Consider the following 112,838-nt stretch of genomic DNA (forward strand, 5'->3'; position numbering starts at 1 on the left):
GTGCCGCCGAAGGCGACGGCGGAGCAGAAGGCCAAGGTGCGCAGCGCCGCTGAAGTCTTGCTGAAGGAGGTGCGCGCCAACCCGGCCAAGTTCGCCGAGTTGGCCAAGACCCGCTCGCAGGATCCGGGCTCGGCCGCCAACGGCGGGGATTTGGGCTTCTTCGGCCGTGGTGCGATGGTGAAGCCGTTCGAGGACGTTGCATTCCGCATGCAACCGGGCCAGATCAGTGAACTGGTGGAGACGGAGTTCGGTTTCCATATCCTGAAGCTGGATGAGGTCAAGCAGCCGGTCTTTGCCGCGGTCAAGGGTGAGGTCGAGCAACGTCTTAAGCGTCAGAAGGCGGCCGCACAGTTCCGTGCCGCGTCGGAGAAACTGGGAGAGTTGGCTTATCAGCAGGCCGATTCGCTCAAGGCGATCAGTGATCAGTTGAAGCTGAGCCCACAGCATTCCGATTGGCTGGTGCGCGGCAAGCCGGCCAGCGACCCTGTGCTGAACAACCCCAAGTTGTTGGAAGCCGCTTTCAGTGACGATGTCCTCAAGGGCAAGCATAACAGCGAGCCGGTCGACCTCGGCAAGAACACCCTGGTGGTGGTGCGGGTGGCCGAGCACCAGCCCGAGCGTCAGCAGACGCTGGCGGAAGTACAGAACGTGATCAAGGCCGAGCTGGTACGGCGCGAGGGGGCCAAGCTGGCGGAGAAGCGTGGTGACGCCCTGTTGACCGAGCTGAAGGCGGGCAAGAACATCGACAGCCAGCCATGGGAGCCTGCCCAGACGGTGTCACGGCGTTCCTTCGGTGCGCTATCGTTGCCCGAGGTGCGGGCGGTGTTTGCGGCTAGCGCGACCAAGCTACCGGCGTTTGCCGGCGTCAAGCAGGATGGCGGCAACTACGTGGTGTATCGTATCGACAAGGTGATTCCCGCTCCGGCACCTAGCCTGGCGGAGCGCAGTCAGTTGAGCGGCCTGATCGGTGAAATGAATGCGAATGCCCAGGTGGCGAGCTACCTGGAAGCCTTGCGCGAGAAGTACAAGGTGACGCTGAGCCAGCAGCCGGCCGAGTAACGGCCCGTTGGGGCGGTTATAGTTGGATAGCCGGCGCAACAGAGTTGCGCCGGTTTTTGTTTTGTTGTTGCGGCGAGCATGAAAAAAGGGCCCTGAGGCCCTTTGTGACGATCCTGCAATGGGGGTTAGGCGGCGAAGTTTTTCGCTGCGAAGTCCCAGTTCACCAGCTTCCAGAAGCTCTCCAGGTAGTTCGGGCGGCTGTTGCGGTAGTCGATGTAGTAGGCGTGCTCCCATACGTCACAGGTCAGCAGCGCTTTTTTGTCGGTGGTCAGCGGGGTGGCGGCGTTGCTGGTGGAGACCAGGTCGAGCGAGCCATCCGGGTTCTTCACCAGCCAGGCCCAGCCGGAGCCGAAGGTGCCGGCAGCGACGGCGTTGAAGGCTTTCTTGAACTCGTCGAACGAGCCCCACTTGGCGTTGATGGCGTCAGCCAGGGCGCCGGTCGGCTCGCCACCGGCGTTCGGGGCCAGGCCGAACCAGTAGAAGGTGTGGTTCCAGACCTGAGCCGCGTTGTTGAACAGGCCGCCGGTCGATTTCTTGACGATTTCTTCCAGGCTGGCGTTCTCGAACTCGGTGCCCTTGATCAGGTTGTTCAGGTTGGTGACGTAGGTCTGATGGTGTTTGCCGTAGTGGTATTCCAGGGTTTCCTTGGAAATGTACGGAGCGAGGGCGTCCAGCGCGTACGGGAGTTCCGGCAGTTTGTGTTCCATCTTGATCTCCTAAGTGGGGGTGAATGTCGGCTCCGGGCCGACACGATGATGGCGGCAAGTTTACTGGAATTGCCGGGGCCGGCCAATAGCCGACTAAAAAGGTAGAGTAAAGGGTTTCATGGCGTATTTTGACGTAATCATCATCGGGGCCGGCGCCGCCGGGCTGATGTGTGCGGCGACCGCCGGGCAGCGGGGCCGTTCGGTGCTGTTGCTCGATCATGCGGTCAAGCTGGCGGAGAAAATCCGTATTTCCGGCGGCGGGCGGTGCAACTTCACCAACCTCCAGGCCCGGCCCGAGTGCTATCTCTCGGAGAATTCGCACTTCTGCCGATCGGCCCTGTCACAATTCAGCGCCCAGGATTTCATCCGCCTGGTGGAGCGGCATGGCATCGGCTACCACGAAAAAACGCTGGGTCAATTGTTCTGTGATGAGTCCAGCCAGCAAATTATAGACATGCTGGACGGCCTGTGCCGCGAGGCTGGGGTCGATCGTCGCATGGGGGTGACGGTGGGCGCGGTGGAGCGTTCGGACCGCTTCCGGGTGCAGAGCTCGGCCGGGGTGTTCGAGTCGGCTTCGCTGGTTGTGGCGACGGGCGGGCTGTCGATTCCGCAGATTGGGGCGACCGGTTTCGGCTACCAATTGGCCGAACAGTTCGGCCTGGCACTGACGCCGAGGGTGCCGGCGCTGGTGCCGCTGACCTTTCATGCCGACGATGCCGCGCGCTTTGCGCCGCTGGCCGGCGTTTCGCTCGATGCGACGGCGGGCTGTGGCAAGACACGCTTCCGGGAGAACGTATTGTTCACCCACAAAGGCTTGTCCGGGCCGGCCATCCTGCAGGTGTCATCCTACTGGACGCCGGGTCAGGAGCTGGTGCTCGATCTGCTGCCGGAACTCGACGCCGAGGCGTTCCTGGCAGAGCGTGAGGGAAGCGACCAGCTGCTGGCGAATGCCCTGGCCGATGCCGGTTGGCCGAAGCGCTTTGCCCAGGCCTGGCTGGACGGCCTGGGCTTTGGAGGGCGTGTGAAGGATCTGCCCGGCAAGCGCCGCCGCCAGCTGGCGGAAACGCTGCACCACTGGCGCGTCCGCCCCAACGGCAGCCAGGGTTACAAGAAGGCGGAGGTGACGCGTGGCGGCATCAGTACGCGCGACCTGTCGTCCAAGACCATGATGGCCAAGGATGTGCCGGGGTTGTTCTTCATCGGCGAGGTGGTGGATGTGACCGGCTGGCTCGGCGGCTACAACTTCCAGTGGGCCTGGTCATCCGGCTTCGTCGCCGGCGAAAACTGTTAGAATCGCGGTTCGTCTGGTGTCAGACAGGACAGAACCCCACCCCACGACACTCTTTGCAAGCGGTGTCGTCTTACTTGATGTTGTACATGACCGACTCGACTGAATACTTTGACAGCGCCACCGCTGCGGTGCGCACCCCGCCCCAGTCCATCGAGGCCGAACAATCGGTGCTGGGTGGTCTGTTGCTCGATAACAGCGCCTGGGACAAGATCGCGGACGTGGTGGGCGAAGCGGATTTCTACCGTCACGACCACCGGCTGATCTACAAGCATATTGCCAAACTGGTCGAACACTCGCGGCCGGCCGATGTGGTGACGGTGCTGGAGAGTCTCGACAAGTCGGGCGAGAGCGGGGCGGTAGGCGGGTTGGCCTATCTCGCCACGCTGGCGCAGAACACGCCGTCCGCCGCCAACATCCGCCGCTACGCCGAGATCGTGCGAGAGCGCTCGATCATGCGCCAGCTGGCGCAGGTCGGTACGGAGATTGCCGAGGCGGCCTACGCGCCGATGGGGCGCGACGCCGCCCAGCTGCTGGACGAGGCCGAAGGCAAGGTGTTCCACATCGCCGAATCGACCGCCAAGTCGAAGCAGGGCTTCCTCGAGATGCCGAACCTGCTGAAAGAGGTGGTCGAGCGAATCGACATGCTGTACAGCCGCGAGAACCCGGACGAGGTGACCGGCGTGCCGACGGGCTTCATTGATCTGGACGCCAAGACCTCCGGCCTGCAGCCCGGCGACCTGATCATCGTCGCCGGCCGTCCGTCGATGGGCAAGACCGCCTTCTCGATGAACATCGCCGAGCACGTGGCGGTGGAGCAGCATCTGCCGGTGGCGGTGTTCTCGATGGAAATGGGTGGTTCGCAACTGGTGATGCGGATGCTGGGCTCGGTCGGCAGGCTCGACCAGCACATACTGCGCACCGGCAAGCTGGGCGACGATGACTGGCAGAAGCTGACCTACGCCATCGGCAAGTTGTCCGACGCACCGATGTACATCGACGAGACGGCGGCGTTGACCGCGCTGGAGCTGCGCGCGCGCGCGCGTCGCCTGGCGCGTCAGCACGGTGGCAAGCTGGGCCTGATCGTGATCGACTATTTGCAGCTGATGTCCGGCTCGGGTCGCGGCGACAACCGTACCGCCGAGCTGGGTGAGATTTCGCGTGGCCTGAAGGGGCTGGCCAAGGAGCTGCAGGTGCCGGTGATCGCGCTGTCGCAGTTGTCGCGTGCGGTGGAGCAACGCCCTAACAAGCGGCCAATGATGTCTGACCTGCGCGAATCGGGCGCCATCGAGCAGGATGCCGACTTGATTATCTTCATGTACCGCGACGAGTACTACAACCCGGACTCGGACCAGAAGGGCTTGGCCGAAGCCATCATCGGCAAGCACCGTAACGGCCCGACCGGCGCGGTACGCCTGGCCTTTATCGGCCACTACGCAAAGTTCGATAACGCCGCCTCAGTCGGTGCCACCGGCTGGGCAGACAGCGATTCCTGATCCATCAAGGTTGGTCGAAGCGTGGTCTTCGGCCAACCTTTATCGAGACGAGAGAGACATGAGTTATTACGACAAGCACGTGTTCATCTGCTGCAACCAGCGTGCCGAGGGTGAGGGCTGCTGCGCCGACTTTGGCACGCCGGCATTGCTGGGCTACATGAAGGACCGCGTCAAGGCGCTGGGCCTGGCCGGTGAGGGGCAGGTGCGCGTGAACAAGGCGGGGTGCCTGGGCCGTTGCGACGATGGTCCGGTGATGGTGGTGTATCCGCAGGAGACCTGGTACACCTTCGTCGACAAGGACGATCTCGACGAGATCATCGATAGTCACCTGGTGCAGGGCCAAGAGGTGGAAAGGCTGAAAATCTGATGCTGAAGGTTCCTCCTGTCATTTCCATCCGCGGTCCGGTCGGATCGCTCGAAACCATCTACATCGCGGCTCACGGGGAGACACGTGGCATCGCGGTGATCTGCCATCCCAATCCCACCCAGGGCGGCACCAATACCAACAAGGTGGTGCAGACCACGGCGAAGGCGCTGTCTCAGCTCGGCTATGCCTGCTACTGCCCGAATCTGCGCGGGGTGGGCAACAGCGAGGGCGTGCACGATTACGGTACGGGCGAAGTGGACGACGTTATCGCCGTGGTCGAGCATGCGCGAGCCGAGCAGGGTGACCTGTCGCTGGCGCTGGCGGGCTTCTCCTTCGGCGGTTTCGTCGCTGCCCGCGTACGCGAACGCATCGAGGCGGATCAGCTGCTGTTGATGGGGGTGGCGGTCGGCAAGTACGCCATTCCGACCCCCGAGGTGCCGGCCAACACGCTGGTGGTGCATGGCGAAGAGGACGAGGTGATTCCGCTGTCGGCGGTGCTCGACTGGGCCAGGCCGCAGGGGCTGCCGGTGACGGTGTTCCCGGGCACCGGGCACTTCTTCCACGGCAAGCTGGTGCCGCTCGGAAAATGGATCCAGCGCTGCTGGTAACGAGTCCGTCTTCGGCCAACCTTGCGGGTTGGCCGAAGCGTTTCTAGTGTAGGAAAAAGTTGCCGGGCAACAGGGGGACGACATGCTCAGGGTGAGCGGGCTGGTCAAACGCTACGGCGAGCGCAATGCGGTGGACGGCATCAGTTTCGAGGTGCGGCGCGGCGAGTGCTACGGCCTGCTTGGCCCCAACGGTGCCGGCAAGACCACGACCATGAAACTGGCGCTTGGTCTGGTATTGCCCGATGCCGGCGAGATCACGCTATGCGGCGAACCCATACCGGCCCGGGCGCGGGAAGCGCGCAGCCGGGTCGGTGTCGTGCCGCAGTTCGACAACCTCGACCCGGACTTCACCGTGGCCGAAAACCTGCTGGTCTGGGGGCGCTATTTCGGCCTGCGTCCAGTCGATCTACGCGAGCGCGTGCCCTACCTGCTCGACTTCGCCGGCCTGGCCGGTCGTGCCGAAGCCAAGGTAGGGGAGCTGTCCGGCGGCATGAAGCGCCGCCTGACGCTGGCCCGTGCTCTGGTCAATGACCCCGATATCATCTTTCTCGACGAGCCCACCACCGGTCTCGATCCCCAGGCGCGCCATCTGATCTGGGAGCGGCTGCGGCAACTGACGCGGGCGGGCAAGACGCTGGTGCTGACGACGCACTTCATGGAAGAGGCCGAGCGTCTGGCGACGCGTTTGTCGGTGATGGACCACGGGCGGCTGATGGCGGAAGGCTCGCCGCGCGAGCTGATCCAGTCGCTGATCGAGGCCGATGTGGTCGAGGTGTTCGGCGATGGTGCGATCGACTGGGCCAGGCAGGCATCGGCGGATGGCGTGCGGATGGAACTCAGCGGCGAAACGGCCTTTTTCTATGGGCAGGGCATGGAGACGCTACTGGCGGCGCTGGGCGAGAGTGGCTTGCGCTACGTGCTGCGGCCGGCCAATCTGGAGGACGTGTTCCTGCGTCTGACCGGGCGCGAGTTGCGAGATTGAACGCGTCCGGTTGAAAGCAAGTCGCCTGAAGATTCGACAGGCAGGAAAAACAAAACCTCCGTGGTCAGTCTGCGGAGGTTTTGTTTTTGAGGATACGGCACCCGTTGTATGTCACCCAGGTGGCGGTCCGGGTTTACTTGAATACCGGCTTGGGCGGCGTGCCGTCCGACTGGGTGAGCACCTCGTAGCCGGTCTCGGTCACCAGCACGGTGTGCTCCCACTGCGCCGACAGGCTGCGGTCCTTGGTGACCACGGTCCAGCCGTCGCCCAGCAGGCGCAGATGGCGCTTGCCCTGGTTGATCATCGGCTCGATGGTGAAGATCATGCCGGCCTTCAGTTCCAGGCCGGTGCCGGGGCGTCCGTAGTGGAGCACCTGCGGTTCTTCGTGGAATTTCTTGCCAATGCCGTGGCCGCAGAATTCCTGCACCACGCTGTAGCCGGCGGCTTCGGCGTGGCGCTGGATGACATAGCCGATGTCGCCCAGCTTGGCGCCCGGTTTGACCTTGTCGATGCCTAGCCACATGCATTCGTAGGTGACCTTGGCGAGGCGACGAGCATGCGGGCTGACTTCACCTACATAGAACATACGGCTGGTGTCGCCGTGGTAGCCATCCTTGATCACGGTCACATCGATATTGAGCATGTCCCCGTTCTTGAGCGGCTTGTCGTTGGGGATGCCATGGCAGATGACGTGGTTGACCGAGGTGCACACCGACTTGGGGTAGGGGTTGTGGCCATCCGGTGCGTAGTTCAGCGGGGCCGGAATGGTGCCTTGCACGTTGACCATGTAATCATGGCAGAGCTTGTCCAGCTCTTCGGTGGTCACGCCGGGTTTGATGTAAGGGGTGATGTAGTCGAGCACTTCGGAGGCCAGGCGGCCAGCGATGCGCATTTTTTCGATGTCTTCCGGGGTTTTGAGCGTGATGGACATGCTTCTGCTGCGTCGGTGGGTTCAAAGGCTAATAGTAGCAAATACCATAAAAAACGGGCACCCTCAGGTGCCCGTAAAAACTGACTCTTAAGAAGCTAACAGCGCTTAGAAGCTGTGCTTCATGCCAATACCGAAGGCTTGCGGGTCGGCGCCGGCGCCAACTGAGGCAAGGCCATTCACACCAAAGTTGACGCTCTGAGCCTTGTTATTTTTGATTTTGGTAGCATAAGCGTAGAGTTGGGTGCGCTTGGACAGATCGTAGGTGCCGGCCAGAACCCATTGCTTGGCCTTGTAGTCATCCTCATTGCCGGAGGCGGCATTCTTCAACGCGCCCAGTGCACTATAGGACAGTTTGACGGTGGCGGCGCCGAATTCCTGGCCGGCCATGACGGTCCAGTCGTCCTGTTTCAGGTCGCTGCCGCTGGTGGTTGAGTCGAAGCGGCCCCATTCGTAGCCAGCACCGACGAAGGTGCCGGTGGCGAACTTGTAGCCGGCGGTCAGCTTGTAGAAGTCGGTATTGTCGCCTTTCGAGGTGGTGGCCGCTTTGTAGTCGCCCTTGTCGTACTGGCGGTCCCAGCCAGCGGCAACTTGCAGGCCACCCAGAGTGTAGTTGCCGGCGACGGACAGGCGTTGCGCATTGGTGCGACCAGTGCTGTTTTCCGTGCGGGTCTCGTCAACACCATAGGACACGCCTGCTTTGAAACCGGCGAAGGTCGGCGAGAGGTAGTGAACCGAGTTCTTCAGGCGGGTTTCTCCGCGACTGTAAATGCTGGTGCTGCCGGCGTTGTCGGCGGTGGTGTTGGAGCCAGCGTTGAGGCCGATGTCGGTCAGGCTCTTGTAGGCAGTATCGTTATATCCCAGCAGCACTTTGCCGAAGTCAGCGCTTTCCAAGCCTACAAAACTGTTGCGGGTGGCAAACGTGGCAGTGTTGCCTTTTTCGTCGGTGCCACCGTTTTCGAAGTGGCGCAGGCTCTGTTCAACTTGCCAGATCGCTTTCAGGCCATTGCCGAGATCTTCGTTGCCCTTGAAACCGATACGCGAGTTCTCGTCGCTGATACGGGTGGTGGACTTTACGTCATCGGCAGAGTTGGCAGCGCCGGTAGCTTTTACCGACTCGACGCCAGCACTGATGAAACCGTAAATGGTCACATCGGCCATGGCCGGGGCGGCAAACGCGCCGGCAACGACGGCGGCGATCATGATTTGTTTGTTGGCAAACAGTTGTTTCATTTGGCAATGACCTTTCTTATGGGTACTGCTGGTGGAAGTAAGCAAATGATCAGCTTTTTATTATTACGGTGGCCCCCGTACCGGGATAACCAAGGAAAACTCATATGGTTTTCGCCGCCGTGTATTTGTAACAAACAATGCCGCTTTCGTGTCTTGATCTGAAGTAGGGTAAAACGCCAGTTGACGAATTCCTTGTTTCTGTCATATGCGCCGGGCTTGGTAAAGGATGAGGGTTAAGTGTGGTGGTATGCCAATAAAACAGAAAATTTGCGGCATAAAATGCCAACGTCAATAGGTTTTCTTCTGTGGTTTTGCGGGGGTATCGCTACCGAGGTGTGTGGTGAAATTGTGACGGATTGTTTTAACTGGTCGCTCTAAGTGTTGTTTTTTTGTCTATTTGTTGCAAGATAGTGTCGTATTTATGCACATGTACGTTTTGCGCAACAGGCAATGAATGAAGGCAAGGTCGGCGCTTGCCCTGATGGGCATCGGCTCGGAGTGGTGGTTGTAAGCGAAGGGCTGGGGAGAAGGGCCCAAAAGCAGCTTCTGGCCATTGGGAAAGCCCGAAGCTGATTTTGGCGAATGCTGTGGTGTTGACCGGAATGGTCGAGTTTTGCAGAGGGGTCAGGCGAGAAATTTGTTGGGGTAGACCTCGTCGATCAGGGTGCGGCAATCGACGACACGTAAATCATTGTCTTTGGCGAAATCCAGCAGGAACTGAAATACCGCGGGGTCGATTTTTTCCAGCTTCTTGTCGACGGCCACGCAGCGTACTCCTTCGAGCAACATCGGGCGCACATACGCGTGGTAGGCCAGTTTCTGATTGTCGCCAAAGGAGGCCAGGATGCCGGAGAGGCGTTCGGCCCAGTCGCTTGGGCGGAAGGTGCGTCCTTCAGAGGTGAGACCCTGAATGACGATTTCATATGGGTTACAGATCATAGTGATGGACCGGAGGAGTACTTGTTCTGTGTAGTCTCTCGAATCCCGGCCTATGGTGCTATTGGTGTTTTACCCATTTTGCCGGGGTGTGCACTCGAGGGTTTGCCCGCATTCTACCCCAAAACTAGATGCGCTTGAACGGGGGCAATGAGGCCAACAGCTTCTTGCCATAGCTCTGGCGCATCAGCCGGTTATCAAGGATGGTGACCCGGCCGTAGTCCTGTTCGGTGCGAATCAGCCGGCCGACAGCCTGGATCAGCTTGATCGATGCTTCCGGCACGGTGATCTCGATGAACGGGTTGCCGCCACGCTTCTCGATCCAGCGCGACAGTGTGCGGCCGACCGGGTCATCCGGCATGGCGAAGGGCAGCTTGGCGATGATCACGTGTACGCAACTCTCGCCGGGCAGGTCTAGTCCTTCCGAAAATGAATCAAGGCCGAAAATGACGCTCGCTTCACCTTGCTTGAGGCGTTCATGGTGCTGCACCAAAAGCCGGCTCTTGGGCAGTTCGCCCTGGATCAGCAGCCGTTCGCGCAGTCCTGCCGGTACGGCGGCCGCGACTTCCTGCATCTGCTTGCGTGACGAGAATAGCACCAGCGAGCCGAGTGGTTCGGTGACGTCGATCAGTCGCGGCAGCCATTCGACGATCTCCCGGGTATGAGCGGCAGGGTCCTTGGGGGAGGCTACCATGGGGGGGAGGTACAACTCCCCTTGTTCCTGGAAGCTGAATGGCGAATCTAGGGCGACGCAGCTGACATCGGGCAGCCATTTGAGGCCGGTTTGCGACAGCAGCAGGTCGAATTCGCCCAGCGAGCGCAGCGTGGCCGAGGTCAACAGGGCGCCGGCGGCGCGGCGCCATAGGGTGCCGGCGAGGCTCGCAGCGGCACTGACCGGCGAGGCGCTGAACAGGTAGTCGCCCTTGCCTTCTGTGCGCCGGGTGATCCACTTGGCGATCGGCGGAGCGTTCTCGTCGGGGGTCTTCTCGAACAGATCCCACACCGCCATCAGCTGTTCTGAGCGGCCGATCAGAAAGCCCAGGTCGCTGCTGAGCTTGTCGACCAGCGAAGTCTCGCTGCTTTTGTCCTTGCGTGCGTCGCCCAGCGCGTCGTTCATCGACGTCAGGTGCTTGTAGACCATCCGCGCCGACATGGCGAGGTTGGCGGCGGGCACGGTGAAGCGCTCGGGGAGGATGCCGTCGTCGATCAGCCAGGTCGGTTCCAGGTTGTCGCTGCTGGCAGCCAGCGCTTCTTCGCCTTCCAGCAGCCACAGCCATTCGGTTAGCGTCTCCATGCAGGCACCAGCAGCCTCGATGGCATTACCCGCCAGCTCGCTCTTGTTGGTCAGGCTGTCGACGCGGGTGGCGACGGCGGCGACCTTTTCCAGCCAGAACATGGCCTGCGCCAACGAGTGCTCGGCGGAGAACTGGTTGACCGCCTTCTTGGCCAGGTGATGCGCCTCATCGATGCAGTAGAAGCTGTCATCCGGTGCCGGAAGGATAACCCCGCCGCCCATGGCAACGTCGGCCAGCATCAGATCATGGTTGGCGACCACGACATCCACCGTTTCCAGGGTTTCGCGGGCGAGATAAAACGGACATTCGGGACGATTGGGGCACGCAGCCTTGAGGCAGCTGTGCCGGTCATTGGTGACGCGGCTCCATAGGCCGTCTTCGACTACCTCTTGCCAGGTATCGCGATCACCGTTCCAGCGCCGGTAATAGAATTCATCGGCCATCTGACGCAGTGCTTCCAGCTCTTCGGCCTGCGGCTTGCGGTCCCATAGGGCCAACTCCGGCTCCGGTGCCAGCAATTGGCCTTGTGCCGAGTTTGCCGTCAGTTGATAGAGGCGGTGTGGGCAAAGATAGCGCCCGCGCCCCTTGGCTAGGGCAAAGGTGAGCGGCAGCCCGCTGTTGTCCACCACGAAGGGCAGGTCCCGGTTGACGAGTTGTTCCTGCAGCGCGACGGTGGCGCTGGTGACCACCAGCTTCTTGCCGCGCGCGCGCGCCATGACGCCGCCGGCCAGCAGGTAAGCCAGGCTCTTGCCGACACCGGTGGGGCCTTCCACCACAATGATGCTTTCCCCCTCGCGCTCGGGCAGCTCATCGCCTTCCTTGTTCTTGCTGCGCGAGAAGGCGTTGGCGATTTCGGCCAACATACGGCGTTGGGCATTGCGCGGGCGGAACCCAGGCAGGTTGTCGGCAATGGCGCGGTAGTGGTCGCGAATGGCGTCTTTTTCGGCATCGGTCAGCATGGGGCAGATTTTACCCGAAGGGGGGATTGTGCGCCCGCATCAATGACGCACCACTGTCCGCGAGCTAGGATGAGGGCAAAACTAGCATGTGAACAGAATGTCGTACTGTCATGGGTCAGCATCATCGCGTTGAGTCGGGAGGAGGGGTAAATGACACCCGTGAGCCGAGTGCTGGTGGTGAGCGACGATGCCAAATGGCAAGGGGAAGTGCTGGCGGGGCTGGGGGCGGCGGCGATGCAGCTGGAGAATCCCTTCGGTCTTAGCTTTCTTGGAGCGGCCCGGCTGGGCGAAGCCATGGAGAGGGTGGCGGCCGACGGGGAGATCCAGATCGTCCTGGTCGACAAACAGCTGGGTGAGGAAGGTCTTGCCCAGCCGGCGGTGCAGTTGGCGAACCGGATCATCGCTTTCCGTCCAGAATTGTCGCTGTACATCCTGCTGGTGGACGATGACCAGAAACTGCTGGTCGAGGAGATGGCCAGTCATGCCGTGGATGGCTATTTTTACCGGGAGGAACTCGACTTCAGCGGTTGGTTCCGGATTCTGACGGCCGAATTGGCCGAAAAATCGGCTACCCCGTTCTACGACCGGCTGAAACAGTACGTACGGATGGCCAAGGATTCCTGGCATACACCGGGACATTCCGGGGGTGACTCGCTGAAAGGCAGCCCATGGGTGGGTGATTTCTACGAATTCGTCGGCGAGAACATGCTGCGGGCTGATTTATCGGTGTCGGTGCCCATGCTCGATTCGCTGTTGCATCCGACCGGAGTGATCGCCGAGTCGCAGGCGCTGGCCGCCAAGGCGTTCGGCGCGCGCAAGACTTATTTCGCCACCAATGGCACATCGACCTCCAATAAGGTCATTTTCCAGACTTTGTTGACGCCGGGTGCGACGCTGCTGCTGGATCGCAATTGCCACAAGTCGGTGCATCACGGTGTGATCCTGTCTGGTGCCCGCCCGGTCTATCTCGATTCCTCGATCAATCCCAAGTACGGCATTTTCGGGCCGGTGTCGAAAGCCACTCTGTTTGCCGCCATCCAGGCGCACCCGGAGGCGCGGGTGTTGATCCTGACCTCGTGCACTTACGATGGGCTGCGCTACGATCTCGAACCGATCGTCGAGGCGGCTCACGCCAGGGGGATAAAGGTAGTCGTGGACGAGGCGTGGTATGGCTTTGCCCGTTTCCACCCGGAACTTCGGCCTACCGCGTTGGAGGCGGGGGCGGATTATGTCACGCAAAGCACCCACAAGGTGCTGTCGGCCTTTTCGCAGGCGGGCATGATTCACGTCAACGACCCCGACTTCGACGAGCATCTGTTTCGAGAAAACTTCAATATGCATGCCTCGACCAGCCCCCAGTACAACCTGATTGCCAGCCTCGATGTGGCGCGCAAGCAGGCGGTGATGGAGGGGTATCGGTTGCTGGAGCGTACATTGAGGCTGGCCCAGGAGTTGCGGCAGAAGATCGATTCGACCGGAGTATTTCGCGTGCTGGAATTGGAGGATCTGCTCCCGGAGGAGGTACGGGAGGATGGTATCCGGCTTGATCCCACCAAGCTCACGATCGATATCACCGGCTCCGGATTCAGTGCGGATGAATTGCAGCAGGCCTTGTTCGAGCGCTACAACATCCAGGTGGAGAAGTCGACATTCAGCACGGTTACGTTGTTGCTGACCATCGGCACCACGCGCAGCAAGGTATCGCGGCTGCACGATGCCATGCTGCGGCTGGCCAAGGAAAAGCGACCGCGGCATACGCCGCGGCGTCTGCCGGAGATTCCCCATTTCAGCCGGCTGGCGTGCCTGCCACGCGATGCCTTTTATGAAGAAGGGGAACGTCTACCCTTATTGGATGATGAGGGGCGACCGAATAGCGAGCTGCTAGGGCGGGTGTGCTGCGACCAGATCGTTCCCTATCCGCCGGGGATTCCGGTGTTGGTGCCGGGCCAGGTGATCGACGAGAGCATCCTGTCCTATCTGGCGCGCCTTCAAAAAGCACAAAAAACCATAGAAATGCACGGCTTGGCAGGTAATTCTGGTGATTACGTAGTGCGGGTTCTCAGTTCGGTAGAGTTTTTGCAATTGCCGAGCAGAATATTGTTCGGTTGATTGCTTGCCAGTCCGGCCGATTTCCGATAAATATAAGGTTTGTCGCATTTGTGTAAGTTTTCGGCCGATTGGCCACATTTTGCGACATCCTGATGTACCGATAATTTTGCAACCAGCGTGTAGTACGTGCCGCCGCGCAAGACTTCCGGGCCCGGCGGCCATTTATTTTGGATTGTGACCATGACGCAAGTAAGACATTACCTGCAATTCAGTGACCTGAACCGCGATGACTACCAGTACCTCTTCCAGCGTGCCCAGGTACTGAAGCGACGACATGGCTCCGGAGAGCTGTACCGTCCGCTGGTAGGCAAGGTGATGTCGATGGTGTTCGAGAAGAACTCCACCCGCACCCGGGTGTCATTCGAAGCCGGCATGTCCCAGCTGGGTGGCCACGCCATGTTCCTCGATGCCAACACGTCGCAGCTGGGTCGCGGCGAGCCGATCGAGGATACGGCGCGGGTGCTGTCGCGCATGAGCGATATCATCATGATCCGCACCTTCGAGCAATCCAATGTCGAGCGTCTGGCCGCCAATTCGCGCGTGCCGGTGATCAACGGGCTGACCAACGAGTATCACCCGTGCCAGATTCTGGCCGATATCCTGACCTTCATCGAGCATCGCGGTCCGATCAAGGGCAAGACGGTGGCCTGGGTGGGCGACGGCAACAATATGTGCCGCACCTGGCTGCAGGCCGCCAAGCTGCTCGATTTCAAGCTCAAGGCGGCGACACCGGTGGGCTACGAGCTGAAGGCTCTGGACGGCCAGCATTACGGCCCGGAGCATTTCGAGCCTAGCCATAGTGCCGAGCACGCCGTGGCTGGCGCCGATCTGGTGACCACCGACGTGTTTACCAGCATGGGCTTCGAAGCGGAGTCCGTGGCGCGCATGGAAGCGTTCCGCAACTATCAGATCACAGCCGATCTGATGAAGCACGCCAAGCCGGATGCCCTGTTCATGCACTGTCTGCCGGCGCACCGCGGTGAAGAGGTGGCCGCCGACGTGATCGACGGTCCGCAAAGCGTGGTGTGGGATGAGGCGGAAAACCGTATGCACGGGCAGAAAGCCCTAATAGAATATCTCCTGCTGGGTCGTGTAGACGACTGAAGAGCCTGTTTCATCAGGCGGCTGAGCCTTCGCACCTTGAGTGCCGGCGGACTGCGGGCGAATTTTTAATTCGCTCAGCGTTGCGGAATCCTCATGTGCTCTGAGTACATTCAGGTTTCCCCTGCTCCGGTGGCGCTCGATCTGCTCCGGCTCGCTCGCCTGCTGAAATAGGCCTACATTCCTGCAAGGGAACTCCGAACATTTCGCCGAAAGAAAACGTAATGTCTGACATTAAAAAAGTAGTGCTGGCCTATTCCGGCGGCCTAGATACCTCCGTCATCCTCAAATGGCTGCAAGATACCTACCAGTGTGAGGTCGTCACCTTCACCGCCGACATCGGCCAGGGTGAGGAAGTGGAACCGGCGCGCAAGAAAGCCGTGGCGCTCGGCATCAAGCAGGAAAACATCTTCATCGACGACCTGCGCGAAGAATTCGTGCGCGATTTCGTGTTCCCGATGTTCCGTGCCAACGCCATCTACGAAGGCGAGTACCTGCTGGGCACGTCGATCGCCCGTCCGCTGATCGCCAAGCGCCAGATCGAGATCGCCAACCAGACCGGTGCCGACGCGGTATCGCATGGCGCCACCGGCAAGGGCAACGACCAGGTGCGTTTCGAGCTGGGCTACTACGCCCTGAAGCCGGACGTCAAAGTGATCGCCCCGTGGCGCGAGTGGGACCTGCTGTCGCGCGAGAAGCTGCTCGCTTATGCCGAGAAAAACGGCATCGACATCACCAAGAAGAAGAGCGGCGGCAGCCCGTACTCGATGGATGCCAACCTGCTGCACATCTCCTACGAAGGCACCGTGCTGGAAAACCCGGCTGCCGAGCCGGAAGAAGACATGTGGCTGTGGACCGTGTCGCCGGAAAATGCCCCGGACCAGGCCGAATACGTCGAACTCGAATACAAGAACGGTGACATCGTCGCCATCAACGGCGTGGCGCTGAGCCCCGCTCAGGTGCTGACCGAGCTGAACCGCCTCGGTGGCAAGCATGGCATCGGCCGTCTCGACATCGTGGAAAACCGCTACGTCGGCATGAAGTCGCGCGGCTGCTACGAAACCCCGGGCGGTACCATCATGATGAAGGCGCACCGCGCCATCGAATCGATCACGCTGGACCGCGAAGTGGCTCACCTCAAGGACGAGCTGATCGCCAAGTACGCCAGCCTGATCTACAACGGCTACTGGTGGGCGCCGGAACGCAAGATGATGCAGAGCATGATCGACGCGTCGCAGGCCACCGTGAACGGCTGGGTACGCCTCAAGCTGTACAAGGGCAACGTGATCGTGGTGGGCCGCGATTCGAAGACCGATTCACTGTTCGACCCGAACATCGCGACCTTCGATGAAGACTTCGGTGCCTACAACCATGCCGATGCCGCCGGCTTCATCCGCCTCAATTCGCTGCGCATGCGCATTGCCGCCAAGCTGTACAACAAGTAACAGTGGCACGGCGTAATAAAAAACCGCACCGGGGTGGTGCGGTTTTTTTATCGGCTCCGTATAATGGCGGGGCTAAACAAATCAGGGACTTGCAATGAGCGAAGAGCAGTTCACCAATATCTCGCTGGCCGTGTGTCTGACCGGCCTCGTGGTGTTCATCGGATTCATCATCTGGGATCTGGGCAAAAAGTCCGGCGCCGGCAAGTTCGGCACGGCGGTGCTGTTCCTGGTGCTGGGGCTGGGTGTCGGTGGCTTCATCTTCAAGAATGTCCTGGTAGAGTTTTTCATTCTGAAGTAACCGATCGGGGTCTTGCTCCCCGTGGTTGCTCGCTCGATTGATCAAAAAAACACTGGCCCTTCCTGTTGGAAGCGCCAGTGTTTTTTTACGCCCGTCGTACGCGTGTGGATATGGCTTAAGCGTCGAGCCCGCTCTGTGCCAGTTCGGCGGCACGGATCACGGCGCGAGCCTTGTTTTGGGTTTCTTGCCATTCCGATTCGGGGACCGAGTCGGCGACGATGCCGGCGCCGGACTGCACGTACAGCATGTTGTTCTTGACCACGGCGGTACGGATGGCGATGGCCAGGTCCATGTCGCCGGAGAAGCCAAGGTAGCCGACGGCGCCGCCGTAGACGCCGCGCTTGGTGGGTTCGAACTCGTCGATGATCTCCATGGCACGCACTTTCGGCGCGCCGGACAAGGTGCCGGCCGGGAAGGCGGCCTTGAGAATGTCGATATTCGAAACCTCGGGGGAAACGCGGCCCTCGACACTGGAGACGATGTGCATCACGTGCGAGTAGCGTTCGATCACCATGTTGTCGGTGACGTTTACGCTGCCGACATCGGCGACACGGCCGACGTCGTTGCGGCCGAGGTCCATCAGCATGACGTGTTCGGCGATCTCCTTCGGGTCGGCCAGCAATTCTTCGGCCAACCGTTCGTCTTCCTCGCGGTTTTTGCCGCGCACGCGGGTGCCAGCGATCGGCCGTACCGTCACAGTGTCGGTCTCGCGCCGCACCAGAATTTCCGGCGAGGCCCCAACCACGTGGAAGTCGTCGAAGTGGTAGAAGAACATGTACGGCGATGGGTTCAGGCTGCGCAATGCGCGGTATAGCGTCAGCGGCGAGTCGTGATAGGGCATCTGCAGCCGCTGCGCCAGCACCACCTGCATGATGTCGCCGTCGACGATGTATTGTTTGGCACGCTCGACGGCGTGCTTGAATTCTTCCTGGCCGTATTCCGAGCGCGCCTGGGTCGGCTGGCTCGGCAGCGACAGCGGAATGGCCACCGGTTCGCGCAGCTTGGCGCGCAGCTGGCCGAGGCGCGCCTGCGCCTTGATCAGTGCGTTGGGCACCGCCGGGTCGGCGTACACCACCAGGTAGAGCTTGCCGGACAGGTTGTCGACCACGGCGAGTTCTTCCGACAGCATCAGCAGGATGTCCGGGGTGCCGACCGGGTCGGGTTTCTGCGTGGCGGCCAGCCGCTTCTCGATGTGGCGGATGGTGTCGTAGCCGAAATAGCCGACCAGGCCGCCGGTGAAGCGCGGCAGCGACTCGACCGGTGGGGTGCGGAAGCGCTGCTGAAAGGTGTCGATGAAGGCGAGCGGGTCTCCCTCGTACTGCTCGATGACCTTGTCGCCGTACTCGACCTGCACCTTGTGGCCGTTGACGCGCAGGCGCGTGGTGGCGGGCAGGCCGATGAAGGAGTAGCGGCCGAAGCGCTCGCCGCCCACCACCGACTCCAGCAGGTAGGAGTAGGGCAGGTTGGCCAGTTTCAGGTAGACCGACAGCGGGGTGTCGAGGTCGGCGAACAGTTCGAGGGTGACCGGAATGCGGTTGTAGCCGGCGGCGGCAAGGCGTGTGAATTCGTCGTGCGTCATGCTTTATCCCAAAATGACCAGAAACGGAAAACGATGCAAACGGAGGTGTGGCTCAGGGTTGCCATCGCCAGCTGGCCAGGTTGGGCAGGAATTTCATGATGCAAACGGTATCCAGAAATGCGTCAGACAATGTCAGGTATTCTTAAACAAATCGTAGAGTTCGACAAGGCTGTCCACCACGTGGTCGGCCTCGAGGCTGGCGGCGTCACCGTAGCCGTAGCTCACCGCCACGGCCAGACTGCCGGCCGCGCGTGCCGCCAGCACGTCGTTGTGCGAGTCGCCGACCATGGCCAGCTCGTCGGGGCGGATGCCCAGCGTCTGGCAGGCGTGCAGGAGCGGGAGGGCAGAGGGCTTCTTCTCGGGCAGGCTGTCGCCGCCCAGGATCATGCTGAACGAGGAGGCCATGCCGAGCTCCTCCAGCAGCGGTACCGCCAGCCGTTCCGATTTGTTGGTGATGACCACCTGTGGCAGTTGCAGTGCGCGCAGCAGCCCCAGGGCATCGAGCACGCCGGCGTAGACGCGGCTGTGTACGTTGAGGTGATCGCGGTAGTACTGCACGAAGAAGGTGAAGCCGCGTTCCCACAGCGCGGGTTCGGCCTGGCCGTCGCGCTCGTCGGTGATGGCACGGTGCACCAAGCTGGCGATGCCGTCGCCGACATGCTGCTGGATGCGCAGTTCAGCCAGAGCGGGCAGCTTGAGGTACGCGCGCATGGCGTTGGCGGCGGCGGCCAGATCGGGGATGGAGTCGACCAGCGTGCCGTCCAGATCGAACGCCACGGCCTTGATGTGTTTTGCTGTCATGGGGTGCGTGAAAGTGAGCGCCTGCACGGGCAGGCGGAAACGGTTGTCCTGCCCGCGAGTATACACCAGGCGCTGGCGCCGACCGCGCCGCGGCTCACGGCAGGGCGCGGATGTCGGCCACCGGCTCTTCGCCGAAGCGGGGCCCCAGCAGATAGTCCAGCAGTTTGCCGGCGGCGGCTTCCGGACTGTCCAGCGCGCCTTCCTGCTTGAGGGCGAGGAAGCGTGGCAGGTTGGGGAAGCTCTCCGGTGCGGCGTGGCGGATTTCGGCCTGCATGTCGGTATCGATCACGCCGGGGTAGACCGCGGCGACCCGTACAGGGTTGGCCGAAGCCGCCTGTTCCACGGCGAGGTGGCGGCTGAAGTGGTCCAGTCCCGCCTTGCCGCTGCCGTAAACGCCCCAGCCCGGGTAGGCCTTTACTGCGGCGCCGGAGGAAACATTGAGGATGCGGCGGTCGCTCCAGGCGGCGGTGTCGGCAAGGAAACGGTTGCTCAGCACCATCGGTGCCGCCAGGTTGAGGCTCAGGGCGTGACGCAAGGCATGGTCGTCGTAGTGGCCGGCCACCGCGATCGGCCAGACCACCCCGGCGTTGTTGATCAGCAGTATCTGCCCGTCCCGGGGCAGGGTGGCCAGGGCGCGGGCGATGGCGCTGTCCTGCTGGGCCGGGTCGCTCAGGTCGGTACTGAGCCAGTGCAGTTGCCCGGGGTGGGCTTCGGCCAACCGGGCCAGGCCTTCGCCCTGGCTGCGCGCCAGCGCCGCCACGCAGAAACCGCGTGCCAGCAGGTTGCTGCACAGGGCGAGCCCCAGTCCACGCGAGGCTCCGGTGACGATGGCGGCGCTGGACATGGTCAGCCTGCCTTGGCCAGCTCGGCGCGCATGGCGTCGATAGTGGCCTTGTAGTCGTCGGTGCCGTAGATGGCGGAGCCGGCCACGAAGGTGTCGGCGCCGGCCGCGGCGATCTCGGCGATATTGTCGATTTTCACGCCGCCGTCCACTTCCAGCCAGATTTCGCCGCCATGGGCTGCGGTGTACTCGTCGATGCGGCGACGCGCCTCGCGCACCTTGTTCAGCGTCTGCGGAATGAACTTCTGGCCGCCGAAGCCGGGGTTGACCGACATCAGCAGAATCATGTCGATCTTGTCCATGACGTGGTCGAGGAAGGACAGCGGGGTGGCCGGGTTGAACACCAGGCCGGCCTTGCAGCCGGCATCCTTGATCAGGCCCAAGGTACGGTCGATGTGGTGCGAGGCCTCCGGGTGGAAAGTGATTATATCGGCGCCGGCCTTGGCGAAGCTGGCGGCGAGTGCATCGACCGGTGTCACCATCAGGTGCACGTCGATCGGGGCGCTGGTGTGCGGGCGGATGGCTTCGCAGACCAGCGGGCCGACAGTCAGGTTGGGCACGTAATGGTTGTCCATCACGTCGAAGTGGATGATGTCGGCACCGGCGGCGATGACGTCACGGACTTCTTCGCCAAGGCGGGCGAAGTCGGCGGAAAGCAGGCTGGGGGCGATGCGGAATGGGCGCATGAGATGAACTAACAAGCTGGACAGAAAAGCGAATTGTAGCCCCATCGTCGGGCAGCGTCATGCTTCGCGCCCCGGTCCGGGGCGGGATTGCTGCTAGAATGGGAACATCGGCGCCGCCCGGCCCGCCTGAACGGATCCCCAAGCAATGGCAAACAAAGAATACTGTGTCGAAGTCACTGCCGAATCCTCCTACGTGGAAGAGCGCTCCAACGTGGCGGCGGATGTCTATGTGTTCAGCTACCGCATCAGGCTGACCAACAGCGGTACCAAAACCGCCCAGTTGATCAGCCGGCACTGGTTCATTACCGAAGCCGACGGCAAGGTGCAGGAAGTGCGTGGCATGGGGGTGGTGGGGGAAAATCCGCGACTGGAACCGGGGCAGAGCTACGAGTACAGCAGTTGGTCGCAGATCGGCACGCCGTTCGGCACCATGAAGGGCAGCTACCAGATGCTGGCGGACGACGGCCAGCGTTTCGAGGCAGAAATTCCCGAGTTCCAGCTGGTCGCTCCGCGCGTGTTGCACTGAGTCGGGCCCGGCCTAGCGTTTGGGCCAGGTCCACCATACGATGAAGCCGGCAAGCCCAAGGGCAAGGGCGGCTTCGGCAAGCAGTATCCACATCGGCATCATCCCGGTGAGGTTGATAGGGCGACGGGGCGGCCCCACCTGTCCATCATCGGCCAAGCTCGGCAAACAGGCAAACCCACCATGCGTTTCACCCACAGCGGCCCGGCGCCCAAAGATCGCAACGACCTCAAAACCCTGAAAACCTTGCTGCCCTACCTCTGGGCGTTCAAATGGCGGGTTTTGCTGGCGATGACCTGTCTGGTGCTGGCCAAGGTCGCCAACGTCAGCGTTCCGCTCTACCTGAAGGATATCGTCGATCAGTTGTCGGTGCCGGCCACCCTGCTGGCGATCCCGGTGGCGGCGCTGCTCGGTTACGGCCTGGCCCGGCTGATGGCCGGTCTGCTGGGGGAGATTCGCGACGCCATCTTCGCCCGCGTCATCCAGGGCGCGGTCCGCACCGTGGCGCGCTCGGTGTTCGAGCACCTGTTCAAGCTGTCGCTGCGCTTTCATCTGGATCGCCAGACCGGCGGCATGAGCCGCGACATCGAACGCGGCACCCGCGGCATCGGTTTCCTGCTCAATTTCACCGCGTTCAACATCCTGCCGACGCTGCTGGAAATTCTGATGGTGGCAGTCATCCTGCTGCACCGCTACAACGGCTGGTTTGCCGTGGTCACGCTGGGGACCATCGCGGTGTACATCACGTTTACGCTGACCGTCACCGAGTGGCGCACGGTGTTCCGTCGCAGCATGAACGAACTCGATTCCAAGGCCAATGCCAAGGCGATCGACGCGCTGATCAACTACGAGACGGTCAAGTACTTCAATAACGAAGCCTACGAGTCGGCTCGCTACGACACGAATCTCGCCGCCTGGGAAGAGTCGGCGATCAAGAACCAGGTATCGCTGTCCTTCCTCAACGCCGGGCAGGGCGTCATTATCGCGGCCGGTACAACGCTGATCATGGTGCTGGCGGCGCGGGGGGTGGTGGATCACACCATGACCGTCGGCGACGTGGTGCTGGTGTCGGCCTACCTGACCCAGCTCTACTCGCCGCTGCATTTTCTCGGCTTCATCTACCGCGAGATCAAGCACTCGCTGGCCGACATGGAGCGCATGTTCGGCCTGCTGGAAACCCATGCCGAGGTGGCTGACGACGCCGGGGCCGAGGTGCTGGCGACCCGTGCCGCCGGGGTGCGCTTCGAGCATGTCGACTTCGGCTATGACGCCAAGCGTCAGATTCTGCACGATGTCAGCCTGAGCATCCCGCCGGGACGCACGCTGGCGGTGGTTGGAGCGAGCGGGGCGGGCAAGTCGACCTTGTCGCGGCTCTTGTTCCGTTTCTACGACGTCACTGCCGGCGGCATCAGCATCAACGGCACCGACATCCGCCAGATGACGCAGGACAGCCTGCGTGCCCACATCGGCATCGTGCCGCAGGATACCGTACTGTTCAACGACAGCATCTACTACAACATCGCTTACGGCCGTCCCGGTGCCAGCCGCGAGGAGATCATCGAGGCGGCCAAGTCGGCGCACATCCACGATTTCGTGGTTGGTCTGCCGGACGGTTACGACACCCTGGTGGGCGAGCGCGGCCTGAAGTTGTCCGGCGGCGAGAAGCAGCGCGTGGCGATTGCCCGCACCATCCTGAAGAATCCGCCGATCCTGGTATTCGACGAGGCGACCAGTGCGCTCGATTCGCGCACCGAGAAGGCGATCCAGCACGAGCTGGCCGAGATTTCGGCCAACCGCACCACGCTGATTATCGCGCACCGCTTGTCGACGGTGGTTGACGCCGACGAGATCGTGGTGCTGGACGGCGGCCGCGTGATCGAGCGCGGCAGCCATCGCCAGCTGGTCGAGCAGAACGGTCGCTACGCGGAGATGTGGCTGCTGCAACAGGAGAGCGAGAGTACGGCTGAGGTGCTATAACATTTGGTTATTTGATCGAATTTTGATTTGTTTTTGGTAATAGGTTTGAGGGGGCTTCATCGCCCCCTTTTTGCTGTCGCATAACATTATCCGAATCCCCTCCCGAATCCCGAAGGTCATCTCGCTGAGCCAGCGTGAGGGTACGTTGCTTGACGCAAGGCTGCGTCTTTTGATCTGCGCCGGTCCAATGGGCGGAAAGGCCCGTCGTTGCAGGCTTGGCACGGGTGGGTGAGTTTATTTCTCTGGGGTGGGTGACGCGTTGCTGGATGCCGCGGCAACGGGCGGAAGGACGTGTCGGCGGCGTAGCCGGGAAGCCTGGCGGGAGACGGTGCCGGCTTGCTGTGTTTCGCCAGATTTTTTGCCTTCATGACACTTGGACGAAGGGCATGCTAGAGTCGATTGGGTAGCAGAAACACCTATAACATTTTCTTAGCAAGCTCGCCGGCAGGGTTCTCAGTCTGGGCCCGCCGTGCGTTAGGATCCGACGTGACAGCCATCGCAGAACTCGAACCACGCGAAGTGTGGGAGCACTTCCAGACCCTGTGCGAGATTCCTCGCCCCTCCAAGCACGAACAGCATCTGCGCGACTACCTGCAGGGCTGGGCGGAATTGAAAGGCTTGTCGACGCAGGTCGACCGTGCCGGCAATCTGATCATCCGGAAGCCGGCCACCCCTGGGCTGGAAAACCGGCGCGGGGTGGTGCTGCAAGCCCATCTCGACATGGTGTGCCAGGCCAACTCCGGCACGGAGCATGACTTTTTCCAGGACCCGATTCGGCCAGTCCTGCGCGATGGCTGGCTAGTGGCGGAAGACACCACGCTGGGTGCCGACAACGGCATCGGCGTGGCGCTGGCGTTGGCAGTGCTGGCCAGCGATACCGTGGCCCATGGGCCGGTCGAGGTGCTGCTGACGGTGGATGAGGAGGCCGGTATGGGGGGCGCCCTCGGGTTGGACACCGGTGTGCTCGAAGGCGATCTGCTGATCAACATCGATACCGAGGACTGGGGGGAGTTCTACCTCGGCTGCGCAGGGGGTGTGGACGTCAATGTGCGCCGCGCTTATGCCGTCGAGGCGTTGCCGGCCGGCTATGCGGTGGGGCGCCTGTCGGTCAAGGGGCTGCGTGGCGGCCACTCCGGGGTGGACATCCACGAGGAACGTGGCAATGCCAACAAGTTGCTGATCCGGCTGATCCGCGAGCTCGAACACGAGCTGGCGCTGCGTGTGGTCTCGTTCCAGGGCGGCTCGGCGCGCAATGCGCTGGCGCGCGAAGCCTTCGCCGTGGTGGCTTATCCGGTTGCCGCCGCCGAAAAGCTGGTGGCGCGGCTGGACGCGTTCCAGCAGGCGGCACGTTTCGAGCTGGCGGGCGTGGACGAAGGGGTGGCACTGACACTGGAGCCGGCTTCGGCCAACGTGACCATGTCTCCGGACGATCAGCGCGTGATTTTCGCGACCTTGCTCGCCGCTCCACATGGAGTGCGGCGCATGAGCCGCCGTGTGCCGGGCGTGGTGGAGACCTCCAACAACCTGGGGGTGATTGCGCTGGACCAGGGCAAGCTGTTCGCCAATTTCATGGTGCGCTCGTTGCTGGACGCCGGGGCGCGGCAATTGGCCGACGAGATCGAGAGCCTGTTCGGGCTGATCGGTGCCGAGGTGGAGAGAGAGGGTCAGTACCCCGGCTGGGCGCCGAATCCGCAGTCGTCGCTGCTGGAACTGTTCCAGCAGGTCTACGAGCGTGAATACGGTCGCCGGGCCGAGGTGAAAGTGATCCACGCCGGCCTTGAGTGCGGCATTCTGGGCGGCAAATACCCGCACATGGACATGGTGTCGTTCGGCCCGGATATCCGCGGCGCCCATGCACCGGGCGAGCGGGTGCGGGTCGAGACGGTCGGCCACGCCTGGCGGCTGCTGCAGGCCGTGCTGGTGGTCGTGCCCGAACGCGCCTGAGGGCTGGTTCCCTGCGACAAGGCCCCGCCTCGAGCAGGGCCTTGCGTTGTGAGGCGCCGGTGGATCGTTCCAGTCAGGCTGTTCCTCTGTTCTGCCGCAACGGCGGCTTTGTCAGTGACCTGGTGGTTGCGATTGGCGGCGGCGCCGAATCAGCGCGACAGTTCGGTCACGGCATGGCGGATCAGCCAGTGGGCGATGGACATCGACTGCGGGATAAGGGGAAGGTCGTCGATGGGAAACCAGGCGGCGTGCTCGATCTCGCCCTCTTGCGGCACGATGTCGCCGCCGGCGTACTCGGCGGTGAAGGCCAGCATCAGCGAATGCGGGAACGGCCACGATTGGGAGCCGACGTAACGCAGGTTCTTCAGCCGCACTCCCACTTCCTCGAACGCTTCGCGATGCACGCACTCTTCCAGCGTTTCACCGGCTTCGACGAAGCCGGCCAGGGCGCTGTAGATGCCGGGTGCGAAATGCGGCGCGCGTGCCAGCAGCAGTTCCTGCCCACGATAGATCGCCACCATCATGGCCGGCGACAGGCGTGGGTAGTAGAGCTGGCCGCAGTGCGGGCAATGCCGTCCCTGGTCGTGCTCGTGCTGCTGCAGCGGGGTCGCGCAGTGGCCGCAGAAACGGTGGGTGCGGCGGAACTGGCGCAATTGTGCCGCACGCGCCAGCGCAGGAGCCAGCTCGGCCGGCAGCTGCAACAGCGCCTGGCGCAGGCTCACCCATTCGCCGCTCGTCGGCATCGGCCCCACCAGCTCGCCCTGGAACAAGTTGACCCCGCCCAGTTGCGCCAGGAACAGCCGCTCGGTCAGCGGCCAGCTCGCGGCTTCGCTGCCGGGCAGCGTGCCGTTGACGAGCAGCAAGCGCTGTTCGTCGAACACGCACCACCGGGCGGGCAGGGACAGGTCGGGTTGGCTCGGCAGATCAAAGGACATGGGTGGCATCCAGTTGGACATTACGTCAGTTTACGCTGAGCGCGGGTGCTTCGTACATCCAGAACTCGCTCTGGCGGCGCACCACTTCGGACAGCGAGCCGCTGTCGTCGTAGACCTGGCGCAGCCAATGGCTGTCGAGGCGGCGCTGCAGGATCCGCTCGCGCAAGGCATTGTGCTGTGCCTCGATGCCGAGCGCCTGTGCATGCGGCAATAGCCCGTTGAGGGTGTCCAGCATGTCTTCCAGCAGGCTGGTCTGGCGCTTCTTCACGCCGTCCACCAGCACCGCGTCGTAGCCGAAGCGGCACGCCTGGAAGCGGTTGTAGCTGTAGGTCAGGTAATGGGCCGGCGAGATATCGTCCCAGCCATCTTCGAAGCATTGCCGGGCCAGCATTTGGGCGTACGCCGCCAGCAGCACTGGGGTATCCACCCCCAGCGGGGTGTCGCAGATGCGGATTTCCACCGTGCCGTATTCCGGCTTGGGGCGGATATCCCAGTAAAAGTCCTTCATGCTCGCCACGATGCCGAGATCGGCCATGCCGGTGAAGTAGTCGTTGAACTCGTCCCAGTTGCCGACGCACGGCATCGAGCCGGATAGCGGAAAAGCGTTGACGCTGGTCAACCGCGAACTCTGGAACAACGTATCGACTCCCTGGTGGAACGGCGACGAGGCCGACAGGGCGATGAAGTGCGGAATGTAGCGCGACAGGTAGTGCGTCAGCCGCACCGCGGTGTCGCCATCCGGGCAGCCGATATGAATGTGCTGGCCGTAGACGGTGAACTGCTTGGCGAGGTAGCCGTATAGCTCGGAAACCAGCTGGTAGCGCTCCTTGGGGTAGATGCGCTGGTCGCTCCAGTGCTGGAATGGGTGGGAGCCGCCACCGGCGAGTCCCAGGTTGAGCTTCTCGGCCGTGCGTACCAGCAAGGCGCGGATGGCCAGCAGTTCCTCGAGCATGGTGTTGACGTCGCTGTGCACGGCGGTGCCGATCTCGATCATGCCCTGGGTGATCTCCGGCTTGATGTCGTAGCCGTGCGGGCTGCGCCCGAGTAGGTGCAATAGGTCGTCGGAGCCGCGCGTCAGATTGTAGTCGCGGCGGTTGACGATCATCAGCTCCAGTTCCACGCCCAGTGTCAGGGGCTGGCTGGTCGAAAATTCCAGCATGATCCTTCCTTTCTCAGTCGCGGGTTTCCTGCGCGCAGCGCAGGGCGAAGCGCGTCACGATGGGGCCTAGCAGCTCCGTCAGGCATAGCACTGACAGCAGGAAGCCGCTGAATTCGGCCGCTCCTGCCGACAGGGTCAGGGCGCCCATCGTCATCAGCATGACGGCGCTGCCGGACATCGGCAGCAGGCCCAGGCCGAGCAATGCGCCATGCCTTGGGGGGAGGCCGTTACTGCGGGCGGCGACCCACCACGAGCCGGCGGCCAGCAGGCTGCGTACCAGCACGAAGCCGACGGCGGACGGCCACAGCGCTGCCAGGGGCAGCGGCATCAATTGCGCTCCGGCGGCCACGAAGAAGGCGACAAAGAAGAAGCTGGAGCGGCTCGACAGGCTGGGTTCGGCCACTGCATAACCGCGCTCTAGGTTGCGCGTGGCCAGGCCGAAGATCAGGATGGCCAGTGCCGGCAGCAACTTGAGCATGGCGGAGAGTCCCACCACCAGGGCGATCAGGCCGAACATCAGCACGGTCTGCGCTTCACGCTTGCCGCCGCCCAGCCAGACGTTGAGCCGGATCGCCAGGAGGCCGGCCACCAGGCCCAGCAGGACCGAGCCCAGCAGAAGCCAGCCTGGCAGCAGAATGAATGATTCCACCCCGTGACCGGCGCTGAAATGGGTAAACGACAGTGCCAGGGTGAAGACTGTCAGGCTCAACAGGTTGTTGAGTCCGGTGCAGGCCATCAGGCGCTCGGTGACCTGGCCTTCGGCCCGGCTTTCCCGCACCAGTTCCAGCAGCACCACCGGCGAGGTCGCGATGCCGATGGCGGCGAGCAAGGAGGCCGGAGCCATCGGGAAGCCCGAGAATGTGAGCAGGGCCAGCAGGCCGAGGAAGGTGATGACGCCGCTCAGCAGGGCGGTGGCGAACAGCGCTTTTTCACGGCGCAGCCAGCGCAAGTCGACGCGCCGGCCCATGTCGAACAGCGCCAGGCCCAGCGCCAGCTGGATGAACAGGCCGGCCTCGTCGATCAACTGTTGGTCCAGCAATTTGAGGCCCGAAGGGCCGATGATCAGTCCGCTCAGGATGTAGCCGGTGATGCCGGGAAGTTTGGCTACGCGGACAGCAATCTGCCCGCCCAGTACACCCAGCGCCAGCAGAATGCCGAAAGCGGCAAGCGGGTTCAGGGCGAGCGATTGCCAGGGCAAATCGTGCATGAAACCTCCTTTGGTGTGTTTTTGTACGAAGCTCGGCGGCGGATGTGCCCTGAGTGTAGGTCGGCTTCGGCGTTGGTGGGCGTCCATCGCCATCATGGCGGCAGGAGTGGTGCTGGAACCGGCCAAGCATTATCGATGCGTGCTGGTCACTCCCGGGTCTGCGGTGCCATCGGCGACCTTTGCCGGCTTGAGGGGGTGGCAGAAAGGTGTAGCATCATGAAGTGACGTGAGAATGACGTGAGAGTTTCATGGTTTTTGGTTTTTTTGGCCGAAGGGCCGCTGCCGAGTCCGAGCTTGCCCAGTTGCGGCAGCGGGCCGCGCGCATGCCGCTGCTGGCCGGGTTGAGCCATGCCGAGCTAACCCAGCTGGTCGCGCTGGCGGCGGTTTTCGCCCGTGGCAAAGCCTTTAGCGGGGCCGCCGGCTTGATGGTGACGCCGTCGATGGTGGCAACGGTCACGTTGCAGATGGCGCTGCCGGTGATGAACCTCGGCAAGGAGGCGCTGGACGGTTGGGAAGAGGTGGTGCTGTACCCGTCCGCTTTTGTCGTGCGCGACCACTGGATGGCGCCAGGGGGCGTGGTCCATGAAGGTGACAGCGTGCTGATTGGCCAGGCTCGACTGGATGGGCCGGTCGTCTTGTCCTGGCCGGATGTGAAGCGCTCCACCGGCCGTGACGGCTGGAACGTGGTGATCCATGAAATCGCCCACAAGCTCGATATGCTCAACGGCGACGCCAACGGTTTTCCGCCGCTGCACAAGGGTATGAATCGGGAACAATGGTCGCAGGCCTGGGCTGCCGCCTATGCCAATTTTCAGCAGCAATTGGAGTGCGAAGGCGAAATGGCGGAGGAGGGCTGGCTCGATCCCTACGCAGCGGAAAGCCCGGCCGAATTCTTCGCGGTGCTCAGCGAGGCGTTCTTCGAATGCCCACAGGGGTTGGCCGAAGACTACCCAGCTGTGTACCGGCAGCTGGTGGCTTTCTACCGGCAAGATACGCTGGCGCGCTTGTCCACGCTAGAATGAGCGTCTGTTCATCCTGACCAGGACGGTTACTTTCACATGTATCTCATTCTGATCGGCTGGCTCTACGTGGTGCTGATGATGGCGGTGGTGCAGGAAAGTCCCATCCGTATGGCCTTCATCATCGTGTTTCTGGCGGTGCTGCCCGGGCTATTGTTCACGCGGCTGGTACGGCGTCGTTTGCGCAAGAAGGTTGCGCTTGCCGAGGCCGAGAACGAAGAGCCCGCGGCTTGAGCTGACTCTGCCCACGGTGCTATACTTCTGCGCGCCCTGCATTTCGCAGGGTTTTTACTACGCACATTCGCGCCGAAAGGGTGTCCGACAGGATTCTGCGCGCGAATGGAGGCCTAACCCTTTAGGAGTTTTGCATGACCACCAACGTTACCATGCGCCAGATGCTGGAAGCCGGCGTTCACTTCGGCCACCAAACCCGTTTCTGGAACCCGAAAATGGCTCAGTACATTTTCGGCAGCCGCAACAAGATCCACATCATCAACCTGGAAAAGACCCTTCCGCTGTTCGTTGAAGCTCAGGAATACGTACGTCGCCTGGCTGCCAACAAGGGTACCGTCCTGTTTGTGGGTACCAAGCGTCAGGCGCGTGAGATTGTTCGTGAAGAAGCAGCCCGTTGTGGCATGCCGTTCGTCGATCACCGCTGGCTCGGCGGTATGCTGACCAACTACAAGACCGTGAAGCAGTCCATCAAGCGTCTTGAAGAAAAGCGTGCCATCCTGGAAAGCTCCGGCGACACCGGTTACAACAAGAAAGAGCTGCTGGACCTCGAGCGCGAAGTTGAGAAGCTGGAGCGTTCGCTGGGCGGTATCAAGGACATGAAAGGTCTGCCGGACGCCATCTTCGTTATCGACACCGGCTACCAGAAGGGTACCGTTGTTGAAGCCAAGAAGCTGGGCATCCCGCTGATCGGCGTGGTTGATACCAACAACTCGCCGGAAGGCATCAATTACGTAATTCCGGGTAACGACGACTCCAATCGCGCCATCCGCCTGTACGCCCGCGGCATCGCCGATGCCGTGCTGGAAGGTCGCGCACAGTCGCTGCAGGAAATCGTTGCCGCTGAACCGGCTCAAGCCGAGTAAGCACGGACCTGAGAAAGGGGCGTAAGCCCCTTTTTTTGAACCCGTACCGCTTTACGTAAAAAGATACTGTTAAGGAGTTTCAAGCATGGCGGAAATTACCGCAAAAATGGTCTCGGACCTGCGCGCTGCTACCGGCCTTGGCATGATGGAGTGCAAGAAGGCGCTGGTTGAAGCCGAAGGCGATCTGGCCAAGGCCGAAGAAATCCTGCGCATCAAGTCCGGCAACAAGGCCTCCAAGATGGCTGGCCGTCTGGCGGCCGAAGGCATCATCGGTTCCTTCATCGAAGGCGGCGTTGGCGCCCTGGTGGAAGTGAACTGCGAAACCGACTTCGTTGCCAAAGACCCGACCTTCCTGGCGCTGGCTGCCGCTGCGGCCAAGGCCGTCGTTGCTGCCAATCCGGCCGACGTTGAAGCGCTGTCCGCGGTTGAAGTGGATGGTCTGTCCGTTGAAGAAATCCGCAAGGCCGCGATCGCCAAACTGGGCGAGAACATGACCATTCGTCGTTTCGTTCGCTACGAAACCGAAGGCAAGATCGCGACCTACCTGCACGGTGCCAAGATCGGCGTCATCGTTGATTTCAACGGCGGCGACGAAGGTCTGGGCAAAGATATCGCCATGCACATCGCCGCTTCCAAGCCGATCTGCGTGTCCAAGGATCAGGTTCCGGCTGAAACCCTGGAGCAAGAGCGCAAGATCTACACCGCCCAGGCAGCAGAATCCGGCAAGCCGGCTGACATCGTGGCCAAGATGGTGGAAGGCCGCGTGAACAAGTACCTGGCCGAAGTGACCCTGCTGGGTCAGCCGTTCGTGAAGAACCCGGACCAGACCGTCGAGAAGCTGCTGGCTGAGAAATCCGCCTCGGTGAAAGCCTTTGCCATGTTCGTCGTGGGTGAAGGCATCGAGAAGAAGGTAGTGGACTACGCCGCTGAAGTGGCTGCCGCCGCCAAGCTGTAAGTCCGGACATCTGGACTGATTAGAACGGCACCCTGCCTGCAGGGTGCCGTTTTGCAAATTGACTGATTGAAAAACTGCCACCGAGGTGACTATGAGCCAAGCTCCTGCCTATAAACGTATTTTGCTCAAACTGTCGGGCGAGGCCCTGATGGGCGACGATAGCTACGGGATCAACCGCGCCACGATCGAGCAAATCGTGGGGCAGATCAAGGAGGTGGTCGATCTGGGCATCGAGGTGGGCATCGTCATCGGCGGCGGCAACATCTTCCGCGGCGTGGCTCCGGCGGCCTCCGGTATGGATCGTGCCACGGCCGACTACATGGGCATGATGGCGACGGTGATGAACGCGCTGGCGCTCAAGGATGCCATGACCAAGGTGGGCCTGGTGGCCCGGGTGCAATCGGCATTGACCATGCAGCAGATCGCCGAACCGTATGTGCGCGGCAAGGCCATGCAGTATCTGGAAGAGGGCAAGGTTGTCATCTTCGCGGCCGGTACGGGCAACCCGTTCTTCACCACCGACACGGCGGCAGCGTTGCGTGGCATGGAAATGAACGTGGACATCATGCTCAAGGCCACCAAGGTTGATGGCGTCTATACCGACGATCCGAAGAAGAACCCGGATGCCCAGCGCTACCAGACGCTGACCTTCGACGAGGCGATTTCGCGCAACCTCAAGGTGATGGATGCCACTGCCTTTGCGCTGTGCCGGGATCAGAACCTCAACATCAAGGTGTTCAGCATCTTCAAGGCCGGCGCTCTCAAGCGTGTAGTGCTTGGCGAAGACGAAGGCACGCTGGTACACTGCTGAGCCTTACCGAATAGTAAAAAGGCGGAAACGGCAGCAGCCGCTTTCCGCCTTGTTTTTCCAAGTATCCATGGAGTTGACATGATTAACGACGTCAAGAAATCGGCCGAACAGAAAATGCAGAAGTCGCTGGAAGCCTTCAAGAACGACCTGACCAAGGTTCGTACCGGCCGCGCGCACACCGGTATTCTGGATCATGTCATGGTGGATTACTACGGTAGCGACGTGCCGGTGAACCAGGTGGCTAACGTCACGTTGATCGATGCCCGCACCATCGGTGTCCAGCCGTGGGAAAAGAGTATGCTGGGCAAGATCGAAAAGGCCATCCGTGATTCCGATCTCGGCCTGAATCCGGCTTCGATGGGCGAGATCATCCGCGTGCCGATGCCGATGCTGACTGAAGAGCGCCGCAAGGATCTGATCAAGCTGGTGCGTGGCGAGGCTGAAGGTGCCCGTGTCGCCGTACGCAATATCCGCCGCGACGCCAACAATGAATTCAAGAACCTGCTCAAGGACAAGTCGATTACCGAGGACGACGAACGCCGTGGCCAGGATGACATCCAGAAGCTGACCGACAAGTACATTGCCGAAGTCGACAAAGCCCTTGCCGCCAAAGAAACCGATCTGATGGCGGTATAAGGGGAACGACTTGTTCGGTAGTTCCACTAGTTCCATTCCTGAAGTCCGCCCGGTGCCGCGCCATATTGCCATCATCATGGATGGCAACGGACGTTGGGCCAAGAAGCGCTTTCTGCCCCGTGTCGCCGGCCATAAGAAAGGCCTGAGCGCGGTGCGTGAGGTCGTTTCCGGCTGCCAGGAACTGGGGGTCGAGTATTTGACCCTGTTTGCCTTCTCCACTGAAAACTGGCGCCGCCCGCAGGACGAAGTCTCGTTTCTGATGGACCTCTTCCTGGGTGCGCTGGAGAACGAGGTGGAGAAGCTGCATTCCAATAATATCTGCCTCAAGGTTATCGGCGATCGCTCCCGTTTTGCCCCGCGCATCGTGGAACGCATTGAAGCCGCTGAGGCGCGCACGGCTGCCAACGGTGGCCTGGTGCTGACCATCGCCGCCGATTACGGCGGGCGCTGGGACATGCTGCAGGCCGTCAACCGGCTGATCCGGGAGGGAGCTACCGCCATCACCGAAGAGGCGCTGGCTGGTCGCTTGTCAATGGCCTATGCTCCGGAGCCCGACCTGTTCATCCGTACCGGTGGCGAGCAGCGCATCAGCAATTTCCTGCTGTGGCAGCTGGCTTACAGCGAACTGTACTTCACCGATCTGTTGTGGCCCGATTTCGACAAGCAGGCCTTGGAAGGGGCCGTGCAGTCCTATCGGTGCCGCGAGCGCCGCTTTGGCCGGACAAGCGAGCAACTGCCTGCCTCGTTGCGCCGGGACTGACTCCATGCTGAAAACACGCGTGCTGACCGCACTGGTGCTGCTTCCTTTGATGCTGGCGGCACTGTTCTTCTTCTCGGCCCCGTTATGGGCCGCTTTTTCGTGGCTGGTCGTTGGCCTGGCACTGTGGGAGTACAGTCGGATGGTGGGCATGGCCGGTATCGGCCAATGGCTCTACCTGGCGATCTCGACGCTGCTTGCGGCAGGAGCCTGGTTTGGCCGGGTCACTGCGATACCGTGGCTACACCTTCTGGCGCTGGCTTTCTGGCTGGCAGTGGTGCCGCTGTGGTTGTCGCGGCGCTGGGTGGTCCGAAACGACTGGGTTGCCCGGCTGTTGGGTTGGCTGCTGATGTTCCCGGCCTGGTTCGCCTTGCTCGAATGGCGGCCGCAACCCAATGTGGCACAGGCGCAGCAGCTCTTGGCTATCATGGGGTTGGTCTGGGTGGCGGACATCGCAGCCTATTTTTCCGGCAAGGCGTTCGGCCGGCGCAAGCTGGCACCGTCGATCAGCCCCGGTAAAAGCTGGGAGGGGGTCTATGGCGCGCTGGTGGCGACGGCGGCTTATGTTTTCCTGGTGAATGAACTGGGCTGGCTGCATCTGGGTCTGTCACCATGGAGCCTGCTGCTCTTGTCTCTTCCCCTGACTGCTGTCAGCATTGCCGGAGACTTGCTGGAGTCGTGGTTCAAGCGTGCCGCTGGCCTCAAGGACAGTAGCCAACTGCTTCCCGGTCATGGTGGGGTTTATGATCGTATCGATAGTCTTATCGCCGTGCTTGCCGTGAGCAATGCCTTGCGTGCGCTGAGTGGGCTGTAACCTACTATTGGCGTGATCACAACCGCGTTGGCGGCTAAGAATCAGCAGGGCAAGGCGTGATCTGCGCCGCTGTGCGGGCACCGCAAGCGGGGAGCAAGCTTTTTTTGCTCCAACCCGAAGGGCCACGCGCCCTGTGCGCCGCCTGTGGCGTTACGGCGCTTGGCCAATCAATGACATCGACCTGCGCGACCGCCTCTTGCATCCAGACCGGATGCTTGCTGCAGTTCGCGAGCTGGTCCATAACAGGCTCCAAATCGCCAAACTGATGAAACCTCAAGGAATCGTAGTACTTGGGGCAACCGGCAGCATCGGCACGAACACGCTGGATGTGGTTGCCCGACACCCGGAGCGCTACCGCGTGGTGGCGCTGGCAGCCCACCGGCAGGTAGATCGCCTGTTCGAACAGTGCCGGCAGTTTCGTCCCCCCTTCGCGGTCATGGTCGACGAGCAGGCAGCCAGCGCGCTGCGCTTGCGGCTGAATGAAGCCGGCCTGCCGGTCGAGGTCCTGACCGGTGCCCATGCCCTCGAGATGGTCGCCACCTTGCCGGAGGCGGACATGGTGATGGCCGCCATCGTTGGGGCGGCGGGCCTGCCTTCGGCGCTGGCAGCTGCCCGTGCGGGCAAGCGTATCTTGCTGGCCAACAAGGAGTCCTTGGTGGTGGCGGGGCAGCTTTTCATGAGCGCCGTGCGCGAGGGTGGTGCCGCGTTGTTGCCGGTCGATAGCGAGCACAACGCCATTTTCCAGTCCTTGCCCGATGGCTATCGTGGCTCGCTGGAGCAGGCCGGGGTGCGCAAGATCATCCTGACCGCCTCGGGCGGTCCGTTCCGGCAGTTGTCGTCCGCAGAGCTCCATGGTGTTACCCCAGCCCAGGCGTGCAAGCATCCGAACTGGGTGATGGGACAGAAGATTTCCGTCGACTCCGCCTCGTTGATGAACAAGGGGCTGGAGGTCATCGAGGCGCATTGGTTGTTCAATGCGCCGGCCGATAACATCGACGTGGTCGTGCACCCGCAGAGTGTCATCCATTCCATGGTGCAGTACCGCGACGGTTCGGTCGTCGCCCAGCTGGGGTCGCCCGACATGCGCACTCCGATCGCCTACGCCATGGCGTGGCCGGAGCGGATCGACGCCGGTGTGGCCTCGCTCGACTTCTTTACCTTGTCCAATCTGACGTTCGAACAGCCGGATCTGGAGCGCTTCCCTTGCCTGAAGCTGGCCTTTGAGGCGCTGCGTAGCGGGGGCGATGCCCCGGCGGTGCTGAATGCGGCCAACGAAGTTGCCGTGGCAGCCTTCCTGGACGGAAAGATAGGCTTCATGGGTATTCCTGAACTGGTCGAGCAGGCCCTCGGTCGCTTCGATTTGTCCGCCAGTGCCACGCTGGACGCGTTGCTGGAGAAGGATCGTGAAGTCCGCTCATCACTTGAGGCACGGTTGCCACTATGATTTCCATCCTCGCCTTCCTCCTGGCCATCGGCGTTCTGGTCACTTTCCATGAACTGGGCCACTATGCCGCCGCTCGTTGCTGCGGAGTGAAGGTGCTGCGTTTCTCGATCGGCTTTGGCAAGCCGCTCTTCACGGTGAAACGGGGGGAGATGGAGTGGGCGGTTTGCCCGATTCCCCTGGGGGGCTATGTGAAGATGCTGGATGAGCGCGAGGGGGTCGTGGCCCCGGCCGACCGGCCGCGCGCCTTCAACCGGCAATCGGTCGGCAAGCGCATGTTGATCGTGGTGGCGGGGCCCGTGATGAATCTGCTGCTCGCCACCTTGTTCTACTGGGTGGTGATTGGCAATGGTCTGACCCTGTACCGGCCGCTGGTGGGCACGGTGGTGCCGGAGAGTCCTGCTGCCATCGCCGGGTTCCAGCCGGGAGACCGGGTTCTGTCGATTGCCGGCACGCCTGTCGCCCAATGGAATGACATCAGCCTGGCCTTGCTCGACCGCAGCAGCGATGCCAGCGAGCCCTTGACGGTGCAAGTGGAAACCGTCGCCGGGGAGCGTCTCAACCGTGTGGTGAAGGCCGGGTCTGACACCGGCGGCAATGGCCAGATCGGCATATTGCCAGTGCGCTATTCACTGGTGTTGGGGGCCGTCGAACCGGGTGGGGCTGCGCAAAGAGCCGGGCTAAGTGCCGGCGACCTCTTGCTGAGCGCCGACGGCCGCAGCCTGCGTGGTTGGGCCGAGTGGGTGGGAATGGTGCACAACAGTCCCGGCAAAGAGGTTTCCCTGGCGTTTCAGCGGGGCCAAGAGCGTCGGCAAGTGACGTTGCGTCCGGATTCAGTGGAAACCCCCACCGGTTTTGTCGGCCGGATCGGGGCGGCGCCGGCGGTGGATGCCGCCTGGCTTGCGACGCTGCGTTACGAGCTGCATCCGGACGTCGCCGAAGCGGGGGTGATGGCGTTGCAAAAGACCTGGTCCAACGGCGTGCTGAGCCTGCGCATGTTCGGGCGCATGCTGATCGGCCAGGCATCGTGGAACAATCTGAGCGGACCGATCACCATCGCCAGTGTAGCCGGCCAGACTGCACGGCAAGGATTGGACGCCTATCTCGAATTTCTGGCACTGATCAGTGTCAGCATTGGCATATTGAACCTGCTGCCCATCCCCATTCTGGATGGGGGACACTTAATGTATTATACGGCGGAGTTGATTAAGGGGAGCCCGGTCAGTGAACGGGCGCAGTTACTCGGGCAAAGAATAGGTTTTGCCTTGCTGGCTTCGTTGATGGCATTTGCCTTGCTAAACGACATCAGCCGCCTTTTTGGGGGTTAGAACAAACCGATGAGAATCAAACTCGTTGCAGCGGCGATTGCCGGTCTGTTTTCCATGTCTGCTGCCATGGCGGCCGAGCCGTTCGTGGTCAAGGATATCCGTGTTGAGGGCTTGCAGCGCACCGAACCCGGTACGGTATTCAACTACATGCCGCTCAAGGTGGGTGATACCTTTACCGACGAGAAGGCCAAAGAAGCGATCAAGGCATTGTTTGCCACCGGTTTCTTCAATGACGTTAGGATGGAGGCGCAGGGCGATGTTCTGATCGTTTCCGTCATCGAGCGCCCCGTGATCACCCAGCTGAATATTAGCGGCGCCAAGGAATTCGACAAGGACCAGCTCAAGAAGGCACTGAAGGAAAACGGCCTGGCCGAATCCCGCGTGTTCGATCAGGGCCTGCTCGATGGCGCCGTTCAGGAGTTGAAGCGTCAGTACTACAGCCGCGGCAAGTATTCGGTGGAAATCACCCCCAGCGTGACCAAGCTGGAGCGTAACCGCGTCGCCGTCACCCTGGACATCGTCGAGGGCGTGACAGCCAAGATCAAGGAAATCCGCATCGTCGGTGCCAAGGCGTTCGATCAGGATACGCTGCTGGGCCAGTTCTCGCTGACCACTGGTGACTGGCTGTCGTGGATCACCAAGGACAACCAGTACTCCAAGCAGAAGCTGTCCGGCGATCTGGAGAAGCTCAAGGCGTTCTACCAGAACCAGGGCTATCTCGAGTTCAACATCGATTCGACCCAGGTTTCGATCAGCGCCGACAAGGAGGACATGTTCCTCACCATCAATATCAACGAAGGTCAGCGCTATACCATTTCCGATGTGAAGCTGGCAGGCGACCTGAAGGTTCCGGAAGCCGAGTTGCGCAAGTTGATCCAGTTCAAGGCTGGCGACGTGTTCAGCCGCGAGAAGGTCAACGATTCGGTAACCGCCATCAGCGACCGGCTGGGTAACGATGGTTACGCCTTTGCCAACGTCAATGCGCTGCCGGAGATCGACCGCGAGAAGCGTCAGGTGGCCTTCACGCTGTTCCTCGATCCGGGCCGCAAGACCTACGTTCGCCGCGTGAATATCGCCGGCAACACCAAGACGCGTGACGAGGTGGTGCGCCGTGAACTGCGCCAGCTCGAGGGTGCGCCGTACGCCTCCGACAAGATCAAGCGCAGCAAGGAGCGGGTCGAGTTGTTGGGCTACTTCGAGGATGTCAACGTCGAAACCCCGGCGGTAGCCGACACCCCGGACCAGGTCGACATGAACATCAACCTGAAGGAGCGTCCGACCGGCAGCATCTCGGCCGGTATCGGCTTCGTGCAGGGCCAGGGTCTGGTGTTCTCCGGCAGCGTGTCGCAGAGCAATATCTTCGGCTCCGGCAAGTCGTTGTCGGCCGGCATTTCCACCGGCAAGGTCAACAAGAGTGCCAGCATCGCCTTCAACGACCCGTATTTCACGGTCGACGGCGTCAGCCTGGGCTACAACTTGTACACCCGCACCTACGATGCCCAGGAAGACAACGTCTCCAAGTACAAGACACGTACCACCGGTGCCGCGGCCAAGTTCGGCGTGCCGATCACCGAGTTCGACCGCATCAACCTGAGCCTGGGGGTGGAGCAGACGGCCATCACTACCTTTAGTGACAGCCCGCAGCGCTACCTCGACTTTGTCGACAAGTACGGCAAGAGCGCCAATACCTTGTTGTCCACCATCAGCTGGTCGCGCGATACCCGCGACAGCGCGCTGTGGCCGACGCGTGGCGCGGTGCTGCGCGCCGGGGTCGATATCGGCCTGCCGGGCCTCGACTTGCAATACTATCGTCTGAGCCATCAGCAGACCTGGTATTTCCCGCTGTCGAAGACGTTCACCCTGATGCTGAATGGCGAAGTGGGCTATGCCGACGGTTACGGCAAGAGCGCGACCCTGCCGTTCTTCCAGAACTTCTACATGGGTGGTCTGGGTTCGGTACGGGGTTACGAGACCGGCAGTATCGGTCCCAAGGATACCAACGGCGACTTCCTCGGCGGCACCACCAAGGTGGTCGGCAACGTCGAGCTGCTGTTCCCGTTCCCGGGCATGCGCGACAACAAGTCGGTACGCACCAGCGTGTTCTTCGACGTCGGCAGCCTGTGGGACAGCAATGTGTCCGGTTCTACCCCGAGCGATGGGCTGCGTTATTCGACTGGCGCGGCGCTGACCTGGCTGTCGCCGATGGGGCCGATGAAATTCAGCTACGCCGTACCGCTGAAGAAGGAAGAGGGCGACAAGAAGCAGTCCTTCCAGTTCCAGCTGGGGACGGTGTTCTGAGCGGAGTCCGCATATGAAGATGAAAACTGTTCGCTTGCTTGCTGCCTGCGCCGTGGCGGCCGCTTCGTTCGCCGCGACGGCCGCCGAGTTCAAGCTGGGCTACATCAACACCGAGCGGGTATATCGTGAGGCGGCCCCGGCACAGCAGGTGATGAAGAAGCTGGAGAAGGAGTTCAGCGACCGACGTACCGAGCTGAAAAAGATGGAGGATCGTGCCAAGCAGCTGGAAACGCTGCTGGGCAAGAGCGGCTTGGGGCTGGATGATCGCAAGAAGTACGAGCGTGAACTGGCCGGACTCGATCGCGATTACCGGGCCAAGGGGCGCGAGCTGGCGGAGGACTTCAATCTGCGTCGCAACGAGGAGTTCGCCGCTGTGCAGGAGCGTGCCAACCGTACCATCAAGCAGATCGCCGAGCGCGAACAGTTCGACCTGATCCTGCAGGACGCGGTGTACGTCAATCCCAAGTACGACATCACCGCCAAGGTCCTCAAGGAACTTGACAAGTAATTCCCTCTATTTTCCGGAGAAGCCGGCCCCGGGTCGGCTTTGTTTTTGATGGCATACACCCTTTCCGAAATCGTGGCGCGGCTCGGTGGCGAGTTGCGTGGTGACGATTGCCTGGTCGAACGCCTGGCACCGCTGGAAGACGCCAAGACGGGCGAAATCAGTTTTCTCGCCAGCGCCAAGTTCCGGCGCCAGCTCGAGACGACCGCAGCCAGCGCGCTCATCATGTCGCCCAAGTTGGCCGAAGAAACCGGCTATGGCGGACCGCTGATCCTGACCGACGACCCTTATCTCTATTTTGCCCGGGTGGCGACGCTGTTCCATCCCGCCCCGCCGGCCCGTCCCGGCATCCATGCCTCGGCGGTGGTCGGCGAGGGGTGCCGCATCGATGCCTCCAGCGAAATCGGCGCCAACGTCAGCATCGGTCGAGATGTGACCATCGGCCAGCGCTGCCGCATCCTGCCGGGCGTGGTGATCGGCGATGGCGTGGTGATCGGCGATGAGGTGACCTTGCACCCGAATGTCACGGTTTACCACGGTTGCCTGATCGGCTCGCGCGTCGGCATCCACTCCGGCACGGTGATCGGCGCGGATGGCTTCGGCCTGGCCTGGGCCCGCGACCACTGGTTCAAGATTCCGCAAACCGGGCGGGTGGTGATCGAGGACGACGTCGAGATCGGTGCCAACACCACGGTCGACCGCGGTGCGATGGCTGACACCATCATCCGCCGCGGCGCCAAGATCGACAACCTGGTGCAGATCGCGCACAACGTGCAGATCGGCGAGCATACCGCCATCGCGGGCTGCGTCGGCATCGCCGGCAGCACCAAGATCGGGGCCTATTGCACTGTTGGTGGTGCGGCGATGTTCGTCGGCCACATCGAGGTGACTGACCGTACTCATATCGGCGGCGGAACGCTGGTGTCCAAGAGCATCAAGAAGCCGGACAACTACGCCTCGTCCTACCCGCTTTCCACCATGAAGGAATGGCTGCCCAACGCCGTTCACCTGAGACATCTCGACGATCTCGTCAAACGCGTAAAAGAACTCGAACGCGAGATCAAGAACCTGAAAGACAGCAAGGAACCGAATAATGACTGAGCATGCCGTGAACGTCGACGTACGTGAAATTATGAAGTACCTACCGCACCGCTACCCGTTCCTGCTGGTGGACCGTGTGGTCGAGTTCGAGGCGGGCAAGCGCGTCAAGGCACTCAAGAACGTGACCATCAACGAGCCGTTCTTCGTCGGCCACTTCGAGCAGTACCCGGTGATGCCGGGTGTGCTGATCATCGAGGCGCTGGCCCAGGCTGCCGGCATCCTGTCGATCAAGAGCCAGGGCGAGCGTGCCGAGAACGAGCTGTACTTCTTTGTCGGCATCGACAACGCCCGCTTCAAGCGCCAGGTGGTGCCGGGCGATCAACTGGTGATGGAAGTGGAGGAAATCACGTCCAAGCGTGGCATCGCCAAGTACAAGGCACGTGCCCTGGTGGACGGTCAGGTGGCCTGCGAGGCCGAGATCATGTGCGCCAAGCGCGAGGTGTGACCATGGCGATTCATCCCACCGCGATCGTCGATCCCAACGCCCGGGTCGCCCCGGATGTCGAGATTGGCGCCTATTCGATCGTCGGCCCTAACGTGTCCATCGACAGCGGCACCTGGGTTGGTCCGCACGTGGTGATCGAGGGTCATACCTCGATCGGCAAGAACAACCGCATCTTCCAGTTCTGCTCGCTGGGCGCGATGCCGCAGGACAAGAAGTACGCCGGCGAGCCGACCCGGCTCGAGATCGGTGACAACAACACCATCCGCGAATTCTGCACCTTCAACGTCGGCACCGCGCAGGACGTCGGCGTGACCCGCCTCGGCAACGACAACTGGATCATGGCCTACGTGCACCTGGCGCACGATTGCCAGGTCGGCAACCACACCATCTTCGCCAACAACGCCACACTGGCCGGCCACGTGCAAATCGGCGACTGGGTGATCCTGGGTGGTTTCACCAGCGTGCACCAGTTCGGCATCATCGGCGAGCACGCCATGACCGCGTTCGCCAGCGCCGTGGCGCAGGATGTGCCGCCGTACGTGATGGCGCACGGCAACCGTGCCGTGCCTTCCGGCATCAACGCCGAGGGCCTGAAGCGCCGTGGTTTCACTCCGGAGCAGATCCGCTCCATCCGCCAGGCCTACAAGACGCTGTACCGCAACGGCCTGTCGCTCGACGAGGCCAAGCAGGCCATCATCGCCGAAGCGGCCAGCCATCCCGAGCTGGAGGCGTTCGTGCGCTTCTTCGGCCTGTCGGAGCGGGGCATCATTCGCTAAATCATGCCGGAACCCTTGTTCAAGCGAAGCGGCGCGTTGAAGGTCGCCATGGTGGCCGGCGAGGCGTCGGGCGACCTGCTGGGTGCGCACCTGATGGCGGCGCTCAAGGCACGCCATCCCGAGATCGAGTTTGCCGGTATCGGCGGGCCCCGGATGCAGGCGCAGGGTCTCTACTCGGTGGTGCCGCAGGAGCGGCTGGCGGTGCGCGGCTACGCCGAGGTGCTGTCGCGCCTGCCGGAGCTCTTGCGCATCCGCGCCCATCTGCGCGATGCCCTGATCGCCGAGCGCCCCGACGTGTTCGTCGGCATCGATGCCCCGGACTTCAACCTCGGGCTCGAGAAGTCGCTGAAGAAGAAGGGCATTCGTACCGTCCACTACGTCAGCCCGTCGGTATGGGCGTGGCGTCCGGAGCGGGTGCAGAAGATCGGCGAGGCGGCCGATCGGGTGCTGTGCCTGTTTCCGATGGAGCCGCCGCTGTATGAAAAGGCCGGCGTGCCGGTGACTTTCGTCGGTCATCCGCTGGCGGGGGAAATTCCGCTGGTGCCGGATACCGCCGCGATGCGGGAGCAGCTCGGCTTGTTCCCGGGAGGGCCGGTGTTCGCGCTGCTGCCCGGCAGCCGCGTCAGCGAGATCGATTACCTGGGCGAGATCTTCGTCAAGACGGCGCGGCTGCTGCATGAGCGCTACCCGGCGGCGCAGTTCCTGGTGCCGCTGGCGACGCGGGCGACGCTCGATGCCTTCGACCAGATGCTGTCCCGGCTCAAGGCCTGGGATTTGCCGATCCGCAAGCTGTTCGGCCACGCGCAGATGGCGATGATCGCCAGCGACGTGGTGCTGGTGAAGAGCGGCACCTCGACGCTGGAGGTGGCGCTCACCAAGAAACCGATGGTGATCACCTACAAGCTGTCGTGGCTCACCTACCGTCTGGTCAAGCGCAAGCTGAAGTTGCCGTGGGTCGGCCTGCCCAACATCCTGTTGGGCGACTCGGTGGTGCCGGAGCTACTGCAGTACGACGCCACGCCGGAAAGGTTGGCCGAAGCCGTGGCCGCACTCTACGATGACGAGCCGGCCAGGCAGGCGCTCACCGCCCGTTTCACCGCGCTGCACCGCGAGCTGAGGCAGGATACCGCCGAGCTCGCGGCCGATGCGGTGCTGCAGGTGGCGGGGGTGCCGGCATGATCGCCGGGGTCGACGAGGCGGGCAGGGGGCCGCTCGCCGGGGCAGTGTTCGCCGCCGCGGTGATCCTCGACCCGGCCCGGCCGATCGTTGGTCTGGCGGATTCCAAGAAGCTCTCGGAAAAGCAGCGCGACGAGCTGGCGCCGCTGATCCGCGAGCGCTCGCTCGCCTGGTGCATCGCCAGCGCCAGTGTCGACGAGATCGACCGGCTCAACATCCTGCAGGCCACCATGCTGGCGATGAGCCGCGCCGTGGCCGGTTTGTCGGTATTGCCTGCCGAAGTGCTGATCGACGGCAACCGTGTGCCCAAGGGTATCGCTGTGCCGGCGCGCGCCATCGTCAAGGGCGATGCGTTGGAACCGGCTATCTCGGCGGCGTCCATCCTCGCCAAGACCGCGCGCGACGCCGAGCTGGTGGCGCTCGACGCCTTGCATCCCGAGTTCGGTTTCGCCCGACACAAGGGCTACCCGACAGCCGAGCACCTGGCGGCGATCGAGCGTTTCGGCGTGCTGCCGGAGCACCGTCGCACCTTCGGCCCGGTCAAGGCGTGGCTGGCGCGGCAGCAGGGGCAGTTGTTCTGACCGGCCGCACTCCAGCGGGCCGTGTCACGAGCCCAACGCTACCTTCCGGCAGTCCTTTCCGCGCCCCTTCCGAGTAACACCATGACGCCTCACAAGCACTGTTTCCCACCGGTCGTCTCGCCCGAGGTGCGGCTGCTGATCCTGGGCTCGCTGCCGGGGGACGCTTCGCTGGCGGCCGGCCAGTATTATGCCCACCCGCGCAACCAGTTCTGGCGCCTCTTGGGCGAGGTGCTGGACGAGCCCTTGGGCGAGATGCCGTATGCCGATCGGCTCGGCTGCCTGCTCGAACACCGTGTCGGGCTGTGGGATGTGGTGGCGCAGGCGCGGCGTCAGGGCAGCTTGGATGCCGCGCTCAACGACATCGAGCACAACGACCTCCTAGTGCTGACGCGTTCCCTTCCCCGGCTTGAGGCGATTGGATTCAACGGCGGCACGGCGTTCAAGGCGGCGAAAAGCCTGGCCGCAAGCCCCTTAGCTTTGCTGGCGCTGCCGTCTTCCAGCCCGGCCTATACCCGCCCCTATGAGGAAAAGCTTGCGATCTGGCTGCAATTGCGCCGATATATGTAGTAGGAGCTTGCGAGAAACATCGTCCCACAGGGATTCCCTACGGTCATTGCCGCGCTCCCGGGCGGTTCGAGAAGCGTCGCCGTATCGCGGGTGCGGCGAGCATTGCGGGGCCGGGCGGGGTGGGCTGCCGAGTTTATTGACAAGCGCGCTGTCTGACCGGTTGATCGGAGGCCGTCATGAACCGCTATTGCATCTGGTTTGCCACGCCTGACGACAAGGTGGTGCGCCGCGCCGAGGTGGTGCTGAACGGCTCGATTCATTGCCACCAAGTGCTGGAGGAGATCGAGGCACAGCTGGCGATCGATTGCGGGCTGACCGAAGTGATGATCATCGACTGGAAACGCTTCGAGGACCCCGAGGACGGGCAGGGCAACGACGCCAGCCTGTCGCACGCCGCCTGAACGCTTCTGAATGGCGCTGCCACGCCCCCTGATCGGGTTCAGGCGCACTGCGTGCAATCTTTTGCCGGGCGCGGCGAAGCTGTGCACGCAGGGGGGCTCCGTGGTGAGATATCTTCAGGAGCTGCGTGTCCATTGCGGTTTCGGTGCGGCCTTTCATCCCGCCGGGGGCCGTTCGTGACGATTTCCTTCATCGGCACCGGGTGAGTCGAGACTAGTCATTTCGCCCGATTAGGTGGCATCCCCCTGCGTGTTATCATCGCCCTGTTCCGCCCGGCCTGCGCGCCGGGCCTAGATTCTTGCGGATGCTGAACGATGCACGTGATCGGCTTTGCCGGCTATTCCGGCAGTGGCAAAACCACCCTGATTGAACGGCTGTTGCCCCGGCTCGTGGCCCATGGGCTCGACGTGGCGGTGATCAAGCACACTCACCACGACGTCGACTGGGACGTGCCGGGCAAGGACAGCTGGCGCCATCGCCAGGCCGGGGCGCGGCAGGTGCTGCTGGCGGCCGGCCGGCGCCGGCTGCTGGTGGAGGAGCTGCCCGGCAGCAACGATCACCCGCTGCTGGAGCACGTGGCGCGGCTCGCTCCGTGCGACCTGGTGTTGGCCGAGGGCTTCAAGCACGCCCCGGTGCCCAAGATCGAAGTGATCAATAGCGCGCTTGCCAGTCCGCGCCTGTACCCGGACGATCCGCAGGTACTGGCCGTGGTTGGCGACGTCCCCATCGACACGACCTTGCCGCAGTTTCATCGAGACGATATCGCCGGCATCGTCGCTTTCCTGTTGAGTACCTTACCCGATGCAAAACATGCTGACCGTTGACGAGGCCGCGAGCTGGCTGCTGTCGCGCGCCGACGCCGTGACCGAGACCGAAACCGTTTCCCTGCTGGAGGCTGGTGGCCGCGTGCTGGCGGTGCCGGTGGTGGCCACCCTGGACGTGCCGCCGCACGACAACAGCGCCATGGACGGCTACGCCCTGCGCGTGGCGGACTTCGGCCAACCTTTGCCGGTGTCGCAGCGCATCCCGGCGGGCCATGTGCCCGATGCGCTGCAGTCGGGCAGTGTTGCGCGCATCTTTACCGGCGCGCCGATCCCGTCCGGGGCCGACGCGGTGGTGATGCAGGAGCAGTGCGAGGTGCAGGAGGACGGCCGCGTCACGATTCAAAAGGCGCCCGTCGCCGGCCAGAATATTCGCCGTGCCGGCGAAGATATCGCCAACGGCCAGACCGTGCTGGCCGCCGGTCAGCGTCTTTCCACCGCCGATATCGGCTTGCTCGCCTCGCTCGGTATCGCCGAGGTGGCTGTGGTGCGGCCGCTGCGCGTGGCGGTGTTTTTCACCGGTGACGAACTGGTCGAGCCGGGCCAGCCGCTGGGACCTGGCCAGATCTACAACTCCAACCGCTACTGGCTGGTGCCGGCGTTGATGCAGTTGGGCTGCGAGGTCAGCGACCTTGGCATCATCCCCGACGAGCTGCAGGCCACCCGCGAGGCGCTGCGCGACGCCGCCGACTTTGCCGACGTGATCATGACCTGCGGCGGGGTATCGGTGGGTGAGGAAGATCACGTCAAGGCCGCGGTGGAGGCCGAGGGGGCGCTCAATCTGTGGAAAATCGCCATCAAGCCGGGCAAGCCGCTGGCCAGCGGCAAGATCGGCAGCGCCGACTTCATCGGCCTGCCGGGCAACCCAGTGTCGGGCTTCGTCACCTTCGCGGTGCTGGTGAAGGCCTTCCTGCAGCGACGCGCCGGCGTGGCCGACGCGGCCGGCACGACGACGGTGCGCTATCCCGCCGCCTTCGACTGGGGCCGTCCCGACGCCAAGCGCGTGGAGTTCCTGCGCGTGCGGCGCGTGGTGCGCGACGGCCAGACCGTGCTGGAGCGCTACCCCAACCAGGGTTCGGGGGTGCTGACCTCGTGTGCCTGGGCCGACGGCCTGGTGCGCCTGGCGCCGGGGCAGGCCGTCGCGGCGGGCGACCAGCTCGATTTCATCGCGCTGGAATTCTGATGCCGATCGTCCGCTTTATCGATCAATCCAGCGGGCAGGTGCTGGAGGAAGTTGCCGCCGAAGCGGGCGATGTGCTGATCGACGTCGCACGCTTTCACGAGCTGCCGCTGCACTGGCGCTGCGGCCAGGGCACCTGCGGCACCTGCAAGGTGCGCGTCGAACACGTGGCCCAGCCCGGCACCGTCAAGGTTGGCCGAAAGGAGCGCAACGTGATGCTGCGCGCCGGGCTGATCGACGCCGCCATGGCCGCCGCCGAGGAGTGGCCGGACACCGCCGACACCTGGCGGCTGGCCTGCCATCTGACGCTGGGCGAGGCCGACTGGCGCGTGCTGCTGCCGCCGGCGGACTAAGAACTTGTTCTCGATCTGTCGCGAGCGTCCCTCAGCGGGGTGAAGAGCAGCGCAGAAACCGGAATGTACAAGTAGTACATGAGGATTTCTGATCGCTGAGCGAATCTCTGCGTGCACATCGTTGATGTGCCCCGCAAAAGATTCGCACGCAGAGCACATGAGCCCCGATCAGGGACGCGCAGCAAGATCGTGAGCTGGTTCTAAGCTTACCCCGCGCTATCGGCGTTCAACACCTCGCGCGCAATGCGCATGGCGTCGATAGCGGCGGGCACCCCGCAATAGATGGCGATCTGCAGGATCGCCTCGACGATTTCCTCCTTGCTGCAGCCGTTGTTGAGGGCGCCGCGCACGTGCAGCTTGAGTTCGTGCGGGCGGTTCAGCGCGGCGATCATGCCGAGGTTGATCAGGCTGCGCGTCTTGCGCTCCAGTCCTTCGCGTGCCCACACCGTGCCCCAGCAGTATTCCGTCACTAATCGCTGCAGCGGCATCGACAGTTCGTCGGCGTTGGCCAGCGCCTGGTTGACGTAGTCTTCTCCCAATACCGCCTTGCGGATTTCCAGCCCGCGTTCAAAGGTGTCCTTGCTCATCGTTGTGCTCCATTGCGTGAGTTGATGCCCCCCGTGCTGGGTGGGCGTGTCGTGGCGGCACTTGCCGCATCCCTTGTCTCGTGCGTCGCCACGGAGGCTCTCTCCCTCGAGCTCATCCCGTGCTACCTGTGGTGTTGCTTTTTGTTTGTCCGATGGTATACCAACATACAATCCTCTTGCTATCGATTATTTCTTGGTATACCGTAATACCAACATATCGCAAATCGAACGGCGCCGGGCGCCAAGGCTGAAGGAGAAAAGACGATGGATGTCGGGATTCGCAAAGTGGTGACCTATGTCGAGGAGACGCTGATCGAAGGGGGCAAGGCCGCGCCGGTGCCGCTGAAGATGTTCGCGGCGGCGGCGGTGTTGAAGAACCCCTGGGCGGGGCGCGGTTTCGTGGACGATCTGAAGCCGGAGATCCACGCCATCGCCCCGGTGCTGGGCGAATTGCTGACCGGTGAAATCCTGCGCATCGCCGGTTCTGGCGAGGTGATCGAAGGCTACGGCAAGGCGGCCGTGGTCGGCACCGACGGCGAAGTCGAGCACGCCTCGGCGCTGATCCACACGCTGCGCTTCGGCAACTTCTACCGCAAGGCCGTGGGCGCCAAGAGCTACCTCAGCTTCACCAACGTCCGCGGCGGCCCGAACTGCCCGATCATGATCCCGATGATGCACAAGGACGACGAGGGCATGCGCTCGCATTACCTGACCATCCAGTTCTCGATCAACGACGCCCCGGCGCCGGACGAGATCGTGGTGGCGCTGGGTGCCTCGATTGGCGGCCGTCCGCATCACCGCATCGGCAACCGCTATCAGGATCTGCAGGAGCTTGGCAGCAATGAAGCCTGAGCACGTTGCGTCGGTACCGTTGCTGTCCGGCACGGTGGACGGCACCGCCTTCAGCGTGTACGGCGGCGGCGAACCGCTGGTGCTGATCCACGGTGTCGGCATGGGGCAGGCGATCTGGGCGCCGCAGGTGGCCGAGTTCGCGCGCGATTACAAGGTGATCGTGTACGACATGCTGGGCCACGGCGGCAGCGAGGTGCCGCCCGACGATGTCGCGCTTGGCGACTACGCCGCGCAGCTGGCCGGCTTGCTCGACCATCTGGACATCGCTTCGGCCAACGTGATCGGCCATTCGATGGGGGCCTTGGTGGCGCTGGAATTCGCGCTGACCTACCCGGCGCGGACCCTGCGCGTGGCGGCGCTCAACGCCGTGTTCATGCGCACCCCGGAACAGCGTGCCGCGGTGCTGGAACGCGCCGAGGCGCTGCAGCACACCGGCGTGGCCGCCACCGTCGATTCCACGCTGGCACGCTGGTTCGGCGAGCCGGTGCCGGCCGAGCTGAAGGCTTCGGCCAACCTGGTGAAGCGTTTTCTGACCGAGGTGAACCCGCAGGGCTACGCCCGAACCTACCGCCTGTTCGCCAGCTCGGATGCGGTGCACGCGGATGGCTTGCCGCGGCTGGCGATGCCGGCGCTGTTCATGACCGGCGAGTTCGATCCGAATTCGAGCCCCGAGATGTCGCGGGCGATGGCCGCACTGGCGCCGCAGGGCCGTCTCGATATCGTCGCCGGAGCGCGCCACATGATGAACGTCACCGCGCCCGATGACATCAACCAACGCCTGCGCGATTTCCTGGCCACCCCCGTGACGGCCGGCGCGCAACAATCGCAGAGGAGTGAACCAGCATGAGCCAGCCCATCGACGCGATGGAATTCCGCAAGGCGCTCGGCGCCTTCGTCACCGGCGTGACCGTGGTCTCGACGCGGCAGGCGGACGGCACGCCGCGCGGCTTCACCGCCAACTCGTTCACCTCGGTGTCGCTCGATCCGGCGCTGGTGCTGATCTGCGTCGGCAAGTCCGCGGCGAGCTACGGGGTGTTTGCGGAAACCCGCCACTTCTCGATCAGCATCCTGGCCGAGGATCAGAAGAACGTGTCCAGCATCTTCGCCTCCAAGGCCGCCGACAAGTTCGAGCAGGTGGCGTGGCATCGGGGCGTGACCGGCAGCCCGATCATCGACGGCTCGGCTGCCTGGTTCGACTGCGAGACCCACCAGGTGGTGGATGCCGGCGATCACATCATCCTGATCGGCAAGGTGATGGATTTCGCCAATACCACGGTGAGCCCGCTCGGTTACGGGCGCGGGGCGTATCTCACCTTCAGCCTGTCGCAGGACGCGCTCGCCGCGGCCGGGCAGAAAGCCAAGGTCGGGGCCATCCTGGAGTACGACGGCGGTGTGGTGCTGCTGGAGACGGACCGGGGCTACGAGCTGCCCACCGGCACCCGCCTGGAGCCGGCCACGGACGCCAAGAGCCTGCGCGGTGTGCTGGATCGGTTGGGGGTTGATGCCCAGCTCGACTTCCTGTTCGCGGTGTTCGAGGAGAGTGCCGCCGAGGGGGGCGCGGTGAACATCTATTACCGTGGACGGGTGCAGGGCGAACTGCCGGCGGGCGGCAAGCTGCGCGCGGTGGCGCTGGACGATATTCCGTGGGAGCGGCTGACCGACGAGGCGATGCGCTCGATGCTGCAGCGTTTCGTCAAGGAGCGCACCGAGGACGCCTTCGGCATCTATATCGGTGATAGCCATTCCGGCTCGGTGCAATCACTCGCCAAGGCGTGAGCGAATCCACCTTCAAGATTAAAAAATCCACCCGCCAGAGATTTAGGAGAGACACATCATGAAGTTTTCGCTGTTCCTGCACATGGAGCGTTACGACGCCGGCAAGTCGCACAAGGAATTGTTCGACGAGATGACCGCGCTGGTGAAGATGGCCGAGGAGGGCGGTTTCGAAACCGCCTGGATCGGCGAGCACCACGGCATGGAATTCACCATCGCGCCGAACCCCTTCGTCAACCTGGCCTACCTGGCCGCCAAGACCAGCAAGATCCGCCTGGGCACCGGCACCGTGGTGGCGCCGTTCTGGCACCCGATCAAGCTGGCCGGCGAAATCGGCATGACCGATCTGGCCTGTAACGGCCGGCTCGACGTCGGCATCGCGCGCGGCGCCTATTCCTTCGAGTACGAACGCATGTTCCCGGGGCTCGATGCCTGGGGGGCCGGCGGCCGCCTGCGCGAGATGATTCCCTGCCTGCAGCAACTGTTCGCCGGCGACTACGCCCATCAGGGCGAATACTGGCAGTTCCCCAAGACCACGCCGGTGCCGCGCCCGTTGCAGCAGCCGCACCCGCCGCTGTGGGTGGCGGCGCGCGATCCCAACTCGCACGATTACGCCGTCTCGCAAGGTTGCAACGTGCAGGTGACCTCGCTCGCCGCCGGCGACGCCGAGGTGGCGAGCCTGATGGAGCGCTTCAACGCCGCCTGCGCCAACCACCCTGACATCCCGCGCCCGCAGATCATGATGCTGATGCACACCTTCGTCGGTGCTGACCAGCGCGAAGTCGACGCCGCCGTCGCCGACCTGCGCCGCTTCTACTGCTACTTCAGCAAGTGGTTCAAGAACGAGAAGCCGATCGATCAGGGCTTCATCGAGCCGCTCAACGACGACGACCTGGCGATGTTCCCGAACTACGCCCCGGAACTGATCAAGCAGAACCTGGTGGTCGGCACGCCGGACGAGGTGATCGCGCGCCTCAAGGGCTACGAGGCGCTGGGCTACGACCAGTACAGCTTCTGGATCGACAGCCACATGGACTTCGAGCGCAAGCAGAAGTCGCTCGAGCTGTTCATCAACCAGGTGATGCCGGCGTTTGCCTGATCCATTCGAGGAGCCTGCAGCATGTTGAGACGGTTTCAGCAGTACATCGACGGCCAGCTCGAAGACGGCAGCACCCGCTTCGACAGCGTCAACCCGGCCAGCGGCGAGCCGTGGGCGAGTATGCCGGCGGCGAGCGCCGAGGACGTGGACCGTGCGGTCAAGGCCGCGCACCGCGCCTTCCTGGACAGCGCCTGGGCCGGCCTGACGGCGAGCCAGCGCGGCAAGCTGCTCTACAAGCTGGCCGACCTGGTGGCCGAGAATGCCGCCCGGCTGGCTGAACTGGAGACGGCCGACACCGGCAAGATCATCCGCGAGACGCAAAGCCAGATCGGCTACGTCGCCGAGTACTACCGCTACTACGCCGGCCTCGCCGACAAGATCCAGGGCGCCTGCCTGCCGGTCGACAAGCCGGACATGGACGCCTTCCTGCGGCGCGAGCCGATCGGCGTGGTGGCGGCCATCGTGCCGTGGAATTCGCAGCTGTTCCTGTCGGCGGTCAAGCTCGGCCCGGCGCTGGCGGCGGGCTGCACCGTGGTGCTGAAGGCCTCCGAGGAAGGCCCGGCGCCGCTCTTGGAGTTCGCCCGCCTGGTGCACGAGGCCGGCTTCCCGCCCGGCGTGGTCAATATCGTCACCGGCTTCGGCGGCGACTGTGGCCGCGCGCTGACCAGCCACCCGCTGGTATCGCGCATCGCCTTCACCGGCGGACCCGAGACGGCGCGCCATATCGTGCGCAACTCGGCCGAGAACCTCGCCTATACCACGCTGGAGCTGGGCGGGAAATCGCCGGTGCTGGTGTTCGACGACGTCGATGTCGATAGCGTCAGCAACGCCATCGTCGCCGGCATCTTCGCCGCCACGGGCCAGAGCTGCGTGGCCGGCTCGCGCCTCCTGGTGCAGCGCGGCGTGCGCGACCGCCTGCTGGCCACGCTGAAGGCCAAGGCCGAGGCGATCCGCATCGGCGACCCACAGGACAAGGCCACCGAGATGGGCCCGCTGGCGACGCTGAAGCAGCGCGAGCACATCGAGCGCGTGGTGGCAGCGAGCCTGGAGGCCGGCGCCGGGCTGGTGACCGGCGGCGTGCGCCCGGAGGGTTTCGAGGCGGGCTACTACTACCGCCCGACCATCCTCGCTTGCCCCGACGCCCAGGTGCCGAGCGTGACGCAGGAGCTGTTCGGCCCGGTGCTGAGCGTGGTGACCTTCGATACCGAGGCCGAGGCCATCGCGCTCGCCAACGACAGTGTCTACGGCCTCGCCTCCGGCGTGTTCACCCGTGACCTGACCCGTGCGCATCGGCTTACTCGTGCGCTGCGCGCCGGCATCGTCTGGGTCAACACCTACCGCGCGGTGTCGCCGATCGTGCCGTTCGGTGGCTACGGCCTGAGCGGCCTGGGGCGCGAGGGCGGCATGGAGTCGGTGCTGGACTACACCCGCACCAAGTCGGTGTGGATCCGCACCTCGGACGAGCCGATTGCCGACCCGTTCGTGATGCGTTGAGGAGGACAAGGTGTACTACGAGATCCGTACCTACCGCATCAAGACCGGCGCCGTGCCGGCCTACCTGAAACTGGTGGAAGAGGAGGGTATCGCGTTGCAGAAGCAGTATCTCGGCAACCTGGTCGGTTACTTCTTTTCCGAGATCGGCCCCTTGAACCAGATCGTGCACATCTGGGCGTATTCCAGCCTGGACGAGCGCGAGGAGCGCCGCGCCGCTCTGGCCAAGGACCCGGCCTGGCAGGCGTTCGCGCCCAAGATCCAGGCTCTCCTTGAGGAGATGGAGAGCAAGATCATGAAGCCGGCACCGTTTTCCCCGCTGGCCTGAGCGTTCAGGCCGGCACCGTCAAGCTACAAGAACAACAGCATTACCTCTACCTAGGAGATGACATCATGACTGCAACGAAAGCGTTTGGTACTCGCGTCGCCCTGGCCGCCAGCCTCGGCATTCTGGCCGCCACCCCGGTGCTGGCGGAGAGCCTCGTGTTCACCAGTTGGGGCGGCACCACCCAGCAGGCGCAGCAGAAGCACTGGGCCAAGCCATTCAGCGCCGCCAGCGGCGTCAACGTGGCGATGGACGGCCCGACCGACTATGGCAAGTTCAAGGCCATGGTGGAAAGCGGCAACGTCAACTGGGACGTGGTCGACGTCGAGGGCGACTTTGCCTACAAGGCCGCCAAGGACGGGCTGCTGGAGCCGCTCGATCTCTCCCAGCTCAAGGGAGTGGACCCGCGCTTCGTCTCGCCCAATTCGGTGGGCAGCTTCTATTACTCCTTCGTGCTGGGCTACAACAAGCCGGCCCTGAAAGGCGCCGCCCCGGCCTCCTGGGCCGCCCTGTTCGACCTTAAGCGCTATCCCGGCAAGCGCACGCTGTACAAGTGGTCGGCGCCGGGGGTGCTGGAGATCGCGCTGTTGGCGGACGGCGTGCCCGCCAACAAGCTCTACCCGCTCGACATCGACCGTGCCTTCAAGAAGCTCGACAGCATCAAGAGCCAGATCGTGTGGTGGAGCGGCGGTGCCCAGTCGCAGCAGTTGCTGGCATCGGGCGAGGCCTCGATCGGCATGTTCTGGAACGGCCGCGTCAACGCCCTGCAGCAAAGCGGGGCCCCGGTCGGGATGTCGTGGAACCAGAACCTGACCGCCGCCGACATGCTGGTGATTCCGAAGGGCAGCAAGAACAAGGCGGCCGCGATGAAGTTCCTGGCCTACGCCACCAGCCCGGAGGCCCAGGCCAAGTTTGCCGGCGAAACCGGTTATGCGCCGATCAACCTGCAGGCCAAGAGCAAGATGACGCCGGCCGCGGTCAAGTCGCTGCCGGATCAGCATGGCGCCAGCCAGATCAACCTCGATATGCGCTACTGGGCCGAGCATCGCGAGGAGATCGCCAAGCGCTGGTATGCCTGGCAGACCCAGTAAGGTGCCGGAGCGGGGGGTGACGGCGTTCCGCCGTCCCGCCCGCCTGTCTAGCCGTCGTGTCGTTTAGGAGTTGTCATGTCCACTGCTTTGAGTTCTGCCGCCGTTCCGGTGCGCCGCCGATTCAAGATCGGTGCCGAATCGCGTGGCGTCAAGCTACTGCTCCCCGCGCTGCTGCTGTTGGGGGGGTTCTTCCTGATCCCCGTGCTCACCCTGTTGCTGCGCAGTGTCATGGAGCCGGCTCCGGGTTTGCAGAATTATGTCGAGCTGCTCGGTTCGCAGACCTACGTCCGGGTGTTCTTCAACACCTTCATGGTGGCCGGCGTGGTCACGCTGATCACCTTGCTGATCGGCTTTCCGACCGCCTGGCTGCTCGCCGTGCTGCCAAAGCGCTGGTCGCAGCTGATGTTCGCGGTGCTGCTGTTGTCGATGTGGACCAACCTGCTGGCGCGCACCTACGCCTGGATGGTGCTGCTGCAGCAGACCGGTCTCATCAACCGGGTGCTGATGGCCATCGGCGTGATCGACGAGCCGCTGGCGCTGGTGAACAATCTGGTCGGCGTCACCATCGGCATGACCTACATCATGCTGCCGTTCCTGGTGATGCCGCTGCACGCCACGCTGCGCGCCATCGACCCCTCCACGCTGCGCGCCGCCGCCATCTGTGGCGCCAGCCGCTGGCAGGCGCTGCGTCTGGTGCTGCTGCCGCTGGCGCTGCCCGGCATCGCCTCCGGGGCGCTGATGGTGTTCGTGATGTCGCTCGGTTATTACGTCACCCCGGCGCTGTTGGGAGGTACCAATTACATGATGCTGGCCGAGCTGATCGCCCAGCTGGTGCAGTCGCTGCTCAACTGGGGTCTCGCCGGCGCCGCCGCCTTCGTGCTGCTGGTGGTGACGCTCGGTCTCTACGCCGTCCAGCTGCGCTACCTCGGCGGCGGACGCACCGGTTTCGGAGGACGCTGAGATGTTGCTCGATTTTGATCGTCTGGGGGCCTGGCGCTGGGGCCTGATCGGTGTCGGCACCGTGGTGATGCTGTTTCTGCTGCTGCCCATCGTGTTCATCGCCGCGCTGTCGTTCGGTGACTCGCAATGGCTGGTGTTTCCGCCGCCGGGCTGGACGCTGCAGTGGTACCAGCAGCTCTTGACCGATCCGGTCTGGATCGACTCGCTGCTGACCAGCGCCAAGGTGGCGGTGATCGTCACCGTGCTGTCGGTGGCGCTGGGCCTGCTGGCGTCGCTCGGTCTCGCCCGCAGCACCTTCTTCGGCAAGAGCGCCTTGCAGGCCTTCTTCCTGACGCCGATGGTGTTGCCGGTGGTGGTGCTGGCGGTGGCGCTCTATGCGTTCTTCCTCAAGCTCGGGCTGACCGGCACGCTGACCGGCTTCGTCATCGGCCACCTGATCATCGCGCTGCCGTTCTCGATCATCACCATCGGCAACTCCTTGCAGAGCTTCGATCCGGCGCTGGAAGACGCCGCCATGATTTGCGGCGCCGGGCCGATCGAGGTGAAGTGGCGCGTGACGCTGCCGGCGATCCGGCTCGGCCTGTTCGCCGCCGCGGTGTTTTCTTTCCTGATTTCGTGGGACGAGGTCGTGCTGTCGATCTTCATGGCCAGCCCCACCTTGCAAACCTTGCCGGTACTGATCTGGAGCACGCTGCGCCAGGACCTGACCCCGGTGATCGCGGCGGCATCGACCCTGCTGGTGGCCTTGACCATCGTGCTGATGCTGCTGGTTTCCCTGTTGAAGAGAGGTACACGCTCATGACGACCCCGTTTTTGCAGATTCGTGGCCTGCGCAAGACCTACGATCAGGTCGTGGCCATCGACCATGTTTCGCTCGATATCCAGCAAGGCGAATTCATGACCTTTCTCGGCCCGTCCGGCTCGGGCAAGAGCACCACGCTCTACATCGTCGCCGGTTTCCAGGGGCCGACCGAGGGGCAGGTACTGCTCAACGGCAAGTCGCTGCTCGAGGTGGCGCCTAACCAGCGCAACATCGGCATGGTGTTCCAGCGCTACACGCTGTTCCCGCACCTGACGGTGGGCGAGAACGTCGCCTTCCCGTTGCGGGTGCGGCGCCGCCCCGAGGCCGAGATCAAGGCCAAGGTGGAAAAGATGCTGGAGCTGGTGCATCTGGCCGGTTATCGCGACCGTCTGCCGGGCCAGCTCTCCGGCGGCCAGCAGCAGCGCGTGGCGATCGCCCGCGCCCTGGCCTACGACCCGCCGCTGTTGTTGATGGACGAGCCGCTCTCCGCGCTCGACAAGAAATTGCGCGAGGAAATCCAGCTCGAACTGCGCCGCATCCACCAGGAAACCGGCGTCACCATCCTCTACGTGACGCACGACCAGGAAGAGGCGCTGCGCCTGTCCGACCGCATCGCGGTGTTCAGCCAGGGCAAGATCGAACAGGTCGGCACCGGCGAGGAGCTGTATGAGCGCCCGACGTCGCGCTTCGTCGCTGGCTTCATCGGCAACTCCAACTTCCTGCCGGTCAAGGTCGAGCAGATGGGCAGCGGCCGGGCGCGCGCGGTGTTCCCCAACGGCCACGCGGTCGAGGGTGCCGCCAGTGCGCTCGCGGCCGGCAGCGAGGGCACGCTGATGGTGCGCCCGGAGCAGATGCGCATCCGTCCTGCCGCGGCAGCCGCAGGGCACGGCCTGGCGGTGACGGTGCGCGACATGACGTATCTGGGCGACAGCATGCACTTCGCGGTGCAGACGCCGTGGCAGCAGGAAATCGCGGTGCGCATGGCGGTGCGCGATGGCCAGGGGCTGAGCATCGGGGCACCGGCGGTGCTGGAGTGGGACGCGCAGCACGGTCACGTGTTCGCCTGAGAGCTTGCGAAAAATCCTGCTGCGCAGGGTGATCTCAAAGCTGTGATGCTCGCTGTACCACTTGTACAGCTGTGCTTCTCGCTTTGACCTCATCCTGCTCGCGACGAATTTTTTCACACGCTCTGCGCTGATCAAACGCAAGTGGGCGGCGGGGCAACGACACCCGCCGTCGAAGGATAGAGAATGAAAATCTTGAGCGAGGCGGAACTGCTGCAGGACCGCTGTTACATCGACGGGCAATGGCTGGACGGCGCCGAGCGCCTGGCCGTGCACAATCCGGCTACCGGCGAGACCATCGGCAGCGTGCCGCGCCTGGGCGCGGCCGAAACCCGCCGCGCCATCGACGCGGCACAGGCCGCCGGCGTGGCCTGGCGCGCGCTGACAGGCAAGGAGCGGGCGGGCTATCTGCGTCGCTGGTTCGACCTGGTGCTGGCGCACACCGAGCCCTTGGCGCGGCTGCTGACCGCGGAAATGGGCAAGCCGTTGGCCGAAGCGAAGGGGGAGATCGCCTACGGCGCAGCCTACATCGAGTGGTTTGCCGAGGAAGCCAAGCGTGTCTACGGCGACGTGATTCCCGCCACCCAGGGCGACAAACGCTTGATCACCATCAAGCAGCCGGTGGGTGTGGTCGGCGCGATCACGCCGTGGAACTTCCCAAATGCCATGCTGGCACGTAAGATCGCGCCGGCGCTCGCTGCGGGGTGCACCGTCGTCGCCAAGCCGGCGGAACAGACCCCGCTGTCGGCGCTGGCCCTGGCCAGGTTGGCCGAAGAAGCCGGCATACCTCCCGGCGTGATCAACGTCGTCACCGGCGACCCGGTGGCGATCGGCGGCGAGCTGACCAGCAACCCACTGGTGCGCAAGCTGACCTTCACCGGTTCCACCGAAGTCGGACGGCTGCTGCTGCGGCAATGCGCCGGCACGGTGAAGAAGGTCAGCATGGAGCTGGGGGGCAACGCGCCGTTCATCGTGTTCGACGACGCCGACCTCGACGCTGCGGTGGAAGGCGCGATGGTGTCGAAGTACCGCAATAGCGGGCAGACCTGCGTGTGCGCCAACCGCCTCTACGTGCAGGACGCGGTCTACGACGCGTTCATCGCCAAGCTGAGCGCACGCGTGGCCGCGCTCGACGTCGGCAACGGCATGGACGCCGGGGTGACGCAGGGCCCGCTCATCGATGACAAGGCCGTCGCCAAGGTCGAGGCGCACATCGCCGACGCGCTGGAGCAGGGCGCGGCCGTCGTCACCGGCGGCCGGCGCCATTCGCTGGGCGGAACCTTCTTCGAGCCGACCATCCTGCGCGACGTGACGCCCGCGATGCGCGTGGCGCGCGAGGAAACCTTCGGCCCGGTGGCACCGGTGTTCCGCTTCGTCGACGAGGCGGACGTGATTGCCCAGGCCAACGCCAGCGAATTCGGCTTGGCAGCCTACTTCTACAGCCGCGATCTCGCCCGGGTATGGCGCGTGGCCGAGGCGATTGAAGCGGGCATGGTGGGGGTCAACACCGGCCTCATTTCCACCGAAGTGGCGCCGTTTGGCGGGATCAAGCAATCCGGCTGCGGCCGGGAAGGATCGCGCTACGGCATCGAGGATTACCTCGAAATCAAATACCTCTGTCTTGGCGGCATTCAATAAGGAGATCGACCATGTCACCCAAGGGCAGCAGTTCGCTGAAGATAGACCGTAGCGTCAAGACGCTGCGCGAGTTGACGCTGGAGAAGATGCGCGATGCCATCCTCAGCGCCTATTTCAAGCCCGGCGAGCGCCTGGTGGAACGCTCCTTGTGTGAAGAGCTGGGCGTCAGCCGTTCCATCGTCAGGGAAGTGCTGCGCCATCTGGAGACCGAAGGACTGGTCGAGTCGATCCCGCACCAGGGCCCGGTGGTGGCCACGCTTGATGCCGACAAGGCGGCACAGATCTACGAGATCCGCGCCCTGCTGGAAGGCCACGCTGCCCGGCTGTGCGCCGAGCGCGCCGACGACGAGACCATCGTGCGCCTGGCCGCCATCAACGAGGAAATCCAGGCGGCCTTTGCCAGAAACGATTTCCACGAGGTGCTGGCCAGCACCTCGGCGTTCTACGAGTTGATGTTCGAGGGCAGCGGCCAGACCATGGCGTGGGAGATCGTGCAGTCGCTCAACGCCCGTATCAACCGCCTGCGCGCCATGACCATCAGCTCGGCAGGCCGCGCCACCGAGGCCGCGGCGGAGATGCGGCTACTGGTCGAAGCGCTTAAGCGACGCGACCCCCAGTCCGCGCATGATGCCTCGGTGGCTCACGTCAAACGCGTGGCCGATATCGCGGCTAGAAAGTTGGCCGAAATGGCCGATGCCAGCCCGGCGGCCGATCTCGAGGCGGCGCCGGCGGCCCTGGCCGGTTCCGACTGATTCCTGTCCTCTGAACGCGGGCGGCCACGTGCTGGTCGCCCCGTTTCCTCCGCCGTGCGCGGCGCTCTCCCGCCCGGCATCCCGGTCTTCGCTTCGAGCCACACCCCCCTCGTCCAGGCTTTCTCGCCGTCGTGCACACCCGCTACCCGTCTGTTCGATCATCGAACGTCTTTGCAGACACTATCCTTGACGCCACGGCCGCCACTCACTACATTTATGGCCGATATTCGAACTGTTTGTGCGTTTATCGGCCATTTGTCGATGCGGCGCCTAGCAATGCCGCTTGATTAAGCGAGCGATTTTCTGACAATGAAAATGACGAGCCGATGGATCGGTGGCTGGGTGCGTCAGGAGTCTGCAGCTTCGATCGCCACGTCCCCCGCTCGCAAGGTGTTGGCCGTGTCGCAGCGCGACGAGCATGTTAAAGAATCACTCTGCTGAGGAACGTCATGGTTAACTCGAATACTCCGGGAGACGCGCCCAACCCCATGGGAATGGACGGCATCGAATTCGTGGAGTTTGCAAGCACCGAACCCATCCGTCTGGGGCGCCATCTCGAGGCGCTGGGCTTCAGTGCCGTGGCACGGCACCGCTCGAAGAACGTGCTGTTGTACCGGCAAGGCTCGGTCAACTTCATCGTCAACGGCGAACAGGGCGGGCACGCCCAGCAGTATGCCCAACAGCATGGTTCAGGCATTTGCGCCGTGGCTTTCCGGGTCAGGGATGCGGCACTCGCGACGCGCTATGCCAATGAACGCGGCGGCTGGGAAGTGGACAGCGCCCCTGGGGTGATGGAGTTGCGCATTCCCGCGTTTCAGGGGGTGGGGGGCTCGCTGATCTATCTGGTCGACCGTTACCAGGACCACTCCATCTACGACGTCGATTTTGTCTGGCTGACCGGCGCCGAGGCGGACCAGGCGCCGCTGCTGCTCACCGCAGTCGATCAACTGGTGCAGCGGGTTCAGCCCGGCCGGCTCAAGGAGTGGCAAGATTTTTATGCCCACCTGTTCGGTTTTCGCGCCCATCCACACAGCGTCGCCGGCGAATGCCTGATCGAAAGCCCGTGCGGCAAGGTGCGCATCCGCCTGGAAACCGCCGCGGGCGAGCGCGGTGATGGCGGGCGCGAAGGCTTGCATGCCGTGCGCCTGCTGGCGCCCGATCTGCCCGCCGCGGCTGCCGAGCTGGCGCAGCGGGGGGTACGGCTGGGCGAATCGCTGACCCCGGACGCCTATGCCCCGCGAGTGCTACACACGCTGCACGAAGCGGGGCTGGTGCAATTCGAAATGGCCTCGCAGGCTGACTGACACGGTGCCGATCATGGAACGATCCCGTTTTGCCATCGATACCACCGCTCTTGCCGGGGCGCTGGAAGACAAATTGACGGCCATCGCCGAGGCCGGTTTTTCGGCCGTGACGCTGTCGGCCAAGGATTTGGTGGGCGAGCAGACCGGCGGCCTGGAACAGGCGGTGCGCCGGGTGCGCGACAGCCAGCTGGCGGTCAGCGGCTTCCTGGCGCTGCGCGACTTCGAAGGCCTGGGCGGCCGCTTCCTCGACTACAAGGTCGACATCGCCAAGTCGATGCTGCGCATGGCGCAGCAGACCGGTGCCGATCTCTTGCTGGTGTCGTCGACGACCTCGCCGCAAGCCAGCGGCGACCTCGACACCATCGTGCAGCATCTGCAACTGCTGTCGGCGCTGGCGACGCCGCTCGGCTTGCGCATCGGCTACGAACCGCTGGCCTGGGGGCGCCACGTCGCGGACTACCCCAGTGCCTGGCAGGTGATCGAGCGGGTCGACCGCGAAAACGTCGGTCTGGTGCTCGATTCCTTCCACCTGTTCGCCCGCGGCATGCAGCCGGACGACCTGAAGGCCATTCCGCCGGAGCGCCTGTTCCTGGTGCAGCTCTCCGACGCCATGTACGACTACGTGCCGGCGCTCGACGAGATGGTGGAGCTCTCCCTGCACCATCGCTTCTTCCCGGGCGAGGGCGAGCACAGCCGGGCGCTGGTGGAACTGGTCGGGCGGCTGGAGGCAGGCGGCTATCGCGGTCGCTACGCCTTCGAGGTGGCCAATGACGATTATCAGCATTGCCCCCCGTCGCTGGTGCTGCAGCGGGCAGGGCAGGCGGTGGAGTGGCTTTCTTCGCAGTTACTGTCGGGCTGAACGCGATGTTTCCGGTGCCCCGCTACGGTGTGGCGTCGGCGTACTGATATCCCTCGCTTCCGGGCATGGCCGGGAGGGTTAACGTTGTTTGTGTTGGTGTGTGCACCTGGCGATTTCCCAGGGATTGGCGGACGGGTCTTCCCGTCCGTTTTTTTTGCGCGCCACAAATCGCGGGGCTAGAGGCGGTGGAGGGGGCGTGCGGCGCGGGCTTGGCGCTAAAAGCACGTTCCGCTTGGCCGCTGCTGCTTCGCCTCTTGGCCGCTTTCTTCCAAGAGTCGCTCCGTGGCGTGGAATCCTCATTTTTTTGCTCCCCCACTTCTGTTTCTGTGTTCCGGCCGCACTCCACCTGGCGTGGCTCGCCCAACGATGGGGCTGCCTCTTGCCTCTGGCCGATCTGTTCTTGGACAGCCCTTTCCCGCTGGCGGCCGTATTCCATGCATGCGCTCTTGAAATCGCCAAAACCCCGCCCAAAATAGGGATTAATAGCGATTCAGGAGTCCCTCATGCGATTCGATAAACTGACCACCAAATTCCAGCAGGCGTTGGCCGACGCGCAGAGCCTAGCGCTCTCAAACGATCATGCCTACATCGAGCCGCAGCACCTGCTGGCGGCGATGCTGGACGACGCCGACAGCGGCGTCGGCAGCCTGCTGGCGCGGGCCGGCGTCAACGTGACCGGGTTGCGCGGCGGGCTCAAGTCCGCCATCGACCGGCTGCCCAAGGTGCAGGGCACCGGGGGCGAGATCACGGTGTCGCGCGATCTGGGCAACCTGCTCAACCTGACCGACAAGGCGGCGATGAAACGCGGCGACGCCTTCATCGCCAGCGAGCTGTTCCTGCTGGCGCTGCTCGACGACAAAGGCGAGACCGGCCGCCTGCTCAAGGACAACGGTGGCTCCGCCAACGCGCTGAACGCCGCCATCGACGCGGTGCGCGGTGGCGCCAACGTGGAGAGCCAGGATGCCGAAAGCCAGCGCGAGGCGCTGAAGAAGTACACGCTCGACCTGACCGAGCGGGCGCGCCAAGGCAAGCTCGACCCCGTGATCGGCCGCGACGACGAAATCCGCCGCGCCATCCAGGTGCTGCAGCGCCGCACCAAGAATAATCCGGTGCTGATCGGCGAGCCCGGTGTCGGCAAGACCGCCATCGTCGAGGGTCTGGCGCAGCGCATCGTCAACGGCGAGGTGCCGGAAAGCCTGAAGCACAAGAAACTCCTGGTGCTCGACCTGGCCGCACTGCTGGCCGGCGCCAAGTACCGTGGCGATTTCGAGGAGCGCCTGAAGAGCGTGCTGAGTGATCTGGCCAAGGACGAAGGCAACACGCTGATCTTCATCGACGAAATCCACACCCTGGTGGGTGCCGGCAAGGCGGAAGGGGCGATGGATGCCGGCAACATGCTGAAACCGGCGCTGGCGCGCGGCGAGCTGCACTGCCTGGGCGCCACCACGCTCGATGAATATCGGAAATACATCGAGAAGGACGCCGCGCTCGAGCGCCGCTTCCAGAAGGTGCTGGTGGACGAGCCCTCGGTGGAGGACACCATCGCCATCCTGCGCGGGTTGCAGGAGAAATACGAGATTCACCACGGCGTTGACATCACCGATCCGGCCATCGTCGCCGCGGCGGAGTTGAGCCACCGCTACATCACCGACCGCTTCCTGCCCGACAAGGCCATCGACCTGATCGACGAGGCCGCCAGCCGCATCAAGATGGAGCTGGACTCCAAGCCGGAAGAGATGGACAAGCTCGACCGCCGCCTGATCCAGCTCAAGATCGAGCGCGAGGCGGTGAAGAAGGAGAGCGACGAGGCGTCGCAGAAGCGGCTGGGCCTGATCGAGGATGAGATCGACCGGTTGTCGCGCGAATACGCCGACCTGGAGGAAATCTGGAAGGCCGAGAAGGCCACGGCGCAGGGTAGCCAGAGCATCAAGGAGGAGATCGACCGCCTCAAGGTGGAGATGGAAGACCTCAAGCGCCAGGGCGACTGGCAGAAACTGGCCGAATTGCAGTACGGCAAGCTGCCGCAGCTGGAAGCGCGCCTGAAGGAGGCGGAAGCGGCGGGCGCCGGTACCCAGAAGCCGAACCGTCTGCTGCGCACTCAGGTCGGTGCCGAGGAGATTGCCGAGGTGGTGTCACGCATGACCGGTATCCCGGTGTCGAAGATGCTGGCGGGCGAGCGCGAGAAGCTCCTCCGGATGGAAGAGGTGTTGCACGAGCGCCTGGTGGGACAGGACGAGGCGGTACGCGCGGTGTCCGACGCCATCCGCCGCAGCCGATCCGGCCTGTCCGACCCCAACCGGCCGTACGGCTCCTTCCTGTTCCTCGGGCCGACCGGGGTGGGCAAGACCGAGCTGTGCAAGACGCTGGCCGGCTTCCTGTTCGACAGCGAAGATCATCTGATCCGCATCGACATGTCGGAGTACATGGAGAAGCATTCGGTGGCGCGGCTGATCGGCGCACCTCCGGGCTACGTCGGCTACGAGGAGGGCGGCCAGCTCACCGAGCAGGTGCGGCGCAAGCCCTATAGCGTGATCCTGCTGGATGAAGTGGAGAAGGCGCACCCCGAGGTGTTCAACATCTTGCTGCAGGTGCTGGACGACGGCCGCCTGACCGACGGCCAGGGCCGCACCGTGGACTTCAAGAACACCGTGGTGGTGATGACCTCGAACATCGGCAGCCAGCATATCCAGGCCATGGGCAGCGACGACTACCAGGTGATCAAGCTGGCAGTGATGGCCGAGGTGAAGGGCTACTTCCGCCCCGAGTTCATCAACCGCATCGATGAGGTGGTGGTGTTCCACGCTCTGGGCAGCGCGCAGATCCGCTCCATCGCCCGCATCCAGCTCAAGTCGCTGGAGCGGCGCCTGGCCAAGCTGGAGCTGTCGCTGCAGGTCACCGACGCGGCGCTCGACGCCATCGCCGAGGCCGGCTTCGACCCGGTGTACGGCGCGCGGCCGCTGAAGCGGGCGATCCAGTCCGACATCGAGAACCCCCTGGCCAAGGCCATCCTGGCCGGCAAATACGAGCCCAAGGCGACGGTGCTGGTGGACGCGCAAAACGGCCAGATCGTGTTCGAGTGAGCACGCGACCGCCAGCCTGAAGGCGGGTGACGTGAACCCCCGGTTCGGTGACGTGTTTCAAGACACGTCGTCAGGACCGGGGGTCTTTTGCTTCCTGGCTCGGGCGGGGCGGGCAGTGCACTGTTGCAGTGCAATATGCGCCAATGCCGGGCGAATGGCGGGTGCTATCCAGTCATTTTGACGGCATGGCGGAGCGGGACGCTGGCACAGCGATTGCTAAATAGCCGGCAGGCGGACCAACGGCGGTCCGCACTTGAAAGGGACAACGGCGTCCCCGGGGCTGACCGGCCCGGGGACGCCTTTTTTTGCCACTATGCAATCACTCTCTGCTTTGCCGCTGTCGTCGCCCGACCTGTGCCTGCCGCTGGGCGACATCACGCGCTCCATCCTTCCCGAAGCCGGCCGTGCCATCGGCCGCTTCCGTGAGCTGTGCCTGGACAGCCACTTTCAGCCGATCTACAGCCTGGCGCACAGCCGCATCGTCGGCCACGAGGCGCTGCTGCGGGCGCGGCAGGCCAACGGCAGCCCGGTGGGGCCGCTGCAGGCGCTGGCCAGCGCGCAAGGCGATGAGGAGCGGGTTTTCCTCGACCGGCTGTGCCGTGCCCTGCACCTCGCCAACTATCAGCGCACCGGGGAGCTGGACGACGCTCAGACCTGGCTGTTCCTCAATGTGTCGACCCAGGTGGTGGTGCGCACCGGCCAGTCCGAGCCGTTCTTCGCCGAACTGCTGGCGCACAGCGCTTTTCCCGCCCGGCGCGTGGTGGTGGAAGTCCTCGAGGGTACCATTCCCGACCAATCGCTGCTGAGCGAGGCGGTGGCCAACTATCGCAACATGGGCTGCCTGGTGGCGTTGGACGATTTCGGGGCTGATGCCTCCAACATCGAGCGCATCTGGCGTGCCGCGCCGGACATCGTCAAGCTCGACCGCAAGCTGATCGCCGCCGCTGAGCACTCGCCGCGGGCGCGGCGCGTGCTGCCGGCCACGGTGGCGCTGATCCACGAGGCGGGCAGCCTGGCGCTGATCGAGGGGGTCGAGAACGAGGAGCAGGCCGCCATCGCGCTGGACAGTGACGCCGACCTTGTGCAGGGCTTTCACTTCGCGCGGCCGGCGCCAGAGCCGCTGCGCCATGGCGACGGCGGCATCGCTGCGCTGTCCGCCCGGCACGCCGCCGCGCAGGCCTCGGCGCGCCAGCGCCGGGAATTGCAGGTCTACGCCAGCGCCTTCCAGCGCGCGGCGCAGCGGCTGTGGACCGAGCAGGGCCTGGCGTCGGCCTGCGCCGAGCTGTTGGCGATGCCGCAAGTGGACCGCTGTTACCTGATCGGCGCGGACGGGGTGCAGATCGGCGCCAGCGTGCTGCGTGCCGACCACGAACCGGCGTCCTCGCGCTTCGCCCCGCTGGAGGAGGCGCAGGGCGCCAACTGGGCGCGCAAACCCTACCACTACCGTGCCCTGGCCCACCCCGGTCAGCTGCAAGTCAGCAGCCCCTACCTGTCGGTCGCCAACTCCCGGCTGTGCGTGACGCTGTCGCTGACGGTGCCTTTGGCGCAGGGGCAGCGGGTGCTGTGTTGCGACATCAAACTGGAAGGGCTGGCCTGACGATGGCTCCGTGCGCCAGGACGTCAGGCGAGAGATCTTCGGCCGGGCCGGCGGCGTAAGCATCAGGCTTAACAATTGTTAGTACTTCTTGACAGCGCCCGGCGGCGATCTTGGTTATGATGCCGCCGTTGATGATTACTGCACTAGTCTTAAGGAACACAGCCATGAACAAGAACCGTTGGATGGTCGCCCTGCTGGCCGGCAGCCTGTTGCTGACCGGCTCGGCCTACGCCATGGACAGCAACGCCGTGCTCGGCGGCGCGCTGGGCGGTGGTGCCGGCGCGGCGGTCGGTTCGGCATTGGGTGGGCGGGATGGCGCGATGATCGGCGCGGCGGCCGGTGCCGCCATCGGTACCGGTGTCGCAACCCGGCCCGAACCGCGTCGCACCATCGTAGAACATCGTTATGTCGAAGAGCGCGGCTGGAAGCGCGGGCACCGCCACCATCACCACCGCTACGACGATTAAGAGCTAAAAAAGCCGTATCGAATCGCTTGTGTCAGCAAGGCGCGCAGCCGGTGTCCGGGGTTCCCGACACCGGCTTTTTGTCGCGTGAGGCGCTAGCGGGCGAGCGCGGCTCAGTCTTGCCGTTGCGGGTGGCGGTGGCAGCCGATCAGGTGGTCGTTGACCACGCCGGTGGCCTGCAGGAAGGCGTAGATCACCGTGCTGCCGACGAAGTTCATGCCGGCCTTTTTCAGCTGTTTGCTGATGGCGTCGGACAGCGGCGTGGAGGCGGGGCATTCGGACAGACTGCTCCAGTGGTTGACCACCGGCTGGCCGTCGACCTGTGCCCACAGCCAGGCGGCGAAGCTGCCGTGGCGGCGTTGCAGGTCGAGAAACACGCGGGCGTTGCGGATGGCGCTGTGGATCTTCAGCCGGTTGCGCACGATGGCCGGGTTTTGCAGCAGGCGCTCGACGTCGGTCTCGTCCATCGCCGCGACGCGCTCGGGGTCGAAGCCGTGGAACGCAGCGCGGTAGCCTTCGCGTTTCCTGAGGATGGTGATCCACGACAGTCCGGCCTGGGCGCCTTCCAGCACCAGCATTTCGAACAGCTTGCGGTCGTCGTGCACCGGCACGCCCCATTCCAGGTCGTGGTAGGCCACGTAGAGCGGGTCATCGCCACACCACGGGCAGCGCGTTGCAGTAATCATGGTCTTCGGCCAACCTTAAAGTAAGCCCACGCTGCGTTGGGTCTCCGCCGTATCGAGCCGTTTGCCTTTTGGGGGCCCGAGACTGGTTGCACGCAGATCATGGACAGGTAGTTTGCATGGAAAGAGCATCGACCCGGCATGGTGCTTGCTTCACCTTTTCTGTGCAATAGGGAGATGACAGTGCTGACGGTAATGCTGGTTAACGATGGATCGGGCAAGGCAGCTGCGCTCAAGGAGGCGCTGACGCAGGCCGGCGTGCGCGTGATCGCGGAGGTGGAGGTGTCGCTGCGGCTGGGTGAGATGATCGACAGCATCCGCCCCGACATCGTGCTGATCGACTCCGATGCCCCATCGCGCGACATGCTGGAGCACGTCTGCGTCAGCAGCGCGCACAGCGAGCGGCCGGTGGTGATGTTCACCGACGACGCCCGCCGCGACACCATCCGAGCCGCCCTGGCCGCCGGGGTGGCGGCCTACGTGGTGGGCGATGTGGTGCCTGAGCGTATCCAGCCGCTGCTGGAGGTGGCGATAGAGCGTTATTCGCTCGACAAGGAGCGGCGCGAGGAGCTGGACGACATGCGCCAGCGCCTGGCCGACCGTCAGGTGGTGGAGAAGGCCAAGGGCTTGCTGATGCAGATGAAGGGCATCGGTGAGGACGAGGCCTACCGCCAGCTGCGCGAGCGCGCGATGAAGTCGCAGAAGAAGCTCGGCGACGTGGCGCGTGAGGTGGTGGAGCTGGCCAACTGGCTCAAAGGCTGAGCGTGCGCTGGTGCAGGGCGCACGTGTGCAGTGCACAAAAGGAGTGGATGTAAAAAATTTCCCTTTTAAAACAGTTGATTGACCTCTGGCACGGTAGTTGCGTATAGCGTGACGACCGGGTAAGTCGCCAACGGCGGCGGCGCTACCCAGACGGGCAACGGCGCCTGTCGACCCGACTCCGACACGGAGCGGGACGACAGGCGTTTTTCGTTTTCGGCTGTTTTTTTCTGCAAAGAGGGAGAAGAGAATGGATAACAAGCGCACATCGATCGACAGCAGTTCACCGGCGGTGCCGGATCGTCGCGATTTTCTCAAGGGAGCACTGACCGTCATGGGGTCCACTACTTTGCTGGCCGCCTTGCCGGCCGGTATCGCCACTAGCGCCTGGGCTGCCGGCAGCGACAAGCCGGAAAAAACTGAAGTCAGAGTCGGCTTCATCCCTCTGACCGATTGCGCCTCGGTGATCGTGGCTTCCAAGATGGGCTTCGACAAGAAGTACGGCATCACCATCGTGCCGTCCAAGGAGGCGAGCTGGGCTGCGGTGCGCGACAAGATGGTCAACGGCGAGCTGGACGCCGCCCACGTGCTGTACGGCCTGATGTACGGCGTGCACCTGGGCATCGGCGGTCCGAAGAAGGACATGGCGGTACTGATGACGCTGAACCAGAACGGCCAGGGCATCACGCTCTCCAACCAGCTCAAGACCAAGGGCGTGACCTCCGGCCCGGCGCTCGCCAAGCTGATCAAGGCCGAGCCGCGCGAATACACCTTCGCCCAGACCTTCCCCACCGGCACCCACGCCATGTGGCTCTACTACTGGCTGGCCGCGCACGGCGTCAACCCGATGAGCGACGTCAAGACCATCGTGGTGCCGCCGCCGCAGATGGTGGCCAACATGCGCGTCGACAATATGGACGGCTACTGCGTCGGTGAACCGTGGAACGCCCGCGCCATCGCCGACAACGTCGGCTTTACCGTGGCTACCACCCAGCAGATCTGGGCCGGTCACCCGGAAAAGGTGCTGGGCACGACCGGCGACTGGGTCAAGCAGAATCCGAACACCGCGCGCGCGCTGATCGCGGCGCTGCTGGAAGCCTCGCGCTACATCGACGACGTCAAGAACCGCGCCAGCGTGGCCAAGCTGATCGCCGACAAGGCCTACGTCAACGCCCCGGAGCCGGTCATCGAGGGACGCTTCCTGGGCACCTACGAAGACGGCCTGGGCAAGAAGTGGCAAGACCCCCACCTGATGAAGTTCTTCGACGAGGGCAAGGTCAACTTCCCGTATCTCTCCGACGGCATGTGGTTCCTGACCCAGCACAAGCGCTGGGGCTTGCTGAAGGCCGATCCGGACTACCTGGGCGTGGCCCGACAGATCAACCAGATCGCGCTCTACAAGGAAGCCGCTGCGCTCGCCAAGGTCGCGCTGCCGCGTTCCGATATGCGCTCCGCCAAGCTGATCGACGGCGTGGTGTGGGACGGCAAGGACCCGAAAGGCTACGCCGCTTCGTTCAAGATTCGCGCCTGAGCCACGGAATAGGGGAGAAGCACCATGCAAGCCATCAAGCATGAAGCCAGTGTCGTGAGCGGCACAGAGAGCAAGACCGTGGAACAGACACTGCCGGCGCGCACCGCGTCGAAACGCCGTTTCCCGTCGCTGGAATCGGCCGATACCTCGCCCGCCGTGCGCCTGCTGGTGCCGGCGATCAAGACCGTGGTGCCGCCGCTGTTGGGGCTGGCGCTGCTGGTGCTGGTGTGGGCCGTGGTCGCCAAGTCGCGCGGCGGCCTGCCGGGGCCGCTGTCCACCTGGGAATCGGCCAAGCTGCTGTTCGCCGATCCGTTCTACCGCAACGGGCCGAACGACCAGGGCGTGGGCTGGAACATCCTCAATTCGCTCGGGCGCGTCGGCATCGGCTTCGGCCTGGCCGCGCTGGTGGGCATTCCCGCCGGCTTCATCCTCGGCCGCTTCGCCTTCGTCTCGGCGATGTTCGCGCCGGTGATCAGCCTGCTGCGACCGGTTTCGCCGCTCGCCTGGCTGCCGATCGGCCTGTTGGTGTTCAAGGCCGCGAGCCCGGCATCGATCTGGGTGATCTTCATCTCCAGCGTGTGGCCGATGATCCTCAACACCGCCGCCGGGGTGCGCGCGGTGCCGCAGGATTACCTCAACGTGGCGCGCGTGCTGCGCTTGTCCGAGTTCAAGGTGTTCACCACCATCCTGTTCCCGTCGGTGCTGCCGCACGTGTTGACCGGAGTGCGCCTGTCGATCGGCGTGGCCTGGCTGGTGATCGTGGCGGCCGAGATGCTGACCGGCGGGGTCGGTATCGGCTTCTGGGTGTGGGACGAGTGGAACAATCTCAACGTCGAGCACATCATCATCGCCATCTTCATCGTCGGGCTGGTCGGGCTCTTGCTGGAACAGGTGCTGATCCTGCTGGCACGCCGCTTCAGCTTCGGTCAGGGAGTGTGAGTCATGGAAAAATTCGTCGAATTGCAAGGCGTGGGCAAGAGCTTCGACAGCCGCAAGGGCCGTTTCGTGGCGCTACGCGACGTCAACCTCACCATCCGTCAGGGCGAGTTCGTGTCGCTGATCGGCCACTCCGGCTGCGGCAAGTCCACCGTGCTCAATATCGTCGCCGGGCTGTACGACCCCGATGCCGGCATCGCCTTGTGCGGCGGGCGCGAGATCGACGGGCCGGGGCCGGAGCGCGCCGTGGTGTTCCAGAACCACAGCCTGCTGCCGTGGCTGACCTGCTACGGCAACATCTACCTCGCGGTGGAAAAGGTCTTCGGCCAACGTGAGAACAAGGCCCAGCTCAAGGCGCGCTGCGAGGCGGCGCTGGCGCTGGTCAATCTGAGCCACGCCAGCGACAAGTACCCGCACGAGGTGTCGGGCGGCATGAAGCAGCGCGTCGGCATTGCGCGAGCCTTGGCGATGGAGCCCAAGGTGCTGCTGATGGACGAGCCGTTCGGTGCGCTCGACGCCTTGACCCGCGCCAACCTGCAGGACGAGCTGGTGAAGATCGTCGAGGCCACCCAGGCCACCGTAGTGATGGTGACGCACGACGTGGACGAGGCGGTGCTCTTGTCCGACCGCATCGTGATGATGACCAACGGCCCGGCCGCCACTGTCGGCGAGATCCTTGAGGTGGCGTTGCCGCGCCCGCGTGAGCGGCTGGCGCTGGCCAACGACAGTGCCTATCACGGCTACCGTAGCGCGGTGCTGGAGTTTTTGTATCAGAAGCATCTGCGCCCGGCGGCCTGAACCCATTTCATTAGGCCGCTGCGCCTGCGCATCTTGAGTCCCTGCAGTACTCCGTGACCATTCGGGTTCCTGTGCTCGTGGTACTCAATCTGCGTTGGCTCGCTGGCCTACTGAAACAGGTCCTATGTACTCTGGTGATAAAGGCGGGGGAGACGAGAGTCTTCCCCGCTTTTTTCATGGCGCGGGCGCCGATGTGCCCGGCTGGTGCATCGGCGCACTTGTGCAGTGCGCCAGACGGCATGTGACGGCGCCAAGGCCCGCCTGACATGGCTTTCGGGGCTGGCACGCTAGTTGCTATATCACTCTCGAACAATTCAGCTCCGGCACACCGGGCCAACGGAGGCCAGGTTCGCCGGATACCAGGGGAAGACCAATGTGGGTCTTTCGCCTGAGACGGACAACGGCGTCCGCTACCACGCAGCCAACACTGCGCGGCGGCGGACGTTTTTTTTTGCGCGGCGACTGGTTCGCATCGATATCGGGAGAAGGTACATGAACAAGAGTTTCTGGAAGGCCGGGCACTGGCCCACTCTGCTGGCCGCGTTTCTCTACTTCGACTTGAGCTTCATGGTCTGGTACATCCTCGGGCCCTTGGCGATCCAGATCGCCGACAGCCTGTCGCTGTCCGCGCAGCAGCGCGGCATGATGGTGGCCACGCCGATCCTGGCGGGCGCGGTGCTACGTTTCGCCATTGGCCTGATGGTGGACCGCCTGTCGCCCAAGACCGCCGGCATCGTCGGCCAGGTGGTGGTGATCGCGGCTCTGGGCACCGCCTGGCACTTCGGCATCCACTCCTTCCACCAGGCGCTGCTGCTGGGCCTGTTCCTCGGCGTGGCCGGCGCCTCGTTCGCGGTGTCGCTGCCGCTGGCGTCGCAGTGGTATCCGCCGGAGCACCAGGGCAAGGCGATGGGGATCGCCGGCGCCGGCAACTCCGGCACGGTGTTCGCGGCCTTGCTGGCACCGGGGCTGGCCTCGGTCTACGGCTGGGAGAACGTGTTCGGCTTCGCGCTGATTCCGCTGTCGATCGTGTTCGTGGTGTTCTGTCTGTTGGCCAAGAATGCGCCCAACCGCGCGCCGGCCAAGTCGCTGGCCGATTACCTCAAGGTGCTGGGCGACAAGGACAGCTGGTGGTTCATGTTCTTCTACAGCATGACCTTCGGCGGCTTCGTCGGCCTTGCCGGCGCCTTGCCGGGCTACTTCCACGACCAGTACGGTCTCAACGCGGTGACCGCCGGCTACTACACCGCCGCCTGCGTGTTCGCCGGTTCGATGATGCGCCCGCTGGGCGGCGCGCTGGCCGACCGCGTCGGCGGCATCCGCACCCTGCTGGTGATGTACACCATCGCCGCGCTGATGTTGGGCGTGGTCGGCTTCAACCTGCCGCAGGCCTACGCCGCGCTGGCGCTGTTTGTCGGTGCCATGCTGGCGCTCGGTTGCGGTAACGGCGCGGTGTTCCAGCTGGTGCCGCAGCGCTTCCGCAAGGAAATCGGCGTGATGACCGGCCTGGTCGGCATGGCGGGCGGCATCGGCGGCTTCCTGCTGGCGGCGGGTCTGGGCTTCGTCAAGCAATCCACCGGCAACTACCAGATCGGCCTGTGGCTGTTCGCCAGCCTGGGCCTGGTGGCCTGGTTCGGCCTGCACAGCGTGAAGCTGCGCTGGCGCACCACCTGGGGCGCGGCCAGCGTGACTTCGGCCCGGGTATAGTTCGAACAGGAGGACCCGCACGCCGGCTGTTCCGGGTAGGGACGGCTGGCGTGCGCTGAGCGCATCTCTCGCCGGCCCGGTGGCCCGCGAGAGCTGCGCACACTGACCACCCCCATCCGCCGACGCCGTCGCCGAGGCGGATGGGAACAAGGATTCGATCATGTCGCTCGCCCTGACCGTCGGTCACGCCACCGATGCCGGCCCCAAGCCGCGCAACGAGGATGCGCTGGCCTGCGTGACGCCGGAGGCCGGCCTCTTGACCAGCAAGGGCGCGCTGTTCGTGCTGGCCGACGGCGTGTCGAGCTGCGCCGACGGCAAGCTCGCGGCCCAGTCCAGCGTGCGCGCGGTGGCGGCGGACTACTACGCCACGCCGGAAACCTGGGAGGTCGGCACCGCGCTCGACCGCCTGCTGACCGCGCATAACCGCTGGCTGCGCTCGCAGGGCAAGACGCTGGTGGCGACGCTCACCGCGCTGGTGTTGCGCGGCCGGCGCTTCACCGTGGCGCACGTCGGCGACAGCCGGCTCTACCGTCTCACCGGGGGGCGGCTGTTCTGCCTCACCACCGATCACGTCTGGGACGAGCCCTCGATGCGCCACGTGCTCAAGCGCGCCATGGGGCTCGACGAGCACGTCATGGCCGACTTCCTCGACGGCGACGTGGCCGAGGGCGACGTGTTCCTGCTGGTCAGCGATGGCGTATGGGGGCCGCTGCCCGACAAGCGCCTGGACGAAGTGCTGCGGCTGCACGTCGACCCGCAGCGCGCGGCCCAGGTGCTGGTGGAGGAGGCCATCGCCGCCGGTTCCGGCGACAACCTGTCGGCCATCGTGCTGCGCGTCGACGGCCTGCCTTCGGCCAACCTCGGCGACGAGCTGGCGCGCGGCGCCTTCCAGTCGCTGCCACCGCGCCTCAAGCCGGGGCAGGAGTTCGACGGCCTCACCGTGGAGGCGGTGCTGAACGACGCCCCGTCCGGGCTTGCCTACCGCGTGCTCGACAGCGCGGGCAAGCGCTGGGTGATGAAGACGCTGCCGCCGACCTTGGCCGGCGACAGCCAGGCGGAGCAGGCGCTGCTGGTCGAGGAGTGGCTGCAGAAACGCCTGACCGCGCATTACTTCGCCGAGGTCAAACCGCTGCCGGCACGCCAGCATCTCTACTACCTGCTGCGCTGGTACGCCGGCGAAAACCTGGCGGAACGGCGCCAGCGCGAAGGCGGTGGCATCGGTCCGAGCGAGGTGGTGAAGATCGGCCTGCGCCTGACGCGCGCGCTGGCCGCCTTGCACCGGCTCAACATCCTGCATCGCGACGTCAAGCCGGAAAACATCCACATCGATCACGACGACAAGCTGCGCCTCTTGGACCTGGGCGTGGCGTACTGCCCCGGGCTCACCGTCGACCGCGACGGCGCGGTGCCGGGCACGCCGAGCTACATGGCGCCGGAGCTGTTCGAGGGCGCTTCGGCCAACGTGCGCACCGATCTCTACGCCGCCGGCGTGACGCTGTACTGGCTGTTGACCGGTCACTACCCCTACGGCGAGGTGGAACCGTTCCAGCATCCCCGTTTCGGTACCCCGGAGCTGCCCACGCGCTACCGGCCGGACCTGCCGCCGTGGCTGGAGAACGTCTTGCTCAAGGCGGTGGAGCGCGATCCGGCACGCCGCTTCGAAACTGCGGAAGAACTGCTGCTGGCGCTGGAAAAGGGCGACGCGCAGTCGCTCGCGGTGCGCCGCCGCGTGCCGTGGGCCGAGCGCTCCCCGCTCAAACTGTGGCGCGCCATCGCCCTGGTGTCGCTGCTGCTCAACCTGGTGCTGGTGTACCTGCTGCTGGTGCTCTGAACGGCGGGCGGCTCAGGCCGTCGTGGCCGGCAGCGCCACCGGCTCGCCCAGCTCGCGACAGAACAAGGCCGCCAGTTGTCCGCTCAGCGGGTCGCTATCGCCGCTTTGCCGGTAGACGCCCACCGGCATGCCGGGCAGCGGCGGCAGGCTGCCGTCGTTGATGCAGTAGCTGTTGGCAGGCGGGGTGTCCGCCAGCATCGCCGCCACCCCGAGCCCGGCCTCCACCGCGGCCTGGATGGCGGGCAGGCTGAAACTCTCGAAGACGATATGCCACGGCTGTCCGGCACGGTTCAACGTGGCCAGCGTTTGTTCCCGCCATGAACAGGGAGCGCTGAAAATCACCAGTGGCAAGGAGGTGGTCGCCAGTGGCTTGCCGCGCGCGGCGAACCAGGCCAGCGGACACAGGAACTGGGCCTCCGGCTTCAACAACGGGCCACTGTCGCCCAGCGGTGAACTGACCATGACGTCCAGCTCGCCGGCGTTCATCGCCGCGAACAGCTCGACCTTGAGCCCCACCGTCACCGACAGGCGCAGGCCCGGATGCACGCTGGCGAAATCCGCCAGGACGCGGGGCAGCCGGGTGCCGACGAAGTCCTCCATGATGCCGATGCGGCGGTGCTGGGCGCTGGTCGGCAGGCTGCCCAATCCGGGCAGCAGCTGGTCGGTCAGCATCAGCAGGCGCTCGGCGTAGGGCAGCAACGATTCGCCCGCCCCGGTCAGGCTGATACCGCGAGGCGAGCGCTCCAGCAACGGCTGCCCCAGCTGCTGCTCCAGTTTGCGGATCTGCTGGCTGACGGCGGGCTGGGTGCGCTGTAGGCGGCTGGCGGCACGGTTGATGCTTCCGCTGCGCACCACGCTGACGAAGGCGCGTAGCAGGGCGGTATCCAGATCCATGGCCATAATGAATTCTTATAACAAGGATAATAATAGGTAGTCTACCTATAGCCTGTCCGGGTCGCTAGCATGGTGGGGTTCATTTCATAGGAGCACACCATGTCGCTGTTTGCCTTGTTGCTGGCCGTGGCCGGCTCGGTGATTTACCACTTGTCGCTCAAGCAGGTGCCACAGACGGTGAATCCGTTTTTTACCCTGGCCGTCAGCTATGGCGTGGCGATGCTGCTGTGTCTCATCGGCATGCAGTTCAGCCCCGGCAACCGCAGCCTGCTGGCCTTGAACTGGAGCAGTAGCGGCGTCGCGCTCGGCATCCTGGGCATCGAGCTGGGCTTCCTCTTGGCCTACCGTGCCGGCTGGCAGATGGGAGTGGCGTCGCTCAGCGCCAATGTTATCAGCACCTTGGTGCTGCTGCCGCTAGGCTTCCTGCTGTTTCGTGAGCAGCCGTCGCTGCTGCGCCTGGGGGGCGCCGGGCTGAGTCTGGCTGGCTTGTGGCTGATGCTGCAGAAGTAGCCGTCGTGGCGCGCTGTGCACGCTTTTGGGGCAATGCTGCACTGCAATCCAACTTGGCAGCGGCTCAATCGCCCGAGCAAAGGCTCTTGCAGGGGGAGTCCGGGTCATTTGCCCCTCCGCCACGAGCCCGTCTGGGCAGCCAATGGTGCGGCGCTGAAGCGTGAAACGGCGGAAAGGCACGGTATTCCGGGGGCTTGCCGGCCTCCTGAAGCCTCACGCACGGCAAGATTATCGGCAGTATTCAGGATCTGGCACGGCACTTGCTAGTAATACAGCAGACAATTTTGCTCGGTTTGCCAATGGCGGTGAAGCGGGTAAGGACAAAGAGGTCCGTTCAGCATGGGGAATCCATGGGAACGGACTTTTTTTATTTGGTCTCGCTGCGGCAATGGTGAATGCGGCGTAGCCACGATGCTAAGGAGATCCCGATGAACAAACCGAAACTCGTCATGGTAGGCAACGGCATGGCCGGCGTGCGTACTCTGGAAGAGCTGCTCAAGCTGATGCCCGACTTCTACGACATCACCGTCTTCGGCGCCGAGCCGCACCCCAACTACAACCGCATCCTGCTGTCGCCGGTGCTGTCGGGGGAACAGACGCTGAAGGAGATCATGCTCAACGAGGTGGAGTGGTACGCCGAAAACGGCATTACCCTCCACATGGGCAAGGAAGTCACCGAGATCGACCGCGTCAAGCGCGTGGTGCGCACCTCCGACGGCACCGAGGCGCCGTACGACCGCCTGCTCTTGGCTACCGGCTCCAACCCCTTCATCCTGCCGGTGCCGGGCAAGGACCTCGACGGCGTGGTGACCTTCCGCGACATCCGCGACGTCAACCTGATGATCGAGGCCAGCCAGAAGTACAAGAAGGCCGTCGTCATCGGCGGCGGCCTGTTGGGCCTGGAAGCCGCCAACGGCCTGATGGCGCGCGGCATGGACGTGAGCGTGGTGCACCTGGGCGAGTGGCTGCTCGACCGCCAGCTCGACCGCACCGCCGCCAAGCTGCTGCAGCAGAGCCTGGAAGACCGCGGCATCGCCTTCCACCTGCAGAAGCAGACCGCCGCGCTGCTCGACAACGGCACCGGCCGCGTTGCCGGCCTGCGCTTCGCCGACGGCGAGGAAATCCCGGGCGACCTGGTGGTGATGGCCGTCGGCATCCGCCCGAACGCCGAGTTGGCCGAAAAATCCGGTCTCTACTGCAACCGCGGTGTGGTGGTGAACGACACCATGCAGACCTACGACCCGCGCGTCTACGCCGTCGGCGAGTGCGTCAGCCACCGCGGCGTGGCCTACGGCCTGGTCGCCCCGCTGTTCGACATGGCCAAGGTCGCCGCCAACCACCTGGCGCACTACGGCATCGGTCGTTACGTGCCGGCCGCCACCTCGACCAAGCTCAAGGTCACCGGCATCGACCTATTCTCTGCCGGCGACTTCATGGGCGACGACGGCACCGAGGCCATCACCCTGTCCGACCCGATGGGTGGCCTCTACAAGAAGCTGGTGCTGAAGGACAACAAACTGGTTGGCGCCTGCCTGTACGGCGACACCGCCGACGGCGCCTGGTACTTCCGCCTGATCCGCGAAGGCAAGTCGGTGGCCGAGATGCGCGACGTGCTGATGCTGGGCGAAGGCGGGCAGGGCGACGTCGGCCACGCCGGCCAGAGCAAAGTCGTCGGCATGCCGGACGACGCCGAAGTGTGCGGCTGCAACGGCGTGTGCAAGGGCACCATCGTCAAGGCGATCCAGGAAAAGGGCCTGTTCACCGTCGACGAGATCAAGAAGCACACCAAGGCCGCCAGCTCCTGCGGTTCGTGCACCGGCCTGGTCGAGCAGATCCTGATCAACTGCGTCGGCGGTGCCGCCGACGTCAAGCCCAAGTCCGAGAAACCGGTGTGCGGCTGTACCGAACACACCCATGGCGGCGTGCGCAAGGTGATCCGCGAACAGCACCTGACCAGCCTGCGCCAGGTGATGGACTTCCTCGAATGGCGCACCCCGGACGGCTGCGCCACCTGCCGCCCGGCGATCAACTACTACCTGATTTCGACCTGGCCGGGCGAAGCCAAGGACGATCCGCAGTCGCGCTTCATCAACGAGCGCGTGCACGCCAACATCCAGAAGGACGGCACCTACTCGGTGATCCCCCGCATGTGGGGCGGCGTCACCAACGCCTCCGAGCTGCGCCGCATCGCCGACGTCGCCGACAGGTACGCCATCCCGATGGTGAAAGTCACCGGCGGCCAGCGCATCGACCTCTTGGGCGTGAAGAAGGAAGACCTGCCCAAGGTCTGGGCCGACCTCGACATGCCGTCCGGCCACGCCTACGGCAAGAGCCTGCGCACCGTGAAGACCTGCGTCGGCTCCGAGTTCTGCCGCTTCGGCACGCAGGATTCCACCCAGATGGGCATCGACCTGGAGAAGGACCTCACCGGCATGTGGAGCCCGGCCAAGGTCAAGCTGGCGGTCTCGGGCTGCCCGCGCAACTGCGCCGAATCGGGCATCAAGGACGTCGGCATCATCGGCGTCGACTCCGGCTGGGAGCTCTACATCGGCGGCAACGGCGGCATCAAGACCGAGGTGGCGCAGTTCCTCGCCAAGGTGAAGACACGCGAGGAAGTGCTGGAACTCTCCGGCGCCTTCCTGCAGCTCTACCGCGAGGAGGCGTTCTACCTCGAGCGCACCGTGCACTACCTGCACCGCGTCGGCCTCGATTTCATCAAGGCCCAGGTGGTCGACAACCTGGAAAACCGCAAGGCCCTGTACGAGCGGCTGCGCTTCGCCCTGTCCTTCGAGAAGGACCCGTGGACCGAGCGCGTCAAGGAAGGTGTCGCCCGTCACGAATTCGAACCTCTCACCGTGTAATGCCAGACCGCCGCGGGAGCACGTTGTCAGCACCCGTGCTCCCGGCACGAATGGACAAGGAGATCAGCATGAACTGGAAAACCGTTTGCACCATCAATGACATCCCGAAGCAGGGCGCCCGCGTCCTCAAGCGCGAGGGTCAGGACGACATCGCCATCTTCCGCGCCGAGGACGACTACGTGTTCGCGCTGGTCGACCGCTGCCCGCACAAGGGTGGTCCGCTGTCGCAAGGCATCATCTCCGGCCACACCGTGGCCTGCCCGCTGCACAACTGGGTGGTCGACCTCAAGACCGGCGAGGCCTGCGCGCCCGACGTCGGCTGCACCGGCCACATCCCGGTACGCGTCGAAGACGGCCAGGTCTCGCTGGACCTGAAATGAGCCGTCACGGGGCGTTCCGCCGAAGCCGGGCCGAAATGAGCTGACGTAGGGCGTTCTGCGTGAGCGCGGCACGCCCGCCTCGACGGAACGCCCAGCTCGGCGCGGCTTCCGCCCCACGGCAAGGCTCCATCAAGATTGATCGCATTGGGAGACATCACATGACAGACACCACGGGACGCAACAAGACTGTCTCCTCGATCTGCTGTTACTGCGGCACCGGCTGCGGTGTCCTGATCCAGTCCGACGGCCAGCGCCTGACCTCGGTGGAAGGCGATCCCGCCCACCCGGCCAACCTCGGCCGGTTGTGCAGCAAGGGCCGCACCCTGGCCGACACCACCGGCAAGCCGGGCGCGCGCCTGCTCTATCCCGAGCTGCGCCACGACAAGACCGCCCCGCGCCAGCGCATCGCCTGGGACGACGCCATCGCCGGCGCCGCCGACCGCATCGCGGCGGCCGTCGCCGAGCACGGCCCCAACTCGGTGGCGTTCTACCTCTCCGGCCAACTGCTGACCGAGGACTACTACGTCTTCAACAAGCTGACGCGCGCCGTGGTCGGCACCAACAACGTCGACACCAACTCGCGGCTGTGCATGTCGAGCGCGGTGGCCGGCTACAAGGCCACGCTCGGTGCCGACGCGCCGCCGGCCTGTTACGAAGACATCGACCAGGCCGAGGTGGTGCTGATCGCCGGCTCCAACATGGCCTACGCCCACCCGGTGCTGTTCCGCCGGCTGGAAGCCGCCAAGGCGGCCAACCCGGCGCTCAAGGTCATCGTCATCGACCCGCGCCGCACCGACACCGCCAGTCTCGCCGACCTCTACCTGCCGATCTTGCCCGGCACCGATGTGGCGCTGTTCCACGCCATGCTCAACGTGCTGGTGTGGGACGACCTGCTCGATCGCGACTACATCGAGCAGCACACCGAAGGTTTCGCCAAGCTGAAGGAGCGGCTGCGCGAATTCACCCCGCGTGCCGCCGCCGACATCTGCGGCATCAGCGAAGAAGACATCGTCACCGCCGCGCGCTGGTTCGGCCGCGCCGGCGCGGCCCTGTCGTTCTACACCATGGGCCTGAACCAGTCCGCCGCCGGCACCGACAAGAACGCCGCGCTGATCCACCTGCACCTGGCCACCGGCCAGATCGGCAAGCCCGGCGCCGGCCCGTTCTCGCTCACCGGCCAGCCCAACGCCATGGGCGGGCGCGAAGTAGGGGGGCTGGCCAACCTGCTGTCGGCGCACCGCGACCTCGCCAACCCCGCGCACCGCGCCGAAGTGGCGGCGATCTGGGGCGTGGACAGCATCCCGGCCGAGCCCGGCCTGCCCGCCATCGAACTGTTCGAGGCCGCCTCGAAAGGGCAGATCAAGGTGTTGTGGGTGGTCTGCACCAACCCGGCGCAATCGCTGCCGGACCAGGCGCTGGTACGCCGCGCGCTGGAGAAGGTCGACTTCGTCATCGTGCAGGAAGCCTTCGCCGGTTCCGAAACGCTGCCGTACGCCGACCTCGTGCTGCCGGCCAGCACCTGGCCGGAGAAGGACGGCACCGTCACCAACTCCGAGCGCCGCATCAGCCGCGTGCGCGCCGCGCTGCCGGCGCCGGGTGAGGCGCGCCACGACTGGATCATCGCGCGCGACGTGGCGCAGGCGCTGGAAGCGCGTCTGCATCCGCTTCGGCCAACCTTGTTTGGCTACGAAGAAGCGTCCCAGGTGTTCGCCGAGCACGTCGTCACCACCGCCGGGCGCGACCTCGACATCACCGGCTTGAGCTACGCCGTGCTCGACCAGATCGGCCCGCAGCAATGGCCGTTCCCGGCCGGCGCCACCGCCGGCCAGGCGCGGCTCTATCAGGACGGCCGCTTCGCCACGCCGTCCGGCCGCGCCCGCTTCGTCGACATCGGCTACCGCCCGGTGGCGGAGAACGTCTCGGCGCAGTACCCGCTGCGCCTGACCACCGGCCGCCTGCGCGACCACTGGCACACCATGAGCCGCACCGCGCTGGTGCCAGGGCTGACCCGTCACGTCGAAGAACCGGTGCTGTCGCTCAACCCGCGCGACCTCGACCGCTACCACCTCAAGGAGGGTGACCTGGCGCGCATCAAGTCGCGGCGTGGCGCCATCGTGCTGCCGGTCGCAGCCGACGACAACCTGCGCCCCGGCATGGCCTTCCTGCCGATGCACTGGGGTGGTGCCTACATGGCCGGCAACGGTGTCAATGCCCTGACCTTGGGCAAGGTCGACCCGGTATCGCGCCAGCCTGAACTCAAGCACGCCGCCATCGCGCTCGAACCGGCGCGCCTGCCGTGGCGGCTCACCCTGCTGGTCAAGGGCGACGTGGCCCAGCTGCGCCAGCGCCTGACCCCGTGGCTGGCACGCTTCCCCTACGCCGTGCTGCTGACGGTGGTTGCCGGCGGCACCGCGGTGCGCCTCAAGCTCGCGGCCGAAGCCGCCCCCGAGGCCGCTCTGCTCGAGGCGCTGGCCGACACGGTGACGCCGGCCGACGCCATGCTCGCCGCCTTCGACGACCCGGCACGAAGTGTGCTTAGAAGAGTGTGGCTGAACGGCAAAATGCCTTGCGCCTATCTGCTGGCCGGCGATGTCCGTGCCGACGAGGCGCTGGCCGACTGGTTCGACGACGGCGAAACGCCGGACAGCCTGGCGCGCTTGTTGATGGGCGGAGGCACTCTGATCCACCGTTCACGTGTAGTATGCGCCTGCACCGGGGTGCGCGAGGACGCCATCGTCCAGGCGATCGCCGCCGGTTGCGATGTTGAAGGGCTGAAATCGGGACTCGGCTGCGGCAGCGGCTGCGGTTCCTGTGTGCCGGAATTGACGAGGATGGTGGCTGCTGCCCAGGCAGCCCAGGGAGCATGAGATGCATACAGGCAAGGTCTATCTGATCGGGGCGGGCCCGGGTGATCCGGAACTGCTGACGCTCAAGGCGGTGAAGGCCCTTCAGGCCGCCGACGTCTGGCTGGTGGACGACTTGGTCAGCCGCGAGGTGCTGGGCTTCGCCCGCCCCGACGCGCGCATCGTGCACGTCGGCAAGCGCGGCGGCTGTCGCTCCACGCCGCAAGCCTTCATTCATCGCCTGATGCTGCGCTACGCCCGCCACGGCAAGGTGGTGGCGCGCGTCAAGGGCGGCGATCCCTTCATCTTCGGCCGCGGCGGAGAAGAATGGCAGTGGCTGGCCGAGCGCGGCGTCACGGTCGAAGCCGTCGGCGGCCTTACCGCCGGTCTCGCGGTCGGCCCGGCGCTCGGCCTGCCGCTGACCCATCGCGGCCTCAGCCGCGGTGTGACGCTGGTCACCGCGCACACCCAGGACGGCAGCCCGCTGCCGTGGGCAGCGTTGGCGCAAGCCGGACTCACCGTGGTGTGCTACATGGGCATGAGCGACCTGCCGTCGCTGACCACAGTCTGGCGCGAAGCCGGCTTCGCCACCGATCTGCCGGTGGCGGTGGTGCACCGCGTCGGCTGTCCGGAGCAGCGTGCCGTGGTCAGCACGCTGGCCAACCTGGTCGCCGACGTGCGCGAGGCCCGGCTCGCCAGCCCCGCCGTCATCGTGCTGGGCGAAGTCGCCGGCCTGGCTGCCTTGCAGCCGCAACTGGAGCAGGCGTGCAGGGTTGCATAGGACAACACCCGTAGCGGGGCGGGGTCATGCCGCTACGCGAAGGTCACAACAAAAGCGCCGGTCATGGGGAGTGACCGGCGCTTTTGTGTCTGAATCTCAGAACCTGTTCATCTGTCGCGAGCGGCCCTCAGCGGGACAGCCCGGCACGGAAATCAGGATGTACATGGAGTACATGAGGATCATGGCTGAGCAAATCGGAGATTCGCACACGCAGAGTAACGCATGAGCCCCAATCAGGTGTGCGCCGCAAGATCATGAACAGGTTCTCACGGCCAAGGTAATCGGCTTGATGGCCGTCAACGCGGTGACTCGGCGGCCTGTTTATGCTTTATGCCGTGTGGCGATAAAGTCTAAATCCCCCTTGTGGTGTCGCGATTTAACATCACCGTAATAGGAAAGACACATTGAGTGTCTATATTTCGCCACACGTTTCACCCGACGAAGCGTGAAATACAACAACCCTAGTGAGTTATCGCAATGAAGAAGAATCTGCTTGCCTTGGCGGTCGCCTCCGCCCTGATCGCCCCGGCCGCCCTGGCCGACGTCACCCTCTACGGCACCATCAGCGAGTCGATCGAATCGGTCAAGGCCACTGGTTCGACCAATTCCGCCAACGACATCAAGTCCACCACCCGCGTCAGCTCCAACGTGTCCAAGCTGGGCTTCAAGGGCAATGAAGACCTGGGCGACGGCCTGAAGGCCATCTGGCAGGTCGAGCAGGAAATCTCCGTCGATGACGGCGGCACCCGCAAGGGCACTTTTGCCACCCGCAACAGCTTCGTCGGTCTGGACGGCGCCTTCGGTAAGGCCTTCATGGGCTACAACGACAGCGCCTACAAGGCTCTGCTCAAGCCGATCCTGGTCAACCCGATGGCTGACACCATCGCCGAAATCTGCACCGACAAGTCGGTGTTCTGCCATGGCGACACGCGTCTGGCCAACTCGGTGCATTACTACACCCCGAACTTCGCCGGCTTCCAGGCTGCCGTGTCCTATGGCACCGACGAAACTCGCGCTATCGTCGGCACCGACCGTACCAACAAGGACGTCTGGAGCCTGGCCGCAGCCTACTCGATCGACGGCTTCAACGTCGGCGTGGGCTACGACCGTCGCAACGACAAGAACGCCGTGGCCAGCGACGCCAACCTGAACCAGTCCTTCTGGAAAGTGGCCGCCAGCTACAAGTTCGGCGACACCAAGATCGGTGCCGGCTTCGAGCAGGAGCGTAACGACACGACCACCGGCGATACCAAGCAGAACGCCTGGACCGTCGGCGCCGAGCAGAAATTCGGCAACTTCGGCGTGAGCCTGGCCTACGCCAAGCTGCAAGAGTCCAAGTCCGACGCCAAGGACGGTGCCAACCAGTGGACCCTGGGCGCCACCTACGATCTGTCCAAGCGCACCCAGACCTACGCCTACTACACCCGTATCGCCAACGACGACAACGCCAGCCGCACCTTCGGCAACGCCGGCCTGACCGGCGTCGGTGCCGGTTCCAACCCGACCGGCTTCGGTGTTGGCCTGAAGCACTCGTTCTAAGCGAACGCCCGCGTCTCTCCCCGCCGCCTGCGACCTCCGGTCGCCGGCGGTTTTTTCGTTTGTGAGGCCAGGGCAGGGGGGCAATCTCGAAGTGCCCGTCCCGCACTACGCCTCGGCGGCCGTTTCATGGTACGGTTAGCGCCTGCTTGTTTCGCTCATCAACCAACACTACGAGACTGTGGCCCGCACCATGTTCGAACACGTTGACGCCTACGCCGGCGACCCGATCCTCACCCTCGTCGAAACCTTCAATAACGACCCGCGCCCGAACAAGGTCAACCTCGGCATCGGCCTGTACTACGACGAACAAGGACGCATTCCACTGTTGCCGTCGGTGCAGAAGGCCGAGGTGGCGCGTGTGCAAGCCGCCGGCCCTCGCTCCTACCTGCCAATGGAAGGTGCCGCCAACTACCGCCGGGCGGTGCAGGAGTTGCTGTTCGGTGCCGGGCACGAGGCCGTCACGTCCGACCGCATCGCCACCATCCAGACCATCGGCGGCTCCGGTGCGTTGAAGATCGGCGCCGATCTGTTGAAGCGCTACTTCCCCGAGAGCGAAGTCTGGGTCAGCAGCCCGACCTGGGACAACCACCGCGCCATGTTCGAAGGTGCCGGCTTCGTGGTGCACGACTACCCCTACTACGACGCAGTCAGCGGCGGCGTGAAATTCGACGAAATGATCACCTGCTTCAAGCAGTTGCCGGCCAAGACCGTGGTGCTGCTGCACCCGTGCTGCCACAACCCGACCGGTGTCGATCTCTCCAACGCGCAGTGGCGCGAGGTGATCGCCGTGGTCAAAGAGCGCGAGCTGATCCCCTTCCTCGACATCGCCTACCAGGGCTTCGGCGACGGGCTGAACGAAGACGCCTACGCCATCCGCACCATGGCCGACGCCGGTATCAGCTTCTTCGTCAGCAACTCGTTCTCCAAGAACCTGTCGTTCTACGGCGAGCGCTGTGGCGGCCTGTCGGTGGTGTGCCAGGACGCCGAAGAAGCCGGACGCGTGCTGGGCCAGATGAAGGCCACGGTGCGCCGCAACTATTCCAGCCCGCCGACCCACGGCGGCCAGGTCACCGCCATGGTGATGAACGACGCGGTGCTGCGCCAGGAATGGGAGGGCGAGGTCGCCGAAATGCGCGAGCGCATCAAGGCCATGCGCCAGAAGCTGTATGAGGTGCTGGCCGCCAAGGTGCCGGGCCGTGATTTCAGCTACTTCATCAAGCAGCGCGGCATGTTCAGCTACACCGGTCTGACCCCGGAACAGGTCGACCGTCTGCGTGAGGAGTTCGCGGTCTACTTGGTGCGTTCCGGCCGCATGTGCGTCGCCGGTCTCAACAGCCGCAACGTCGAGTATGTGGCGGATGCGATGGCCGAGGTGCTGAAGGGCTGAGAATCTATCCCGCCAGGCGGCTGCGCCTTCGCATCTTGAGTGCCGGCAGTACTGCGTGCGAATCTATCGCTGAGCAAATCGGAGATTTGCACGCAGGGATTCGCTCAGCGATACGGAATCCTCATGTACTCCGTGTACATTCCTGTGCGCTGGCGGCACTCAACCTGCTTTGGCACGCTCGCCCGGTGGGGTAGATTCTGTGTCTGCATGTTGCTGGCAAGGATGAAAGCGGCCGCCCGTATGGGGCGGCCGCTTTCATTGTGGATGAGGGAAGGCGCAGCCGACTAATGAAACAGACGCTCAGCCGCGGTTGTGGAACAGGATGTCACACCCTAGCCCGGCCTTCTGCAAACCACGGCGCGCCGCCAGGTTGATCACTAGCGGGTTGCGCACGTTGGCCCTGAGCGGGGCCAGTACCGGGTGTGCCTCATCGGCCTGCTCCTGTGGCTTGTACACCATCAGCAGGATGGCCGCATCCTCCGGGCGGCTCAATTCGAGTGCGGTCACGTCGTCTTCACTCAGCTCGATTTCGTAGCGCAGTCCCAATTCAGTGGGCGACACCACGCTGAACAGAACGTCGGGGTTGTCGAGCGACTGCATCCAGAACACGCTGGGCTCGGCTTTGTCCTGATCGTGAAACAGCTGGAAGCGGGTGCAGTTTTCAAATGCGGGAATACCATGGGGGAAGAGCAGGGTGGTGGCTTCGTTCACCTCGACTTCGCCCAGCAGGCTCGATCTGAACAGCATGGTTGGCTCCTAACGGGGGTCTGGTCGCTCATTATGCCTGATGGGTGATTGTCTGGCGGGCAAAATCCGTCCGGCTTGCCAAGGCGCGCCAGGGCCGGCCGTCGTATTACAATCGTGGGCTGTACAAGGCTCGCCGCCTCCCCTTGAGGATCGGGCCGAGGCCGTTTCAAAACAAGGTGCCATGCCATGCTTCAACTGTTTTTCCGCCGCCTGCGTCAGGACCGCCGCCTCGCGATCCTGGTGCTGTTGTTGTCCACGCTGTTGCTGGCACTGGCCGGTGCCGGCATGCAGTCGTCTTCGGCGAACGGTCTGCTGCCGTCGCTGCTCTGGTCCGGGCTGATGGTGGTCGGCGTGGTGGGGCAGTTCACCGCGCTGGTGGCGCTGATGAAAAAACCATGAAGTAAAAAGGGCATTCAAAACAGTATCTTAAACCACCGGGGTTTGGGGCGGGTCGCAGTTGACTGTGGCCGGGGCGGGGCGCATAATCGCGCCGCACAATAGATCGAAAACAAGGCTCCACTGCCGGTGGGGCCTTGTTCTTTTTTCTCTCTTCAGGAGTGTTCCTCGTCATGGACCACCACGGGTTGCTGCGACAGCTGGAAACGTTGGCGCTGCCTGAAGCCGACTTCAACCACGAAGCCCATCTGCTGGCGGCCTGGGCCTACCGGCGCCAGTACCCGGCACGCGAGGCGGCGGCACGTTGCGCCCGCACCCTGTCGCGCTACGCCATGGCCAAGGGCGCGGCGCACAAGTACCACCACACGCTGACCATGGCGGCGCTGGCCATCCTCTACAGCCGCCTCGACGCGAAGCCGGAATTGCTGGACGACTGGCCCGCCTTCCTGGCGTGCTGCCCGGACGTGCGCGACGACCTGCCAAGCCTGTTGCGGCAACACTATTCCGAAGAAAAACTGCATGACGAGACCGCGCGCCGAGCCTTTGTCGCGCCGGACCTCAAGCCGCTGCCCGCCAGCGCCATGCTGCACTGAAAAACTGGAACCGAAAGCCTGATGAAAGCCCCGGAACTGCTGCTCCCCGCCGGCTCGCTCGACAAGATGCGTGCCGCCTACGACTATGGCGCCGACGCCGTCTACGCCGGCCAGCCGCGTTACTCGCTGCGCGCCCGCAACAACGAATTCAAGCTGGAAGAACTGCGCCAGGGTATCGAAGAGGCGCATGCACGCGGCAAGCAGTTCTTCGTCGCCAGCAACATCCTGCCGCACAACGCCAAGCTCAAGACCTATCTCGCCGACATGGAACCGGTGATCGCCATGAAGCCGGACGCGCTGATCATGGCCGACCCCGGCCTGATCATGATGGTGCGCGAGAAATGGCCGGAGGTGAATATCCACCTCTCGGTGCAGGCCAATACCACCAACCTGATGGGCGTGAAGTTCTGGCAGAAGATCGGCCTGACCCGCGTCATCCTGTCGCGCGAGCTGAGTCTGGATGAAATCGCCGAGATCCGCCAGGAATGCCCGGACATGGAGCTCGAAGTGTTCGTGCACGGCGCGCTGTGCATCGCCTACTCCGGCCGCTGCCTGCTCTCCGGCTACTTCAACCACCGCGACCCGAACCAGGGCACCTGTACCAACGCCTGCCGCTGGGACTACAAGATGCACGACACCCAGGGCGACGACGCCGGCGACGTGCAGACCATCAAGTTCGACTTCAACAAGGCGCTGGAAGAAGCCAACCAGAGCTTCGCCGCCTGTGGCGGGGCCGAGCGCCACCCGCTGGCCGACAAGACCTACCTGATCGAAGAGGGTAGCCGTCCGGGCGAACTGATGCCGATCATCGAGGACGAGCACGGCACCTACATCATGAACTCCAAGGACCTGCGCGCCATCGAGCAGGTGGAGAAGCTGGTAAAGATCGGCGTCGATTCGCTGAAGATCGAAGGCCGCACCAAGTCGATCTACTACGTGTCGCGCACTGCCCAGGCCTACCGCAAGGCCATCGACGACGCCGTGGCCGGCCGCCCGTTCGACTTCTCGCTGTTGTCCGATCTGGAAGGCCTGGCCAACCGCGGCTATACCCCGGGCTTCCTTGAGCGTCACCAGACCCAGGAATACCAGAACTACCTGACCGGCCACTCACAGGCCAAGCGCAGCCAGTACGTCGGCGAAGTGCTTGAAATCGATGCCGAGGGCTGGGCGCTGATCGATGTGAAGAACCGCTTCGCCGTCGGCGACCAACTGGAAATCATCCATCCGAGCGGCAACCGCATCGTCGACCTTACCACCATGACGCGGGACGGCGCGGCCACCGAGGTGGCGCCGGGCAACGGCGTCAAGGTCAAGATTCCAGGCATGGAAGGGATGGAAAAAGCCCTGATCGCGCGTCTCCTCTGAGAACCGATCCACGATCCTGCTGCGCATCCCTGATCGGGGCTCATGCGCGGCTCTGCGCGTGCGAATCTCCATTGGAGATTCGCTCAGCCATGATCCTCATGGACTCCGTGCCCATCCCGGTTCCTGCACTGCTCTTCACCCCGCTGAGGGCCGCTCGCGACGGATCGTGAGCAGGTTCTGAACCAACGGCTCAAGGTTGGTCGAAGGCGCGGCGTCTCCTCCTGGAGCGCCGCGCTTTGCTTTGAACGCCGCACGCTGCACTGCGGCAAAGTTTGCCCTGGCCAGTAGCCAGCGCTTACAATTTCACCCTGATATCGCGCAGGGGCCGTGAGCCGCTTGCGCCAGACCTTTCGGGACCGACATGACCATTTTGCAACTCATTTCCGCACGGGTGCAGGCTGCACTCGCCGCCGCCGGCGCGCCTGACGCTTCGGCCAACGTCCAGCCGGCCAGCAAGCCGGAATTCGGCGATTACCAGGCCAACGGTGTGATGGCCGCCGCCAAGCAGCTCAAGACCAACCCGCGCGAACTGGCCCAGAAAGTGCTGGCCGTGCTCGACCTCGAGGGCATCGCCAGCAAGCTGGAAATCGCCGGCCCCGGCTTCATCAACATCCACCTCAACCCGGCCTTCCTCGCCCGCCGCGCCGAAACGGCGCTGGCCGATGAAGCCTTGGGTATTACCAAGGTCGACGCCAAGAAGGTCATGGTGGAGTATTCCTCGGTCAACCTCGCCAAGGAAATGCACATCGGCCACCTACGCGGCGGCATCATTGGCGACGCGCTGGTCCGCGTGAACAGCTTCATCGGCCATAATGTGGTGCGCCAGAACCATGTGGGGGACTGGGGTACCCAGTTCGGCATGCTGGTAGCCTACATGGTGGAAATCAGCAAGAGCGGTCAGGCCGACCTCGAGCTCAAAGACCTCGATACGTTCTACAAGCACTCCAAGAAGCGTTTTGACGAAGATACGGCCTTTGCCGACACCGCCCGCGATTACGTGGTGAAACTGCAGTCCGGCGATGCCGAAGTGCTGAAATTGTGGCAGCAGTTCGTCAAGCTGTCGCTGACCCACTGCAACGCCATTTACCAGAAGCTCGGCCTGCAGTTGAACGACGACGATGTGCGCGGCGAAAGCTTCTACAACGACGACCTGCCGGTACTGGTGGAAGAGCTGCGCCAGAAAGGCCTGCTGGTCGAAGACCAGGGTGCGCAAGTCGTCTTCCTCGACGAATTCAAAAACAAGGAAGGCGAACCGGCTGCCTTCATCGTCCAGAAGCAGGGCGGTGGCTACTTGTACGCCACCACCGACCTCGGCGCCATCCGCTTCCGTGTGAACAAGCTGGGGCTGGATCGCTGCCTGTACGTGGTCGATTCGCGCCAGAGCCTGCACTTCCAGCAGCTGTTCAGCACCGCACGCAAGGCGGGCTGGCTGCCGGAAGAAGCCGACTTCCAGCACATCGGCCATGGCACTATCATGGGGCCGGACGGCAAGCCGCTGAAAACCCGTTCCGGCGAGAACGTCAAGCTGGTGGAACTGCTGGACGAGGCGGTGGAACGCGCTTTCCAGCTGGTTACCAGCAAGAACCCGGAGCTGCCGGAAGCCGAGCGCCGTCAGATCGCCGCGGTGGTGGGCATCGGCGCGCTGAAATACGCCGATCTGAGCAAGAGCCGCAATACCGACTACATCTTCGACTGGGACGCCATGCTCAGCTTCGAGGGCAACACCGCGCCGTACCTGCAGTATGCCTACACACGCGTGCAGAGCGTGTTCCGCAAGGCCGAGGACTTCGACCCGGCGGCCAAGGTACTGATCACCGAGGTGGCGGAAAAGCAGCTGGCGGTCGTGCTGGCGCAGTTCGAAGACGTGGTGTTCGCCGTGGCCGACAGCAGCCAGCCGCACCACTTGTGCGGCTATCTGTACAATGTCGCCACGCTGTTCTCGCGCTTCTACGAGGCCTGCCCGATCCTGAAGAGCGAGGGTCAAGTGCGTGCCAGCCGTCTGCAGTTGGCGGCATTGACGGCCAAAACCCTCCAGAGCGGCCTCGGCCTGCTCGGCATCGAGGTGCTCGACGCGATGTAAGCGCGCTCTCGACGACAACAAAAAGCCCAACCATTCGGTTGGGCTTTTTTGTCTCTTCAGGGCTCGAGTCCGAGGCGCATGACCTGCAGTGGCGGCGCTTCACCGGGGAGCCAACGCTGATGGATCGCCTGAAAGGTACCGTCCTTCTTCATGTCGCGTAGCGCAGCCTGCCATTGCAGGATGGTCTCGCGGTCGGTGCCGCGCGAAAAGGCGAAGTAGAGGTCGAGCGAATCCAGGGTGATGACGCGGGCCACGCGGCCGGGCGGGATGGCTAGCCGTTGCAGGGTCTGAGCCACCGCGACATTCCCTTCCACCCATAGGTCCACCCGCTTGGCGAGCAGCATGCGCGCGCCTTCCTCGCTGCTGCCGGTCTCCCGGATGCTGGAAAAGCCCTTGTTGCGTGCCGTACTCTCGAAGATGCTGCCCTGGTAGGCGGCCACTTCCCGTTTCAGGATGTCGCTGCCGAGTGCTTGCAATGCCAGAACGTCTTCGCTGCGCGCCAGCAGCACGGTGCTCGACATGGCGATCGGCCCCAGCAGGGTCATGTTGCGTTCGCGCTCGGCGTTGCGTCCGACGGTGAACAGCAGGACGTTGGGGCGGGTCAGCAACTGATTGTAGCCGCGTATCCAGGGCACCACGGCGATCGGGTTGTTCTGTCCCGTGCGCCGCAGTATCTCGTTCACCACCTCGACGGCCATGCCATCCGGCACCCCTCTGTTGTTGGTAAAGGACATGGGTGGCCACTCCTCGGTGTAGAGGGCGAGCCTGGGCGCCGCTTGGCAGGCCGTTATCAGCAGCAGGCCGGCAGCGAGACCGCCGAGCAGCCGCTTCAGGCTGGGTGGGGCAAGGCCAAGCAGGGGGAGGGTGAGTGCAGCGAAAGTCATGGCCATCCGGTCCGATTTGCAGCGAGCGAGTATAAGGGGACTCGCGCGGCCTGTCAGTGCCGTATGGCATAAAAAAAGCCGGGAAAACATTCCCGGCTTGTCTGCGCTTCAGGGGTGGAGTCAGTCGCGCTCGACCGCCAGTGCCACGCCCATGCCGCCGCCGATACACAGCGTGGCCAGACCCTTCTTGGCGTCACGGCGCTGCATTTCGTGCAGCAGGCTGACCAGGATGCGGCAGCCGGAAGCGCCGATCGGGTGACCGATGGCGATGGCGCCACCGTTGACGTTGACCTTGTCGGCATCCCACTGCAGTTCGCGCGCCACACCCAACGCCTGAGCCGCGAAGGCTTCGTTGGCTTCGATCAGGTCGACTTCGCCCAGGCTCCAGCCGGCACGTTCCAGCACGCGCTGGGTGGCCGGTACCGGGCCCATGCCCATGATCGACGGCTCGACGCCGGCCGAAGCGTAGGCCTTGATGCGGGCCAGCGGCTTCAGGCCGAGCTCGGCGGCTTTCTTTGCGGTCATCATGATCACCGCGGCGGCGCCATCGTTCACGCCGGAGGCGTTGCCAGCGGTGACGGTGCCATCCTTCTTGAAGGCCGGGCGCAGTTTGCCCAGACCTTCGGCGGTAGCGCCGGCCTTGATGAATTCGTCGGTGGCGAAGGCAACCGGGTCGCCCTTGCGTTGCGGCACCATCACCGGAATGATCTCGTCGACGAACTTGCCGGCAGCCCGGGCGGCTTCGGCCTTGTTCTGCGACGCGGCGGAGAAGGCATCCTGCTCTTCACGCGAAATGCCGTACTTGGTGGCGATGTTCTCGGCGGTAACGCCCATGTGGTACTGGTTATAGACGTCGGTCAGGCCGTCGTACACCATGGTGTCGACCAGGGTGGCCGGACCCATGCGGAAGCCATCACGCGAACCCGGCAGAATGTGCGGGGACATGCTCATGCTTTCCTGGCCACCGGCAATCACGATCTCGGCATCGCCGCAGGCGATGGCTTGAGCGGCCAGGTGGGTCACCTTCAGGCCGGAACCGCACACTTGGTTGATGGTCATGGCCGGCACGTGGACCGGAATGCCGGCCTTGATCAGTGCCTGGCGTGCCGGGTTCTGGCCGACGCCGGCGGTCAGCACCTGACCCATGATCACTTCGGAGACCTGTTCCGGGGCGATGCCGGTCTTTTCCAGCAGGGCCTTGATCACCGTGGCGCCCAGTTCCGGCGCCGGAATCTTCGCGAGCGAGCCACCAAAGTTGCCGACAGCGGTGCGGCCAGCAGCGACGATAACGATCTCTTCCATCAGTCTTCTCCGTTCATTGAACTAAAATTGCCAGCATCTTGGGCCGACAATGGCATGTTGAAAACGGCCCCGATCGCTCGGGACCGGGTCCGGATCATTGCAGCGAGGCCACCACCGCCGGCAGGGCCTTGGCGCGGACGTACGTCCCCGGTGCCGGCTCGAGCGGGGGCAGTTCCTTGTTGCCCATGGTCTTGGGTGTGGCCACCTGCTTGCCCGATTGCGGAGCGAGCCAGGCATCCCAGTCCTTCCACCAGCTGCCCGGACGGCTTTCCGCGGTTTCCAGCCAGTCTTCCGGGTCTGCCGGGAGGGCTTCGTTGACCCAGTAGTTGCGCTTGTCCTTGGTCACCGGGTTGATCGAACCGGCGATGTGGCCGGAAGCGCCGAGCACGAAGCGGCGGCTTGGCGTGCCGGTCAGGTACTTCACGCCGGAGTAGGCCGAGGTCCACAGCACGATGTGATCTTCGCGGGCGGCGAAGATATACACCGGGATGTTGATCTTCGACACGTCGATCGGTACGCCGCACAGGGTGATAGCACCCGGCTTGGTCAGCGAGTTCTTGAGGTTGATCTCGCGCAGGAAGAAGGTATGCATCGGCAACGGCAGGTCGACCGCGTCGTTGTTCCAGTAGAGCAGGTCGAACGGTGCCGGGGTCTTGCCCAGCAGGTAGTTGTTCACCACGTAGTTCCACACCAGATCGTTGGCGCGCAGCGAGGCGAAGGTGCGCCCCAGCTCCTTGCCGCTGATGATGCCGCCGCTGGCTAGCTTCTGCTCGCGGCTGCGCACCACGTTCTCGTCGATGAACACCTTGATTTCGCCCGGATCGGTATGGTCGAGCAGCGAGGTCATGAAGGTGGCGGAATCGATCCAGTTCATGCCCTTGGCCTGCATCACGCACAGCGCCGTGGTGAGGATGACGCCACCGATGCAGAAGCCCAGAGCGTTCATCGAGGGCTGGCGGGTGACTTTCTTGACCGCCTCGGCGGCGGCGATGACGCCCTTCTCGATGTAGGTTTCCCAGGTGAACTGCTTCATCTCCGGGGTGGCCGAGCGCCAGGAAATCAGGAACACGCGGTAACCCTGGGCCACGAAATGGCGCACCATCGAGTTGTCCGGCTGCAGATCCATCAGGTAATACTTGTTGATGCAGGGCGGCACGATCAGGAGCGGCTTTTCGTAAACCTTTTCTGTGGTCGGGGTGTACTGGATCAGCTCGATCAGTTCGTTGCGGAACACGACCTCGCCGGGCGTGGTCACGATGTTGACGCCGATCTCGAACTTGCTTTCATCGGACATCGAGATGTGACCCTTCTTGATGTCCTCCATCATGTTCTTCATGCCTTCGGACAGGCTCTCGCCCTTGGTCTCGATCGCGCGCTTGATCACCTCGGGGTTGGTCAGCATGAAGTTGGTCGGCGCCATGGCGTCGATGTACTGTCGGGTGATGAAGGTCAGCTTGTCCTTGGCCTCCGCGTCCAGCTGGGCCTGGTCGACCAGTTCGGTCATCCACTTCGAGGTGGCCAGGTAGCTTTGCTTGAGCAGGCTGTAGAACGGGTGATCGTTCCACTCCGGCGCGGCAAAGCGGCGGTCGCTGCTCGGGGCGGGTGCTTCGTCGCCAGATGCGTTGCCCTGGCCGAGGAATTTCATCCAGAGGCCCATCTGTTGCTGGTAGAGCTGGCTCTGCATGGCAAACAGCTGGTTGGCATGGTTCATCATGCCTGCCCACGGGTTGGCCGCGCCATCGACAGGAGCGCCCATGGTGCCTCCCAGCGTCAGGGAATTGACGAACTGCTGCATCCACTGTTGATTGGCCTCGGAGAGGCTGGCAAAAAACTTCTCAAGCGAGATGGGTGCTTCCTGGCTCAATGTACTCTCCTTGCGCGTATCTGTCGGGGCAGTCCGCCGATCAGCTTGTCCTGACGCGCGGGCCCCCTGAGGGTGCTGCTGGTTTTGGCAAACTCTAACAGTGGTAAATGACAATTTCACACGAAACGACCATTCACGCCAGAGGTTTTGTTGCAGACCAGCAAATGTTGCAGTGCAACAAAATAATATATGACGGCGTGGTCGTTGTCACGTGCAATCTGCGTCTGTCCGCACTGCCGTTCGCGGGGCTTCGGCGCTATAGTTGAGAGTTGCCGTTAGCCGTGTTTAACCAGGGGAGAGTCAAAGTATGGCGGTAGTTCAATTGAACGGGCAGAGCATCCGCGTGGGCAATGTGTTCTGTATCGGCCGGAACTACGCCGCACATGCGGCGGAACTCGGCAACGCCGTCGAGGCGGAACCGCTGGTGTTCCTGAAGCCGACGTCGGCGCTGGCCGTTGAAGGCGAGCCGATTCGGCTGCCGGCCTATTCCGGCGATGTTCATCACGAATGTGAACTGGTGCTGCTGATTGGCAAGGGTGGAAATGACATCCCTGAATCTGCCGCGCTGCAGCATGTGGCGGGCTATGCCATCGGCCTCGACATGACCGCGCGCGACGTCCAGGGCATTGCCAAGCAAAAGGGTCTACCATGGACCAAGGCCAAGGGCTTTCGCAGTGCGGCCACGGTTTCGGCCTTCGTTCCCGCGGAACGCGTCGCGGACCCAGGGCACCTCGAGTTTACCCTGCAGGTCAACGGCGAGACGCGTCAGCGGGGCGATACCCGTCTGATGCTGTTTTCCGTTCCCGCCATCATCCATTACCTTTCCACGGTCTACGGCCTGAGCGAGGGAGACCTGATCTATACCGGCACCCCGGAGGGCGTCGCGGCGGTCAAGCCGGGCGACCGCCTGCGACTCGATCTGCAGGGGTGGGTGTCGGCCGAGTGGAGCGTGGTCGAATGAGCCGGCAAAACCATGCGCCGGACGAGGAAGGCAAGGTCCGGCTCGACAAGTGGCTGTGGGCGGCGCGCTTCTATAAGACCCGGCAACTGGCGCACGAAGCGCTGGAGTTGGGGAGGGTGACGCTGGGCGGGGAACGGGTCAAGGCCTCGCGCGTAGTCAAGGTGGGGGACCGCCTGCACTTGCGGATCAACCAGCTGGAGTACGATATCGAGGTGCGAACTTTGACCGCGCAGCGACGCTCGGCCAGCGAGGCGCAGTTGTTGTACGCAGAAAGCGAAGCCTCGCGACTGGCGCGCGAGGAGAAGCAGGCCTTGCTCAAGGCCGAACGGGTGTCCTTCCCGCACGGTGCCGGTCGCCCGACCAAGAAGGATCGACGCGAAATCCAGCGTTTCAAGAATGGTTCCTGAGGCGGGGCCACGCTGTTGATCACGCACTTCAAACGTTGGCCGAAGAGCCGGCGATGCCGCCTCAAGGGGAGGGCAGGGCCGGTAGCAGCATCACCAGCTTGAGGTCGCGACGGGTTGCCGGGTAAAAGGTGACCTGTTCGTACACCAGTCGACCGCGTTGTGGGTGCTGGAACACCCGTATCCCGCCTTCACGCCCGGTGACCTCGTAGTCCTGCCAGAACGCGGTGAATTCGGCGCTGCTCTGGCACAGCTCGGTGATCAACGGCTGCATCTCGGCATCGTCGACGCTGCGGCCGCAGTCGGCACGGAACTCCGCCACCAGGCGCTTGGCCCGGTAGGGCCAGTTGTCGATCAGGTGCCGCGCCTGCGGCGCCAGGAAAGTGAAACGCAGCAGATTGCGCGCCGGCGTTCCGGCGCCAGTGTCCAGCCAGCCATGGAACAGCTGCTCTGCCGCGGTATTCCAGGCGCGGGCATTCCACTGCCGGTCGAGCACGTAGGCGGGGGCGGTGACGTGTGCCACGCTGGCCACGATGGCGTCCGCCGCGCTGGCATCGCTTTGTTCGCCGGACAAATCCAGCTTGCCCGCCAGCGTGAACAGGTAATGCCGTTCCGCCGCCGTCAGTTGCAGCACCTCGGCCAGGCGGGACAGCACCTCGGTCGATGCGGACACCTCCCTGCCTTGTTCCAGCCAGGTAATCCAGGTGGGGCTGACGGCGCACAGTTGGGCCAGTTCTTCGCGTCGTAAACCGGGTGTGCGGCGACGCCCGGTGGTGCGCAGTCCGGCGTCTTCCGGCTGCAGGCGTTCACGGTGTTTGCGGATGAACTGGCCAAGGTTGTGTGGCGGCATGGGGTATCGTCTGGCGAAGGCTGGTAGGGTTTTATACTAGGATAAAATAGGGGCTTGTTCCAGTAGCCAGCGTTTTTTATCCTGATCTTCAGAGGCTGGGTTCACCGCTCTGTTTCGACATTGTCACCGCGGTACCGTGGAGGTGATGTTGGTGCGGCGAACCGGATGGCGCCGGGTTACTTTAGGTGCCGTCGAACGTTTCAAGCTGGCGTTTTTGCATTGCGGCAAGGTTTGCTTGAATGAGGGGTAAACGCTATGCCAGAATGGATTTCACGCTATTTCGCCACCGTTAGATTTCGACAAGACATAGAGACATGACCGCGCAGACCCTTTACGACAAGCTCTGGTCCAGCCACGTAGTGACGGAAGAAGCCGACGGCACCGTGCTTCTTTATATCGATCGCCACCTGGTGCACGAAGTGACCAGCCCGCAGGCCTTCGAAGGCCTGAAACTGGCCGGCCGCAAGCCGTGGCGAGTATCGTCCATCGTGGCGACCGCCGACCACAACACCCCGACCGATCACTGGGACGAGGGTATCAAGGATCCGATCTCGCGCCAGCAGGTCGAAACCCTGGATAGCAACATCAAGGAATTCGGCGCACTGGCCTACTTCCCGTTCAAGGACAAGGGCCAGGGCATCGTGCACGTGATGGGGCCGGAGCAGGGCGCCACCTTGCCGGGCATGACCGTGGTGTGCGGCGATAGCCACACCTCAACGCACGGCGCCTTTGGCGCGCTGGCGCACGGCATCGGCACCTCCGAGGTCGAGCACGTCATGGCCACCCAGACCCTGGTGGCGAAAAAATCCAAGAACATGCTGGTGCGCGTGGATGGCCAGCTGGCCGCCGGCATCACCGGCAAGGACGTGGCGCTGGCGATTATTGGAAAAATCGGCACCGCTGGCGGTACCGGCTACGCCATCGAGTTCGGTGGCGACGCGATCCAGAGCCTGTCGATGGAAGGCCGCATGACGCTGTGCAATATGGCGATCGAAGCCGGTGCCCGCTCCGGCCTGGTGGCGGTCGACCAGAAAACCATCGACTACGTGAAGGGCCGGCCGTTTGCGCCCAAGGGCGAAGCGTGGGACAAGGCAGTCGCCTACTGGAACACGCTGCATTCCGACGAAGGTGCGCACTTCGACGCCGTGGTCACGCTGGACGCCGCCGAGATCAAGCCGCAAGTGACCTGGGGTACCTCGCCGGAAATGGTGACTGACATCAATGGCCACGTACCGGATCCGGCACAGGAAAGCGACCCGGTGAAGAAGGGTTCCATCGAGCGCGCGCTGGCCTACATGGGCCTCAAGGCCAACACCCCGATCAGCGAGATCGCGGTGGATGTAGTGTTCATCGGTTCCTGTACCAACAGCCGCATCGAAGACCTGCGCGAAGCCGCCGCCGTGGCCAAGGGGCGCAAGAAGGCGGCCAATGTCAAGCAGGTGCTGGTGGTGCCAGGCTCGGGCCTGGTCAAGGCGCAGGCCGAGGCCGAAGGGCTCGACAAGGTGTTTGTCGAAGCCGGCTTCGAATGGCGCGAGCCGGGCTGCTCCATGTGCCTGGCGATGAATGCCGACCGCCTGCAGCCGGGCGAGCGTTGCGCCTCGACTTCCAACCGCAACTTCGAGGGCCGCCAGGGGCAGGGCGGGCGTACTCACCTGGTAAGCCCGGCCATGGCCGCGGCCGCCGCGATTGCAGGCCACTTCGTCGATGTTAGTCATTTCTAAACGTGCGCTGCGCCGTTTGCTGCCGCTGACGGGTGTCCTGCTGCTTGGCGCTTGCAACACCGTGCACGGACTGGGTCAGGACATCAACCAGGGCGGCGAGGCCGTCGGCCATGCTCTGCATCGCGGTGGCGAAGCGGTCGGCCACGCCGTGCAGCGCGGCGGCGAAGCGGTATCGGATACCGCCAAGCGCGTGGGCGACAAGATAGACGATGCGACGCGTCCGAGCCCGCCGGCCCCCGTGGTCAACGGCACGGCGCCGCAAGGCAACTAACGTATTGGGAGAGGGCTTGGCCCTACAGGAACAATGAAAGCATTTACCACATTGAACGGGCTCGTGTGCCCGCTCGATCGCGCCAATGTCGACACCGATGCGATCATCCCGAAGCAGTTTCTCAAGTCGATCAAGCGCTCCGGTTTCGGCCCGAACCTGTTCGACGAATGGCGCTATCTCGACCACGGCGAGCCGGGCATGGACAACAGTGCGCGCCAGCTCAACCCGGATTTCGTGCTGAACTATCCGCGCTACGCCGGTGCCCAGGTACTGCTGGCGCGCGAGAACTTCGGCTGCGGCTCCAGCCGCGAGCACGCGCCGTGGGCGCTGGAAGATTATGGTTTCCGCGTGGTCATCGCGCCGAGCTTCGCCGACATTTTCTTCAACAACTGCTACAAGAACGGCCTGCTGCCGATCGTGCTGCCGGCGGAGGCGGTCGACCAGTTGTTCAAGGAAAGCCAGGCAACCGAAGGCTACCGTCTGGACATCGATCTCGCGGCCCAGACCGTGACCACCCCGTCCGGTCAATCCTTCGCCTTCGATATTACCGAGCATCGCAAGCATTGCCTGCTCAACGGGCTCGATGAAATTGGCCTCACCCTGGCGCAGGCCGACAAGATTCGCGCCTACGAGGAAAAGCTCAAGGCTGAGAAGCCCTGGTTGTTGGCCTGAGTCCGGCCAGTGCGGGCAGCCCTGCTGCCCGTCCATGCTAAAGAGAAAGCAAGGGACACGATTATGAAAATTGCAGTATTGCCCGGTGACGGCATCGGCCCGGAAATCATTGCCCAGGCGCGCCGCGTGCTGGACGTATTGCGTCAGGATGGCCTGCCGCTGGAAATGGAAGAGGCGCCGCTGGGTGGGGCCGGTTACGATGCCTTCGGCCAACCTTACCCGGAATTCACCCAGAAGCTGTGCCGCGCCGCCGATGCTGTGCTGCTGGGCGCCGTGGGCGGCCCGCAGTACGACAACCTCGACCGCCCGCTGCGCCCGGAGCGCGGCCTGCTGGCGATCCGCAAGGATCTCAACCTGTTCGCCAACCTGCGTCCGGCCATTCTCTACCCCGAACTGGCCAACGCTTCCACGCTGAAGCCGGAAGTGGTGTCGGGTCTCGACATCATGATCGTGCGCGAGCTGACCGGCGACATCTACTTCGGCCAGCCGCGTGGCATCGCCGTCAACGAGCTGGGCGAGCGCGAGGCGTACAACACTATGCGCTACAGCGAGAGCGAAATCCGCCGTATCGCCCACGTGGCGTTCGGCATCGCCATGAAGCGCAACAAGAAGCTGTGCTCGGTGGATAAGGCCAACGTGCTGGAAACCACCGAATTCTGGAAGGAAATCTTCATCGACGTGGCGCGCGAGTATCCGGAGGTGGGGCTCAGCCACATGTACGTCGACAACGCCGCAATGCAACTGGTGCGCAACCCCAAGCAGTTCGACGTGATGGTCACCGGCAACATCTTCGGCGACATCCTGTCCGACGAGGCTTCGATGCTGACGGGTTCCATCGGCATGTTGCCGTCGGCCTCGCTCGACCAGAACAACAAGGGCCTGTACGAGCCTTCGCACGGTTCCGCACCGGACATCGCCGGCAAGAACCTGGCCAACCCGCTCGCCACCATCCTCTCCGCCGCCATGATGCTGCGTTACACCTTCGGTCAGGAAGAGGCGGCCCTGCGCGTCGAGAGTGCGGTGAAGACGGTGCTGAAGCAGGGCTACCGTACCGCCGATATCTTCGAGGCGGGCTGCGAGAAAGTCAGCTGCTCGGGCATGGGCGACGCCGTGGTCGCCGCGCTGTAAGAGCCGCTAACAAAACCCTCTTGGTGTTGTTGTGCTCGCGGGCGAATCTCTTGCAGGGATTCGCCCAGCAAGCACTTGCCGTACTACTTGCATGTGGCTTCGCTGAAACTTCGGCTGCGCCTCGTTTTCTGCGGCCGCGCGCCTAGCCAAGACCGCTGCTCTGGGTTTTGTTGGCAGCTCCAGTGGCGTGGTAAATGCGGTTCAAATAAAACGCGTCAACCCCATTGTGTGAGCCGCTGTTGCCCTGCACAATGGGGTTGATCACCAGATAAGACCGGCCTCGATGAGCAGGCCGGCGAAATAGCTTCCTCTATCCGACGACATTCAGGAGATATTTATCGTGCGAGTAGGTTTTGTTGGCTGGCGCGGCATGGTCGGTTCCGTGCTGATGCAGCGCATGCGTGAAGAAAACGATTTTGCCCAGATCAGCGAGCCGGTGTTCTTCACCACCTCCAACGTTGGCGGCAAGGGTCCCGATATCGGCCGTGACGTGCCGGCATTGAAAGATGCCAAGAATATCGATGATCTGCTGGCGATGGACGCCATTGTCACCTGCCAGGGTGGCGACTACACCTCCGAGGTGTTCCCGAAACTGCGTGCCGCCGGCTGGACAGGCTACTGGATCGACGCCGCCTCCACGCTGCGCATGGAAAACGACGCCATCATCATTCTCGATCCGGTCAACATGAACGTGATCAAGGACGGCCTGGCGAACGGCGTGAAGAACTACGTCGGCGGCAACTGCACCGTGTCGCTGATGCTGATGGCGCTGGGTGGCCTGTTTCAGAACGACCTGGTGGAATGGGTTACCTCGATGACCTACCAGGCGGCATCGGGTGCCGGCGCGCAGAACATGCGCGAGCTGATCTCCGGCATGGGCGCCATTCATGGCCAGGTGGCCGACAAGCTGGCCGACCCGGCTTCCGCCATCCTCGACATCGATCGCAAGGTATCCGACTTCCTGCGCTCGGACGAGTACCCGAGCCAGAACTTCGGCGTGCCGCTGGCCGGCAGCCTGATTCCGTGGATCGACAAGGATCTCGGCAACGGCCAGTCCAAGGAAGAGTGGAAGGGCGGCGTCGAAACCAACAAGATTCTCGGTCTTTCGGCCAACCCGGTGCCGGTGGATGGTCTGTGCGTGCGTGTCGGCGCCATGCGCTGCCACAGCCAGGCTCTGACCATTAAACTGAAGAAGGACGTGCCGCTCGACGAGATCGAAGCGATGCTGGCTGCCGCCAACCCGTGGGCCAAGGTTGTGCCGAATACCCGCGAAGCCTCGATGCGTGATCTGACCCCGGCTGCCGTGACCGGCACGCTGACCACGCCAGTGGGCCGTCTGCGCAAGCTGGCCATGGGCGGCGACTACCTGTCCGCCTTTACCGTCGGTGATCAGTTGCTGTGGGGGGCTGCCGAGCCTCTGCGCCGCATGCTGCGCATCCTGATTGAGCGTTAAAATACGCTCATCGCTCGAACCGGCCTGAGTGCCGGTTCTGTTTTTCCCAAAGGGCGCTTTGCGCCCTTTATGCATTTCTAACAGGAATTCACCATGTCTCATCCCATTCAGGTTGCCGTCGTTGGAGCAACCGGTCTCGTCGGCCAGGCCGTGCTCGACTTGCTCGCCAGCCGTGACTTTCCAGCCAGCCGCGTGTTTGCCGTGGATACCCAGGATCACGATGGGGAAACCGTCACCTTTGGCAACCTTGAGCTGAATGTTCACCCGGTCGACGAGTTTGGCTTCGAGGTGACGCCGTTGGCCATTTTCGTGGGGGGGAGTGAGATTTCTCGGCAGTACGTGCCGCTGGCGCGCGAGGCAGGCGCCACCGTCATCGATTTCAGCTCGGCTTATCGCCAGGATGATGAAGTGCCGCTGCTCGTTCCTGCCCTGAACGGTAGCCTGGTGGCCGATCTGCCGGAGAGCGCCCTGATCGCCGTACCCAATTGCACGGTCACGCCGCTGGCCATCGCCTTGAAGGCGCTGGCTGAGCATGGCCTGAAACGGGTGACGGTATCCACCTACCAATCCGTATCCGGAAGCGGTCAGGCCGCGCTCGAGGAACTGGCCAATCAGACCACGGCGCTGTTCACCCAGCGCGACGCCGAGTGCGAAGTCTACGCCAAGCGCATCGCCTACAACCTGCTGCCCAAGATCGGTGATGCCGACGAGAGTGGTGCGACCGAAGAAGAGTCGTCCATCGTCAATGAACTGCACCGTCTGTTCGGCAGTGATGAGCTCGCTGTCGAGGCGACCTGTGTCAGGGTGCCGGTGTTCTTTGGTCACGCGTGGTCGGTCACGGTGGAAACCGATACCGAAGTTGAGGCTTCGCGTGCCCGGAACCTGTTTGCATCGCTCGGGCTGCACGTGGTGGACCAGCCGCAGCAGCCGGATGGCTATGCCACGCCGATGGAAGTCGCCGGCAACGACCGGGTCTGGGTAAGCCGTGTCCGCCGTACCGGAAAGACCCTCAGCTTCTGGTTGACGGCCGACAACGTCAGAGCCGCCGCGGCAATGAGCTGCGTCACTGTGGCTGAGGCTGTGCAAAACGCAGGGCACTTCGGATAAAGGAACAAGGCGGCAGTCTTTGCCGCCTTTTTTCTTGGTATGAAATCTAGCTAAAGAGCTTGTTAAAGCCTAAGATGGCACTGATAAAGGACTACCTTCACTATGGGGTAGTTGTTGAAAAAAACATCTAAGCAGGTTGTTGCCGGAAGGTGAACTGTGACAAATCGGGCAAAAATGAAGCTGAGCGCTCTCGCCGTTGCGGTACTTTTTTCCGCTAATGCTTGGGCGGGGCTGGGGAAAATCAATGTCAGATCCTATCTGGGTGAAACATTTCGCGCCGAGATCAATCTGACCGATGTTAATGCCGCCGAACTGTCCTCAGCACGGGTCGGCCTGGCCGGAATGGACACTTTCCGGGACCTTAACGTCGATTATTCGGGCATTCTGAGTTCGCTAAAGTTCTCGGTGGAACCGAGCGGAAGAGGGGCTATCGTTCGCGTTTCGTCTTCCGCCCCGATCAACGAGCCGTATTTGCGCTTCGTGGTGGAGGCTAGAACCAGTTCCGGGCGCTCGGTGCGCGAGTACACCGTTTTACTCGATCCGATCGATTACCAGGTCAACAACAAGCCCTCCTTTGTCCAGTCCTTGCCAAAGGCGGCGCCTAGTCTCGCTAGTCCATACCGAGGCAACGTGGCCCGCGAGGGTGTGGTAGCGCCAAGGCGTACCTCTGCCGATTCGCTTTACGTGGCTCCGGGGGCGACGCTGAATACGCTGGCGGCTCAGGTGCGGCCACAAGGGGCCTCCCTAGAACAAACCATGGCGGCCTTGGTCAAGAACAACCCTTCCGCTTTCATCGCGGGGGACCCAAACCGCATCAAGGCGGCCGTCAACCTGAAGGTGCCGCCGGCGGCCAAGATTCGCGCCATTGCTTCGTCCGAGGCCCGTAATCTGCTGGCCCCGGCCTCCGCGCTTGCTGCCAACTCGATGCCCCCGGCAGCACAAGCCAGCCCCGAGCAGCCGCCGGCAGCAGCGCCCAAGCCGGCTGCTGCGGCCCCGCAGGCGGCTCAGCCGGTCAAGGGTGGGGAAGTGCTGAAACTGATGGCGCCGGAAACTTCTGCCCCCTCGGACGAAAAACTTTCCGAGGTAGAGCAGCAAGTTGCCAGCCGCGATCAGGCATTGAAAGATGCCGAAAAGCGCATTGCGACACTCGAGGCGCAAATCAAAGCGTTGCAGAACAGCCATGAGATTGCCAAGCCTGCAGCCGGTAGCGCCGCCAAGGCCGGGGAGGCAGCTGGGCCGTCGTTGGTCGATTCGCTGGTCGACAATCTGCCTCTGGTCGGTGGTGGCGCCGCCATCGCACTGTTGGCAGCCTTGGGCGTGGTGGTGGCGCGCCGTCGCCGTCAAGCCCCGTCCTTGTCTTCTGCGCTCAAGCTTTCGTCCGGCAATGCCGGCGCCGTGCTCGGTAGCGGAGCCAGCTCCAACATCAATCTCCAGGGTGGGGCGTCGGCCATCGGCGGAGGCCACTCTTTCATGGCCAACTTCACGCAGTCGGTGGGGGCTATCGACACGGCCGAGGTTGATCCGATTGCCGAGGCGGAGGTGTATATCGCCTACGGTAGGGATGCGCAGGCCGAGGAGATTCTCAAAGATGCATTGAGCCGCGATCCGTCCCGCCACGAAGTGCGTCTGAAATTGATGGAAATCCACGCGGCACGGCAGGACAAGGAGGGCTTCGAGTCGCTCGCGCGCGAACTTTATGCGGCATTCGACGGCAAGGGTCCGCATTGGGCCAAGGCGGCGGCGATGGGGGCGGTGCTCGATCCGGGTAATCCGCTATATCAGTTGCTAGACACTACCCCGGGGGCGAGTGCCCCGGCTGTGGCGCCGGCGGCGGCGATCGACCTCGATCACGAACTGTTCGGGCAGCCTCCGGCTCCGGCCTCCCCGCCGATGCCGGCAGAAAACGTCGCCGCGCCCCGGGAGCCGGCAAAGGCACCGAGCGCTCCTGTTACGCCATCCGTCCCGGCCGAAAGCGACGACCCGTTGCGTGCCGCTCTGTTTGCCGAAGCACCACCCTCCGGGCTTGCAGAGGAGGCCAATCCGGGGAATATGCTCGATTTCGACCTGGATGCCGCTTTTGACCTTTCTGCCAAGAAACCAGAGGCGGAAGCCACACAGGATGACCCCGCAGCCTCGGGGGCGATGCAGGAAAACCTGCTCGATTTCGACTTCAATCTCGATTCGATGTTGAGCGAGCCTTCCGGCAAGGCTGGGCAGCAGGGTAAAGCCGATACGGCTCCCGATCTGGGGTTGGAAGAGACTGGCTCGGCCGGTTTTGAAGCCCTCTACGAAGGTATGCTGGGGGCCGAGTCGGCACCGGAGGCCGCCTCGCTGGAGGGTTTGTCGGTCAATGACGATCCCTTGTCCACCAAACTCGATCTGGCCAAGGTTTATCTGGATATGGGGGATAAGGACGGCGCCAAGGAAGTGCTGGAAGATCTGCTTTCCGAAGCCCAGGGCGGGCTGAAGTCGGAGGCGGAACAACTACTGGCCAAGATAGGCTCTTGATCGTGAAACTCCGGCCCTCCTTCGAGGGCTGGTTCGTTTCGGCTCCAACGGAGGCTTGCTAGACAGGGAATGAACAGAATGGACTCTGTCATCAGAATGACGGCGATTGCCGCTTTGCTGTCTTCTTTGGGGGTCGCGGTGCAGGCCCATGCCGGGTTGGGCCCGATCAAGGTGCTGTCCTCGGAGGGGGAGCCTTTTGAGGCGGAAATTCCCCTGGTCGATGAAGCCGTTGGCGCCAACGCGTCGATTGGACTAGCCGACCGCAATCACTACCCTCTGATCTCCCCGTACACGCCATCAGCCGGCAAGCTCCAGTTCTCTCTGGTGCAGCAGGCCGATGGAACGCTCTCGAAAGTACGTGTTGCCGGCCCAGCCAATTTCGATGAGCCCACGCTGCATTTTGCCGTGGAAATCAGCTGGCCTGCCGGGCGCCTGGTGCGCGAATTCGACGTGGATTACCGCCGCGATGGGCCACGCCACCCAAAACGTCACCCCCTGCCTGATGACGAAGGCAAGAAAGCCGCTGTCACTGCCGATCATCATGCCCGGCTAACACCGCTGGGACTTGGTGAACTCAAGGTGCAGTCCTTTATTGGCGAGCCCTTGCTTGCCGAAGTGGAGGTGCTGGGGCGGCTTCATGCCGAGCACAAGCAGCTCGCTGCCGTGGTGCTGCCCAGTGGTGCGGTGGGGGCACAGCAGGCCCATTTGCTAGCGTCGATAGGCTACGAGTTTGTCAAGTCAGCGAGCGGTAAGACGGTGCTGCGGCTTTTCTCCTCTCAAATCGTTGAAGAACCCATGCTCTCGCTGCGGCTCGAGGTCGGAGTCGGCACCCTCAAACTGGCAAGAAGCTATTCGCTGTTGTTCGACCCCCCTGAAGCTGCCCGCCCGATTGCCCGTTCTTCTCGGGGAGAGGCTGCCGGCGTGGTTCGTGATGCGGCAAAGACCAAGGTCTATCGGGTCGGGCGCGGGGACACGCTCGGCGCTATCGCGCAGCGCACTGAGGGCGCGGGCTCGGTGGAGCAGGTGATTCGCCGGCTGCATGCCGCCAATCCGCAAGCCTTTATCGCCGGTGATGTCGACAGGCTGAAAGCCGGGGCGCAACTGGCCTATCCGGCAAATTGGCGCATTGGCGAGGCGCCACCGGGTGGCAATAAGGCAACCGTGAAAGAGCCTTCTGCGGCTCCAGCTCAGCTTGCTGCTCCCGTGCCAGCAACTGCTCCTGTGGTCGCTCCAGCTGCGGCTGCGGCCGTGCCTGTGGTCGGCGATAAGGTTGTACAGCCCAGCAAGGAGGCGCAGAGGGAGGAACAGTTGAAACGCCGGCTTCAGCAGCAGGACCAACTGCTCGCGGTGGCGGAGCAGCGCCTTCAGGCGCTGCAGCAACGGCTGAATGCCTTGCAGCAAGAGGCAGCCCATTCTGCCCCGGTCAAGGCGCCTACAACCAAGGCCGCGCCGGTCGGAAACGCTGCCGGCACTGAGCCAGGCGCGATGGAGAGCCTGGGCAAGGCATTGGGCGACAATTCCCCTTATCTCTATAGTGCCGGTGCCGCGGGCGTGGCATTGCTGGGCGGGGGTTGGTGGTGGCTGCGGCGACGCCGGAATCGGCAAGGCGGCAGTGCGAACGGGCTTGCAACGGCGTTGAGCGTTGGTGCCAATCCGTCCCTGCTGACGATGGGGCCGCTCACCACCTTGATGGCGGGGGGCAAGCAGGGCGGGGGAATCGACTTGAGCCCGGTCGACCTGGTGGCCGAGGCGGAGGTCTATCTTGCTTATGGCCGTACCGATCAGGCCTTGGCCTTGCTGCGAGAAGGGCTGGTGCGGGAGCCGATGCGGCAGGATGTACGGTTTAAATTGCTGGAAGCCTTATCCGCCCTGCCGGACAAACAGCCCTTCATCCTCGAGGCGACGGCAGCGAAAGGAGTGTTTGGCAAGGATAGTACCTTGTGGCAGCGTGTCTGCGAGCTGGGGCGGGTAACCCTGCCGGGCAATCCGTTATTTGAGATGGAGCCGCTTGCGCGCGCCGAAGGTGTCGCGGTGCCGGCCGCAGCGTCTATTCCGGCTGCTGGTGTGGTGGCACGAGCGGCGGTTCCTCCCGTCGTGCCAGGTGATGGATCGGCCGTGCCGACCCAGGCCTCCCTTGCTGCTGAGGTTCCCCTGGCCGCCGAGGTACCTCAATCGGCTTCGGACAAACAGGAACTGGCGCGGCTGTACATGGAGATGGGGGATACTGAGGCGGCCAAGGCCTTGTTGAAGGAGTCTGAAGATTCGGCTTGATCTGACTGAGACGTTCCATCCCGCGGCAATCTTGCTGTGTTGGCTGATGGCGGCACTGGTGGTGCAGTTTCTACCCCTGGTGCCGTTGTCGTTCTTGGCCGTGGTCGCCGCGGTGCTGCTCAACGTGCAAGAGCGGACGGGGGTTGGGCAGTCGCTGCGCCGGATGCGCTGGCTGTTGCTGACGTTGTGGTTGACCATGGGGTGGTCGGTGCCGGGCGATGCCTTGTTCGATACCGCCTGGGCGCCGACGCGCGAGGGGTTGGCCGAAGGAGCGCGTCATGTCTTGCGGCTGCTCATTCTGGTCTGGCTGATTCGTGGTATCTGGTTGGCGGTGGGACGAGATGGGGTGCTGGCTGGCCTGCTGTTTCTCCTACGTCCCTTGCACTGGGTGGGCCTGTCATCGGAGCGTTTTGCCTTACGTCTGTGCTTGACCCTTTCCTATGCCGAGCAGTTGCTGGCGGCGACGCGGCCGCGCACGCGAAGTGCCTGGCGCTCCCTCATGGCCGAAGCCATGGCGTTACCGGCGCCGGATGGGGTACAGTTGAGGGTTTACCGCTGGAGGGCATCCGATAACGTGGTCCTGGTGTCGTTGGCGGTGGGTCTGGGAGCGGTCATGAAGGCGGTAGCATGAGAGTGGCGTTGGGGGTCGAGTACGACGGCAGGGCGTTTGCGGGCTGGCAAAGCCAGCCGCACGGCAATACCGTGCAGGACAAACTGAATCTGGCCTTGTCGCACATCGCCTGCGCACCGATAAATACGGTGGCCGCCGGCCGGACCGATGCCGGAGTTCATGCCCTGATGCAGGTGGTGCATTTCGATGTGGAGGTCGAGCGTCCGGAGAATGCCTGGGTGCGTGGCGTCAACAGCCATCTGCCGGCGGACATCGCCGTGGTATGGGCCAAGCAGGTGGACGAGGAGTTCCATGCGCGCTTCTCGGCCTTTTCCCGCTCCTACAGTTATTTCCTGCTGACCCACCCGGTGCGTAGCTGCCTCCTGGCGGGCAAGGTAGGCTGGTATCACCAGCCGCTGGATGTGGAGGCGATGCGGGAAGCAGCTGCTCATCTGTTGGGACGGCACGATTTTTCCAGCTTCCGGGCTGCCGAATGCCAGGCCAAGTCGCCGGTCAAACACCTGCAGCGGCTGGATATTCACGAGGCGGACGGTTTCATCCGCTTCGACCTGCTGGCGGATGCCTTTCTGCATCACATGGTGCGCAATATCGTCGGCGCACTGGTGTATGTCGGCAAGGGGACGCTCAGCCCGGAGGATATGGTCGATCTGTTGTCGGCTCGGGACCGTCGTCACGCCCCCCCTACCTTCATGCCGGATGGCCTGTATCTGACCGGAGTAGGGTACCCCGAGTCGTTCGGCGTGACGGCGGCGAGCGACCCCGCCCGGCTGACATTGTGGAGATGAGATGCTTCCCCGAGTAAAAATTTGCGGTATCACCCGGCCGGAAGACGGGGCCGAAGCGGCCCGTTTGGGCGCCGACGCCATCGGCCTGGTGTTTTACGAGAAAAGCCCGCGCAACGTCTCGTTGGAGCAGGCGCGAACCATCGTGCGGGAGCTGCCGCCTTTCGTCAGTGTGGTGGCCCTGTTCGTTAATCCTGACGAAGCTTTCGTGCGCCGTGTTCTCGACGCCTGCCCGGTAGACATTCTGCAGTTCCACGGCGAGGAGTCTCCCGAGTTTTGCCGCTCGTTCTCCCGACCCTATCTCAAGGCGGTACGGGTCAGGCCGGGGGTGGATTTGCTAGAATGGGCGGCGGCCTATCACGATGCGCGTGGTTTGCTGGCCGACGCCTTCGTTGAGGGCGCTCATGGCGGTACCGGCGCGGTGTTCGACTGGACGCTGCTGCCAGCGGATCTGCCGTTGTCGCTGATCCTGTCCGGCGGTTTGACGCCGGACAACGTGCAGGATGCTGTGGCAAGGGTTCAACCCGCCGCCGTGGATGTGTCGAGCGGGGTGGAGCAAGGAAAAGGAATCAAGGATGCGGCCAAGATGGCGGCATTCATATCAGGAGCAAGGCATGGATCGGTATGATTTTCCGGATGTCCGCGGCCATTTCGGTCCGTATGGTGGCATCTACGTCGCCGAAACGCTGATGGCGGCATTGGCTGAACTCAACGAAGAATACGCTCGCGCCAAGGCTGACCCGGCGTTCTGGGAAGAGTTTCATTACGAACTGAAGCATTATGTCGGCCGCCCTTCGCCGATCTACCACGCCAAACGCTGGTCCGAACTGCTGGGCGGGGCGCAGATCTATCTCAAGCGCGAAGACCTGAATCACACCGGCGCGCACAAGGTCAACAACACCATCGGCCAGGCATTGCTGGCACGGCGCATGGGTAAGAAGCGAGTGATCGCCGAGACCGGCGCCGGCCAGCACGGCGTGGCGTCGGCCACCGTGGCCGCCCGTTATGGCCTCGAATGCGTGGTGTACATGGGGGCGGAAGACGTCAAGCGCCAGTCGCCCAACGTGTACCGCATGAAGCTGCTTGGCGCCACCGTGGTGCCGGTCGAATCCGGCTCCAAGACGCTCAAGGATGCGCTCAACGAAGCGATGCGCGACTGGGTGACCAACGTCGATTCCACCTTCTACATCCTGGGCACTGCCGCCGGTCCGCATCCCTACCCGATGCTGGTGCGCGACTTCCAGACCGTGATCGGCGAGGAATGCAAGGTGCAGATGCCGGAAATGATCGGTCGCCAGCCGGACGTGGTGGTGGCGTGCGTCGGTGGTGGCTCCAACGCCATTGGCCTGTTCTATCCGTACATCGGCGTCGACGGCGTGCGCATGGTTGGTGTCGAGGCGGGTGGGGACGGTGTCGAGACCGGTCGCCATGCCGCACCGCTGTCCATCGGCAAGCCGGGCGTGCTGCACGGCTTTAAGAGTTACCTGATGCAGGATGAAGACGGTCAGATCATCGAGACGCACTCGGTGTCCGCCGGCCTGGACTACCCGGGGGTAGGTCCGGAACACAGCTACCTCAAGGATATCGGTCGCGCCGAATACACCGCGATCAATGACGACGAGGCGCTCAAGGCATTCCACGACCTGTGCCGCTACGAGGGTATCATCCCGGCGCTCGAGTCCAGCCACGCCCTGGCCTGGGCGGCCAAGACGGCGCCGACCATGAGCAAGGATCAGGTCATTCTGGTCAACCTGTCCGGTCGCGGCGACAAGGACATCAATACCGTGGCCAGCCTGTCCGGCCTGACCTTGTAAGCAGGAGTAAGCATGTCACGTATTGCAGCATGTTTTGCCGCACTGGCCGGCAAGAAGGCCCTGATTCCGTTCATTACCGCTGGGGATCCTCATCCGGATCTGACCGTGAGCCTGATGCATGGCCTGGTCGAGGGTGGCGCCGACATCATCGAGCTGGGGGTGCCGTTTTCCGACCCGATGGCCGACGGTCCGGTGATTCAAAGAGCTTCCGAGCGTGCGCTGGCGCACAAGGTCGGCCTGCGCCATGTGCTCGACATGGTCGCTGAGTTCCGCAAGACCAACAGCACCACGCCGGTGGTGCTGATGGGTTACCTGAATCCGCTGTGTGCCATGGGC

General features: G+C 63.7%; 104 protein-coding genes (1 of these 104 cut by a window edge). 84 read left to right on the plus strand and 20 right to left on the minus strand.

The annotated features are described in order from the left end of the window. Positions 1–1,059: peptidylprolyl isomerase (locus FURADRAFT_RS21030; protein ID WP_040652596.1), on the plus strand; the 1,059-nt coding region annotated here is incomplete at its 5' end. A gap of 125 nt (positions 1,060–1,184) precedes the next feature. Here FURADRAFT_RS21030 and sodB read toward each other — a convergent pair. Continuing rightward, positions 1,185–1,766: a superoxide dismutase [Fe] gene (gene sodB / locus FURADRAFT_RS07980; RefSeq protein WP_008953615.1), complete on the minus strand. Its 582-nt coding sequence runs from the start codon at positions 1,764–1,766 to the stop codon at positions 1,185–1,187. A gap of 118 nt (positions 1,767–1,884) precedes the next feature. Here sodB and FURADRAFT_RS07985 point away from each other — a divergent pair, with 118 nt between their 5' ends. From FURADRAFT_RS07985 to FURADRAFT_RS08005, 5 genes are all read left to right on the plus strand, one after another. Further along, complete coding sequence (locus FURADRAFT_RS07985; protein WP_008953616.1) at positions 1,885–3,057, plus strand: BaiN/RdsA family NAD(P)/FAD-dependent oxidoreductase; 1,173 nt, start codon at positions 1,885–1,887, stop codon at positions 3,055–3,057. An 86-nt stretch (positions 3,058–3,143) separates the two neighbouring features. Further along, the gene (gene dnaB, locus FURADRAFT_RS07990) at positions 3,144–4,550 is read left to right on the plus strand and encodes a replicative DNA helicase (RefSeq protein ID WP_408003240.1); all 1,407 of its coding nucleotides are present in this window, start codon (positions 3,144–3,146) and stop codon (positions 4,548–4,550) included. A 58-nt stretch (positions 4,551–4,608) separates the two neighbouring features. Beyond that, complete coding sequence (locus tag FURADRAFT_RS07995) at positions 4,609–4,917, plus strand: (2Fe-2S) ferredoxin domain-containing protein (protein ID WP_008953618.1); 309 nt, start codon at positions 4,609–4,611, stop codon at positions 4,915–4,917. Continuing rightward, complete coding sequence (locus FURADRAFT_RS08000; protein WP_008953619.1) at positions 4,917–5,525, plus strand: alpha/beta hydrolase; 609 nt, start codon at positions 4,917–4,919, stop codon at positions 5,523–5,525. Before FURADRAFT_RS07995 ends, FURADRAFT_RS08000 begins: the two co-directional genes overlap by 1 nt. An 82-nt stretch (positions 5,526–5,607) precedes the next feature. Then, a complete protein-coding gene (locus tag FURADRAFT_RS08005; protein ID WP_008953620.1) occupies positions 5,608–6,507 on the plus strand; it encodes an ATP-binding cassette domain-containing protein in 900 nt (299 codons plus the stop codon). Between the two features lie 133 nt (positions 6,508–6,640). On the opposite strand, the gene map is transcribed toward FURADRAFT_RS08005, so the two are convergent. The 4 genes from map to dinG form a co-directional block, all read right to left on the minus strand. After that, entirely contained in the window at positions 6,641–7,438 is a 798-nt protein-coding gene (map, locus tag FURADRAFT_RS08010) for a type I methionyl aminopeptidase (RefSeq protein ID WP_008953621.1), read from the minus strand. A 105-nt stretch (positions 7,439–7,543) separates the two neighbouring features. Then, on the minus strand, positions 7,544–8,668 hold the full coding sequence (locus tag FURADRAFT_RS08015; protein WP_008953622.1) for a porin: 1,125 nt from the start codon (positions 8,666–8,668) through the stop codon (positions 7,544–7,546). A 624-nt stretch (positions 8,669–9,292) separates the two neighbouring features. Further along, the gene (locus FURADRAFT_RS08020) at positions 9,293–9,607 is read right to left on the minus strand and encodes a DUF3579 domain-containing protein (protein WP_008953623.1); all 315 of its coding nucleotides are present in this window, start codon (positions 9,605–9,607) and stop codon (positions 9,293–9,295) included. Between the two features lie 124 nt (positions 9,608–9,731). Beyond that, complete coding sequence (dinG, locus tag FURADRAFT_RS08025) at positions 9,732–11,858, minus strand: ATP-dependent DNA helicase DinG (protein WP_008953624.1); 2,127 nt, start codon at positions 11,856–11,858, stop codon at positions 9,732–9,734. Between the two features lie 150 nt (positions 11,859–12,008). On the opposite strand from dinG, the gene FURADRAFT_RS08030 reads away from it, so the two are divergent. From FURADRAFT_RS08030 to FURADRAFT_RS08045, 4 genes are all read left to right on the plus strand, one after another. Further along, positions 12,009–13,967, plus strand: a complete 1,959-nt coding sequence (locus FURADRAFT_RS08030; protein WP_008953625.1) for an aminotransferase class I/II-fold pyridoxal phosphate-dependent enzyme — start codon at positions 12,009–12,011, stop codon at positions 13,965–13,967. A 180-nt stretch (positions 13,968–14,147) separates the two neighbouring features. Further along, on the plus strand, positions 14,148–15,071 hold the full coding sequence (gene argF, locus FURADRAFT_RS08035; protein WP_008953626.1) for an ornithine carbamoyltransferase: 924 nt from the start codon (positions 14,148–14,150) through the stop codon (positions 15,069–15,071). A 221-nt stretch (positions 15,072–15,292) separates the two neighbouring features. Then, positions 15,293–16,513 (plus strand): argininosuccinate synthase, encoded by a 1,221-nt coding sequence (locus FURADRAFT_RS08040; RefSeq protein WP_008953627.1) that lies wholly within the window; start codon positions 15,293–15,295, stop codon positions 16,511–16,513. A gap of 94 nt (positions 16,514–16,607) precedes the next feature. Beyond that, complete coding sequence (locus tag FURADRAFT_RS08045; protein WP_008953628.1) at positions 16,608–16,811, plus strand: DUF2788 domain-containing protein; 204 nt, start codon at positions 16,608–16,610, stop codon at positions 16,809–16,811. 115 nt (positions 16,812–16,926) lie between these two features. Here the strand turns inward: FURADRAFT_RS08045 and trpE are convergent, their stop codons facing one another. From trpE to rpe, 4 genes are all read right to left on the minus strand, one after another. Next, positions 16,927–18,390 (minus strand): anthranilate synthase component I, encoded by a 1,464-nt coding sequence (trpE, locus tag FURADRAFT_RS08050; RefSeq protein ID WP_008953629.1) that lies wholly within the window; start codon positions 18,388–18,390, stop codon positions 16,927–16,929. A 132-nt stretch (positions 18,391–18,522) separates the two neighbouring features. Then, positions 18,523–19,191 carry a phosphoglycolate phosphatase gene (locus tag FURADRAFT_RS08055; RefSeq protein WP_201441939.1) on the minus strand — a complete coding sequence of 223 codons (669 nt, stop codon included), beginning with the start codon at positions 19,189–19,191 and terminating at the stop codon, positions 18,523–18,525. 94 nt (positions 19,192–19,285) lie between these two features. Further along, positions 19,286–20,035 (minus strand): SDR family NAD(P)-dependent oxidoreductase, encoded by a 750-nt coding sequence (locus FURADRAFT_RS08060; protein ID WP_008953631.1) that lies wholly within the window; start codon positions 20,033–20,035, stop codon positions 19,286–19,288. Between the two features lie 2 nt (positions 20,036–20,037). After that, positions 20,038–20,718 (minus strand): ribulose-phosphate 3-epimerase, encoded by a 681-nt coding sequence (gene rpe / locus FURADRAFT_RS08065; protein WP_008953632.1) that lies wholly within the window; start codon positions 20,716–20,718, stop codon positions 20,038–20,040. 145 nt (positions 20,719–20,863) lie between these two features. Here rpe and apaG point away from each other — a divergent pair, with 145 nt between their 5' ends. The 3 genes from apaG to FURADRAFT_RS08080 all read left to right on the plus strand — a co-directional run bounded on the left by apaG (position 20,864) and on the right by FURADRAFT_RS08080 (position 25,162). After that, positions 20,864–21,244 carry a Co2+/Mg2+ efflux protein ApaG gene (apaG, locus tag FURADRAFT_RS08070; protein ID WP_008953633.1) on the plus strand — a complete coding sequence of 127 codons (381 nt, stop codon included), beginning with the start codon at positions 20,864–20,866 and terminating at the stop codon, positions 21,242–21,244. A gap of 180 nt (positions 21,245–21,424) precedes the next feature. After that, a complete protein-coding gene (locus FURADRAFT_RS08075) occupies positions 21,425–23,218 on the plus strand; it encodes an ABCB family ABC transporter ATP-binding protein/permease (protein ID WP_008953634.1) in 1,794 nt (597 codons plus the stop codon). A gap of 486 nt (positions 23,219–23,704) precedes the next feature. Beyond that, positions 23,705–25,162, plus strand: coding sequence for an aminoacyl-histidine dipeptidase (locus FURADRAFT_RS08080; protein ID WP_008953635.1), 1,458 nt, complete (start codon positions 23,705–23,707; stop codon positions 25,160–25,162). 149 nt (positions 25,163–25,311) lie between these two features. Here the strand turns inward: FURADRAFT_RS08080 and nudC are convergent, their stop codons facing one another. The 3 genes from nudC to FURADRAFT_RS08095 are packed head-to-tail and all read right to left on the minus strand — an operon-like array spanning position 25,312 to position 28,463. Beyond that, positions 25,312–26,097, minus strand: a complete 786-nt coding sequence (gene nudC, locus FURADRAFT_RS08085) for an NAD(+) diphosphatase (RefSeq protein WP_008953636.1) — start codon at positions 26,095–26,097, stop codon at positions 25,312–25,314. Positions 26,098–26,122: 25 nt separating this feature from the next. Continuing rightward, positions 26,123–27,256, minus strand: a complete 1,134-nt coding sequence (locus tag FURADRAFT_RS08090; RefSeq protein ID WP_008953637.1) for a YbdK family carboxylate-amine ligase — start codon at positions 27,254–27,256, stop codon at positions 26,123–26,125. A gap of 13 nt (positions 27,257–27,269) precedes the next feature. Continuing rightward, the gene (locus FURADRAFT_RS08095; RefSeq protein ID WP_008953638.1) at positions 27,270–28,463 is read right to left on the minus strand and encodes a cation:proton antiporter; all 1,194 of its coding nucleotides are present in this window, start codon (positions 28,461–28,463) and stop codon (positions 27,270–27,272) included. A gap of 248 nt (positions 28,464–28,711) precedes the next feature. Here FURADRAFT_RS08095 and FURADRAFT_RS08100 point away from each other — a divergent pair, with 248 nt between their 5' ends. The 22 genes from FURADRAFT_RS08100 to FURADRAFT_RS08205 all read left to right on the plus strand — a co-directional run bounded on the left by FURADRAFT_RS08100 (position 28,712) and on the right by FURADRAFT_RS08205 (position 47,523). Then, a complete protein-coding gene (locus FURADRAFT_RS08100; protein WP_008953639.1) occupies positions 28,712–29,485 on the plus strand; it encodes a M90 family metallopeptidase in 774 nt (257 codons plus the stop codon). 36 nt (positions 29,486–29,521) lie between these two features. Further along, positions 29,522–29,716 carry a hypothetical protein gene (locus FURADRAFT_RS08105; protein WP_008953640.1) on the plus strand — a complete coding sequence of 65 codons (195 nt, stop codon included), beginning with the start codon at positions 29,522–29,524 and terminating at the stop codon, positions 29,714–29,716. A gap of 134 nt (positions 29,717–29,850) precedes the next feature. Further along, a complete protein-coding gene (gene rpsB, locus FURADRAFT_RS08110; RefSeq protein WP_008953641.1) occupies positions 29,851–30,579 on the plus strand; it encodes a 30S ribosomal protein S2 in 729 nt (242 codons plus the stop codon). A gap of 85 nt (positions 30,580–30,664) precedes the next feature. After that, positions 30,665–31,534 carry a translation elongation factor Ts gene (gene tsf / locus FURADRAFT_RS08115; RefSeq protein WP_008953642.1) on the plus strand — a complete coding sequence of 290 codons (870 nt, stop codon included), beginning with the start codon at positions 30,665–30,667 and terminating at the stop codon, positions 31,532–31,534. 91 nt (positions 31,535–31,625) lie between these two features. Continuing rightward, positions 31,626–32,345, plus strand: coding sequence for a UMP kinase (pyrH, locus tag FURADRAFT_RS08120; RefSeq protein ID WP_008953643.1), 720 nt, complete (start codon positions 31,626–31,628; stop codon positions 32,343–32,345). A gap of 78 nt (positions 32,346–32,423) precedes the next feature. Further along, positions 32,424–32,981: a ribosome recycling factor gene (gene frr / locus FURADRAFT_RS08125; RefSeq protein WP_008953644.1), complete on the plus strand. Its 558-nt coding sequence runs from the start codon at positions 32,424–32,426 to the stop codon at positions 32,979–32,981. A 10-nt stretch (positions 32,982–32,991) separates the two neighbouring features. Further along, a complete protein-coding gene (locus tag FURADRAFT_RS08130) occupies positions 32,992–33,741 on the plus strand; it encodes an isoprenyl transferase (protein ID WP_040652607.1) in 750 nt (249 codons plus the stop codon). Between the two features lie 4 nt (positions 33,742–33,745). Next, positions 33,746–34,552, plus strand: a complete 807-nt coding sequence (locus FURADRAFT_RS08135) for a phosphatidate cytidylyltransferase (protein ID WP_008953646.1) — start codon at positions 33,746–33,748, stop codon at positions 34,550–34,552. A 265-nt stretch (positions 34,553–34,817) separates the two neighbouring features. Next, the gene (gene ispC, locus FURADRAFT_RS08140; RefSeq protein ID WP_008953647.1) at positions 34,818–35,996 is read left to right on the plus strand and encodes a 1-deoxy-D-xylulose-5-phosphate reductoisomerase; all 1,179 of its coding nucleotides are present in this window, start codon (positions 34,818–34,820) and stop codon (positions 35,994–35,996) included. Then, positions 35,993–37,321, plus strand: coding sequence for an RIP metalloprotease RseP (rseP, locus tag FURADRAFT_RS08145; protein WP_008953648.1), 1,329 nt, complete (start codon positions 35,993–35,995; stop codon positions 37,319–37,321). The genes ispC and rseP overlap by 4 nt, the downstream gene beginning before the upstream one ends. Before the next feature lie 9 nt (positions 37,322–37,330). After that, on the plus strand, positions 37,331–39,619 hold the full coding sequence (gene bamA, locus FURADRAFT_RS08150) for an outer membrane protein assembly factor BamA (RefSeq protein ID WP_008953649.1): 2,289 nt from the start codon (positions 37,331–37,333) through the stop codon (positions 39,617–39,619). 13 nt (positions 39,620–39,632) lie between these two features. Beyond that, the gene (locus FURADRAFT_RS08155) at positions 39,633–40,127 is read left to right on the plus strand and encodes an OmpH family outer membrane protein (protein ID WP_008953650.1); all 495 of its coding nucleotides are present in this window, start codon (positions 39,633–39,635) and stop codon (positions 40,125–40,127) included. Between the two features lie 48 nt (positions 40,128–40,175). Then, a complete protein-coding gene (lpxD, locus tag FURADRAFT_RS08160) occupies positions 40,176–41,225 on the plus strand; it encodes a UDP-3-O-(3-hydroxymyristoyl)glucosamine N-acyltransferase (RefSeq protein WP_008953651.1) in 1,050 nt (349 codons plus the stop codon). Further along, the gene (fabZ, locus tag FURADRAFT_RS08165; protein ID WP_008953652.1) at positions 41,218–41,670 is read left to right on the plus strand and encodes a 3-hydroxyacyl-ACP dehydratase FabZ; all 453 of its coding nucleotides are present in this window, start codon (positions 41,218–41,220) and stop codon (positions 41,668–41,670) included. Before lpxD ends, fabZ begins: the two co-directional genes overlap by 8 nt. Before the next feature lie 2 nt (positions 41,671–41,672). After that, positions 41,673–42,446, plus strand: a complete 774-nt coding sequence (lpxA, locus tag FURADRAFT_RS08170; protein WP_008953653.1) for an acyl-ACP--UDP-N-acetylglucosamine O-acyltransferase — start codon at positions 41,673–41,675, stop codon at positions 42,444–42,446. 3 nt (positions 42,447–42,449) lie between these two features. Then, positions 42,450–43,625 (plus strand): lipid-A-disaccharide synthase, encoded by a 1,176-nt coding sequence (gene lpxB, locus FURADRAFT_RS08175; RefSeq protein WP_008953654.1) that lies wholly within the window; start codon positions 42,450–42,452, stop codon positions 43,623–43,625. Beyond that, positions 43,622–44,203, plus strand: a complete 582-nt coding sequence (gene rnhB, locus FURADRAFT_RS08180; RefSeq protein WP_008953655.1) for a ribonuclease HII — start codon at positions 43,622–43,624, stop codon at positions 44,201–44,203. The genes lpxB and rnhB overlap by 4 nt, the downstream gene beginning before the upstream one ends. Positions 44,204–44,284: 81 nt before the next feature. After that, positions 44,285–44,770 (plus strand): DNA-deoxyinosine glycosylase, encoded by a 486-nt coding sequence (locus tag FURADRAFT_RS08185; RefSeq protein ID WP_008953656.1) that lies wholly within the window; start codon positions 44,285–44,287, stop codon positions 44,768–44,770. 176 nt (positions 44,771–44,946) lie between these two features. Next, on the plus strand, positions 44,947–45,171 hold the full coding sequence (locus tag FURADRAFT_RS08190) for a hypothetical protein (protein ID WP_008953657.1): 225 nt from the start codon (positions 44,947–44,949) through the stop codon (positions 45,169–45,171). A 312-nt stretch (positions 45,172–45,483) separates the two neighbouring features. Continuing rightward, positions 45,484–45,993 (plus strand): molybdopterin-guanine dinucleotide biosynthesis protein B, encoded by a 510-nt coding sequence (mobB, locus tag FURADRAFT_RS08195; protein WP_008953658.1) that lies wholly within the window; start codon positions 45,484–45,486, stop codon positions 45,991–45,993. Then, a complete protein-coding gene (locus FURADRAFT_RS08200; RefSeq protein ID WP_236261561.1) occupies positions 45,980–47,173 on the plus strand; it encodes a molybdopterin molybdotransferase MoeA in 1,194 nt (397 codons plus the stop codon). The genes mobB and FURADRAFT_RS08200 overlap by 14 nt, the downstream gene beginning before the upstream one ends. Then, on the plus strand, positions 47,173–47,523 hold the full coding sequence (locus FURADRAFT_RS08205; protein ID WP_008953660.1) for a 2Fe-2S iron-sulfur cluster-binding protein: 351 nt from the start codon (positions 47,173–47,175) through the stop codon (positions 47,521–47,523). Before FURADRAFT_RS08200 ends, FURADRAFT_RS08205 begins: the two co-directional genes overlap by 1 nt. A 206-nt stretch (positions 47,524–47,729) precedes the next feature. On the opposite strand, the gene FURADRAFT_RS08210 is transcribed toward FURADRAFT_RS08205, so the two are convergent. Next, the gene (locus FURADRAFT_RS08210; RefSeq protein ID WP_008953661.1) at positions 47,730–48,110 is read right to left on the minus strand and encodes a carboxymuconolactone decarboxylase family protein; all 381 of its coding nucleotides are present in this window, start codon (positions 48,108–48,110) and stop codon (positions 47,730–47,732) included. 264 nt (positions 48,111–48,374) lie between these two features. On the opposite strand from FURADRAFT_RS08210, the gene FURADRAFT_RS08215 reads away from it, so the two are divergent. The 17 genes from FURADRAFT_RS08215 to FURADRAFT_RS08295 all read left to right on the plus strand — a co-directional run bounded on the left by FURADRAFT_RS08215 (position 48,375) and on the right by FURADRAFT_RS08295 (position 67,264). Further along, a complete protein-coding gene (locus tag FURADRAFT_RS08215) occupies positions 48,375–48,962 on the plus strand; it encodes an amino acid synthesis family protein (protein ID WP_008953662.1) in 588 nt (195 codons plus the stop codon). Beyond that, on the plus strand, positions 48,952–49,809 hold the full coding sequence (locus tag FURADRAFT_RS08220; protein WP_008953663.1) for an alpha/beta fold hydrolase: 858 nt from the start codon (positions 48,952–48,954) through the stop codon (positions 49,807–49,809). The genes FURADRAFT_RS08215 and FURADRAFT_RS08220 overlap by 11 nt, the downstream gene beginning before the upstream one ends. Next, positions 49,806–50,738, plus strand: coding sequence for a flavin reductase (locus FURADRAFT_RS08225; RefSeq protein WP_008953664.1), 933 nt, complete (start codon positions 49,806–49,808; stop codon positions 50,736–50,738). The genes FURADRAFT_RS08220 and FURADRAFT_RS08225 overlap by 4 nt, the downstream gene beginning before the upstream one ends. Before the next feature lie 58 nt (positions 50,739–50,796). Continuing rightward, complete coding sequence (locus FURADRAFT_RS08230) at positions 50,797–51,834, plus strand: LLM class flavin-dependent oxidoreductase (RefSeq protein WP_008953665.1); 1,038 nt, start codon at positions 50,797–50,799, stop codon at positions 51,832–51,834. 21 nt (positions 51,835–51,855) lie between these two features. Next, positions 51,856–53,328 carry an aldehyde dehydrogenase gene (locus FURADRAFT_RS08235; RefSeq protein WP_008953666.1) on the plus strand — a complete coding sequence of 491 codons (1,473 nt, stop codon included), beginning with the start codon at positions 51,856–51,858 and terminating at the stop codon, positions 53,326–53,328. Between the two features lie 10 nt (positions 53,329–53,338). Continuing rightward, on the plus strand, positions 53,339–53,653 hold the full coding sequence (locus FURADRAFT_RS08240; RefSeq protein ID WP_008953667.1) for an NIPSNAP family protein: 315 nt from the start codon (positions 53,339–53,341) through the stop codon (positions 53,651–53,653). A gap of 65 nt (positions 53,654–53,718) precedes the next feature. Then, complete coding sequence (locus FURADRAFT_RS08245; RefSeq protein WP_008953668.1) at positions 53,719–54,741, plus strand: ABC transporter substrate-binding protein; 1,023 nt, start codon at positions 53,719–53,721, stop codon at positions 54,739–54,741. Positions 54,742–54,816: 75 nt separating this feature from the next. Then, positions 54,817–55,701: an ABC transporter permease gene (locus tag FURADRAFT_RS08250; protein WP_008953669.1), complete on the plus strand. Its 885-nt coding sequence runs from the start codon at positions 54,817–54,819 to the stop codon at positions 55,699–55,701. A gap of 1 nt (position 55,702) precedes the next feature. After that, positions 55,703–56,503 (plus strand): ABC transporter permease, encoded by an 801-nt coding sequence (locus tag FURADRAFT_RS08255; protein WP_008953670.1) that lies wholly within the window; start codon positions 55,703–55,705, stop codon positions 56,501–56,503. Further along, entirely contained in the window at positions 56,500–57,570 is a 1,071-nt protein-coding gene (locus tag FURADRAFT_RS08260; protein WP_008953671.1) for an ABC transporter ATP-binding protein, read from the plus strand. The genes FURADRAFT_RS08255 and FURADRAFT_RS08260 overlap by 4 nt, the downstream gene beginning before the upstream one ends. A 183-nt stretch (positions 57,571–57,753) precedes the next feature. Further along, on the plus strand, positions 57,754–59,205 hold the full coding sequence (locus tag FURADRAFT_RS08265; RefSeq protein WP_008953672.1) for an NAD-dependent succinate-semialdehyde dehydrogenase: 1,452 nt from the start codon (positions 57,754–57,756) through the stop codon (positions 59,203–59,205). 11 nt (positions 59,206–59,216) lie between these two features. Further along, on the plus strand, positions 59,217–59,957 hold the full coding sequence (locus tag FURADRAFT_RS08270) for a GntR family transcriptional regulator (RefSeq protein WP_008953673.1): 741 nt from the start codon (positions 59,217–59,219) through the stop codon (positions 59,955–59,957). Positions 59,958–60,406: 449 nt separating this feature from the next. Beyond that, entirely contained in the window at positions 60,407–61,261 is an 855-nt protein-coding gene (locus FURADRAFT_RS08275) for a 4-hydroxyphenylpyruvate dioxygenase family protein (RefSeq protein ID WP_008953674.1), read from the plus strand. Positions 61,262–61,274: 13 nt separating this feature from the next. Continuing rightward, complete coding sequence (locus tag FURADRAFT_RS08280) at positions 61,275–62,120, plus strand: sugar phosphate isomerase/epimerase family protein (RefSeq protein WP_008953675.1); 846 nt, start codon at positions 61,275–61,277, stop codon at positions 62,118–62,120. 503 nt (positions 62,121–62,623) lie between these two features. Then, the gene (gene clpB, locus FURADRAFT_RS08285) at positions 62,624–65,200 is read left to right on the plus strand and encodes an ATP-dependent chaperone ClpB (RefSeq protein WP_008953676.1); all 2,577 of its coding nucleotides are present in this window, start codon (positions 62,624–62,626) and stop codon (positions 65,198–65,200) included. 313 nt (positions 65,201–65,513) lie between these two features. Next, positions 65,514–66,797, plus strand: a complete 1,284-nt coding sequence (locus tag FURADRAFT_RS08290) for a sensor domain-containing phosphodiesterase (protein WP_008953677.1) — start codon at positions 65,514–65,516, stop codon at positions 66,795–66,797. A gap of 164 nt (positions 66,798–66,961) precedes the next feature. Then, complete coding sequence (locus FURADRAFT_RS08295) at positions 66,962–67,264, plus strand: hypothetical protein (protein ID WP_008953678.1); 303 nt, start codon at positions 66,962–66,964, stop codon at positions 67,262–67,264. Positions 67,265–67,374: 110 nt separating this feature from the next. Here the strand turns inward: FURADRAFT_RS08295 and FURADRAFT_RS08300 are convergent, their stop codons facing one another. Further along, on the minus strand, positions 67,375–67,947 hold the full coding sequence (locus FURADRAFT_RS08300) for a DNA-3-methyladenine glycosylase I (RefSeq protein WP_008953679.1): 573 nt from the start codon (positions 67,945–67,947) through the stop codon (positions 67,375–67,377). 174 nt (positions 67,948–68,121) lie between these two features. Between FURADRAFT_RS08300 and FURADRAFT_RS08305 the strand changes: the two genes are divergently transcribed. The 6 genes from FURADRAFT_RS08305 (at position 68,122) to FURADRAFT_RS08330 (ending at position 75,503) form a co-directional block, all read left to right on the plus strand. Continuing rightward, positions 68,122–68,706, plus strand: a complete 585-nt coding sequence (locus tag FURADRAFT_RS08305) for an ANTAR domain-containing response regulator (protein WP_008953680.1) — start codon at positions 68,122–68,124, stop codon at positions 68,704–68,706. 247 nt (positions 68,707–68,953) lie between these two features. After that, positions 68,954–70,234 carry a CmpA/NrtA family ABC transporter substrate-binding protein gene (locus FURADRAFT_RS08310; protein ID WP_008953681.1) on the plus strand — a complete coding sequence of 427 codons (1,281 nt, stop codon included), beginning with the start codon at positions 68,954–68,956 and terminating at the stop codon, positions 70,232–70,234. A gap of 24 nt (positions 70,235–70,258) precedes the next feature. Next, on the plus strand, positions 70,259–71,173 hold the full coding sequence (gene ntrB / locus FURADRAFT_RS08315) for a nitrate ABC transporter permease (RefSeq protein WP_008953682.1): 915 nt from the start codon (positions 70,259–70,261) through the stop codon (positions 71,171–71,173). A 3-nt stretch (positions 71,174–71,176) separates the two neighbouring features. Then, positions 71,177–71,968 (plus strand): ABC transporter ATP-binding protein, encoded by a 792-nt coding sequence (locus FURADRAFT_RS08320; protein ID WP_008953683.1) that lies wholly within the window; start codon positions 71,177–71,179, stop codon positions 71,966–71,968. A gap of 492 nt (positions 71,969–72,460) precedes the next feature. After that, positions 72,461–73,672: a nitrate/nitrite transporter gene (locus FURADRAFT_RS08325; protein ID WP_008953684.1), complete on the plus strand. Its 1,212-nt coding sequence runs from the start codon at positions 72,461–72,463 to the stop codon at positions 73,670–73,672. Between the two features lie 160 nt (positions 73,673–73,832). Continuing rightward, positions 73,833–75,503, plus strand: coding sequence for a bifunctional protein-serine/threonine kinase/phosphatase (locus FURADRAFT_RS08330; RefSeq protein ID WP_008953685.1), 1,671 nt, complete (start codon positions 73,833–73,835; stop codon positions 75,501–75,503). A gap of 12 nt (positions 75,504–75,515) precedes the next feature. Here the strand turns inward: FURADRAFT_RS08330 and FURADRAFT_RS08335 are convergent, their stop codons facing one another. Next, positions 75,516–76,397: a LysR family transcriptional regulator gene (locus FURADRAFT_RS08335; RefSeq protein WP_236261562.1), complete on the minus strand. Its 882-nt coding sequence runs from the start codon at positions 76,395–76,397 to the stop codon at positions 75,516–75,518. Positions 76,398–76,496: 99 nt separating this feature from the next. Here FURADRAFT_RS08335 and FURADRAFT_RS08340 point away from each other — a divergent pair, with 99 nt between their 5' ends. The 7 genes from FURADRAFT_RS08340 to FURADRAFT_RS08370 all read left to right on the plus strand — a co-directional run bounded on the left by FURADRAFT_RS08340 (position 76,497) and on the right by FURADRAFT_RS08370 (position 86,698). Then, complete coding sequence (locus FURADRAFT_RS08340; protein WP_008953687.1) at positions 76,497–76,907, plus strand: EamA family transporter; 411 nt, start codon at positions 76,497–76,499, stop codon at positions 76,905–76,907. 428 nt (positions 76,908–77,335) lie between these two features. Then, positions 77,336–79,768: a nitrite reductase large subunit NirB gene (gene nirB, locus FURADRAFT_RS08345; RefSeq protein WP_008953688.1), complete on the plus strand. Its 2,433-nt coding sequence runs from the start codon at positions 77,336–77,338 to the stop codon at positions 79,766–79,768. 68 nt (positions 79,769–79,836) lie between these two features. Then, positions 79,837–80,148, plus strand: a complete 312-nt coding sequence (gene nirD, locus FURADRAFT_RS08350) for a nitrite reductase small subunit NirD (protein ID WP_008953689.1) — start codon at positions 79,837–79,839, stop codon at positions 80,146–80,148. A gap of 158 nt (positions 80,149–80,306) precedes the next feature. After that, the gene (locus FURADRAFT_RS08355; RefSeq protein WP_008953690.1) at positions 80,307–83,015 is read left to right on the plus strand and encodes a nitrate reductase; all 2,709 of its coding nucleotides are present in this window, start codon (positions 80,307–80,309) and stop codon (positions 83,013–83,015) included. Position 83,016: 1 nt separating this feature from the next. After that, positions 83,017–83,772 carry a uroporphyrinogen-III C-methyltransferase gene (gene cobA, locus FURADRAFT_RS08360; protein WP_008953691.1) on the plus strand — a complete coding sequence of 252 codons (756 nt, stop codon included), beginning with the start codon at positions 83,017–83,019 and terminating at the stop codon, positions 83,770–83,772. Between the two features lie 477 nt (positions 83,773–84,249). Next, positions 84,250–85,311: a porin gene (locus FURADRAFT_RS08365; protein WP_008953692.1), complete on the plus strand. Its 1,062-nt coding sequence runs from the start codon at positions 84,250–84,252 to the stop codon at positions 85,309–85,311. Between the two features lie 190 nt (positions 85,312–85,501). Then, positions 85,502–86,698: an amino acid aminotransferase gene (locus FURADRAFT_RS08370; RefSeq protein WP_008953693.1), complete on the plus strand. Its 1,197-nt coding sequence runs from the start codon at positions 85,502–85,504 to the stop codon at positions 86,696–86,698. Positions 86,699–86,998: 300 nt separating this feature from the next. Here FURADRAFT_RS08370 and fliW read toward each other — a convergent pair whose 3' ends face one another. Next, the gene (fliW, locus tag FURADRAFT_RS08375; RefSeq protein WP_008953694.1) at positions 86,999–87,445 is read right to left on the minus strand and encodes a flagellar assembly protein FliW; all 447 of its coding nucleotides are present in this window, start codon (positions 87,443–87,445) and stop codon (positions 86,999–87,001) included. 186 nt (positions 87,446–87,631) lie between these two features. Here fliW and FURADRAFT_RS08380 point away from each other — a divergent pair, with 186 nt between their 5' ends. The 4 genes from FURADRAFT_RS08380 to argS all read left to right on the plus strand — a co-directional run bounded on the left by FURADRAFT_RS08380 (position 87,632) and on the right by argS (position 91,879). Beyond that, positions 87,632–87,844 (plus strand): hypothetical protein, encoded by a 213-nt coding sequence (locus FURADRAFT_RS08380; RefSeq protein WP_008953695.1) that lies wholly within the window; start codon positions 87,632–87,634, stop codon positions 87,842–87,844. A gap of 170 nt (positions 87,845–88,014) precedes the next feature. Next, complete coding sequence (locus FURADRAFT_RS08385) at positions 88,015–88,434, plus strand: hypothetical protein (protein ID WP_008953696.1); 420 nt, start codon at positions 88,015–88,017, stop codon at positions 88,432–88,434. Between the two features lie 21 nt (positions 88,435–88,455). After that, positions 88,456–89,799: a prephenate-dependent tRNA uridine(34) hydroxylase TrhP gene (gene trhP / locus FURADRAFT_RS08390; protein ID WP_008953697.1), complete on the plus strand. Its 1,344-nt coding sequence runs from the start codon at positions 88,456–88,458 to the stop codon at positions 89,797–89,799. Positions 89,800–90,160: 361 nt separating this feature from the next. Next, positions 90,161–91,879 carry an arginine--tRNA ligase gene (gene argS / locus FURADRAFT_RS08395; protein ID WP_008953698.1) on the plus strand — a complete coding sequence of 573 codons (1,719 nt, stop codon included), beginning with the start codon at positions 90,161–90,163 and terminating at the stop codon, positions 91,877–91,879. A gap of 56 nt (positions 91,880–91,935) precedes the next feature. Here argS and FURADRAFT_RS08400 read toward each other — a convergent pair whose 3' ends face one another. The 3 genes from FURADRAFT_RS08400 to FURADRAFT_RS08410 all read right to left on the minus strand — a co-directional run bounded on the left by FURADRAFT_RS08400 (position 91,936) and on the right by FURADRAFT_RS08410 (position 95,929). Further along, the gene (locus FURADRAFT_RS08400) at positions 91,936–92,763 is read right to left on the minus strand and encodes a substrate-binding periplasmic protein (RefSeq protein ID WP_040652679.1); all 828 of its coding nucleotides are present in this window, start codon (positions 92,761–92,763) and stop codon (positions 91,936–91,938) included. A 120-nt stretch (positions 92,764–92,883) separates the two neighbouring features. Beyond that, positions 92,884–94,065 carry an acetyl-CoA C-acetyltransferase gene (locus FURADRAFT_RS08405; protein WP_008953700.1) on the minus strand — a complete coding sequence of 394 codons (1,182 nt, stop codon included), beginning with the start codon at positions 94,063–94,065 and terminating at the stop codon, positions 92,884–92,886. 94 nt (positions 94,066–94,159) lie between these two features. Next, positions 94,160–95,929: a PHA/PHB synthase family protein gene (locus FURADRAFT_RS08410; protein WP_008953701.1), complete on the minus strand. Its 1,770-nt coding sequence runs from the start codon at positions 95,927–95,929 to the stop codon at positions 94,160–94,162. A 307-nt stretch (positions 95,930–96,236) separates the two neighbouring features. Here FURADRAFT_RS08410 and FURADRAFT_RS08415 point away from each other — a divergent pair, with 307 nt between their 5' ends. Together FURADRAFT_RS08415 and FURADRAFT_RS08420 are read left to right on the plus strand one after the other, a co-directional pair. Next, positions 96,237–96,890: a fumarylacetoacetate hydrolase family protein gene (locus tag FURADRAFT_RS08415; RefSeq protein ID WP_008953702.1), complete on the plus strand. Its 654-nt coding sequence runs from the start codon at positions 96,237–96,239 to the stop codon at positions 96,888–96,890. Beyond that, on the plus strand, positions 96,887–97,297 hold the full coding sequence (locus FURADRAFT_RS08420; RefSeq protein ID WP_008953703.1) for an RNA-binding S4 domain-containing protein: 411 nt from the start codon (positions 96,887–96,889) through the stop codon (positions 97,295–97,297). Before FURADRAFT_RS08415 ends, FURADRAFT_RS08420 begins: the two co-directional genes overlap by 4 nt. A gap of 61 nt (positions 97,298–97,358) precedes the next feature. On the opposite strand, the gene FURADRAFT_RS08425 is transcribed toward FURADRAFT_RS08420, so the two are convergent. Next, the gene (locus FURADRAFT_RS08425) at positions 97,359–98,144 is read right to left on the minus strand and encodes a helix-turn-helix transcriptional regulator (RefSeq protein WP_008953704.1); all 786 of its coding nucleotides are present in this window, start codon (positions 98,142–98,144) and stop codon (positions 97,359–97,361) included. Between the two features lie 314 nt (positions 98,145–98,458). On the opposite strand from FURADRAFT_RS08425, the gene leuC reads away from it, so the two are divergent. From leuC to trpA, 13 genes are all read left to right on the plus strand, one after another. Continuing rightward, positions 98,459–99,865, plus strand: a complete 1,407-nt coding sequence (gene leuC / locus FURADRAFT_RS08430) for a 3-isopropylmalate dehydratase large subunit (RefSeq protein ID WP_008953705.1) — start codon at positions 98,459–98,461, stop codon at positions 99,863–99,865. Beyond that, positions 99,849–100,136 (plus strand): entericidin A/B family lipoprotein, encoded by a 288-nt coding sequence (locus FURADRAFT_RS08435; RefSeq protein WP_008953706.1) that lies wholly within the window; start codon positions 99,849–99,851, stop codon positions 100,134–100,136. Before leuC ends, FURADRAFT_RS08435 begins: the two co-directional genes overlap by 17 nt. A gap of 33 nt (positions 100,137–100,169) precedes the next feature. Then, positions 100,170–100,808, plus strand: coding sequence for a 3-isopropylmalate dehydratase small subunit (leuD, locus tag FURADRAFT_RS08440; RefSeq protein WP_008953707.1), 639 nt, complete (start codon positions 100,170–100,172; stop codon positions 100,806–100,808). 63 nt (positions 100,809–100,871) lie between these two features. Next, positions 100,872–101,936, plus strand: a complete 1,065-nt coding sequence (leuB, locus tag FURADRAFT_RS08445; RefSeq protein WP_008953708.1) for a 3-isopropylmalate dehydrogenase — start codon at positions 100,872–100,874, stop codon at positions 101,934–101,936. Positions 101,937–102,276: 340 nt separating this feature from the next. Further along, positions 102,277–103,389: an aspartate-semialdehyde dehydrogenase gene (gene asd, locus FURADRAFT_RS08450; RefSeq protein ID WP_008953709.1), complete on the plus strand. Its 1,113-nt coding sequence runs from the start codon at positions 102,277–102,279 to the stop codon at positions 103,387–103,389. Between the two features lie 93 nt (positions 103,390–103,482). After that, the gene (locus FURADRAFT_RS08455; protein WP_008953710.1) at positions 103,483–104,496 is read left to right on the plus strand and encodes an aspartate-semialdehyde dehydrogenase; all 1,014 of its coding nucleotides are present in this window, start codon (positions 103,483–103,485) and stop codon (positions 104,494–104,496) included. A gap of 174 nt (positions 104,497–104,670) precedes the next feature. After that, positions 104,671–107,004 carry a FimV/HubP family polar landmark protein gene (locus FURADRAFT_RS08460; RefSeq protein ID WP_008953711.1) on the plus strand — a complete coding sequence of 778 codons (2,334 nt, stop codon included), beginning with the start codon at positions 104,671–104,673 and terminating at the stop codon, positions 107,002–107,004. 78 nt (positions 107,005–107,082) lie between these two features. Next, positions 107,083–109,275 (plus strand): FimV/HubP-related protein, encoded by a 2,193-nt coding sequence (locus FURADRAFT_RS08465; protein WP_008953712.1) that lies wholly within the window; start codon positions 107,083–107,085, stop codon positions 109,273–109,275. A 31-nt stretch (positions 109,276–109,306) separates the two neighbouring features. Beyond that, on the plus strand, positions 109,307–109,906 hold the full coding sequence (locus tag FURADRAFT_RS08470; protein ID WP_236261563.1) for a hypothetical protein: 600 nt from the start codon (positions 109,307–109,309) through the stop codon (positions 109,904–109,906). Next, complete coding sequence (truA, locus tag FURADRAFT_RS08475; RefSeq protein ID WP_008953714.1) at positions 109,903–110,691, plus strand: tRNA pseudouridine(38-40) synthase TruA; 789 nt, start codon at positions 109,903–109,905, stop codon at positions 110,689–110,691. The genes FURADRAFT_RS08470 and truA overlap by 4 nt, the downstream gene beginning before the upstream one ends. Before the next feature lies 1 nt (position 110,692). Beyond that, complete coding sequence (locus FURADRAFT_RS08480; RefSeq protein ID WP_008953715.1) at positions 110,693–111,316, plus strand: phosphoribosylanthranilate isomerase; 624 nt, start codon at positions 110,693–110,695, stop codon at positions 111,314–111,316. Beyond that, positions 111,303–112,502, plus strand: coding sequence for a tryptophan synthase subunit beta (trpB, locus tag FURADRAFT_RS08485; RefSeq protein ID WP_008953716.1), 1,200 nt, complete (start codon positions 111,303–111,305; stop codon positions 112,500–112,502). The genes FURADRAFT_RS08480 and trpB overlap by 14 nt, the downstream gene beginning before the upstream one ends. Positions 112,503–112,514: 12 nt before the next feature. Then, positions 112,515–112,838, plus strand: the 5' end (the start) of a protein-coding gene (gene trpA, locus FURADRAFT_RS08490; RefSeq protein ID WP_008953717.1) for a tryptophan synthase subunit alpha. It continues 465 nt past the right edge of the window; the window shows 324 of its 789 coding nt (coding positions 1–324); its start codon is at positions 112,515–112,517; the stop codon falls past the right edge of the window.

The sequence above is a fragment of the Pseudogulbenkiania ferrooxidans 2002 genome, from assembly GCF_000174355.1.
GTDB classification, from domain to species: Bacteria; Pseudomonadota; Gammaproteobacteria; order Burkholderiales; family Chromobacteriaceae; genus Pseudogulbenkiania; species Pseudogulbenkiania ferrooxidans.

Bases quoted from the DNA above. Each gene is read 5' to 3' on its own strand.
- sodB (WP_008953615.1), bottom strand. From the start codon at position 1,766: ATGGAACACAAACTGCCGGAACTCCCGTACGCGCTGGACGCCCTCGCT.
- FURADRAFT_RS07985 (WP_008953616.1), top strand. From the start codon at position 1,885: ATGGCGTATTTTGACGTAATCATCATCGGGGCCGGCGCCGCCGGGCTG.
- dnaB (WP_408003240.1), top strand. From the start codon at position 3,144: ATGACCGACTCGACTGAATACTTTGACAGCGCCACCGCTGCGGTGCGC.
- FURADRAFT_RS07995 (WP_008953618.1), top strand. From the start codon at position 4,609: ATGAGTTATTACGACAAGCACGTGTTCATCTGCTGCAACCAGCGTGCC.
- FURADRAFT_RS08000 (WP_008953619.1), top strand. From the start codon at position 4,917: ATGCTGAAGGTTCCTCCTGTCATTTCCATCCGCGGTCCGGTCGGATCG.
- FURADRAFT_RS08005 (WP_008953620.1), top strand. From the start codon at position 5,608: ATGCTCAGGGTGAGCGGGCTGGTCAAACGCTACGGCGAGCGCAATGCG.
- map (WP_008953621.1), bottom strand. From the start codon at position 7,438: ATGTCCATCACGCTCAAAACCCCGGAAGACATCGAAAAAATGCGCATC.
- FURADRAFT_RS08015 (WP_008953622.1), bottom strand. From the start codon at position 8,668: ATGAAACAACTGTTTGCCAACAAACAAATCATGATCGCCGCCGTCGTT.
- FURADRAFT_RS08020 (WP_008953623.1), bottom strand. From the start codon at position 9,607: ATGATCTGTAACCCATATGAAATCGTCATTCAGGGTCTCACCTCTGAA.
- dinG (WP_008953624.1), bottom strand. From the start codon at position 11,858: ATGCTGACCGATGCCGAAAAAGACGCCATTCGCGACCACTACCGCGCC.
- FURADRAFT_RS08030 (WP_008953625.1), top strand. From the start codon at position 12,009: ATGACACCCGTGAGCCGAGTGCTGGTGGTGAGCGACGATGCCAAATGG.
- argF (WP_008953626.1), top strand. From the start codon at position 14,148: ATGACGCAAGTAAGACATTACCTGCAATTCAGTGACCTGAACCGCGAT.
- FURADRAFT_RS08040 (WP_008953627.1), top strand. From the start codon at position 15,293: ATGTCTGACATTAAAAAAGTAGTGCTGGCCTATTCCGGCGGCCTAGAT.
- FURADRAFT_RS08045 (WP_008953628.1), top strand. From the start codon at position 16,608: ATGAGCGAAGAGCAGTTCACCAATATCTCGCTGGCCGTGTGTCTGACC.
- trpE (WP_008953629.1), bottom strand. From the start codon at position 18,390: ATGACGCACGACGAATTCACACGCCTTGCCGCCGCCGGCTACAACCGC.
- FURADRAFT_RS08055 (WP_201441939.1), bottom strand. From the start codon at position 19,191: ATGACAGCAAAACACATCAAGGCCGTGGCGTTCGATCTGGACGGCACG.
- FURADRAFT_RS08060 (WP_008953631.1), bottom strand. From the start codon at position 20,035: ATGTCCAGCGCCGCCATCGTCACCGGAGCCTCGCGTGGACTGGGGCTC.
- rpe (WP_008953632.1), bottom strand. From the start codon at position 20,718: ATGCGCCCATTCCGCATCGCCCCCAGCCTGCTTTCCGCCGACTTCGCC.
- apaG (WP_008953633.1), top strand. From the start codon at position 20,864: ATGGCAAACAAAGAATACTGTGTCGAAGTCACTGCCGAATCCTCCTAC.
- FURADRAFT_RS08075 (WP_008953634.1), top strand. From the start codon at position 21,425: ATGCGTTTCACCCACAGCGGCCCGGCGCCCAAAGATCGCAACGACCTC.
- nudC (WP_008953636.1), bottom strand. From the start codon at position 26,097: ATGTCCTTTGATCTGCCGAGCCAACCCGACCTGTCCCTGCCCGCCCGG.
- FURADRAFT_RS08090 (WP_008953637.1), bottom strand. From the start codon at position 27,256: ATGCTGGAATTTTCGACCAGCCAGCCCCTGACACTGGGCGTGGAACTG.
- FURADRAFT_RS08095 (WP_008953638.1), bottom strand. From the start codon at position 28,463: ATGCACGATTTGCCCTGGCAATCGCTCGCCCTGAACCCGCTTGCCGCT.
- FURADRAFT_RS08100 (WP_008953639.1), top strand. From the start codon at position 28,712: ATGGTTTTTGGTTTTTTTGGCCGAAGGGCCGCTGCCGAGTCCGAGCTT.
- FURADRAFT_RS08105 (WP_008953640.1), top strand. From the start codon at position 29,522: ATGTATCTCATTCTGATCGGCTGGCTCTACGTGGTGCTGATGATGGCG.
- rpsB (WP_008953641.1), top strand. From the start codon at position 29,851: ATGACCACCAACGTTACCATGCGCCAGATGCTGGAAGCCGGCGTTCAC.
- tsf (WP_008953642.1), top strand. From the start codon at position 30,665: ATGGCGGAAATTACCGCAAAAATGGTCTCGGACCTGCGCGCTGCTACC.
- pyrH (WP_008953643.1), top strand. From the start codon at position 31,626: ATGAGCCAAGCTCCTGCCTATAAACGTATTTTGCTCAAACTGTCGGGC.
- frr (WP_008953644.1), top strand. From the start codon at position 32,424: ATGATTAACGACGTCAAGAAATCGGCCGAACAGAAAATGCAGAAGTCG.
- FURADRAFT_RS08135 (WP_008953646.1), top strand. From the start codon at position 33,746: ATGCTGAAAACACGCGTGCTGACCGCACTGGTGCTGCTTCCTTTGATG.
- ispC (WP_008953647.1), top strand. From the start codon at position 34,818: ATGAAACCTCAAGGAATCGTAGTACTTGGGGCAACCGGCAGCATCGGC.
- rseP (WP_008953648.1), top strand. From the start codon at position 35,993: ATGATTTCCATCCTCGCCTTCCTCCTGGCCATCGGCGTTCTGGTCACT.
- bamA (WP_008953649.1), top strand. From the start codon at position 37,331: ATGAGAATCAAACTCGTTGCAGCGGCGATTGCCGGTCTGTTTTCCATG.
- FURADRAFT_RS08155 (WP_008953650.1), top strand. From the start codon at position 39,633: ATGAAGATGAAAACTGTTCGCTTGCTTGCTGCCTGCGCCGTGGCGGCC.
- lpxD (WP_008953651.1), top strand. From the start codon at position 40,176: ATGGCATACACCCTTTCCGAAATCGTGGCGCGGCTCGGTGGCGAGTTG.
- fabZ (WP_008953652.1), top strand. From the start codon at position 41,218: ATGACTGAGCATGCCGTGAACGTCGACGTACGTGAAATTATGAAGTAC.
- lpxA (WP_008953653.1), top strand. From the start codon at position 41,673: ATGGCGATTCATCCCACCGCGATCGTCGATCCCAACGCCCGGGTCGCC.
- lpxB (WP_008953654.1), top strand. From the start codon at position 42,450: ATGCCGGAACCCTTGTTCAAGCGAAGCGGCGCGTTGAAGGTCGCCATG.
- rnhB (WP_008953655.1), top strand. From the start codon at position 43,622: ATGATCGCCGGGGTCGACGAGGCGGGCAGGGGGCCGCTCGCCGGGGCA.
- FURADRAFT_RS08185 (WP_008953656.1), top strand. From the start codon at position 44,285: ATGACGCCTCACAAGCACTGTTTCCCACCGGTCGTCTCGCCCGAGGTG.
- FURADRAFT_RS08190 (WP_008953657.1), top strand. From the start codon at position 44,947: ATGAACCGCTATTGCATCTGGTTTGCCACGCCTGACGACAAGGTGGTG.
- mobB (WP_008953658.1), top strand. From the start codon at position 45,484: ATGCACGTGATCGGCTTTGCCGGCTATTCCGGCAGTGGCAAAACCACC.
- FURADRAFT_RS08200 (WP_236261561.1), top strand. From the start codon at position 45,980: ATGCTGACCGTTGACGAGGCCGCGAGCTGGCTGCTGTCGCGCGCCGAC.
- FURADRAFT_RS08205 (WP_008953660.1), top strand. From the start codon at position 47,173: ATGCCGATCGTCCGCTTTATCGATCAATCCAGCGGGCAGGTGCTGGAG.
- FURADRAFT_RS08210 (WP_008953661.1), bottom strand. From the start codon at position 48,110: ATGAGCAAGGACACCTTTGAACGCGGGCTGGAAATCCGCAAGGCGGTA.
- FURADRAFT_RS08215 (WP_008953662.1), top strand. From the start codon at position 48,375: ATGGATGTCGGGATTCGCAAAGTGGTGACCTATGTCGAGGAGACGCTG.
- FURADRAFT_RS08220 (WP_008953663.1), top strand. From the start codon at position 48,952: ATGAAGCCTGAGCACGTTGCGTCGGTACCGTTGCTGTCCGGCACGGTG.
- FURADRAFT_RS08225 (WP_008953664.1), top strand. From the start codon at position 49,806: ATGAGCCAGCCCATCGACGCGATGGAATTCCGCAAGGCGCTCGGCGCC.
- FURADRAFT_RS08230 (WP_008953665.1), top strand. From the start codon at position 50,797: ATGAAGTTTTCGCTGTTCCTGCACATGGAGCGTTACGACGCCGGCAAG.
- FURADRAFT_RS08235 (WP_008953666.1), top strand. From the start codon at position 51,856: ATGTTGAGACGGTTTCAGCAGTACATCGACGGCCAGCTCGAAGACGGC.
- FURADRAFT_RS08245 (WP_008953668.1), top strand. From the start codon at position 53,719: ATGACTGCAACGAAAGCGTTTGGTACTCGCGTCGCCCTGGCCGCCAGC.
- FURADRAFT_RS08250 (WP_008953669.1), top strand. From the start codon at position 54,817: ATGTCCACTGCTTTGAGTTCTGCCGCCGTTCCGGTGCGCCGCCGATTC.
- FURADRAFT_RS08255 (WP_008953670.1), top strand. From the start codon at position 55,703: ATGTTGCTCGATTTTGATCGTCTGGGGGCCTGGCGCTGGGGCCTGATC.
- FURADRAFT_RS08260 (WP_008953671.1), top strand. From the start codon at position 56,500: ATGACGACCCCGTTTTTGCAGATTCGTGGCCTGCGCAAGACCTACGAT.
- FURADRAFT_RS08265 (WP_008953672.1), top strand. From the start codon at position 57,754: ATGAAAATCTTGAGCGAGGCGGAACTGCTGCAGGACCGCTGTTACATC.
- FURADRAFT_RS08270 (WP_008953673.1), top strand. From the start codon at position 59,217: ATGTCACCCAAGGGCAGCAGTTCGCTGAAGATAGACCGTAGCGTCAAG.
- FURADRAFT_RS08275 (WP_008953674.1), top strand. From the start codon at position 60,407: ATGGTTAACTCGAATACTCCGGGAGACGCGCCCAACCCCATGGGAATG.
- FURADRAFT_RS08280 (WP_008953675.1), top strand. From the start codon at position 61,275: ATGGAACGATCCCGTTTTGCCATCGATACCACCGCTCTTGCCGGGGCG.
- clpB (WP_008953676.1), top strand. From the start codon at position 62,624: ATGCGATTCGATAAACTGACCACCAAATTCCAGCAGGCGTTGGCCGAC.
- FURADRAFT_RS08290 (WP_008953677.1), top strand. From the start codon at position 65,514: ATGCAATCACTCTCTGCTTTGCCGCTGTCGTCGCCCGACCTGTGCCTG.
- FURADRAFT_RS08295 (WP_008953678.1), top strand. From the start codon at position 66,962: ATGAACAAGAACCGTTGGATGGTCGCCCTGCTGGCCGGCAGCCTGTTG.
- FURADRAFT_RS08300 (WP_008953679.1), bottom strand. From the start codon at position 67,947: ATGATTACTGCAACGCGCTGCCCGTGGTGTGGCGATGACCCGCTCTAC.
- FURADRAFT_RS08305 (WP_008953680.1), top strand. From the start codon at position 68,122: ATGACAGTGCTGACGGTAATGCTGGTTAACGATGGATCGGGCAAGGCA.
- FURADRAFT_RS08310 (WP_008953681.1), top strand. From the start codon at position 68,954: ATGGATAACAAGCGCACATCGATCGACAGCAGTTCACCGGCGGTGCCG.
- ntrB (WP_008953682.1), top strand. From the start codon at position 70,259: ATGCAAGCCATCAAGCATGAAGCCAGTGTCGTGAGCGGCACAGAGAGC.
- FURADRAFT_RS08320 (WP_008953683.1), top strand. From the start codon at position 71,177: ATGGAAAAATTCGTCGAATTGCAAGGCGTGGGCAAGAGCTTCGACAGC.
- FURADRAFT_RS08325 (WP_008953684.1), top strand. From the start codon at position 72,461: ATGAACAAGAGTTTCTGGAAGGCCGGGCACTGGCCCACTCTGCTGGCC.
- FURADRAFT_RS08330 (WP_008953685.1), top strand. From the start codon at position 73,833: ATGTCGCTCGCCCTGACCGTCGGTCACGCCACCGATGCCGGCCCCAAG.
- FURADRAFT_RS08335 (WP_236261562.1), bottom strand. From the start codon at position 76,397: ATGGATCTGGATACCGCCCTGCTACGCGCCTTCGTCAGCGTGGTGCGC.
- FURADRAFT_RS08340 (WP_008953687.1), top strand. From the start codon at position 76,497: ATGTCGCTGTTTGCCTTGTTGCTGGCCGTGGCCGGCTCGGTGATTTAC.
- nirB (WP_008953688.1), top strand. From the start codon at position 77,336: ATGAACAAACCGAAACTCGTCATGGTAGGCAACGGCATGGCCGGCGTG.
- nirD (WP_008953689.1), top strand. From the start codon at position 79,837: ATGAACTGGAAAACCGTTTGCACCATCAATGACATCCCGAAGCAGGGC.
- FURADRAFT_RS08355 (WP_008953690.1), top strand. From the start codon at position 80,307: ATGACAGACACCACGGGACGCAACAAGACTGTCTCCTCGATCTGCTGT.
- cobA (WP_008953691.1), top strand. From the start codon at position 83,017: ATGCATACAGGCAAGGTCTATCTGATCGGGGCGGGCCCGGGTGATCCG.
- FURADRAFT_RS08365 (WP_008953692.1), top strand. From the start codon at position 84,250: ATGAAGAAGAATCTGCTTGCCTTGGCGGTCGCCTCCGCCCTGATCGCC.
- FURADRAFT_RS08370 (WP_008953693.1), top strand. From the start codon at position 85,502: ATGTTCGAACACGTTGACGCCTACGCCGGCGACCCGATCCTCACCCTC.
- fliW (WP_008953694.1), bottom strand. From the start codon at position 87,445: ATGCTGTTCAGATCGAGCCTGCTGGGCGAAGTCGAGGTGAACGAAGCC.
- FURADRAFT_RS08380 (WP_008953695.1), top strand. From the start codon at position 87,632: ATGCTTCAACTGTTTTTCCGCCGCCTGCGTCAGGACCGCCGCCTCGCG.
- FURADRAFT_RS08385 (WP_008953696.1), top strand. From the start codon at position 88,015: ATGGACCACCACGGGTTGCTGCGACAGCTGGAAACGTTGGCGCTGCCT.
- trhP (WP_008953697.1), top strand. From the start codon at position 88,456: ATGAAAGCCCCGGAACTGCTGCTCCCCGCCGGCTCGCTCGACAAGATG.
- argS (WP_008953698.1), top strand. From the start codon at position 90,161: ATGACCATTTTGCAACTCATTTCCGCACGGGTGCAGGCTGCACTCGCC.
- FURADRAFT_RS08400 (WP_040652679.1), bottom strand. From the start codon at position 92,763: ATGACTTTCGCTGCACTCACCCTCCCCCTGCTTGGCCTTGCCCCACCC.
- FURADRAFT_RS08405 (WP_008953700.1), bottom strand. From the start codon at position 94,065: ATGGAAGAGATCGTTATCGTCGCTGCTGGCCGCACCGCTGTCGGCAAC.
- FURADRAFT_RS08415 (WP_008953702.1), top strand. From the start codon at position 96,237: ATGGCGGTAGTTCAATTGAACGGGCAGAGCATCCGCGTGGGCAATGTG.
- FURADRAFT_RS08420 (WP_008953703.1), top strand. From the start codon at position 96,887: ATGAGCCGGCAAAACCATGCGCCGGACGAGGAAGGCAAGGTCCGGCTC.
- FURADRAFT_RS08425 (WP_008953704.1), bottom strand. From the start codon at position 98,144: ATGCCGCCACACAACCTTGGCCAGTTCATCCGCAAACACCGTGAACGC.
- leuC (WP_008953705.1), top strand. From the start codon at position 98,459: ATGACCGCGCAGACCCTTTACGACAAGCTCTGGTCCAGCCACGTAGTG.
- FURADRAFT_RS08435 (WP_008953706.1), top strand. From the start codon at position 99,849: ATGTTAGTCATTTCTAAACGTGCGCTGCGCCGTTTGCTGCCGCTGACG.
- leuD (WP_008953707.1), top strand. From the start codon at position 100,170: ATGAAAGCATTTACCACATTGAACGGGCTCGTGTGCCCGCTCGATCGC.
- leuB (WP_008953708.1), top strand. From the start codon at position 100,872: ATGAAAATTGCAGTATTGCCCGGTGACGGCATCGGCCCGGAAATCATT.
- FURADRAFT_RS08455 (WP_008953710.1), top strand. From the start codon at position 103,483: ATGTCTCATCCCATTCAGGTTGCCGTCGTTGGAGCAACCGGTCTCGTC.
- FURADRAFT_RS08460 (WP_008953711.1), top strand. From the start codon at position 104,671: ATGAAGCTGAGCGCTCTCGCCGTTGCGGTACTTTTTTCCGCTAATGCT.
- FURADRAFT_RS08465 (WP_008953712.1), top strand. From the start codon at position 107,083: ATGGACTCTGTCATCAGAATGACGGCGATTGCCGCTTTGCTGTCTTCT.
- truA (WP_008953714.1), top strand. From the start codon at position 109,903: ATGAGAGTGGCGTTGGGGGTCGAGTACGACGGCAGGGCGTTTGCGGGC.
- FURADRAFT_RS08480 (WP_008953715.1), top strand. From the start codon at position 110,693: ATGCTTCCCCGAGTAAAAATTTGCGGTATCACCCGGCCGGAAGACGGG.
- trpB (WP_008953716.1), top strand. From the start codon at position 111,303: ATGGATCGGTATGATTTTCCGGATGTCCGCGGCCATTTCGGTCCGTAT.